This window comes from Methanoculleus horonobensis, from assembly GCF_001602375.1.
Taxonomy (GTDB): Archaea; Halobacteriota; Methanomicrobia; order Methanomicrobiales; family Methanoculleaceae; genus Methanoculleus; species Methanoculleus horonobensis.
Map to the genome: position 1 here is coordinate 57,364 of NZ_BCNY01000008.1, position 113,712 is coordinate 171,075.

112 protein-coding genes and 5 tRNA genes (2 of these 117 cut by a window edge) are annotated in these 113,712 nt (G+C 60.3%); 71 read left to right on the forward strand and 46 right to left on the reverse strand.

What is annotated here, in order from left to right; genetic code table 11:
• Positions 1-512 carry the 5' end (the start) of a methyl coenzyme M reductase-arginine methyltransferase Mmp10 gene (mmp10, locus tag MCUHO_RS01450; RefSeq protein ID WP_067072592.1) on the reverse strand. It extends 715 nt beyond the left edge of the window, so 512 of the gene's 1,227 nt are visible here — the first part of the coding sequence; its start codon is at positions 510-512; its stop codon lies off the left edge, out of view.
• A gap of 28 nt (positions 513-540) precedes the next feature.
• On the opposite strand from mmp10, the gene MCUHO_RS01455 reads away from it, so the two are divergent.
• From MCUHO_RS01455 to MCUHO_RS01470, 5 genes are all read left to right on the forward strand, one after another.
• Entirely contained in the window at positions 541-894 is a 354-nt protein-coding gene (locus MCUHO_RS01455; RefSeq protein ID WP_235808118.1) for a DUF504 domain-containing protein, read from the forward strand.
• A 51-nt stretch (positions 895-945) separates the two neighbouring features.
• A tRNA-Thr gene (locus MCUHO_RS01460) sits at positions 946-1,018 on the forward strand.
• Between the two features lie 339 nt (positions 1,019-1,357).
• Complete coding sequence (locus MCUHO_RS12190) at positions 1,358-1,912, forward strand: GNAT family N-acetyltransferase (protein WP_084385857.1); 555 nt, start codon at positions 1,358-1,360, stop codon at positions 1,910-1,912.
• Between the two features lie 165 nt (positions 1,913-2,077).
• Complete coding sequence (locus MCUHO_RS01465; RefSeq protein ID WP_067072596.1) at positions 2,078-5,020, forward strand: phosphoribosylformylglycinamidine synthase subunit PurL; 2,943 nt, start codon at positions 2,078-2,080, stop codon at positions 5,018-5,020.
• Positions 5,021-5,022: 2 nt separating this feature from the next.
• A complete protein-coding gene (locus MCUHO_RS01470) occupies positions 5,023-5,832 on the forward strand; it encodes a phosphoribosylformylglycinamidine synthase subunit PurQ (protein ID WP_067072598.1) in 810 nt (269 codons plus the stop codon).
• Positions 5,833-5,902: 70 nt separating this feature from the next.
• On the opposite strand, the gene MCUHO_RS12515 is transcribed toward MCUHO_RS01470, so the two are convergent.
• The gene (locus MCUHO_RS12515) at positions 5,903-6,391 is read right to left on the reverse strand and encodes a hypothetical protein (RefSeq protein WP_067072600.1); all 489 of its coding nucleotides are present in this window, start codon (positions 6,389-6,391) and stop codon (positions 5,903-5,905) included.
• Here MCUHO_RS12515 and MCUHO_RS01480 point away from each other — a divergent pair.
• The 6 genes from MCUHO_RS01480 (at position 6,362) to MCUHO_RS01505 (ending at position 13,916) form a co-directional block, all read left to right on the forward strand.
• Entirely contained in the window at positions 6,362-7,195 is an 834-nt protein-coding gene (locus MCUHO_RS01480) for a DNA-methyltransferase (protein WP_235808119.1), read from the forward strand. The two genes, MCUHO_RS12515 and MCUHO_RS01480, sit on opposite strands and share 30 nt — an antisense overlap.
• Before the next feature lie 36 nt (positions 7,196-7,231).
• Positions 7,232-8,464, forward strand: coding sequence for a GntP family permease (locus tag MCUHO_RS01485; RefSeq protein ID WP_067072604.1), 1,233 nt, complete (start codon positions 7,232-7,234; stop codon positions 8,462-8,464).
• 104 nt (positions 8,465-8,568) lie between these two features.
• Positions 8,569-10,632: a formate dehydrogenase subunit alpha gene (fdhF, locus tag MCUHO_RS01490; RefSeq protein WP_067072828.1), complete on the forward strand. Its 2,064-nt coding sequence runs from the start codon at positions 8,569-8,571 to the stop codon at positions 10,630-10,632.
• A 2-nt stretch (positions 10,633-10,634) separates the two neighbouring features.
• Positions 10,635-11,900 (forward strand): Coenzyme F420 hydrogenase/dehydrogenase, beta subunit C-terminal domain, encoded by a 1,266-nt coding sequence (locus MCUHO_RS01495; protein ID WP_067072605.1) that lies wholly within the window; start codon positions 10,635-10,637, stop codon positions 11,898-11,900.
• A gap of 627 nt (positions 11,901-12,527) precedes the next feature.
• Positions 12,528-13,400 carry a formate/nitrite transporter family protein gene (locus MCUHO_RS01500; protein WP_067072606.1) on the forward strand — a complete coding sequence of 291 codons (873 nt, stop codon included), beginning with the start codon at positions 12,528-12,530 and terminating at the stop codon, positions 13,398-13,400.
• Between the two features lie 12 nt (positions 13,401-13,412).
• Positions 13,413-13,916 carry an OB-fold nucleic acid binding domain-containing protein gene (locus MCUHO_RS01505; RefSeq protein ID WP_067072609.1) on the forward strand — a complete coding sequence of 168 codons (504 nt, stop codon included), beginning with the start codon at positions 13,413-13,415 and terminating at the stop codon, positions 13,914-13,916.
• A gap of 89 nt (positions 13,917-14,005) precedes the next feature.
• Here MCUHO_RS01505 and MCUHO_RS01510 read toward each other — a convergent pair whose 3' ends face one another.
• From MCUHO_RS01510 to MCUHO_RS01525, 4 genes are read right to left on the reverse strand one after another with little or no spacing between them, the layout of a single operon-like run.
• Positions 14,006-15,601 carry an ATP-binding protein gene (locus MCUHO_RS01510; protein WP_067072611.1) on the reverse strand — a complete coding sequence of 532 codons (1,596 nt, stop codon included), beginning with the start codon at positions 15,599-15,601 and terminating at the stop codon, positions 14,006-14,008.
• Positions 15,579-16,619: a DNA double-strand break repair nuclease NurA gene (locus MCUHO_RS01515; RefSeq protein ID WP_067072613.1), complete on the reverse strand. Its 1,041-nt coding sequence runs from the start codon at positions 16,617-16,619 to the stop codon at positions 15,579-15,581. The genes MCUHO_RS01510 and MCUHO_RS01515 overlap by 23 nt, the downstream gene beginning before the upstream one ends.
• Positions 16,616-19,789: an AAA family ATPase gene (locus MCUHO_RS01520; RefSeq protein ID WP_067072615.1), complete on the reverse strand. Its 3,174-nt coding sequence runs from the start codon at positions 19,787-19,789 to the stop codon at positions 16,616-16,618. Before MCUHO_RS01520 ends, MCUHO_RS01515 begins: the two co-directional genes overlap by 4 nt.
• Positions 19,776-20,936 (reverse strand): metallophosphoesterase family protein, encoded by a 1,161-nt coding sequence (locus MCUHO_RS01525; RefSeq protein ID WP_067072617.1) that lies wholly within the window; start codon positions 20,934-20,936, stop codon positions 19,776-19,778. The genes MCUHO_RS01520 and MCUHO_RS01525 overlap by 14 nt, the downstream gene beginning before the upstream one ends.
• 130 nt (positions 20,937-21,066) lie before the next feature.
• Between MCUHO_RS01525 and MCUHO_RS01530 the strand changes: the two genes are divergently transcribed.
• Together MCUHO_RS01530 and pscS are read left to right on the forward strand one after the other, a co-directional pair.
• Positions 21,067-21,249: a hypothetical protein gene (locus tag MCUHO_RS01530; protein WP_011844455.1), complete on the forward strand. Its 183-nt coding sequence runs from the start codon at positions 21,067-21,069 to the stop codon at positions 21,247-21,249.
• A complete protein-coding gene (gene pscS / locus MCUHO_RS01535; RefSeq protein WP_067072620.1) occupies positions 21,246-22,424 on the forward strand; it encodes an O-phospho-L-seryl-tRNA:Cys-tRNA synthase in 1,179 nt (392 codons plus the stop codon). The genes MCUHO_RS01530 and pscS overlap by 4 nt, the downstream gene beginning before the upstream one ends.
• 549 nt (positions 22,425-22,973) lie before the next feature.
• Here pscS and thiI read toward each other — a convergent pair.
• Positions 22,974-24,152, reverse strand: a complete 1,179-nt coding sequence (thiI, locus tag MCUHO_RS01545; RefSeq protein WP_067072624.1) for a tRNA uracil 4-sulfurtransferase ThiI — start codon at positions 24,150-24,152, stop codon at positions 22,974-22,976.
• Positions 24,140-24,913 carry an ATP-dependent sacrificial sulfur transferase LarE gene (larE, locus tag MCUHO_RS01550; protein WP_067072626.1) on the reverse strand — a complete coding sequence of 258 codons (774 nt, stop codon included), beginning with the start codon at positions 24,911-24,913 and terminating at the stop codon, positions 24,140-24,142. Before larE ends, thiI begins: the two co-directional genes overlap by 13 nt.
• A 114-nt stretch (positions 24,914-25,027) precedes the next feature.
• On the opposite strand from larE, the gene MCUHO_RS01555 reads away from it, so the two are divergent.
• The gene (locus tag MCUHO_RS01555; RefSeq protein ID WP_067072629.1) at positions 25,028-25,651 is read left to right on the forward strand and encodes a DUF2150 family protein; all 624 of its coding nucleotides are present in this window, start codon (positions 25,028-25,030) and stop codon (positions 25,649-25,651) included.
• The gene (locus MCUHO_RS01560; RefSeq protein ID WP_067072631.1) at positions 25,648-26,100 is read left to right on the forward strand and encodes a DUF5814 domain-containing protein; all 453 of its coding nucleotides are present in this window, start codon (positions 25,648-25,650) and stop codon (positions 26,098-26,100) included. Before MCUHO_RS01555 ends, MCUHO_RS01560 begins: the two co-directional genes overlap by 4 nt.
• Before the next feature lie 12 nt (positions 26,101-26,112).
• On the opposite strand, the gene MCUHO_RS01565 is transcribed toward MCUHO_RS01560, so the two are convergent.
• Positions 26,113-26,580, reverse strand: a complete 468-nt coding sequence (locus MCUHO_RS01565; RefSeq protein ID WP_235808120.1) for a GNAT family N-acetyltransferase — start codon at positions 26,578-26,580, stop codon at positions 26,113-26,115.
• A gap of 46 nt (positions 26,581-26,626) precedes the next feature.
• A complete protein-coding gene (locus tag MCUHO_RS01570; protein ID WP_235808121.1) occupies positions 26,627-28,072 on the reverse strand; it encodes a flippase in 1,446 nt (481 codons plus the stop codon).
• Between the two features lie 243 nt (positions 28,073-28,315).
• On the opposite strand from MCUHO_RS01570, the gene MCUHO_RS01575 reads away from it, so the two are divergent.
• The 4 genes from MCUHO_RS01575 (at position 28,316) to MCUHO_RS01590 (ending at position 33,475) form a co-directional block, all read left to right on the forward strand.
• Complete coding sequence (locus MCUHO_RS01575; protein WP_067072637.1) at positions 28,316-29,230, forward strand: Gfo/Idh/MocA family protein; 915 nt, start codon at positions 28,316-28,318, stop codon at positions 29,228-29,230.
• 15 nt (positions 29,231-29,245) lie between these two features.
• The gene (locus MCUHO_RS01580; protein ID WP_067072638.1) at positions 29,246-30,685 is read left to right on the forward strand and encodes a nucleotide sugar dehydrogenase; all 1,440 of its coding nucleotides are present in this window, start codon (positions 29,246-29,248) and stop codon (positions 30,683-30,685) included.
• Positions 30,682-31,773, forward strand: a complete 1,092-nt coding sequence (gene wecB / locus MCUHO_RS01585; RefSeq protein WP_067072639.1) for a non-hydrolyzing UDP-N-acetylglucosamine 2-epimerase — start codon at positions 30,682-30,684, stop codon at positions 31,771-31,773. Before MCUHO_RS01580 ends, wecB begins: the two co-directional genes overlap by 4 nt.
• A 610-nt stretch (positions 31,774-32,383) precedes the next feature.
• Positions 32,384-33,475, forward strand: coding sequence for an N-acetyl sugar amidotransferase (locus MCUHO_RS01590; protein ID WP_067072640.1), 1,092 nt, complete (start codon positions 32,384-32,386; stop codon positions 33,473-33,475).
• A gap of 461 nt (positions 33,476-33,936) precedes the next feature.
• Here MCUHO_RS01590 and MCUHO_RS13095 read toward each other — a convergent pair whose 3' ends face one another.
• The gene (locus MCUHO_RS13095; protein ID WP_084385860.1) at positions 33,937-34,356 is read right to left on the reverse strand and encodes a DapH/DapD/GlmU-related protein; all 420 of its coding nucleotides are present in this window, start codon (positions 34,354-34,356) and stop codon (positions 33,937-33,939) included.
• A gap of 435 nt (positions 34,357-34,791) precedes the next feature.
• On the opposite strand from MCUHO_RS13095, the gene MCUHO_RS01595 reads away from it, so the two are divergent.
• From MCUHO_RS01595 to pseI, 8 genes are all read left to right on the forward strand, one after another.
• Entirely contained in the window at positions 34,792-36,522 is a 1,731-nt protein-coding gene (locus tag MCUHO_RS01595; RefSeq protein WP_084385861.1) for a CDP-glycerol glycerophosphotransferase family protein, read from the forward strand.
• Between the two features lie 93 nt (positions 36,523-36,615).
• A complete protein-coding gene (pseB, locus tag MCUHO_RS01600) occupies positions 36,616-37,599 on the forward strand; it encodes a UDP-N-acetylglucosamine 4,6-dehydratase (inverting) (protein WP_067072647.1) in 984 nt (327 codons plus the stop codon).
• Positions 37,600-37,622: 23 nt separating this feature from the next.
• Positions 37,623-38,771 (forward strand): UDP-4-amino-4,6-dideoxy-N-acetyl-beta-L-altrosamine transaminase, encoded by a 1,149-nt coding sequence (gene pseC, locus MCUHO_RS01605; protein WP_067072649.1) that lies wholly within the window; start codon positions 37,623-37,625, stop codon positions 38,769-38,771.
• A 15-nt stretch (positions 38,772-38,786) separates the two neighbouring features.
• A complete protein-coding gene (locus MCUHO_RS01610) occupies positions 38,787-39,518 on the forward strand; it encodes a cytidylyltransferase domain-containing protein (protein ID WP_067072652.1) in 732 nt (243 codons plus the stop codon).
• Position 39,519: 1 nt separating this feature from the next.
• On the forward strand, positions 39,520-40,188 hold the full coding sequence (locus tag MCUHO_RS12205) for a pseudaminic acid biosynthesis-associated methylase (RefSeq protein WP_235808122.1): 669 nt from the start codon (positions 39,520-39,522) through the stop codon (positions 40,186-40,188).
• A gap of 4 nt (positions 40,189-40,192) precedes the next feature.
• Positions 40,193-41,341: an N-acetyl sugar amidotransferase gene (locus MCUHO_RS01620; protein ID WP_084385875.1), complete on the forward strand. Its 1,149-nt coding sequence runs from the start codon at positions 40,193-40,195 to the stop codon at positions 41,339-41,341.
• A 136-nt stretch (positions 41,342-41,477) separates the two neighbouring features.
• Positions 41,478-43,034: a UDP-2,4-diacetamido-2,4,6-trideoxy-beta-L-altropyranose hydrolase gene (gene pseG, locus MCUHO_RS01625; protein WP_067072658.1), complete on the forward strand. Its 1,557-nt coding sequence runs from the start codon at positions 41,478-41,480 to the stop codon at positions 43,032-43,034.
• A 48-nt stretch (positions 43,035-43,082) separates the two neighbouring features.
• A complete protein-coding gene (gene pseI, locus MCUHO_RS01630; RefSeq protein WP_067072660.1) occupies positions 43,083-44,135 on the forward strand; it encodes a pseudaminic acid synthase in 1,053 nt (350 codons plus the stop codon).
• Positions 44,136-44,330: 195 nt separating this feature from the next.
• Here pseI and MCUHO_RS01635 read toward each other — a convergent pair whose 3' ends face one another.
• Positions 44,331-45,749: a B12-binding domain-containing radical SAM protein gene (locus MCUHO_RS01635; protein WP_067072662.1), complete on the reverse strand. Its 1,419-nt coding sequence runs from the start codon at positions 45,747-45,749 to the stop codon at positions 44,331-44,333.
• 267 nt (positions 45,750-46,016) lie between these two features.
• Between MCUHO_RS01635 and MCUHO_RS13125 the strand changes: the two genes are divergently transcribed.
• The 8 genes from MCUHO_RS13125 to MCUHO_RS01665 all read left to right on the forward strand — a co-directional run bounded on the left by MCUHO_RS13125 (position 46,017) and on the right by MCUHO_RS01665 (position 50,004).
• Positions 46,017-46,178 (forward strand): hypothetical protein, encoded by a 162-nt coding sequence (locus MCUHO_RS13125; protein ID WP_394328819.1) that lies wholly within the window; start codon positions 46,017-46,019, stop codon positions 46,176-46,178.
• On the forward strand, positions 46,127-46,342 hold the full coding sequence (locus tag MCUHO_RS13130) for a DUF4277 domain-containing protein (protein WP_153019979.1): 216 nt from the start codon (positions 46,127-46,129) through the stop codon (positions 46,340-46,342). Before MCUHO_RS13125 ends, MCUHO_RS13130 begins: the two co-directional genes overlap by 52 nt.
• Positions 46,343-46,475: 133 nt before the next feature.
• Positions 46,476-47,600: a glycosyltransferase family 4 protein gene (locus MCUHO_RS01640; RefSeq protein ID WP_235808124.1), complete on the forward strand. Its 1,125-nt coding sequence runs from the start codon at positions 46,476-46,478 to the stop codon at positions 47,598-47,600.
• A gap of 62 nt (positions 47,601-47,662) precedes the next feature.
• A complete protein-coding gene (locus MCUHO_RS01645) occupies positions 47,663-48,340 on the forward strand; it encodes an HAD family hydrolase (RefSeq protein ID WP_067072667.1) in 678 nt (225 codons plus the stop codon).
• Entirely contained in the window at positions 48,313-48,981 is a 669-nt protein-coding gene (locus tag MCUHO_RS01650; protein ID WP_067072669.1) for a cyclase family protein, read from the forward strand. The genes MCUHO_RS01645 and MCUHO_RS01650 overlap by 28 nt, the downstream gene beginning before the upstream one ends.
• A complete protein-coding gene (locus tag MCUHO_RS01655) occupies positions 48,978-49,178 on the forward strand; it encodes a hypothetical protein (protein WP_067072671.1) in 201 nt (66 codons plus the stop codon). The genes MCUHO_RS01650 and MCUHO_RS01655 overlap by 4 nt, the downstream gene beginning before the upstream one ends.
• A gap of 195 nt (positions 49,179-49,373) precedes the next feature.
• Positions 49,374-49,667: a nucleotidyltransferase family protein gene (locus MCUHO_RS01660; RefSeq protein WP_067072674.1), complete on the forward strand. Its 294-nt coding sequence runs from the start codon at positions 49,374-49,376 to the stop codon at positions 49,665-49,667.
• Positions 49,660-50,004 (forward strand): HepT-like ribonuclease domain-containing protein, encoded by a 345-nt coding sequence (locus MCUHO_RS01665; RefSeq protein ID WP_067072676.1) that lies wholly within the window; start codon positions 49,660-49,662, stop codon positions 50,002-50,004. Before MCUHO_RS01660 ends, MCUHO_RS01665 begins: the two co-directional genes overlap by 8 nt.
• A gap of 195 nt (positions 50,005-50,199) precedes the next feature.
• Here MCUHO_RS01665 and hcp read toward each other — a convergent pair whose 3' ends face one another.
• Complete coding sequence (hcp, locus tag MCUHO_RS01670) at positions 50,200-51,816, reverse strand: hydroxylamine reductase (RefSeq protein WP_067072678.1); 1,617 nt, start codon at positions 51,814-51,816, stop codon at positions 50,200-50,202.
• Between the two features lie 86 nt (positions 51,817-51,902).
• Between hcp and MCUHO_RS01675 the strand changes: the two genes are divergently transcribed.
• The 6 genes from MCUHO_RS01675 to ruvB all read left to right on the forward strand — a co-directional run bounded on the left by MCUHO_RS01675 (position 51,903) and on the right by ruvB (position 56,401).
• Positions 51,903-52,262, forward strand: a complete 360-nt coding sequence (locus MCUHO_RS01675; protein WP_067072680.1) for a winged helix-turn-helix transcriptional regulator — start codon at positions 51,903-51,905, stop codon at positions 52,260-52,262.
• Positions 52,263-52,454: 192 nt separating this feature from the next.
• The gene (locus MCUHO_RS01680; RefSeq protein WP_067072682.1) at positions 52,455-53,744 is read left to right on the forward strand and encodes an ATP-binding protein; all 1,290 of its coding nucleotides are present in this window, start codon (positions 52,455-52,457) and stop codon (positions 53,742-53,744) included.
• Positions 53,745-53,863: 119 nt separating this feature from the next.
• Positions 53,864-54,199, forward strand: a complete 336-nt coding sequence (locus MCUHO_RS01685; RefSeq protein WP_067072684.1) for a DUF6398 domain-containing protein — start codon at positions 53,864-53,866, stop codon at positions 54,197-54,199.
• A 146-nt stretch (positions 54,200-54,345) separates the two neighbouring features.
• Positions 54,346-54,822: a crossover junction endodeoxyribonuclease RuvC gene (gene ruvC, locus MCUHO_RS01690; protein ID WP_067072686.1), complete on the forward strand. Its 477-nt coding sequence runs from the start codon at positions 54,346-54,348 to the stop codon at positions 54,820-54,822.
• Positions 54,819-55,412, forward strand: a complete 594-nt coding sequence (gene ruvA, locus MCUHO_RS01695) for a Holliday junction branch migration protein RuvA (RefSeq protein ID WP_067072688.1) — start codon at positions 54,819-54,821, stop codon at positions 55,410-55,412. The genes ruvC and ruvA overlap by 4 nt, the downstream gene beginning before the upstream one ends.
• On the forward strand, positions 55,409-56,401 hold the full coding sequence (ruvB, locus tag MCUHO_RS01700; protein WP_067072690.1) for a Holliday junction branch migration DNA helicase RuvB: 993 nt from the start codon (positions 55,409-55,411) through the stop codon (positions 56,399-56,401). Before ruvA ends, ruvB begins: the two co-directional genes overlap by 4 nt.
• Here ruvB and MCUHO_RS01705 read toward each other — a convergent pair.
• Genes MCUHO_RS01705 through MCUHO_RS01720 form a run of 4 tightly spaced genes read right to left on the reverse strand, consistent with a single transcriptional unit; the run spans position 56,394 to position 60,845 of the window.
• A complete protein-coding gene (locus MCUHO_RS01705; RefSeq protein ID WP_067072692.1) occupies positions 56,394-57,482 on the reverse strand; it encodes a DNA topoisomerase IV subunit A in 1,089 nt (362 codons plus the stop codon). The genes ruvB and MCUHO_RS01705 overlap by 8 nt on opposite strands.
• Positions 57,475-59,277 carry a DNA topoisomerase VI subunit B gene (locus tag MCUHO_RS01710; protein WP_067072694.1) on the reverse strand — a complete coding sequence of 601 codons (1,803 nt, stop codon included), beginning with the start codon at positions 59,275-59,277 and terminating at the stop codon, positions 57,475-57,477. Before MCUHO_RS01710 ends, MCUHO_RS01705 begins: the two co-directional genes overlap by 8 nt.
• The gene (gene hisS, locus MCUHO_RS01715; protein WP_067072696.1) at positions 59,264-60,496 is read right to left on the reverse strand and encodes a histidine--tRNA ligase; all 1,233 of its coding nucleotides are present in this window, start codon (positions 60,494-60,496) and stop codon (positions 59,264-59,266) included. Before hisS ends, MCUHO_RS01710 begins: the two co-directional genes overlap by 14 nt.
• A gap of 16 nt (positions 60,497-60,512) precedes the next feature.
• The gene (locus MCUHO_RS01720) at positions 60,513-60,845 is read right to left on the reverse strand and encodes an ABC transporter permease (protein ID WP_067072705.1); all 333 of its coding nucleotides are present in this window, start codon (positions 60,843-60,845) and stop codon (positions 60,513-60,515) included.
• A gap of 47 nt (positions 60,846-60,892) precedes the next feature.
• Between MCUHO_RS01720 and larB the strand changes: the two genes are divergently transcribed.
• The 5 genes from larB to MCUHO_RS01745 all read left to right on the forward strand — a co-directional run bounded on the left by larB (position 60,893) and on the right by MCUHO_RS01745 (position 65,742).
• Entirely contained in the window at positions 60,893-61,666 is a 774-nt protein-coding gene (gene larB / locus MCUHO_RS01725) for a nickel pincer cofactor biosynthesis protein LarB (protein WP_048063797.1), read from the forward strand.
• A complete protein-coding gene (locus MCUHO_RS01730) occupies positions 61,663-62,169 on the forward strand; it encodes a nicotinamide-nucleotide adenylyltransferase (protein ID WP_067072707.1) in 507 nt (168 codons plus the stop codon). Before larB ends, MCUHO_RS01730 begins: the two co-directional genes overlap by 4 nt.
• A 44-nt stretch (positions 62,170-62,213) precedes the next feature.
• Positions 62,214-63,497, forward strand: a complete 1,284-nt coding sequence (locus tag MCUHO_RS01735) for a coiled-coil domain-containing protein (RefSeq protein WP_067072709.1) — start codon at positions 62,214-62,216, stop codon at positions 63,495-63,497.
• Positions 63,498-63,571: 74 nt separating this feature from the next.
• Positions 63,572-64,408 carry a hypothetical protein gene (locus MCUHO_RS01740; protein ID WP_067072711.1) on the forward strand — a complete coding sequence of 279 codons (837 nt, stop codon included), beginning with the start codon at positions 63,572-63,574 and terminating at the stop codon, positions 64,406-64,408.
• The gene (locus MCUHO_RS01745; RefSeq protein WP_067072713.1) at positions 64,405-65,742 is read left to right on the forward strand and encodes an MATE family efflux transporter; all 1,338 of its coding nucleotides are present in this window, start codon (positions 64,405-64,407) and stop codon (positions 65,740-65,742) included. Before MCUHO_RS01740 ends, MCUHO_RS01745 begins: the two co-directional genes overlap by 4 nt.
• A 434-nt stretch (positions 65,743-66,176) precedes the next feature.
• Here the strand turns inward: MCUHO_RS01745 and MCUHO_RS01750 are convergent, their stop codons facing one another.
• Complete coding sequence (locus MCUHO_RS01750) at positions 66,177-66,497, reverse strand: hypothetical protein (protein ID WP_067072715.1); 321 nt, start codon at positions 66,495-66,497, stop codon at positions 66,177-66,179.
• Positions 66,498-66,617: 120 nt separating this feature from the next.
• Positions 66,618-67,787 carry a redox-regulated ATPase YchF gene (locus MCUHO_RS01755; protein WP_067072717.1) on the reverse strand — a complete coding sequence of 390 codons (1,170 nt, stop codon included), beginning with the start codon at positions 67,785-67,787 and terminating at the stop codon, positions 66,618-66,620.
• Positions 67,788-67,939: 152 nt separating this feature from the next.
• Between MCUHO_RS01755 and MCUHO_RS01760 the strand changes: the two genes are divergently transcribed.
• Together MCUHO_RS01760 and MCUHO_RS01765 are read left to right on the forward strand one after the other, a co-directional pair.
• Complete coding sequence (locus MCUHO_RS01760) at positions 67,940-68,530, forward strand: pyruvate kinase alpha/beta domain-containing protein (protein ID WP_067072719.1); 591 nt, start codon at positions 67,940-67,942, stop codon at positions 68,528-68,530.
• Between the two features lie 2 nt (positions 68,531-68,532).
• Positions 68,533-69,360, forward strand: coding sequence for a DUF7847 domain-containing protein (locus MCUHO_RS01765; protein ID WP_067072721.1), 828 nt, complete (start codon positions 68,533-68,535; stop codon positions 69,358-69,360).
• A 452-nt stretch (positions 69,361-69,812) separates the two neighbouring features.
• On the opposite strand, the gene MCUHO_RS01770 is transcribed toward MCUHO_RS01765, so the two are convergent.
• From MCUHO_RS01770 to MCUHO_RS01780, 3 genes are all read right to left on the reverse strand, one after another.
• Positions 69,813-70,154: a HepT-like ribonuclease domain-containing protein gene (locus MCUHO_RS01770; protein WP_067072723.1), complete on the reverse strand. Its 342-nt coding sequence runs from the start codon at positions 70,152-70,154 to the stop codon at positions 69,813-69,815.
• Entirely contained in the window at positions 70,151-70,453 is a 303-nt protein-coding gene (locus MCUHO_RS01775) for a nucleotidyltransferase family protein (RefSeq protein ID WP_067072725.1), read from the reverse strand. The genes MCUHO_RS01770 and MCUHO_RS01775 overlap by 4 nt, the downstream gene beginning before the upstream one ends.
• 100 nt (positions 70,454-70,553) lie before the next feature.
• Complete coding sequence (locus tag MCUHO_RS01780; protein WP_067072727.1) at positions 70,554-71,750, reverse strand: DUF92 domain-containing protein; 1,197 nt, start codon at positions 71,748-71,750, stop codon at positions 70,554-70,556.
• A 187-nt stretch (positions 71,751-71,937) separates the two neighbouring features.
• Between MCUHO_RS01780 and MCUHO_RS01785 the strand changes: the two genes are divergently transcribed.
• Positions 71,938-74,529: a valine--tRNA ligase gene (locus MCUHO_RS01785; RefSeq protein ID WP_067072729.1), complete on the forward strand. Its 2,592-nt coding sequence runs from the start codon at positions 71,938-71,940 to the stop codon at positions 74,527-74,529.
• Here the strand turns inward: MCUHO_RS01785 and tmk are convergent.
• Together tmk and MCUHO_RS01795 are read right to left on the reverse strand one after the other, a co-directional pair.
• Positions 74,486-75,103 (reverse strand): dTMP kinase, encoded by a 618-nt coding sequence (gene tmk / locus MCUHO_RS01790; RefSeq protein WP_067072829.1) that lies wholly within the window; start codon positions 75,101-75,103, stop codon positions 74,486-74,488. The two genes, MCUHO_RS01785 and tmk, sit on opposite strands and share 44 nt — an antisense overlap.
• Positions 75,097-75,777 carry a HisA/HisF-related TIM barrel protein gene (locus tag MCUHO_RS01795; RefSeq protein ID WP_067072732.1) on the reverse strand — a complete coding sequence of 227 codons (681 nt, stop codon included), beginning with the start codon at positions 75,775-75,777 and terminating at the stop codon, positions 75,097-75,099. The genes tmk and MCUHO_RS01795 overlap by 7 nt, the downstream gene beginning before the upstream one ends.
• Before the next feature lie 44 nt (positions 75,778-75,821).
• On the opposite strand from MCUHO_RS01795, the gene MCUHO_RS01800 reads away from it, so the two are divergent.
• The 4 genes from MCUHO_RS01800 to MCUHO_RS01815 are packed head-to-tail and all read left to right on the forward strand — an operon-like array spanning position 75,822 to position 79,051.
• Positions 75,822-76,511 (forward strand): (5-formylfuran-3-yl)methyl phosphate synthase, encoded by a 690-nt coding sequence (locus tag MCUHO_RS01800; protein WP_067072734.1) that lies wholly within the window; start codon positions 75,822-75,824, stop codon positions 76,509-76,511.
• 3 nt (positions 76,512-76,514) lie between these two features.
• Positions 76,515-77,981, forward strand: coding sequence for an IMP dehydrogenase (gene guaB, locus MCUHO_RS01805; protein ID WP_067072736.1), 1,467 nt, complete (start codon positions 76,515-76,517; stop codon positions 77,979-77,981).
• Positions 77,982-78,018: 37 nt separating this feature from the next.
• Entirely contained in the window at positions 78,019-78,642 is a 624-nt protein-coding gene (locus tag MCUHO_RS01810) for an ArsR/SmtB family transcription factor (protein WP_067072738.1), read from the forward strand.
• A complete protein-coding gene (locus MCUHO_RS01815) occupies positions 78,632-79,051 on the forward strand; it encodes a hypothetical protein (protein ID WP_235808126.1) in 420 nt (139 codons plus the stop codon). The genes MCUHO_RS01810 and MCUHO_RS01815 overlap by 11 nt, the downstream gene beginning before the upstream one ends.
• Positions 79,052-79,381: 330 nt before the next feature.
• On the opposite strand, the gene MCUHO_RS01820 is transcribed toward MCUHO_RS01815, so the two are convergent.
• The 3 genes from MCUHO_RS01820 to MCUHO_RS01830 all read right to left on the reverse strand — a co-directional run bounded on the left by MCUHO_RS01820 (position 79,382) and on the right by MCUHO_RS01830 (position 80,565).
• Complete coding sequence (locus tag MCUHO_RS01820) at positions 79,382-79,861, reverse strand: HEAT repeat domain-containing protein (RefSeq protein ID WP_235808127.1); 480 nt, start codon at positions 79,859-79,861, stop codon at positions 79,382-79,384.
• 506 nt (positions 79,862-80,367) lie between these two features.
• Positions 80,368-80,440: transfer RNA gene (locus MCUHO_RS01825), tRNA-Asp, on the reverse strand.
• A gap of 18 nt (positions 80,441-80,458) precedes the next feature.
• Positions 80,459-80,565 (reverse strand) — tRNA-Tyr (locus tag MCUHO_RS01830).
• Positions 80,566-80,709: 144 nt separating this feature from the next.
• On the opposite strand from MCUHO_RS01830, the gene MCUHO_RS01835 reads away from it, so the two are divergent.
• Positions 80,710-82,251: a 2-isopropylmalate synthase gene (locus MCUHO_RS01835; protein WP_067072742.1), complete on the forward strand. Its 1,542-nt coding sequence runs from the start codon at positions 80,710-80,712 to the stop codon at positions 82,249-82,251.
• 36 nt (positions 82,252-82,287) lie between these two features.
• Here MCUHO_RS01835 and MCUHO_RS01840 read toward each other — a convergent pair whose 3' ends face one another.
• The 12 genes from MCUHO_RS01840 to MCUHO_RS01890 all read right to left on the reverse strand — a co-directional run bounded on the left by MCUHO_RS01840 (position 82,288) and on the right by MCUHO_RS01890 (position 89,208).
• On the reverse strand, positions 82,288-82,653 hold the full coding sequence (locus MCUHO_RS01840) for a prefoldin subunit beta (protein WP_067072831.1): 366 nt from the start codon (positions 82,651-82,653) through the stop codon (positions 82,288-82,290).
• Between the two features lie 6 nt (positions 82,654-82,659).
• On the reverse strand, positions 82,660-83,064 hold the full coding sequence (locus tag MCUHO_RS12210) for a KEOPS complex subunit Pcc1 (protein WP_084385863.1): 405 nt from the start codon (positions 83,062-83,064) through the stop codon (positions 82,660-82,662).
• Positions 83,061-83,465 (reverse strand): Brix domain-containing protein, encoded by a 405-nt coding sequence (locus tag MCUHO_RS01850; RefSeq protein WP_067072744.1) that lies wholly within the window; start codon positions 83,463-83,465, stop codon positions 83,061-83,063. The genes MCUHO_RS12210 and MCUHO_RS01850 overlap by 4 nt, the downstream gene beginning before the upstream one ends.
• The gene (locus MCUHO_RS12215; RefSeq protein WP_011844513.1) at positions 83,462-83,593 is read right to left on the reverse strand and encodes a DNA-directed RNA polymerase subunit P; all 132 of its coding nucleotides are present in this window, start codon (positions 83,591-83,593) and stop codon (positions 83,462-83,464) included. The genes MCUHO_RS01850 and MCUHO_RS12215 overlap by 4 nt, the downstream gene beginning before the upstream one ends.
• A gap of 6 nt (positions 83,594-83,599) precedes the next feature.
• Positions 83,600-83,890, reverse strand: coding sequence for a 50S ribosomal protein L37ae (locus MCUHO_RS01855; RefSeq protein WP_067072746.1), 291 nt, complete (start codon positions 83,888-83,890; stop codon positions 83,600-83,602).
• Positions 83,891-83,945: 55 nt separating this feature from the next.
• Entirely contained in the window at positions 83,946-84,647 is a 702-nt protein-coding gene (locus tag MCUHO_RS01860) for a ribosome assembly factor SBDS (protein ID WP_067072832.1), read from the reverse strand.
• A gap of 11 nt (positions 84,648-84,658) precedes the next feature.
• The gene (gene psmA / locus MCUHO_RS01865) at positions 84,659-85,381 is read right to left on the reverse strand and encodes an archaeal proteasome endopeptidase complex subunit alpha (protein ID WP_011844516.1); all 723 of its coding nucleotides are present in this window, start codon (positions 85,379-85,381) and stop codon (positions 84,659-84,661) included.
• On the reverse strand, positions 85,381-85,863 hold the full coding sequence (locus MCUHO_RS01870) for an Rpp14/Pop5 family protein (protein ID WP_067072748.1): 483 nt from the start codon (positions 85,861-85,863) through the stop codon (positions 85,381-85,383). Before MCUHO_RS01870 ends, psmA begins: the two co-directional genes overlap by 1 nt.
• Positions 85,860-86,504: an RNase P subunit p30 family protein gene (locus MCUHO_RS01875; protein WP_067072750.1), complete on the reverse strand. Its 645-nt coding sequence runs from the start codon at positions 86,502-86,504 to the stop codon at positions 85,860-85,862. Before MCUHO_RS01875 ends, MCUHO_RS01870 begins: the two co-directional genes overlap by 4 nt.
• A gap of 30 nt (positions 86,505-86,534) precedes the next feature.
• Positions 86,535-87,125, reverse strand: a complete 591-nt coding sequence (locus MCUHO_RS01880; RefSeq protein ID WP_067072752.1) for a 50S ribosomal protein L15e — start codon at positions 87,123-87,125, stop codon at positions 86,535-86,537.
• Positions 87,126-87,251: 126 nt separating this feature from the next.
• Positions 87,252-87,746: a cyclic pyranopterin monophosphate synthase MoaC gene (gene moaC / locus MCUHO_RS01885; protein ID WP_067072755.1), complete on the reverse strand. Its 495-nt coding sequence runs from the start codon at positions 87,744-87,746 to the stop codon at positions 87,252-87,254.
• Between the two features lie 58 nt (positions 87,747-87,804).
• A complete protein-coding gene (locus MCUHO_RS01890) occupies positions 87,805-89,208 on the reverse strand; it encodes a bifunctional ADP-dependent NAD(P)H-hydrate dehydratase/NAD(P)H-hydrate epimerase (protein ID WP_067072834.1) in 1,404 nt (467 codons plus the stop codon).
• A gap of 694 nt (positions 89,209-89,902) precedes the next feature.
• Here MCUHO_RS01890 and MCUHO_RS01895 point away from each other — a divergent pair.
• Genes MCUHO_RS01895 through MCUHO_RS01910 form a run of 4 tightly spaced genes read left to right on the forward strand, consistent with a single transcriptional unit; the run spans position 89,903 to position 92,787 of the window.
• On the forward strand, positions 89,903-91,300 hold the full coding sequence (locus tag MCUHO_RS01895; RefSeq protein WP_067072836.1) for a DHHA1 domain-containing protein: 1,398 nt from the start codon (positions 89,903-89,905) through the stop codon (positions 91,298-91,300).
• Complete coding sequence (locus MCUHO_RS01900; RefSeq protein ID WP_067072757.1) at positions 91,242-91,742, forward strand: PUA domain-containing protein; 501 nt, start codon at positions 91,242-91,244, stop codon at positions 91,740-91,742. The genes MCUHO_RS01895 and MCUHO_RS01900 overlap by 59 nt, the downstream gene beginning before the upstream one ends.
• A complete protein-coding gene (locus tag MCUHO_RS01905; RefSeq protein WP_067072759.1) occupies positions 91,724-92,065 on the forward strand; it encodes a nascent polypeptide-associated complex protein in 342 nt (113 codons plus the stop codon). The genes MCUHO_RS01900 and MCUHO_RS01905 overlap by 19 nt, the downstream gene beginning before the upstream one ends.
• Positions 92,062-92,787 (forward strand): methyltransferase domain-containing protein, encoded by a 726-nt coding sequence (locus MCUHO_RS01910; RefSeq protein WP_067072761.1) that lies wholly within the window; start codon positions 92,062-92,064, stop codon positions 92,785-92,787. The genes MCUHO_RS01905 and MCUHO_RS01910 overlap by 4 nt, the downstream gene beginning before the upstream one ends.
• Positions 92,788-92,789: 2 nt before the next feature.
• Here MCUHO_RS01910 and MCUHO_RS12220 read toward each other — a convergent pair whose 3' ends face one another.
• A complete protein-coding gene (locus tag MCUHO_RS12220) occupies positions 92,790-92,978 on the reverse strand; it encodes a hypothetical protein (RefSeq protein WP_084385864.1) in 189 nt (62 codons plus the stop codon).
• A 185-nt stretch (positions 92,979-93,163) separates the two neighbouring features.
• On the opposite strand from MCUHO_RS12220, the gene pyrB reads away from it, so the two are divergent.
• Both pyrB and pyrI read left to right on the forward strand, forming a co-directional pair.
• Positions 93,164-94,060, forward strand: a complete 897-nt coding sequence (gene pyrB / locus MCUHO_RS01915; RefSeq protein WP_067072762.1) for an aspartate carbamoyltransferase — start codon at positions 93,164-93,166, stop codon at positions 94,058-94,060.
• Complete coding sequence (gene pyrI, locus MCUHO_RS01920; protein ID WP_067072764.1) at positions 94,057-94,524, forward strand: aspartate carbamoyltransferase regulatory subunit; 468 nt, start codon at positions 94,057-94,059, stop codon at positions 94,522-94,524. Before pyrB ends, pyrI begins: the two co-directional genes overlap by 4 nt.
• Here pyrI and MCUHO_RS01925 read toward each other — a convergent pair.
• Entirely contained in the window at positions 94,517-94,975 is a 459-nt protein-coding gene (locus MCUHO_RS01925) for a phosphopantetheine adenylyltransferase (protein WP_067072766.1), read from the reverse strand. The genes pyrI and MCUHO_RS01925 overlap by 8 nt on opposite strands.
• A 497-nt stretch (positions 94,976-95,472) precedes the next feature.
• Here MCUHO_RS01925 and MCUHO_RS01930 point away from each other — a divergent pair, with 497 nt between their 5' ends.
• From MCUHO_RS01930 to MCUHO_RS01945, 4 genes are read left to right on the forward strand one after another with little or no spacing between them, the layout of a single operon-like run.
• On the forward strand, positions 95,473-95,964 hold the full coding sequence (locus tag MCUHO_RS01930) for a gamma carbonic anhydrase family protein (RefSeq protein ID WP_067072769.1): 492 nt from the start codon (positions 95,473-95,475) through the stop codon (positions 95,962-95,964).
• Positions 95,957-97,231: a CoB--CoM heterodisulfide reductase iron-sulfur subunit A family protein gene (locus tag MCUHO_RS01935; protein ID WP_067072771.1), complete on the forward strand. Its 1,275-nt coding sequence runs from the start codon at positions 95,957-95,959 to the stop codon at positions 97,229-97,231. Before MCUHO_RS01930 ends, MCUHO_RS01935 begins: the two co-directional genes overlap by 8 nt.
• Before the next feature lie 2 nt (positions 97,232-97,233).
• Positions 97,234-98,295, forward strand: a complete 1,062-nt coding sequence (gene mtnA, locus MCUHO_RS01940) for an S-methyl-5-thioribose-1-phosphate isomerase (protein ID WP_067072773.1) — start codon at positions 97,234-97,236, stop codon at positions 98,293-98,295.
• Positions 98,292-98,996, forward strand: coding sequence for a DUF116 domain-containing protein (locus MCUHO_RS01945; protein WP_067072775.1), 705 nt, complete (start codon positions 98,292-98,294; stop codon positions 98,994-98,996). Before mtnA ends, MCUHO_RS01945 begins: the two co-directional genes overlap by 4 nt.
• On the opposite strand, the gene MCUHO_RS01950 is transcribed toward MCUHO_RS01945, so the two are convergent.
• The 3 genes from MCUHO_RS01950 to MCUHO_RS01960 form a co-directional block, all read right to left on the reverse strand.
• Positions 98,961-99,308, reverse strand: coding sequence for a polymer-forming cytoskeletal protein (locus MCUHO_RS01950; protein WP_235808128.1), 348 nt, complete (start codon positions 99,306-99,308; stop codon positions 98,961-98,963). The genes MCUHO_RS01945 and MCUHO_RS01950 overlap by 36 nt on opposite strands.
• Before the next feature lie 711 nt (positions 99,309-100,019).
• The gene (locus tag MCUHO_RS01955; RefSeq protein ID WP_067072777.1) at positions 100,020-100,859 is read right to left on the reverse strand and encodes a geranylgeranylglycerol-phosphate geranylgeranyltransferase; all 840 of its coding nucleotides are present in this window, start codon (positions 100,857-100,859) and stop codon (positions 100,020-100,022) included.
• Between the two features lie 74 nt (positions 100,860-100,933).
• Positions 100,934-101,008, reverse strand: a tRNA-Arg gene (locus tag MCUHO_RS01960).
• A gap of 69 nt (positions 101,009-101,077) precedes the next feature.
• Between MCUHO_RS01960 and MCUHO_RS01965 the strand changes: the two genes are divergently transcribed.
• Positions 101,078-102,193 (forward strand): tRNA (guanine(10)-N(2))-dimethyltransferase, encoded by a 1,116-nt coding sequence (locus MCUHO_RS01965; RefSeq protein ID WP_067072779.1) that lies wholly within the window; start codon positions 101,078-101,080, stop codon positions 102,191-102,193.
• Here MCUHO_RS01965 and MCUHO_RS01970 read toward each other — a convergent pair.
• On the reverse strand, positions 102,180-103,295 hold the full coding sequence (locus MCUHO_RS01970) for an OBG GTPase family GTP-binding protein (RefSeq protein ID WP_067072781.1): 1,116 nt from the start codon (positions 103,293-103,295) through the stop codon (positions 102,180-102,182). The two genes, MCUHO_RS01965 and MCUHO_RS01970, sit on opposite strands and share 14 nt — an antisense overlap.
• A gap of 188 nt (positions 103,296-103,483) precedes the next feature.
• Between MCUHO_RS01970 and MCUHO_RS01975 the strand changes: the two genes are divergently transcribed.
• The 5 genes from MCUHO_RS01975 (at position 103,484) to MCUHO_RS01995 (ending at position 111,205) form a co-directional block, all read left to right on the forward strand.
• A tRNA-Glu gene (locus MCUHO_RS01975) sits at positions 103,484-103,558 on the forward strand.
• Positions 103,559-103,616: 58 nt separating this feature from the next.
• Entirely contained in the window at positions 103,617-104,825 is a 1,209-nt protein-coding gene (locus tag MCUHO_RS01980; protein WP_067072783.1) for a Bcr/CflA family efflux MFS transporter, read from the forward strand.
• Positions 104,826-105,203: 378 nt separating this feature from the next.
• Entirely contained in the window at positions 105,204-107,456 is a 2,253-nt protein-coding gene (locus tag MCUHO_RS01985) for an AAA family ATPase (protein ID WP_161485863.1), read from the forward strand.
• Positions 107,449-108,819, forward strand: coding sequence for an McrC family protein (locus MCUHO_RS01990; RefSeq protein ID WP_067072787.1), 1,371 nt, complete (start codon positions 107,449-107,451; stop codon positions 108,817-108,819). Before MCUHO_RS01985 ends, MCUHO_RS01990 begins: the two co-directional genes overlap by 8 nt.
• 343 nt (positions 108,820-109,162) lie before the next feature.
• Complete coding sequence (locus tag MCUHO_RS01995; protein ID WP_067072789.1) at positions 109,163-111,205, forward strand: acetate--CoA ligase family protein; 2,043 nt, start codon at positions 109,163-109,165, stop codon at positions 111,203-111,205.
• Positions 111,206-111,211: 6 nt separating this feature from the next.
• Here the strand turns inward: MCUHO_RS01995 and MCUHO_RS02000 are convergent, their stop codons facing one another.
• Entirely contained in the window at positions 111,212-112,792 is a 1,581-nt protein-coding gene (locus tag MCUHO_RS02000; protein ID WP_067072791.1) for a glycosyltransferase family 2 protein, read from the reverse strand.
• 382 nt (positions 112,793-113,174) lie between these two features.
• Between MCUHO_RS02000 and MCUHO_RS02005 the strand changes: the two genes are divergently transcribed.
• A protein-coding gene (locus MCUHO_RS02005) for a superoxide dismutase (protein WP_235808129.1) crosses the window boundary here: on the forward strand, positions 113,175-113,712 show its 5' portion. The gene runs 104 nt beyond the window's last position; 538 of the gene's 642 nt are visible here — the first part of the coding sequence; the start codon lies at positions 113,175-113,177; its stop codon lies off the right edge, out of view.

Here is a 113,712-nt window from a genome sequence, read left to right on the forward strand (position 1 = left end):
CAGAGCCGGTCGAGGACCGCGAGCGAGGCTTCCGGCGTCGGGTCGTGCATCCACTGCCGCCGGAGTTCGGGGTCGGCGGCGAAGACCGTGTAGGAGACCTCGGCAAGGCCGTTCTCGATGAGGTGGTCGGCGATGGCCGGGTCGTCGAACCCCTTCCCACTGGTGTAGCCGATGTGGAGCGGCACCTCCATGCTGCCGAGCAGTTCGACGAGGTCGGCGAACTCCGGGTAGCAGCTCGGGTCGCCGCCGCCGCTGATGGTGATCCGGTCGACGTCGTCGCTCATCACCTGGAGGTTTGCGAGCGTCTCGTCGGCGACCGTCCGGAGGCTCTTGAACCCCTCGTAGCCTTCCCGCACCCCCCGTGTGCAGTAGTCGCAGCCCTTCTGGAAGGGGAGGCAGTATCTGCAGCCGAACGCCGTCGTTCCTTTGACGTGTTTGAAGTAGCAGTACGAACAGAATCCCCGGCAGTCGAGACCGGGCCGGCCTCCGAGATCGACGGTGAGATGCGACATTCTGATGGTACTTCTGTGCTCCTCTGTTATGAACGTTGCAGACCTCTCCCGGCGCGGGTTCGCGGGGAGAACGGGCGCTGCTCCGGGCGGGCGGCGGCACCTTTATGCCACGCCGGAGCGACGGAGTCGCGGTATGCGGACGAGCCACCGGCTGCTGCTCCGGTTCTATCACGACCCCGGCTACGACTTCTCCCGGATCGAGGTCGAGTATGCCGACCGGGGGGCGCCCGGCGATCGCTCGACGGTCCGGGGCGACCGGGTCGTCGCGCTCGATGCGCAGTACCTGGAGGTGGACGCCGGGACGCACGTGGCGTGTATCCCGTATCACCGGGTCAGGAGGATACTGTATGATGGTGATGTCATCTGGGCGAGGAAAGCATGAGGAGAACCGGCGCCACCTTTTTTACCGCAGACCGCCCACGATATAAGGTATGCCCCAGTGGCTTAGCTGGCAGAGCGGCTGACTTGTAATCAGCAGGTCCCGAGTTCAAATCTCGGCTGGGGCTTAAAATCGGATTTACCGCCCCATTTTCAAAATCGGAGGCATATTTTTTATAATTTTATGGGCCGATGGGGGATGAACACTGCAGAGACATAGTCCCGGTAAGAGTTACGGAAAGATATATATGCCCTTCAGATGCGTATATCTCATTGTATTGTACATGTAATACATACGCACGCCACATATGCGGGGTGGATGTAATGGCGAAGGCTATCGAGTTAGGATTGAAATTAAAGGGTGAGGATGCTCGTAGGTTCGAGAAATTCCTTGAACACAACGTTCTGAGCACACGCGGTCAGTTTTTAGTCAAGGAAGCCGCGGTGCGTTCTCAAAAGCGATCTTAATGGTAGAACCAATTCCTGATGAAGAGTTGGAGTACGTCACTCTCCATGAAGGAGTTGATGTTAATTCTTTTTCGTGTCGTAGTAAGCCCGAAGAGATTGATTTAGAGGAATTTCTAAAAGAAGATGCATTAAGGTGCCAGAACAGCTTCTTCTCCGTCACCCGGGTTGTTTTTTGGGGGGAAACCCTTGTGGGATATTTTACGCTTGTAACCGATTGCATCGAAAAAGAGGAAATGATACGAGGAGATCGAATAAAGGGTTATAAATATCGATTTTACCCGGCAATAAAAATTGCAAGGCTGGCTGTTCACGACAATTACCGACATCGCGGTATCGGTACCAATATGCTCATAGAAATCTTTTCTATAGTGGGCGACATCACTGAAAATGTCGGATGTAGAATTCTAACTGTTGACTCTAAGCCAACTTCTGTAGAATTTTATGAAAAATCAGATTTCCGAAGGGCTTTAGTCACTCCAGAAGATCCGCCAAAGGATACCATTCCATTTTATTTTGATATTTTACATATCATCAAAGCGAGAAAAAGTTTATAGATGCCCATTTATAGACTTAATTTTTGAAATACGGGCAAAAGGGGTTCGGATCGCCCAGATGAAACAGGTGTGCTGAAAAGAGAGGGTCTGGTTACGTCTTCTCAAACCCCACGCCACCCCCACCCCATCGTAGCTCTTTTCACCAGATCCAACCCATATTTATACATGGCCTCGTACGTCCACCGGATAGAGGTACAATATACCCGCGATCCACGGCTGCCGACGCGTACCGAGAGGTTCCGCTCGCTGGGTTTCCCCCTGCGCGAGCTGCATCTCGTCGACGTCTATACCATAGCGACCGCCCGGAGGGACTTCTCCCCCGATGAGCTCTCGCAGATCGGCGCGCAGCTCAGCAACCCCGTCGTCCAGCGGTACTCCGTAGACCGGCCGACCGAGGCCGGGTTCGACTACGCGATCGAGGTCGGGTTCCTGCCCGGGGTCACCGACAACGCCGGGACGACGGCAAAGCAGACCATCGAGGACTACTTCGGGTTCCGGTTCGGCGAAGGGGAGGCGGTCTTCTCGTCGCAGCTCTACCTCGTCTCCGGCGACCTCACGCCCGAATCCCTGGAGCGGCTCACCGTCGCCCTCGCAAACCCGCTCGTCAACCGGGTGCACGTCAGGAGCCGCGAGGAGTACGGAAGGAAGGGAATGGACGCAATCACCCCCTTCGTCCACCTCCACGACCTGCAGGCCGCCGGGACTGTCGACCTCGACCTCCCCGACGCGGAACTCGCACGTATCGGAAAAGAGGGTATCCTCGACCCCGCAACAGGGGAGCGGCGCGGGCCGCTCGCCCTCGACCTCGCCCAGCTCCACGCGATCCGCGACTACTTCCGGGGGCTCGGGCGGAAGCCGACGGACGTCGAGCTCGAGTCGCTCGCCCAGACCTGGAGCGAGCACTGCAAGCACACGATCTTTGCCTCGGCGATGGACGACGTCCCCCGGGGGCTTTATAAGACCTGCATCCAGGCGGCCACCAACACCGTCCGCGAGGCAAAGGGCGATGACGACATCTGCGTCTCGGTCTTCACCGACAACTCCGGCGCCATCATCTTCGACGACGAGCACCTGGTGACCTGCAAGGTCGAGACGCACAACTCCCCCTCGGCCCTCGACCCCTTCGGCGGCGCCCTCACCGGGATCGTCGGGGTGAACCGCGACACCATCGGGTTCGGCCTCGGCGCCAAGCCCTGCATCAACATCTACGGCTACTGCGTCGGCGACCCCGACACCGAACCGGCCCTCTTCCGCGGCAAGAACCGGACGAACCCCATCCTCCCTCCCCGGCGGATCTTCGAGGGCGTCGTCCGCGGCATCGACGTCGGCGGCAACTGCTCGGGCATCCCGACGCCGCAGGGGTGGTGCTACTTCCACGACCGCTACGTCGGTAAACCACTCGTCTTCGCCGGCACCGTCGGCGTGATGCCGCGCGCCAACAACGGAAGACTGCTCCACGAGAAGCAGGCCCTGCCCGGCGACCTCGTCGTCATGGTCGGCGGCAGGGTCGGCAAGGACGGGATCCACGGCGCCACCTTCTCCTCGGAGGCCCTCGACCCCGCAAGCCCCGTGACCGCGGTCCAGATCGGCGACCCGATCACCCAGAAGAAGTTCTCCGACGTCATCGTCAAGGAGGCCCGCGACCTCGACCTCTACCGGAGCATCACCGACAACGGGGCGGGAGGAATCTCCTGCTCCGTCGCGGAGATGGCACGGGAGTCGGGCGGGTGCCATGTCCTCCTCGACCGCGTCCCGCTGAAGTACCCCGGCATGGCGCCGTGGGAGATCTGGATCTCCGAGTCGCAGGAGCGGATGACCCTCGCCGTCCCGGAGGAGAAGATCGAGGCGTTCATGAACCTGATGAAGAGGAGGGAGGTCGAGGCCACCGTGATCGGGACGTTCACCGATACGGGGAGATGCGTCGTGGAGTACAACGGCGAAGCCGTCATGGACGTCGACCTCGACTTCCTCCACGATGGCCTCCCGAAGAAGCACCTCCGGACAGAGCCCGTGGAGACGGCCTATCCCGAGCCCGACGTCCCGTGCCCCGACCGGCTCGACGACCTCCTCCTCGCGATGCTCAAAAGAAAGAACATCTGCTCGAAAGAGTTCATCTCGACCCGCTACGACCACACCGTCCAGGGCGGCCACGTCCTCGGGCCGGTGCAGGGAGCCGGGCGGGTTCAGACCACGGCCACCCTGACGAAGGTCGTCCCCGGCTCGATGAAGGGCGTCGGGCTCTCGCAGGGCCTCTTCCCGTCCTACTCGGAGCTCGACCCCTACCGGATGGCGCTCGCCGCGATCGATGCGGCAGTCCGGGGTTTGATCGCGATCGGCGTTCCGATGGACACGATCGCGCTCCTCGACAACTTCTGCTGGTGCTCCTCCGACGAACCGGCGAGGCTCTGGCAGCTCAAACGCGCCGCGTTCGGGTGCTATGACGGCGCGGTCGAGTTCGCGACCCCGTATATCTCCGGAAAGGACAGCATGTATAACGACTTCTCCGGCTATGACGCCGACTCGAACCCCGTCAAGGTCTCCGTGCCGCCGACGCTCCTCATCACCTCGATCGGCGTCCACCCCGACGTCACGACCGCGGTATCGATGGACGCGAAGTTCGACGGCGACCTCGTCTACGTCGTGGGGGAGACCGGGGAAGAACTCGGCGGGTCGGAGTACCTCGCGCACCTCGGTATCGAAGGGGGCGCGGTTCCGTCCCTCGATATCGAGACCGCAAAGGTGCGCTACGGCCGGATGACCGGCGCGATCGAGAAAGGGCTCCTCGCCTCCGCCTTCCCCGTCACCCACGGGGGGCTGCTCGTCGCCCTCGCCAAAGTCGCAATCGCCGGAAGAATCGGCATGGACCTCGCCGTACCCGGCGGGATGCGCCCGGACACCTACCTCTTCTCGGAGTCGCTCGGGCGGCTCATTGTCACGGTCGCCCCCGGCGATCGCGAAGCCTTCGAGGAGATCTTCGGCGGCGACGCGCACCTCCTCGGCAGCGTCGGCGGCGAAACGTTCCGGGTATCGACAGGAGAAAAGACTCTCATCGAGCAGCCGGTGGCGGCAATGGAAACTGCGTACAAAGCGCCTTTCGGGGGGTACTGAGCATGGCTCGCACAAACAATCCAAGAGCCCTCATCATGAGCGGCTACGGGATCAACTCCGAGATGGAGACGGCGGAAGTCCTGATGCGGGCGGGCATGGCGTCCGATATCGTCCACATCAACGACCTCATCGCGGGGGAGAAGACCCTCTCCGACTACCGGCTGATGGTCTTCCCCGGCGGGTTCTCCTACGGCGACGACACGGGGGCCGGCAACGCCTACGCGAACCGCGTCCGAAACAACCTCTGGAGCGACGTAAAAGAGTTCCTCGCGGGCGACAACCTCGTCCTCGGGATCTGCAACGGGTTCCAGATCCTCGCGAACCTCGGCCTGGTTCCGGCCTTCGACCGGGACTACCCCCGCGAGATCGCCCTGATGCCGAACAGGAAGGGCGTGCTGGAGTGCCGGTTCGTCACCCTGAAGCCTGCCGCGGATAACCTCTGGACGAAGGGCATCTCGCACCTCTACTGTCCCGTCTCACACGGCGAAGGGAACTTCTATTGTTCGGAGGAGACCTTAAAGCGGATCGAGCGGGAAGGAATGGTCGCGTTCCGCTACTGCCGCGACGACCTCTCCCCCGCGGAAGGGGAGTACCCCTACAACCCGAACGGGGCGCTCGCGGACATCGCCGGCGTAACGTCGGCGGACGGCAAGGTTCTCGGGCTGATGCCGCACCCCGAGCGGGCGATGGAGTTCGTGAACCTCTACGACTGGCCGGTGAGAAAAGAGCGGCTGAAGCGCGAGAAAAAACCCCTGCCCACCGAATCGATGAACATGCGGTTCTTCCGCAACATCGTCGATTCCTTCAAATAAGCATCCCCGATGTTTAGGGGGAGGGCGGAACTCCACTCGCGACGGAGACCTCCCCTTCCCCGGCATAAAACTATATCATTCCCCTGGGAGAATATCGGCCCAAACCGGGGGAGGGGCAGCCACGAAGATCAGGGTCAGCCGCTGTTTTGGAGAGGAGAGTGCCGATACGGTTCTGGAGGTCGAGGTCGACCAGGCCGACGTTCCTGCCGCAGACGAGATCCTCTCGTTCGCCTCCGTCCACGGGAACTTCGTCTGCATCCCCGACCGCATCTTCCGCCGGTTCGAGATCGTCCTCCCTCCCGATAGCCGCCTCGAGATCCTCAAGGACGCGCTCCTCGAGGTCATACGCCTTGAGCCCGAAGGCTCGGAGGGGCTCAATCCCTACGAGATCGAGGACTTCATCGACGCGCTCGAGCGAACGCGTCAGAAGGTGCTCGCCGACGATGGGCCCTGACCACGTGTTTCGTTCACCTTTTTGCCCGGGACCGCGAACCGATACGTGATCGGATTGAGAGAGAAGGAGAGAGGGGTGTGCGGGCTCGCCGTCAACACCATCCATACCATGGACTGCATCGAGGGCATGCGGCGCCTGGCGGCGGACTCCGTCGACGTCATCGTCACGTCGCCGCCCTACAACATCGGGAAGGACTACAACTCCTACGACGACAGGAAACCCCGCGAGGATTACCTCGACTGGATCGGGGAGGTCGCCGCCGGAGCGGCGCGGGTTCTCGCCGACGATGGTTCGTTCTTCCTCAACATCGGCGGCAAACCCCGCGACCCCTGGATCCCCTTCGACGTCGTCCAGCGGTTTCGCCCCCACTTCGAACTGCAGAACGTCATCCACTGGGTCAAGTCGATCGCGATCGAGAAGGAAGACGTGGGCGACTACGAGAAGATCACCGGCGATATCGCCGTCGGCCACTACCAGCCGGTGAACAGCGCCCGCTACCTGAGCCAGTGCCACGAGCACATCTTCCACTTCACGAAAGGGGGCGACGTCGCGCTCGATAAACTGGCGGTCGGCGTGCCCTACCAGGACAAGAGCAACATCGGCCGGTGGAAGGCGGCGGAGCGCGACCTCCGCGACCGGGGGAACACCTGGTTCATCCCCTACCGGACGATCCGCTCCTCCCGGCCGCACCCGACCAGTTTCCCGGAGAAACTCCCCGAGATGTGCATCCGGCTCCACGGCTGCCGGTCCGGGATGCTCGTCATGGACCCGTTCATGGGCATCGGGAGCACGGCGCTTGCGGCACTTGCCCTCGGTGCGGACTACATCGGGTTCGAGATCGACCCCGATTACCGGGCGATCGCGGAGAACCGGATCGCCGATGCACGCCGCGAGAAAGAACAGAGCTGACGGATATTATATCCCCAAAACCCCAACGAGAGACTGATGGAGACCCTCATCGCTTTCGCCGTCACCCTCGCGGCAATCACCGTCGCGTCGCTCAGGTACCGCCTCCCGCCGTTCCTGACCCTCGTAGGGGCATCCGTCCTCTTCGGCCTCCTCTCCCGCATGCCGGCGGAGACGATCGTTATGGTCGCCACGGCCGGCGCCGGCCGGATCTTCACCCTCCTCGGGATCGTCATCTTCTGCGGGGTCGGCATCGCCCAGGTTCTCCGCGAGAGCGGCCGGATCGCGGATATCGTCGCCGATATCCGGGGGTTGGTACGCCGCCCCGTCGCCACGGCGGGAGCGGCCGGCTACCTCCTCTCCGTCCCGCTGATGTGCGGCATCACCTCGTTCGTCATCCTCGCCCCCATCCTCACCCACCTCTCCCCCGACGGCCGGGCAGCAAAGACCCTCCTCTACTGCGCCGGCGTCGCCGGGATGATCTCCTACGTGCTCCTCTACCCCGCTCCCGTCGTCTACTCGACTATAACGGCTCTCGGCCTCTCCGGCCGGCCCTGGGATATCGACCTCGTTGCCGTCCCCCTCTCCCTCCTTCTCCTCGCCGGACTCCTCCTCGCCATGCGAAGACGCATGCCCCCGGCCGAAGAGGCGGAGAAACCGGCGGCCGGGCGGAACCCCCGTGCCTGGCTGCCGTTCGTCGTCATCCTCGGGATGCTCGCGATCGGGTCGTTGGTTCCCCCGCTCCACGCCCTCGCGAACATCAACCTGGCGCTTCTTACCGGGCTCTTTGCCGCCCTTGCCACCGTTCCGGGCGACGTCCGGGAGAAGGCACTCCACAAAGGAACGAAGAACGCCGGGATCATCATCTTCGACCTCGCCGGTGCCGGGGCGCTCGGCGGCGTCATCGCCGCAAGCACCTTCCCCGCGGACGTGGCCGCGCTGGTCGCGGGCAATCTCCCGATAATCATCCTCCCGTTCGTCATCGCCGCCCTGGTGCAGGCGGCGCAGGGTTCGAGGGTCGTGACCGCGGCCGTCACCGGCGCCATCCTCGCCACGACCCCGGCCGTAACGGCGGTGAACCCGCTCGCCCTGGTGCTCATGATCTCCGCGGGGGCGTTCATGTTCTCCTACGTCAGCGACCCCTTCTTCTGGCTGCTCAAACGGACGACCGGCGACGACTTCTCCGCGGTCGTGCGGAACTACACCCTCCCACTCTCGGCGGCCGGGATCGTCACGCTCGCGGCGGCGCTGGTCGTCCAGGCCATTCTCTGACGGGATTCCCCGACCGATTTCCACCAATATTAATCAAAAATCGGGTCGCGACCATGCGTATTATATAATCCGGACGGTATGTAGTCCCTGCCAGAGGGAGAATGATGGAAATCAAGTACGTATCGACGACATGCCCGTACTGTGGCACCGGGTGCGGGTTCAACTTAGTCGTCCGGGACGGCAGGGTCTTTGACGTGGCGCACTGGCAACGCGCGCCCGTCAACGGTGGCAAACTCTGCCCCAAAGGACGCTATGCCCACGAATTTATCAACAGCCCCGACCGCCTCACGAAACCGCTGATCAAGAAGGACGGCGGGTTTGTCGAGGCGACCTGGGACGAAGCCTACGACCTGATCGCGGAGAAGTTCGGTTCCTACAAACCCGACGAGGTAGCCTGCCTCTCCTCCGCCCGGACATCGAACGAGGAGAACTACCTGATGCAGAAGTTCGCCCGGGTTGTTCTCAAGACCCCGCACGTCGACCACTGCGCCCGGCTCTGCCACTCATCCACCGTCGCGGGCCTCGCGGCGGTCTTCGGGTCAGGGGCAATGACCAACTCGATCAAGGACATCGCCGAGTCGAAGTGCATCTTCGTCCTCGGGTCCAACACATTCGAGCAGCACCCGCTGATTGCGCGGAGCATCATCCGTGCGAGAGAGGGCGGCGGGAAGGTGATCGTCGCCGACCCGCGCCTCACCCCCACCGCGAAGCAGGCCGACCTCTACATGCCGTTCATATCAGGCACCGACGTCGCTATCCTGAACGGCCTGATGCAGGAGATCATCAGAAACGGCCGGGAGAACAAGGAGTTCATCGAGAGGCGCACGAAAGACTTCGAGAAACTCAAGGAGGTCGTCATGAAGGATGACTACAGCCTTGAGAACGTCTCGAAGGTCTCCGGTATTCCCGTCGAGAGCCTCAAGACCGCGGCCGAGTGGATCGCGACCGCCGACGCCGCCGCGCTCATCTACTCGATGGGCATCACCCAGCACACCGTCGGCGTCGACAACGTCAAATCGACCGCCAACCTGATGATGCTCACCGGCAACCTGGGCAAACCGGGAGCCGGCGTCAACCCGCTCCGCGGCCAGAACAACGTCCAGGGCGCCTGCGACATGGGAGCCCTCCCGAACGTCTACTCGGGCTACCAGAAAGTCACCGACGAGCCGGCCCAGAAGAAGATGAAGGAGATGTGGGGTGTCGACGAGCTTGCCGAGGGCAGAGTCGGCTACACCGTCACCGAGATGGTGAACCTCCTCGCCGACAAACCCGGCGAGCTCAAAGCGATGTACATCATGGGCGAGAACCCGATGCTCTCCGACCCGGACCTCACCCACGTCGAGGAGGGGCTTCGGAACCTCGAGTTCCTGGTCGTCCAGGACATCTTCATGACCGAGACCGCCGAACTCGCCCATGTCGTTCTGCCTGCGGCATGTTACGCCGAGAAGGACGGCACCCAGACGAACACCGAGCGGCGCGTCCAGCGCTGGAAGAAGGCGCAGGATCCTCCGGGCGAGGCGAAAGAAGACTGGAAGATCATCAGCGAACTCGCTGCGAAGATGGGCTACGCCGCCCAGTTCCTCTACCAGAGCGCCGAGGAGATCTTCAACGAGGTCGCCACCGTCACGCCGTCCTACCATGGCATGTCCTACGCCCGCCTCGACCCCGACGGCCTGCACTGGCCCTGCCCGACCGAGGAGCACCCGGGAACAGCGATCCTCCATAAGGAGACGTTCGCCATGCCCGACGGGCTCGGGGTCTTCTCACCGATCGAGTGGAAACCGCCGGCGGAAGTTCCCGACGACGAGTACCCGTTCGTCCTCACGACCGGTCGCACGATCTGGCAGTGGCACACCGGCACCATGACCCGCCGGTCGTGGAGCCTCGAGAAAGAAGCGCCTATCGGCTGGATCGAGATCAACCCTGAGGACGCGAAAGAACTCGGGATCAATGACGACGAGGTCGTCCGTGCAAGCACCCGGCGGGGCTCGGTCGATATCCCCGCGAAGGTGACGCCCGAGATCATCAAGGGCGTCATGTTCATACCGTTCCACTACAAGGAGCATCCGGCAAACCGGCTGACGAACAACGCGCTCGACCCCGTAGCGAAGATCCCCGAGTACAAGGCCTGCGCCGTGAAGGTCGAGAAGATCACCGAGGAGGCCTGAAAATGGCAGGAAAAGGCGATTTACTCTATGCATGGACGACGGACGACAAACTCCGCGAGAAGGCCGAGACGGGCGGAGCGGTCACCGCGCTGCTCCGCCACGCCCTCGAGAGCGGCATGGTCGACGCGGTCTTTGCGGTCCGGAAGGGCGCGGACGTCTACGACGCGCTGCCGGCCATGATCACCGACCCCGCCGAGATCGGGGGGATTGCGGGATCGCTTCATTGCGGCACCCTCCTGCTCCCCAAGCAGATGCGGCGATGTCTTCTTTCCACCGACCCTGATATGAGGATCGCGACCGTACTTAAAGGCTGCGACGTCAAGGCGATCTACGAGATGGCGAAGCGCAACCAGGTCAACCTGGACAACATCATCATCATCGGCCTCAACTGCGGCGGCACCATACGGCCGGAGACGGCCCGGATCATCGTTCGGGAGAAACTCGGCCTTGACCCCGATTCGGTCGTCAAGGAAGAGATCGACAAAGGAAAGTTCATCGTCGTGACAAAGGACGGCGAGCACGCCTCCGTCTCGATCGACGAACTCGAAGAGGGAGCGGAGGATCTCCTCGGCGACCCGGGCCTCGGCCGCCGGTCGAACTGCCGCCGCTGCAAGATCAAGATCCCGCGCCAGGCGGATCTCGCCTGCGGCAACTGGGGCGTCATCGGGGAGAAAGCCGGGAACGCCACCTTCGTCGAGGTCTGCTCCGAGAAGGGTGCAAACCTCCTCGACGCCGCCGCAAAAGCCGGAGCGCTCGCCACCGAACCTGCGAACCCGAAGGGTATCGAGATCCGCGGCAAGGTCGAGAACGCGATGCTGAAACTCGGCGATAAGTGGCGGGCACGCTACTTCGGGGCGCTCGGCGAGGGAACGGAGCGGCTGAACAAGATCCGGGAGCAGACGAGCAGGTGCATCAAGTGTTACTCCTGCATCGAGAACTGCCCGATCTGCTACTGCGTCGACTGCAGCGCGAAGAAGGACTACCTTGTCGAGCCCGGCGTCATCCCACCGCCGTTCATGTTCCACCTGATCCGGTTCGCGCACATCTCCGACTCCTGCGTCAACTGCGGCCAGTGCGAGGAACTCTGCCCCGTGGAGATCTCGAACTCGGTCTTCCTCCATGCCATCCAGACCGATCTCGAGGAACTCTTCGGATTCCATCCGGGCGAAGATATGACCCCGCCGGTGCTCGCACTCGTCGAGGAACGGGCGGAGCGCGACCGGCTCACCGCCACCGGGAGCGACCAGATCTTCGATATCTTTCGGTAACCGGGTTCAACCCTCCACCATCGACCTTTTTTTCCCGAAACTGCAGCCGGCTACCGAGGCCCCTACAGCCCCACGACGTTCATGGCGACCCGGTTCTGCGAAGAGAGAGCACATCCCGGGCATGGGGTGGGCGCCACGGTGCCGGCCAGCCCGCTCGAACCAACGAGCCCGTCACGGGAATGGCAGACGAGCGATAATCGCTAGAAAAGTACCAATTCCTGAAAAAAGGCCATTTGCCAGACATAGGCATATCTCCAGGAAGCGGAACGCGACGCGCATAGGTCTACTGGAATTTTACCCGACGCCAGATAATCCGGCACAAATACGCGTGGAAAACAGAGAGCCTGTGCCCCCGCCCCCGTACGTCGGCCCACAAACTCGCTTCAATCCCCATATATTCTGTTTGGACGCGCAAGTAATAGCAAAAGCATTGTTTATCGATATCTGGTGTTTAACGACAGGAATTAACTTAAAGCAGAGATAAACGCATGAATTCAGGTTATCTTCGACGCGCACAGCGATCATTTCGAAACCTATTAATAGCACTCTTAAATTACTGATTAACTAGACCTATCCATCCAGATTACTTGATGGCATAGGTAGGACGTTTAGAGAGGTGTATGAAAAATGGTGTTCCATCCTCCAGTTGCTATCGTAGCAAAAGCGGGTGACGCAGGAAAGTACAAGGTCGGACTGCCGGCCTGGAACATGGTCCTGCGTGGTGTCCTGTCCGGAGCGTTCATCGCGATGGGTGCTGCCCTGGCAACGATCTGTTCGACCGGTATTCAGGCAACCGACGTTGCGATGCGGTTCGGCGCTGCAAGTCCCGGTGTCTCCCAGCTCATTCTGGGTGCTGTCTTCCCTGTCGGGCTTATCATCACGATCATGACCGGTGCCGAGCTCTTCACCGGCGACGCGATGCTCGCCCCCATGGCGGCGTTCATCCACAAGGTCAGCTGGGCAAGCGTGCTCAACCTCTGGGTCTGGGTATATATCGGCAACCTCATCGGGTCGCTTATCTTCGCGTATATCGTGGCATACGGCCCGTATGCCAGCTTCGACGCCACAGGAGCCGCGACGCTCACGGCGTTCGGCGCGAGAGCGGTTGCCATAGCGACCGCAAAGACGAGTTACGTCGGCGCTGCGGCGTTGTGGTCGGTCTTCCTCAAGGGGATCGCCTGTAACTGGCTCGTCAACCTTGCTGTCCTGCTCGGTATCTGCGCCGACGACGCGATCGGCAAGATCGTCGGCATCTGGTTCCCGATCTTCGCTTTCGTTGCCAGCGGGTTCGAGCACAGCGTTGCGAACATGTACTTCATCCCCGCAGGCATCTTCTGCACGGGCATCGACCCCACGAAGGCAGTCGATACGCTGAACTGGGTGACCATGTGGACCAACAACATCATCCCGGTCACACTCGGTAACATCGTCGGAGGTCTCTTCTTCGTCGGTGTTCTCTACTGGGTCGCGTTCAGAAAGGAAATTGCAGCCCTTAAGTAAACCTGATTGACGATGCAAATCGGAGATGTCAAAGTGAGGGTGACGGCCGTTGCACTGGCCGTCTTCCTCTTTTTTATCATCCTGATCGCCGCGTATGTCTTCACAACCGGGAATGTATACGCGCTGTATTGGGCGGTTCCCTCGGCGGTCATGCTGCTTCTCATACCCATGGCACTCAACTACATGAGTCAGAAGCAGTACGCGTCGCTGGTACCGATGTATGAAGCGGAATCAAAGAACGCCCGGATACGGGAGATTAACTTAAGCAAGCTCGGCGAACCGGTGCGCATAAAAGGCGTCGTCGAGCGGGTCTACTTCCAGTTCCTCAACCGGCCGCAGTACCTCGTTGCCGACCGGACAGGTGAGATATCGGTCAAGATGTTCACCTCGCCGGCAGAAGACGTGCAGAAAGGGGATGTGGTCGAGGTGCTCGGAACCGTCGTCAAACGCTACATCATGACCGGGGATGCGGTCATCAACTGCGTCTCCATACGAAAGATCAAAAACGATCAGTAATCCTGACGCCCCAAGGGCGCCAAGCAACTCAGTGAAGGGACGGCGGAAACAGTAAGGTTTCCTGCCAGAATCACCTTCTCGCGTTGGAACTAAAACGTCTTTTCAAGCCCGTCGTCTATCGGCTTTGCCGCCGGCCTTCTGTTGAGATCCAGGATATACTCCTCGAAGAGATGGATCCGGGTGCTCACCGGGAAGGGTATCCCGATGGTGCTGATGACTGCTTCTCCTCGTTCGAGCGTCTGAATCTCGGTGTCCAGGCACGAGAGATCCTGTTTTGCGCTGCTTGCGATGGTGTCGCGGTCGCCGCGATCGGAGAGCCCCATCACCACGAAGGTGTTCAGCTGCGCAAGAACCCGGGCGTCGATGTTCTTGGGCTGCTGGGTGACCACGCAGAGCCCCACGCCGAACTTCCGCCCCTCCATCGCCGCCTCGCGGAACGTCCGGGTATTTCCGAGCCCCGAACCCAGCACCCGTTGTGCCTCCTCGATGGTGATCAGCACCTGCCTGGGCTCCCCCTCGCCGGCCTCCTCGCCCTGGTGGCTGCGCATGATCTTGCGGGTGATGATCGAGAGGACGAAGAGTTCGCTCTGCTCGCTCATCCCCGGTATGTCGATCAGGACGACTTTGTTCTCGTGGAGCGCCTTCATGATGTCGGGGATCGAGGAGCCCTGTCTCCGGAAGAAGCGCCGGTTCCGGTTCATCATGCCCGCGATGCGCCGCTGCATCACCGAGAGGGTGCTCGGCGAGAAGTTCTTCAGGTCGCTTGCAATCCGGGGGTGCCGGCCGGTGTAGGTCTCGGCATCGAAGGTTGCAAAATCGGTGCTCTGGAAAAAGTCGATCACCTCGGAACCGGGCGTGCTCTCGAGCATCTCCACGACCTCGCGCTGGGGCGGCGAGTGCTCGTAGAGGAGGAGGAGGTCGGGCGCCCTGAAGTCGTCGTAGTCCAGGTAGAGCTGGCTTAAGTGGTACTTCCGCCTGTACTCCTCCGGCCGGGTGGAGAAGACCTCGAGCCCGTCACGGCCGGCCTGGTAGTGCAGGAGCCCCATGGTAGTCTCTCCGCTCGACGACCGCCCTCCCGCCACGTATTCGCCGTGCGGGTCGACGATAAGGAGCCCGAACTCCCGTGCCCGCATGCAGGAGGCGCAGAAGACCTTCATGAAGTTGCTCTTCCCCATCCCGGTCGTCGCAAAGACGCCCATGTGCTGCCGCATCACCTGCGCGTGGAGCGCCACCCTGACGTCTTTTAAGACGTCCAGGCCGGTCTTCATCACGCCGACCTCGATCTCGCCCATCACCTGCGCGAGGAACGCAAAGTCGCGCGAATCCGGACGCTCGACGCGGGAGAACTTCGCAGGGATCGTCCGGGGTTTGCGGAACGTGCCGTCACCTCCGACGTACCCGAGCGGCGTCGCCTCGACGAGGATGAAGACGTCCTCCCCGATCCCGTAGAAGTGCTCGGTATGGGGGCGGGTATCCCACTTCGGGTCGGAGAAGTTGCACTCATGGAGGAGGTCGCTCACCTTCGCAAAGAACGTCAGCCCTTTGACGTCGTCCGTGATCTTCAACACATCCCCGAGATAGAGTTCCGCGTCGTGGGGGACGGCAAACCGGTAACCGAGCACCCGGTCACCGATCAGGCGGTATTTTGAGGCGTCGTCGCCGTCAATATCGGTCAAACTCATCATGATAGTCACCAAAGAGGCCGGTGTAGTCGGCAAGGGTCATGCCGAGCCGGTCCATATCGCGGATGATGTCCTGGCGGACCTGCTCGACCGCATCCTTCCCTATCTTGGTGGTGAGGTGGGCGTCGAGAAGCGGGTACGGGTAGCCCGTGACCCTCCCGTCGTCGGCGTAGGCCGCGAGCGCCGAGAAGACCCGTTCGACCATCTCCGCGCTGTAGAACGCGGGGATCTCCACCTTGAACGCCCGCTCTGCCCGCGGGTGCAGCCGGGCGACATACTGCTCGCCCCGCTGCTTCCAGGAGTGTGTCTCCAGGCGGTCGATCAGGCCTTCGACGGCTGAGACGCAGAGGTACCAGGGTCCGGGGAGGCCGAGGTCGCGTGCAAGCCCCTCCGCCGCCGGGACGATCGGGTGTCCGCCGCCCCAGGTGAGCGACGTCCGTTTCGTCACCGCGGCGATCAGCACGCCGCGGAGGTTGCAGAGGTTCAGGAGGCTCTCGACGACCTCGTCGTGGCTCGCGTGGCGGACCTGGAGCGTGCCGTCGAGGACGATGAGGTCGCCGGCATCGAGCTCCGCGGCCATCTCCATCGCCGCCCAGAACTCAAGGGTATCCCGTATGACGGCGGTATTCCGGACCGGGTCATCGTGGTCGAGGTGCACCTTCGGGGTGCAGTGGAAACAGTCGTGATAGATCTCGTCGAAGTCCTCGTTCCCCTTCCCGGGGTTGACCGTGACGATCTGGAGAGGCGTCGTCCGGTGGTGGAGGCGCGAACCGTCCGCGTACGAACTGACCGATGCCCGGACGGCGGCAACGGCAAAACTGCCCGCATCGAGGATGACGGTGTTGCTCCCGTCCACCGCGCAGACCGCCCCGTCGAACCGGGACGGGCAGCGGCGGTACGACAAGGCATCGAACCCGCCGGCGGCCGCGAACCGTCCGGCGAGGTCGGATGGGGCGCACTCGCGGATTCGCCCTGCGATCCGCCGGATCGCGTCCCGGTAAACGGTATTCGGGTCGGTCATTCGAACTCCCTGACCTGGCTCGCCTGATCTCCGCCCATCTCGACCATCAGCGTCGTCGAGAACTCGTCCTGAACCTCGGTGATGTGGGATATCAGGAGGATCTGGGGGAAGTGGGCTTCCTGAGTCCGGAGCGCCCGGAGAAGGTTGTTCCGCCGCCCTTCATCCTGGCTCCCGAAGATCTCGTCGAAGATCAGGAACGTGGAGTCGTGCACCTCGTTCACCTCGGCGAGGAACCGGGAGAGCGCCACCCGGAGAGCGATGGCGATATCGTCCTGCTCGCCGCCGCTGAACCGGTCGGCCGGGTAGTCGTCGCCCATGTCGTGGACGAGGACGGTGAAGTCGTCGTCGAGCATCACCGTCCCGTAGCGCCCGTCGGTGATCTCCGCAAGCACCCTCCCCGCCTCCTCCTCGATCCGGTCCCTGACCACCTGGAGGAGGTAGTCGGTGTAATCCTTGATCAGCGACCGGGTCAGCTTCAGCCGCCCGATCTCCTCGGTGATTACCTCCTGCTGCCGGAGGAGATCGTCCGCGCGCGAGAGCCTCCCGGCCTCTTTCTCGATATCCAGTTTAAGGCTGTTTATCCGGAAAGCAGCCGCGGATCGTTGCTCCCGCACCGCGAGAAGAGCCCGCTCGCAGTCTGCCACACGCTCCTCCGCTGCCGCGACAGCCTCCTCGCTGAACCCGAGTTCTTCGACCGCCTCACCGACCCGGAGCCGTTCGGCCTCCCTGTTGGCGAGGAGGGCCTGCTTCGCCTCCAGCGCCTCGACCAGCCTCGGGACATCCTCGAGGCGAACGCGGAGTTCGAACGCTCTCCTGTGCGCCGTATCAGCTCGGCCGTACTCCTCGCTCTGGCGTGCGAACCGGTCGGGGTCGAACGCGAGGCGGTCGAGTTCAGCCCGGATAGCCTGCAGCCTCTCCGCGAGGCCGTTGACTCGTGCAGAGATGCCCTGCAACTCCTCTTCCAGCGCCGGCCGCCGCGCGAGCCGGGTCTGCGCTTCCGTATATGCCCGGTAGGACGGCTCGAGTGCCTGCGCCTCCGCCTCCAGCCGCTGCCGGATCACCGGGTCGAACCCGAGCCGGGAGATCTTCGCTTCAAGTTCCTCTTTGCGGCTGAGGTAGTTCTCGACGTCGGCGATGAGTTGCTGGCGCTCCTCCTGGAGGGCGGGGAGACGGCTGCACTCCCCCCGGAGGGTATCGGCCGCCGCCCGCTTCTCGGAGAGAGCGCGGATCTCTTCCTTGAGGGCGGCGTGCGCCGCCGGATCGTATCCCTCCACGCCGAGCGCCCGCATCGCCGCACGGTGACCCTCCGCCTCGGCCCGCCACCGCTCTCCGACACTCGCGCTCTGCTCGTACCGGGAAGAATACAGCGCGTGCTGCTCTTTCAAGCGCTGGGAGACGGTGCGCTGCCCGTAAAGATCCTTCAGCGCGGCGACGAGGCTCTCGCGGTCGGCCGTCGCCCTCGCATGCCCGCCCTCGAGATCGGCGAGCGTCTTCTGCATCGCCGTGGCGGCATCTGCAAGATCGCCGACCAGTTGCTCGTAGTGGGCGCCGAGGCCCTGGTGGCACGTCGGGCACGATCCCTCCGGGCCGGCGGCAAGGATCTCCGCCCGGTGTTCGGCAAGCCTCCGGATCTCCTCGCGGAGCGCCTCCTGCCGCTCCGCGCACGCGCTGATCCGCGAGGTCAGGTACTCTTTCCGGCTCTCCGCAGATTCAATCTCGTCTTCGATGGAGCCCATCCCGGCAAGCTGCCGGGCAAGCCCGGCAATCTCGCTCTCGAGGAGACTCATCTCTTCGGAGGCCGCGTCGACCTCGCGCAGGCACCGCTCCTCCTGCCGGGCGAGTTCCTGCGCCCGGAGAAAGACCTCTTCCCGGGCCAGGAGGGCGTCGTACTCCCCGATCTCCTCTTCGAGCGCGCGGAGATGCCCGACCTTCTCCTCGATCCCTTCTATCTCCGTCCGGTTCTCCCCGACTCGCCGCTCGATCTGGGCGAACCGCTCGTCCATGCGCGTGAGGTCTTCGCGGAGTGAGTCATACTCCGGCTGGAGTTCTTTCATCGCAACGATGCGGTTCCGGAGGCCCTGCCACTCCGCGACGTCGCGCTTGAGACCGATAACCGCCTTGTCGTCCCCTGCAAGCGCGGCGAGTTCTTCCTCGACCTTCCTGCGGCGCTCGCCGTACTCCCGAACCTGCTCCTCCGCGGCGTTCGCTTCGAGGGTCAGGCGGTCGGCGAGCGTCTTCTCCTCCGCCATCGCGGCCGTCTCGGCTTTCAGGGCATCATAGCGGTCGGCGAGGAGAGCGAGTCCTTCGAGTTCGGCCTGCACCTGCTGCCGTTCGGCGATCTCCCCTTCCGTCTCCCGGCACTCGTTCCGCAGCCGCTCGATCTCGGCCGCGAGCACTTCCTCTTCCCGTGCAAGGTGCAGGTAACGCTCGCGCACGGATAGCACCCGATCGCGCTGCGTGCGCGCACCATCTAGTTCCTCCGCGGCAGCCCTCTCTCTCCCCAGAGCCTTCTCCGCTTCCTCCTCCGCCCGGGCGAGCTCGGTGCCCAGCGCCGCAAGGCGGACGCGAATCCCCTCGGCATCCAGTTCCTGGAGCCGGCCGGAGAGCTCGCGGCAGCTTCCTTCCCGGACATCGACGATCGATTTGAGGCGCTCCATGCTGTCCTTCTTGAGATAGTCGACGCCCAGCACCTGCATGAACCAGTCCTTCCGGGACCCGGCCCTGCTCTCGAGCAGGGCAAGGAGTTCCTTCTGCCCGGCGTAGATGGTGTTGCGGAAGTCGCCCGGGCCCATGCCGACAACCCGCTGCACCTCCTCTCCCACCTTCTGGACGCTGCTTGCAAGGAGTTTCTGGTTCAGGTAGAGGTTTGCCTCGTGGAGCGTCGAAGAGGCACGGCGCTTGAATTTGCGGACGACGGCATACTCGTTGCCGCCGACCGAGAAGTCCAGGCGAACCTCGCAGACGTCCTGCGGCCCCGCAAAGGAACTGACGATATAGTTCCCGTCGAGACCGGTGCCCTGCAGGCCGTAGAGAGCGAAGAGGATGGCCGAGACGATGCTGCTCTTGCCAGTTCCGTTGTTCCCGACGATCCCCGTGATGCCGTCCTGGAAGACGATCTCCTGGTCGCGGAAGCGCTTGAAGTTCCGCATCCGGAGCTTATTCAGCAGCACGCTCTCCCTCTTTATGGCGTGCGATGACCGACCGGAGAACCTCCGTCCCGGTCTTCTTCACGAACTCTTCGTCGCCGGGAGCGAGGTGCTCCTTCTCCACGAACCGCTCGAACTCGGCGACGTAGTCGATCCCGACGAGCGAGTCTTCGTAAAAGATCCGGGACGGATCGTCGACGGCCAGCACCTGCAGTTTGAGGTCCAGCGCACGGTTCCGGATATCCTGGAACGCCTTCTGGTCGAGCGCGCGGAGCGTATCGCGGCGTATCCCGTCGAGCGTGACCTGGCAGATCGCGTGGTGGATTTTCTGCTCGTGGTTATCGGCAGCATCGAGGATGGCATCAACGACCTCCCCGGCCGAGAGCCCATCGCAGTTGATCCTGCCGAGGCTGAACATCGGCGTGTGCGGGAGGTCGATATGCTCGACCTCGCCCGACGCAAGGTTCACGGCGAGACCGCCCTTCTCCTCCGCGATCTCCCCGTAGTTGCAGTATTCGAGCGACCCGCTGTACCAGGCGTTGTCGGCGACCTGCACCTGGTTGTGGTAATGGCCGAGTGCGATATAGTCGAACCGGCCGGAGAGGATGGTCGCGTCCAGTTCGTGCTCGGCGACGGTGTGCAGCCGTTTGTCTTTCAGGATGCTCGCAAGACCGTGGGTGACGAGCACGTTCGTGCCGCCGGAAAACTCGACCTCCTCGAACGCCCTCCGGTAGCCTTCCGCCTCGAGCATATTCGGTATCAGGTGAAAGACCGTGTCCCCGAGTTCCACCCGGCGGTAGCGGTTGTGGTGGGCGACGTAGAGGTCGCCTGCAGCGTAGCCGCCCCGCTCCAGCACCTCGAACGGCGACGCCGTGTACCGGGTCTTGGCCATGCTGTGGTTGCCCGCGACCACGAGCATGGGGATTCCCGCGTCGTGCAGGCGAGAGAGGGCGTCGAGCGCCGTCGTGTAGGCGCGGGTCTTCGGCTTGACCTGGTGGAAGAGGTCGCCCGCGTGGACGAGCGCATCAGGCCGTAAGTCGATGACCCGGTCGACGGTAGCAAGAAAGTTGTCGTAGATGAACTGTTCGCGCAGATTCATCCCGGTCTCCGGATCAACCCGGTTAAAAGCCGATAATCCGAGATGCGTGTCTGCCAGATGAACGATCTTCATGCCCAATTAATCTCCGTGTTCCTTGAGTATAAATGCCTGATCTGCGCGGCGTGAATGTATCCGGCACCGAAGAGGTGTTCATGATACGCGTAATCTAATATATCCCCACTGATATTTGTATGGTGATCTCGTGTCAAAAAGAGCCGTTGATGCAGTTTTTCAGGCACTATTCCTCCTCTCCGACGTCCGGTTCCTCCTGCGGGAGACAGCTCCCGGGCATGACCTCGACGAAGGCCAGAAGGAGCGCGCCGCAACAACCCTCGAAAAGGTGAAACGGCAGATTGCAATCCTTGAAGAGGAGTTGGTACGGTGAAGTGCGCAGTCGATATCGAGTCCCGCGACGTCGAGGAGATGTACATCAACATCGATCCCATCCAGGCGGGCGGGCGGCTCACCGTCGACGCCATGAAGGCGGCGATATCCTTTGCGGACGGCTACTCGGTCTGCGACAACTGTCGAAGCCCCTTCAGGCTCGACTACATCCAGAAACCCCCTATCGCGCAGTTCCACGCCGACCTCGCCGCGTGGCTGAATATGGACACCGCGCGGGTGGTGCCGGGAGCGCGCCGGGGATTCCAGGCGGTCGCGAGCACATACGTGGAGAAAGGCGACCCGGTCATCGTGACGTCGCTCGCCCACTACACTGAGTTTGTGGCAGTCGAGGAAGCGGGTGGGATTCCGCTCGAGGTTCCGAAGGATGCAAAGAACCACATCACCCCCGACGCTGCGGCAGAGAAGATCGAGGCGGTGATCCGGGAGTTCTCGAAGACGCCGCCCCTGCTCTTCATCGACCATGTCGACTACCAGTTCGGGAACGTCCACGACGTCGCGGCCATCACAAAGGTCGCCCACCAATACGACATCCCCGTCCTCGTCAACGGGGCCTACACAGTCGGGATCATGCCGGTTGATGGGAAAGCGCTCGGTGCCGACTTCGTGGTCGGGTCGGGCCACAAGAGCATGGCGGCCCCGGCACCCTCGGGCGTCCTCGCGACGACGAACGAGCACGCGGAGCGGGTTTTCAGGACGACACAGGCGAAGGGCGACGTGACCGGCCGGACGTTCGGGATCAAGGAGGTCGAGATGATGGGCTGCACCCTGATGGGGGTCACCGTCGTCGGGATGATGGCCTCGTTCCCCCATGTCAAGGAGCGGGTGAAGCACTGGGATACCGAGGTGGCACACTCGCAGGCGGTCGTGGACGCCCTCCTCTCCATCGAGGGGACGAAGGTACTCTCCGACTACCCGCGGCAGCACACCCTGACCCGGATCGATACCCGCGAGTCGTTCGATAAGGTGGCAGAGCAGCACAAGAAACGCGGCTTCTTCCTCTCGAGCGACTTGAAGAAGCGGGGCATCACCGGCGTCATCCCGGGCTCCACGAAGGTCTGGAAGTTCAACACCTTCGGGCTGACGGAGAAGCAGATCCGGCACGTAGGGGAGTCGTTTGTCGAGATTGCACGGGAAAATGGGCTGAATATCGTCTGAGGGAGATCCTCGGAATTCTTTTTTTGAGCGGGTGCGTGCGGACCGGGCGTTATTTTCGTAAAGATCTTGAGCGAACCAGCGAGAACTCCGGTAATCGATCAAAAGCCCGATGCAGTGGACCGTGGGAGACTCCGCACCTGACGTGCTCGAGATCCTGCCCTTCGGCCAGTCGCTTATCGCCACGGGGGGAGGGGCTGACGGGGAGTGCGATGTTCCGCAGGAACGGAGCTCGAGCACCCGAAGGGTGCGGAGTGCGAGCGAAGCGAGCTCGAGCACCGGAGGTGCGAAGGGGGTCTCCCCCTCCCCTGTCTCTAACACGCAAAGGAGATACCTATAACCCCCACCCCACCCGGCCTTCGGCCTCCTCCCCCGCCCCTTGGGGCGGGGGCAGTGCGTGGCGATATTCCCTCAAAATCCGTGCAATGGACTTAGATCTGCGAAGGATGCATGAGAGTTCCCCCGAAAATAGTGACCGGTGAGGAATAGGGATTTAACTGCCGGTGCAGGTTTCTAAGGCTCAGGTAGCCACACGTGTCGCAACAGGTCCCATCACCCGATCTCCTCAATCTCTCCATTCTTCGCGCGATACCGCCGCACCGTCGCCGCCGCCTGCTCCGCGAGACCCTCCGCACCGATCTCCTCTTCGAGTTTCAGGATCGTCTCCGCGGGCGCCGCCGTCGAGGGGTAGCGGGGAGCGACCGTGCACCCGACGTCTCCCGGCCGCGCCTGAAACGTCCCGATAGCGCGTGCGCGGTCGACGACCTCCGTCTTGTCAAACCCGATCAGCGGCCGGAGCATCGGAACGGTCGCCGCAGGAGCAATCACCGCCATGTTCGCGAGCGTCTGGGACGCCACCTGCCCCAGGTTGTCGCCGCTGACCAGGGCGGCAGCTCCACGCTCCTTTGCAAGGAGACTCGCCACCCTGAGCATGAACCGCTTGCAGAGGACGCACCGGTAGCGCGGCTCCTTCAGCGCCGTGATCGCCGCAAAGAACGGCTCCATCTCCACGACCAGGAGATCAAGGGCGTGGCCCGGAACCCAGAGAGAGAGCCGGGCATGATTTGCAAGGACGTTCTTCTCCGCGTCCGCACCCCCGAACCGACCGCCGTGCATGTTGACGTGCACCATCAGGCATCCCCGGCGCATCATCAGCCACGACGCGACCGGCGAGTCGATTCCTTCCGAGAGCAGGGCCATCACCTCGCCCTGCGTCCCGTAGGGGAGCCCGCCCGGCCCCGGGATCTTCTCGTCGTAGACGAGGCCGCCATACTCCCGGGCTTCCACGAAGATCTCGTAGTCGGGCGACGTCAGATCGACCTTCGCCTCCGGTATCCGGTCGAGGACGGCCGAACCGACCGCCGCAGCGAGCTCCTGGCTATTAAGCCCCTCGACAACCGATCGCCGCGCCCTGACCCCAAACGACATCCCGGGTCGGAGATTCCTCTCTGCGTGCTCGACCGCCGTGGCCGCGAGCCCCTCGATATCCGCCGAGGTCACCGTGCAGACACTGGTGCCCACCACCCCAAAGGTCTTTGCGGCCACTACGGCGATCCGCCGGGGTTCGTCGCCGTAGATCATGATCCGGCCCCGGTGAGTCTCGATACGGTGAGTAAGTCCCTCAGTCTCCAGCGCAAGACCGATATTCCCCGTCATTATCGATATGTACCGCCGCTTCACCGTCTCGCTCTTGAGGAAGATCTCGCCGTACCTGACCATCACCGCTTCCATGAATCCGCACCTCCTTCCCGGTAGCCACCGGAGGCAATCGTTACATCCGTAAACCCGAGTTCCTTCACCGCACCGAGCAGTTCCTCAAGCCTCCGGCGGTACGCCGGGTCGGCCTCGATCGAGGCCCGGCAACCACCGGTGCACCGGACACGTATCGTCCCCGGGATCTCCCGCGCGAGGAGGGCTTCCGCCGCCGCGACGAGCGCGAGGCACTCCCGGGTGACCGCCTCACCGGTGGGGATGCGGGTTGCGAGGCATGCCGACGGCGGGCGGATGGGCACCCCGAGTTCCCTCGCAAGTGCCTCGACATCCGCCTTCCCCATACCGCACCCGGCGAACGGGCTTTTGATCCCGAGTTCGGAGAGCACCCGCATCCCGGGCCTCGCCGCGGGCCGATCGTCGGCGTGGGTCCCATCGACCACCGTCCGGCACCCCTGCCGGCGTGCCTCCGCCACGACCGCCTCCATCATCGCCCGCTTGCAGACGTAGCACCGGTCCGGCCGGTTCTCCCGGACAGCGGGGATATCGAGCATATCGAGCGGTATCACGACATGCGGGAGACCCAGGCGCTCCGAGAGTTTGCGCGCCGCCGCGAGCTCCCCCGGCGGTGTAAGGCCGGTATCGACGCTGATCGCGATCGCCTGAATCCCATGATGCCGGGCGAACGCCAGCAGAACCGAACTGTCCGTTCCACCGGAGAGCGCGACCGCGACGGGTTCGTAGGATTTCAGGAGAGCATCAAGTCCGCGAACTCTCGTCATCTGCTCTTCATATGCTCGCTTGTCCTAGATGAATGTTCGCGAATCGCGCCAATTCCCGATTTCTGCACGAAGAGCAAATGATTTTTAACAGAGGCACTCAGAATGTGTACTGATATGGCGAAGAAAGCGAGTGCCAAACAGGCAGAACCCATGAAACTCTTCTATATTTTTTACAATCAGGAGCGCTGGGACAACTGGATCAAGACGCTGGAGGAAGCAAATTTCGAGCCCCCCGAAGGTGAAGAGGTCTCGGAGGGCGAGCAGATGCTCTTCAGTTTCACCGAAGATATCACCCTCTCGGTCTTGAAGATCATCCGTCTCCACCAGAACGGCCGGTTCACGAAGGAGGAGGCCACGGAGAAACTCGACGACGTGGAGCTTATCGTCATGACCGGACTTCCCGAGGGAGAACTCGAAGATATCATCGGGTCGCTCCAGCTCTCGCTGCTGGTGCTCTTCACCGCCTGCCGGAAGTACCTCGAAGGCGAATTCGACAAGGACATCAAGACCCTCGTGAAGAAGGGCAAGGGCATCGACGAGGAGAACCTCGAGGAAGCGCTCGAGGTTGCGGCGAATATCGGGGCCGCCGTAGTCGACGGCGCCACCTGCTGCGCGAAGTACATCAAGGACAACGTGGAGAACCCCGGCCTCTTCGACGAGTGGCTCATCGAGATCGAGACCATGAGCAACGCCATGAAGTCGCTCGCGAAGTTCGACGAGGAGCCCGGCGAGTCGTGATAGCGGATAAAGCCCGGTTTCGGGCGGCACGGAAACTTGAGCGGGCAGCAGGGTTCCGGCTCCCGGATCACGTCTTTTCAGGCGCGTTTCTGGAGTCGCTCGGGAAGGCAATCGACTTCGAGAACCTCGATCGCCGGACGCACGAGCAGCTCCGGGCCTTTTTCCGCGACTTCATGGATTGCAAATGCAAGAACGCACCCTTCTGCGGGTGCCCGGAGAGGAAGTTCACCCTCACCATCATCGAGTTTCGGGAGTTGGGGCTCGATCACCGCCAGATCAGCGCCCACCTCCTCGAAGAATACGGGCTCGATCTCTACCCCGCCGATATCCTGAGTTTTCTCGAGGACTCCGTCCACATGCTCGAAGCGATACGGGACGTCGCCGAACTGCAGGGGCGGGAGAGACTGGCGGAGAACGCCATCGAGCACATCAAGAAGATCGAGCACTAAATCTCTCTTTTCTTACTGTGCCCGGTTCCCGGGGTTCCGCATCATGGGAGCGACGTTGCACCCCGCCATCTCCCCGAAGCAGAAGAGGAAACGCTCCCGGATACTCTCCGGCAGTCTCGCCTCCGGGATGGGTTCGAACCCGAGTCTCCCGTAGAACCCGATCAGGGGGAGCGTCGAGTGGATGTAGATCGTCTCGGAGCCGCATTCGTCGAGGAGGATCTGCACGGCCTCCTTTGCATAGCCGTGTCCGCGGTGCTCGTCCAGCGTGAAGACGCAGTCCATCTCGAGGCCGCCCGAGTGAAGGGTGCAGCGGGCCGTTGCCGCAAGGGCTCCGTCGACAAAGACACCGAATATCCTCTCCCGCGCCGGGTCGGCCTTCTGGCCGCGGTAGTGCGTCCAGACTCTCTCTGCAAGCGGAAACTCTCCCGGCTGCAGTTCACGAACCTCTTTCTCCATCGTCTTCTCCAGGTATGGCCACACATTGCCGCACCAGGTATTTTAACCGGACGGGTAGCCCCGCCCGGTCTCAGAGCAGATCCGGCCAGGGGATGCCGAGACCCCGGGTCAGTTCCTTCAGTTCGTCGTGGATTCCCCGGTCGATCTTGAGAAGAGCCAGGATATAGACCAGACCGCCGAGCGCAACCGCTCCGAGGACGACGAAGACGTTCGTGAGCGGGATGACGAACGAGTAGACCGCGACGACGGCCCCCATCACGAGCGCGGCGAGGACGATGTGTCCTACGGCTCTGCGCTCTATCCGCACGCGGATGCTCCGGGAGAGGGCGCGGTTGGCGAGTGCCGCGTTCAGCACCATGGTGACGAGCGTGGCCACAGACGCCCCGACGATACCATATGCCGGGATGAGGAGGAGGTTCAAGCCGATGTTCGCTGTAACCGCGATCACCGTCACCCGGAACGAGTCACGCGGTCGGTCGAGAGCGTTCAGGCACATTGTCTGGAGGAACATGAAAACGTGAGCGACCTGAACGAGCAGGAGTATCGCGAGAGCCGGTGCCCCTGCGGTGGCTGACGCCGTGTAGAAGAAGTAGAGGAGCCGTTCGCCGAGAAGCCAGCCCCCGGCAACGACGGGGACAGCGAGCAGGAGCGAGTAGGTGAAGGCACGGGCGAGCGCACGCTCCACCAGAGGGAGTTCGTCCTGCTTCCCCCAGTAACTGACCTTCGGGTAGAGGGTGGTACGGAGCGCTATGGTGATGAACGTTGCAATAGAGGTGAGCTGGAGTGCCACGCGGTAGATGCCGACGTCGGCATCGGTCAGGAAGTAACCGATCATGATGGTATCGGCGTACGAGAAGACGAGGTAGCCGCTCGCGCTGAGGAACGTCCAGAACGAGAAGGCAAAGAGGCTCTGGATGTGTGACCGGCGAAACCGTGCCGGCGAGAGATCCAGAAAGCGGTAATTGACGAGCCCTGCCGCAAGGAGACCGGCGACGAAACCGCCGGCAAGCCCGGCAACGCCGTAGCCGAGGACGACCGCAACGACCTGAACGAAGACCCGAATCACGTTGTCGATCAGGCTGCCGATCTGGTTGATGCCGACCTTCCCTCTACCGTAGACGCTGTTCGAGGCGATACTCGTGAAGGCACCGGCGATCAGCGCGACGATCAGCCAGAGGAAGACTTCCGGCGAGGCAAGGTCGGGGATATACGGCCGTATGATGAGGAGGAACCCGACCGAGATGGCCACCAGCACGACCCTGAGGACGAAAAACGCCGTGAAATATGCGTTCTGGTCTTCCCCCTCGCTTATCCGTTTTACAACAGCCCCCCCGAACCCGCCGTCCCCGAGCAGGTTGAAAACGCTGTAGTAGGCGACGAAGATGAAGTATGCGCCCAGTATCGATAGGCCGACAGTATGAGTGAAGAACATCGTGGAGAGGAACCCGATCGCAGTGAGGGCCAGCGTCGAGGCGAGGCTGATGACACTCTGGCGCTGGACGGGGTCGATGCGCATGACACGGGCAAGATACCGGGAGGGGCGGGACACAAGCAGTGGTTTCGCCGTGAGAAGCCTTATTGCTTTTGAACCGGGGAGCGGGGAAGGCGGCCGTGATCCGGGAGGGGGAGGTGCTGGTCCCGGAGCGGGGGTCGCGATAACGTCATGGCGGAGCGGTGCTAATGTAATAGAGTAGCGCTGATGTGTAGTAGCACAATTGAGTGTTCCAAAAGAGGGTCACAATAACCGGTGGTGAAAAACTTGGACGTAGGGGTTATCGGTGTTGGAATGATGGGCAGGAATCACGCCCGTGTATACTCGGAAATGAAAGCGGTGGACTCGCTTCACCTGTTCGATCTCAACGGGAAGGCGGCCCGCGACCTTGCCGGCGCCTTTGAGGCAACGGCCTCCCCGACGCTTGAGAACCTGCTCGAAAACGTCGATGCGGTGAGCGTCTGCGTACCGACGCCCTATCACTTCTCCGTTGCAGAGCAGATCCTCGAGGCCGGGGTGCCGCTGCTCATCGAGAAGCCGGTCTGCGCGACAGCGGAGGAGGCGAAACGGCTCATCGCGAAGATCCCCGAGGGCCTCGTCGCCGGTGTCGGGCACATCGAGCGGTTCAACCCGATCGTCCCCGAGATCAAGAAGATCGTCCAGAATCCCCTCTACATCGAGATGAAGCGGCATAACCCCGCTTCGTCCCGGGTGAGCGGTTCCTCGGTCGTCGAGGATCTGATGATCCACGATGTGGACATCATGCGTAACGTCCTCCTCCCGGAGGGCACCTACCACCTCGCCGGAAGCGGGAACGAGGATGTCTGCAGCGCACTCTTCTCTTTCGGAGGCACCCCGGTCTACCTCTCGGCAAGCAGGAAATCCTCGAAGAAGATCCGTATGATCTACATCGAGGAGGAAGAGTTCACCGTCGAGGGAGACTTCATGGCCCAGGAGATCTACATCCACAGAAAGCCCGGGCAGTATGCGGTCGAGGACGAACGCTATGTCCAGGAGAACATCATCGAGAAGGTGCTCGTCAACAAGCAGGAGCCGCTCAAGCTCGAACTCTCGACGTTCCTCGACTGTGTTGTCCGAAAAAGGCAGTTCCCCGTCAGTCCCGCACAGGCGTTGCTGAATATGGAGATCTGCGAGGATGTCGCGCGGTGTTTTGCGGCCTGAAGGTTGGTATTTATAATGAAGAGCAAATTACAGTCGATCATCGATAGAATTGGGTCGATCAGGAATATCGGTGTCGTCGGCATGGGCTACGTCGGCATCCCCGCTGCGGCGCTCTTTGCGGACGCACCCGAATTCGAGTTCGTCCGGGGGTTCCAGCGGGATTCACCGTCCTCAGGCTACAAGGTAGCCATGCTGAACCGGGGAGAGTCGCCGCTCAAGGGCGAAGAGCCGGGGCTGGAAGAACTGCTCGGAAAGGTCGTCGGCGCGGGGAAGTTCCGGTGTACCTCGGACTTCTCCGAGATCGCGGCGTGCGACGCGGTGACACTCGCCATCCAGACCCCGTTTAAGGATCAAAAAGACCTGATTCCCGACTTCTCGGCCCTGATCGAGGGGCTCCGGCAGGTGGGAAAGCACCTCGCGGAAGGCACGCTCGTGGTTCTCGAGTCGACAGTCACCCCCGGCACGACCGAGCGCATGGCCCGCGAAATCCTCGAAGAGGAGTCGGGGCTCGTCGCCGGGGAAGAGTTCTGCCTCGCGCACGCTCCCGAACGGGTGATGGTCGGACGATTGCTTCGCAATATCCGGGAGCACGACCGGATCGTCGGCGGGATCGATGAGGTCTCGACGGCGCGGGCGATCGAACTCTACCGTCCGGTCCTGACGACCGGGAAGATCATCCCGATGACCGCGACCGCTGCCGAGGTGACGAAGACCGCCGAGAACGCCTTCCGCGACCTCCAGATCGCCGCCGCAAACCAGCTGGCGCTGCACTGCGAGGCGATGGGCGTCAACGTCTACGACGTCCGGGCCGGGATTGACTCCTTGAAGGGAGAGGGGATCACCCGGGCAGTTCTCTGGCCGGGTGCCGGGGTAGGCGGCCACTGTCTCACGAAGGACTCCTGGCACCTCGAACGGGGCGCACAGGTTCTCGGCGGCGACCTCTGGTACCCGCACGGGGCCGAGTCGATCTTCGGCGTCGCACGGATGATCAACGAGTTCATGCCCCGGCACATGGTTCACCTGACCCTCGAGGGGCTCGAGCGGGCGGGGAAATCCCCGGATGGTGCAACGGTCGCGCTCCTCGGGTGGGCGTTCATCCAGAACTCGGACGATACCCGGAACACCCCCGCGGAGCCTTACCTCGCGGAGATGAAGGAGGCGGGAGCGGAAGTCCGGGTTCACGACCCGTTCGTGGAGAGGTATCCGGGGATAGAGGTTTCGCACGACCTGGACGCGGCTCTTGAAGGCGCGGACGTCGTCACCATCTTCACCGGCCACCACCACTATGCCTCTCTCGAACCGGTGCGGGTGAAGGAGTTGTCGGGGAAAGAGCATCCGGTCATCGTCGACGGCAGGAACATCGTCGACCCGGACGCCTTCATCCGGGCAGGCTTCGTCTACAAGGGCATCGGCCGCGGCGACAAAAACAACCATCCGATTCGGCAGTTACCATGAAGATCGTATCGATCGTCGGCGCCCGGCCGCAGTTCATCAAGTGCGCTCCCGTCTCCCGGGAACTCAGGAAGGAGCACGAGGAGATCCTCGTCCACACCGGACAGCACTATGACCACGGCATGTCAGAGATCTTCTTCGAGGAACTCCGCATCCCGAAGCCCGACTACAACCTCGGCATCGGCTCCGGGACCCACGGCCGCCAGACCGGGGCGATGCTCGGGGCGATCGAGGACGTTCTTGAGACGGAGAAGCCCGACATCGTTATGGTCTACGGCGACACGAACTCGACCCTCGCGGGCGCGCTTGCGGCGGCAAAACTCCACATTTCGGTGGCGCACGTCGAGGCAGGGCTCCGGAGCTTCGACCGCCGGATGCCCGAGGAGGTGAACCGGGTGCTCACCGACCACGCATCCGACCTCCTCTTCTGCCCGACGGAGACCGCCGTTGCAAACCTCGCGGCCGAGGGAGTCACGGAGGGCGTTCACCTCGTCGGGGATGTGATGTGTGACGCGATAAACTACAACCGCGCGGTCGCGGAAGAGCGCTCCCGGATCCTCGAGGACGTCGGGGTCGAACCCGGGGGCTACCTCGTCGTCACCGTCCACCGGCCGTCGAACACCGATAGCAGGGAGAATATGGCTGCCATCCTCAGCGCGCTTGGGGAGGCTGAAAGACCGGTCGTCTTCCCGGTCCACCCCCGGACACGGCGCTACCTCGGCGAACACGGCCTTCTTACGAAGATGCCGGAGAACGTCCGGGTCATCGAACCGCTCGGCTACCTCGACATGCTTCACCTGATGGCGCACGCGGAAAAAATCCTCACCGACTCCGGCGGAGTCCAGAAGGAGGCCTACATGCTTGGCGTCCCCTGCATCACCCTCCGGGAGAATACCGAGTGGGTTGAGACGGTCGAGGCCGAGTGGAACATGCTTGTGGGGGCGGAGAGGGAGAGCATCATCGATGCTATTCGGCATTTTTCGCCCGAATCACAGCAGACAGAGGTATTCGGGAACGGAAACGCCAGTGCTTTGATCGGGGAGATCCTCATCCGGCACCAGAATGCCGGGGAGACACCGAATATCCCCTGAAACCCCCGTTCCGGGAGATGGCCAATTAACTGTGAGAAATGACCGTGGGTGATGCCGGCCGCCCAAACTCAAGGTCTCATCTGCTGCGAGAGGAGGGAATTTAGCGGCATTTATCCACAACAAGGCAGCAATGCTGTTTTTGAGATACTACATCTAATTCTAGAATTACACGAATATGTTCTGAATATCGCTTACCATCGGGGTATCTCATCCCAGCGTAATATTGAGGTTGATCTTTATCGGAACTGGATGCGGACCGACGACATATCCACCATTATTCTAGGTTATTCTAGGTTATTCTAGGTTATTCTAGGTTATTCTAGGTTATTCTAGGTTATTCTAGGTTATTCTAGGTTATTCTAGGTTATTCTAGGTTATTCTAGGTTATTCTAGGTTATTCTAGGTTATTCTAGGTTATTCTAGGTTATTCTAGGTTATTCTAGGTTATTCTAGGTTATTCTAGGTTATTCTAGGTTATTCTAGGTTATTCTAGGTTATTCTAGGTGTGTAGATTTGCCTGCTCTTCATCCTCATTGCATAGTATATGAATCATCTGCACTTGAAAGCATCTTTCAGAGTTATTTTATCATATTACAACAGAATTTGTCATATGGAAAAGACGTGCTCTCGCTGTATCCTAGATAATACATTTCCAAATATTTACTTTGATGAAGATGGTGTGTGCAACCAGTGCCACCAGTACGACAGAAGATGCAGTAAATACGCCACCAATACACAAAATCAGAAGAAACTGCGCTCTCTGGTCGAAAAGGTGAAGTCGAGAGGGAAGAATCAGGAGTACGACTGCATCCAGGGTGTAAGCGGAGGCCGGGACAGCACATATACCCTATATCTTCTCAAACAGTGGGGCCTTAATCCGCTTGCCGTTCATGTCGATAACAGGATGGACACTTCGATCGCGGTGAAAAACATAAACAATGCCTGCCGGAAACTTGATGTCGACCTGCACAACCACACCGTCGAATGGGAGGAGTTTAAGGATCTTCAGAGAGCCTTCCTTTTTGCATCGGTGCCCTCTGTTGACATCCCGTCCGACCATGCGTTTGTCACGATATTATACAACATCGCAGAGGAGAACGATATAAAATATGTCTTTAGTGGTTCATCGTTCCGAACAGAGGGGCAGGGATCAATAGAATGGTCACTCCACGATGACGAGCGCTTCATCCGTGACATACATAGGCAATATGGAACAATGAACCTGAACCACTACCCTCTGCGAACTATCAGTGACGTTTTCAGGTGGTACCGAAAAGGTATCCGGGAGATCCGTCCGCTTTACTGGATGGATTACCACCATAGTGATGTGGATCCGCTTCTGGAGAGGGAACTCGGTTGGGAGTACTACGGTGGACATCATTTCGAGTCGATATTCACTCGCTGGGCCTTTGCCTTTCTGCTACCCAGAAAGTTCAACATCGACAAGAGACTTACCGACTATGCAACGCTTGTTCTGTCCGGCCAGATGACAAGAGGAGAAGCGTTCAACAAAATGACGAAATCAATATATCCGGCTGAGCTGGAAGCGAAAGATCGGGCATTTATTCTTGATACACTCGGGTTGACCGAGGAGGAGATGGACTCAATCATCAATGCGGTTCCAAAGCGGAACTTCGATTACGACCATCACTCACGTTTCCATCGTATACTCACGTACCTGATATCCCCGTGGAGGTATTAGGTGGAGTGTCGATATTTATGTTCAGTCGATTTTTCCGATCCTGAGATCTACATGAGTTAGAAAAAATTTTCTTTCCTCTCCATATTCACATCCCTCACTGCAAGAGGAAATAATGATAATTTATAATCCTAATATTATCTGTGCGGAAGATCGGGCTCGTATGTGGCTGCTCGACGGTGCTGAAAAGCGAGGCACGCCAGAAACTCAAGGAGATCCGCGGGGGACCCTACATCTACCGTCGACAAGCGTTTGCGATAAGCGAATCTCTTCGCTGATGAAAATGAGCACGTATTTTGGTCGGCTCACGTGGGATGCGGGCTCATCCTCAAAGGGGCGCGGGATGCACATCTCTTGCTTCCTCTCGGACGATCCTAGAATCGGCTTACTTCGGATTCTTCGAAGAGTACCTGTACTGTCACTCGTTGCAGAGCGTATACACTGTATTGCTGCGTGTGAAGATGTCAGTGAAAATCTGCATGGGGGGTTGCCTCGATTATGTGTTTAGAAATGTATGTTGTATTGGGTGGAATATCAGTGAGAACCACAGAACCAGCGGCAATGATAGCGTTATCACCGATGTGAACTGGTCCAAGGATGATCGCACCGGCGCCAATCTGAACATTGTTGCCGATGATAGCACGTTCTTCTTCAGTTGATTTCTGTCCGATGGTGATATTCGACCGGACGGTACAATTCTTCCCAAATCTGGTGCCGTCTCGGATGGTAATCCCATATGGATGACCGAACCAGGTGGATTCCGGGATCTCCCGGCAATTCACATCACACAGGAGAAGACGAAGCGAAAAACGCTTTTTAACGCACCAGTATGTATTTATCGCGGAATTGATAATATGATATCGCATGAAATCCAGAATGGTCATTAGATGTCGACCCCACTTATTGTAATACTTTGAAGTGCACAGTATTAAAATCCCCGATTAGTTCTCATACTCTCTTAGTGCACGAGTTCCAAGTGCAGTCCTCTTCAGTTCACTACATTCACCACTATTGTGGAGGATCATCCGGAAATCTTCTTTCAGGAAGCTTTCTTGTCTCTACAGGATGTCTCCTAAAACCCATTGCATGGTTTTGGCTGTTTCAGCTGTTCACAAGACTGCACCAGAAGTATAGCAACCTCTTGAGTCCTACTTCCCGAGCAATCATGATTCACACTTTCAGCACTTGTATCTCTGGTTATCCGCCAGTTGCATCTTTACGAAACCCTAATTTAGTTTCATTACTAGAAGATAAGACCTGGATAATGGACCCCAAGTAAACAAAATGGTGGACATGAAATACTTGTACCACGAGGAATTATGCAACCAGAAACAGTTATGGCTTATGTCAACCGACTAAAAAATACTAAACTTACCTGTGGAAAGACCCTGTTAGAGCTTACCACATATGATGACGTTGCACTCTGGTGGTTTGCTGATATGGCGTTCCATTTCTATTTACTCCATCGGGAGTACGAACGTTCTGACGAAGAAGCGGGATTCTACCATACGATTAAGTCAAATAGACATTTCAAGGCACTTGTCCGCCAGATCTACTATCTCAGCGATTATCTTCTTGCGCTCTTCGCATACCTGACGCTCCTTTGGTTTAACAGAACAAGGCAAGTTAAATTGTTGGGGCAGGAGGGAAAGACAGTTCTCATCACAGGGGCGGATATCGAGTGGAGAACATTTTATGCAGGTGACCTGGTCAAACCAATCCTTTCGGATCAGTTTTTTCATGCGATCGTTCAAAAACTCAATGAAAAAGGAAATTACAGGGTCGTCTCGACATACCCCTTGAAGTGCCCATATATCCCGTCGATCCGGGTCGTCATCAGCAAGTGCAAACATCGGGACGTGCTCCACATCCCGTTTAACCTCTTCTTCCGGTTCCGGATAGGGAGGGTGAGATACAAGGCGAAGCATCATTTCAGAAGGGTGTGGGATGTCCTGAAGGACGATAGGAAACTTGCTGAACTCTTAGAGATTCCAGGGGATCCGGACAGGAACATCCGGGAAAAAATCAAGAACTACTTTGCGTATGACAGGCCGGAATATGTCTTCGCTGAGTTTGCCAAATTTATAGCCATGGCCGAAGTTATGCTTGAGAGGGTCAGACCGGTGGCCGTCGTCATTGAGGACGAATACAGTGTATTTGAGCGGGCCCTCGTCGTAGCAGCGAAAAGAAAGGGTATTCCCTGTGTCGCAATCCAGCACGGCGCTATCTACGAATTGCATAAAGGATACATATATCAGGCTGGCGAGGTTTCACCTGATCTCTCTGTGAAAACGCCTTTCGTGCCCACTGCCGACGTTACTGCAGTATATGGTCAGTACCACAAAGATTTGCTGACTCAGGTAGGAGGATATCCGGAGAGTGCTGTCGTTGTCACCGGCCAGCCGCGGTATGATCGGATGATTAATCTGATTTCACAGTCGGCTTGCTCAGAGTTGATTGAAAGATGGCATCTGGATCCTTCAAAAAAGATTGTGTTATGGACGACGCAGTGCCACGGCATCTCTGATTCTGAGAACGAACTGAATTTTCAGGCGGTCTTTGAGAGTATGTCATTAATTGAGGATGTACAACTCATCATTAAACAGCATCCGGGAGAGCCGAAACGGTATAATACAATGATCCAGGAGCATCTGAGGAAGTATTCAATTGATGCCCATATTGTTGGCAAAGATGCAGATACGTTAGGGTTGCTCGCCGCAAGCGATCTTGTCCTGTTACTTAACTCAACAATAGGGCTTGAAGCCGTTGCGCTTCAAAAGCCGCTGATCGTGATGAATCTTGGTGGACAACCAGATATTGTAAATTATGTTCAGGAGGGTGTTGCATACGGCGTCTATAAGCCTGAAGATCTTAAACCGACTATAGAGCAACTCCTATGTGACGATTCCTGTCTGGCACGGAACAGAGAAGAGTTTATCCGGAAGCACCTCTACAAAGTTGATGGAAAGGCAGCAGAGCGCGTTGTTGATCTTATTGAAGAATGTGTAGATACAAGAGAGACAAAGACAGCCTACCGGCAGAGTTCATGATGTGCTGAAGATTCTTAATTCTGCATTTTCCTTGTTTTTTAATCTCTTTCAAATGAATAACATCCGTTAAACTAATTACCCAAAACGTGGACTATGATGATGATGTCCTGCTTCGATGGTAAAACCATCCTCGTGACGGGTGGCACAGGCTCGTTTGGAAAAATGTTTACATCGCTCCTGCTTAAGGAGTGGAACCCCGACAGCGTCCGCATCTACTCGCGGGGAGAACTGCTCCAGTGGGAAATGCAACAGAATGTTCAGGATGAGCGCCTCCGTTTCTTTATCGGTGATGTCAGGGATAAAGATCGCCTTTATCGCGCGATGAACGATGTCGATATCGTCGTCCATGCCGCCGCGCTCAAGCAGGTGCCTGCGGCAGAATACAACCCTATGGAGGCTGTAAAGACGAACATCGACGGGGCATCCAATATCATTAACGCATCCATCGACAACGGCGTCGAAAAAGTCATGGCGTTGAGCACCGACAAGGCAGTACACCCAGTCAACCTCTACGGTGCAACCAAAATGGTTGCAGAGAAACTCTTTGTACAAGGTAATGCCTATGTCGGTGAAAGAAACACGAGATTTGCCTGCACCCGCTACGGGAATGTAGTCGGGAGCAGGGGAAGCATCATACCACTCTTCCTGGAACAGAGAAAACAGGGGCGGGTGACGATAACCGACGAACGTATGACTCGGTTCTGGCTGACGCTCGAACAGGGCGCTCGATTCGTTGCCCAGTGTATAGAGACGATGAGAGGTGGAGAGATCTTTGTCCCTAAGATTCCCAGTATGAGAATTACTGATCTGGCGAAAATTGTTGCACCAGACTGCGAAGTCGAGATCATCGGTATCCGTCCCGGCGAGAAACTCCATGAGGTTCTCCTCACTGAAGATGAAGCCCGGCACTCGAAGGATATGAGGGACTACTTCGTTATAGAGCCCGAGCTGAAGATCTGGAGCCGGAACAACGGCCGTGAGGGGAAGTCACTGCCCGAAGGATTCCGGTACTCGAGCGAGAGCAATCCGATCTGGCTCGACGCTGATAAACTGATGTCAATGGTGGATATTTCGTAGATTGCGCGGCGGTGACGAGACCAATGCGGTTCATCCCATATGGGCATCAGTTGATCGACGACGACGACATTCTGTCCGTCGTAGAGGTGTTGAAGAGCGACTGGCTCACGACGGGACCGGCTGTCGATCTCTTTGAAAAGGAACTTGCCAGTTACGTTGGCGCCCGGCATACTGTCGCGGTGAACAGCGGCACGAGTGCCCTGGATATCGCAGTCCAGGCTCTCGATCTCCCGAGAGGCAGCGAGATTATCACAACCCCGTTCACGTTTGCCGCCACGAGTAATGCTATCCTCTATAATGGTCATATCCCGATCTTTGCGGATATCGATCCCATAACGAGGAATATTCATCCGGATGAGATAAGGAAACGGATCAGTTCAAAAACCCGAGCAATAATCTACGTTGACTATGCCGGGCACCCGTGCGCGATCGACGAGATCGAGAAGATTGCCCGGGAACATGGCCTTCTGCTCATTGAAGATGCATGCCATGCACTCGGGACTTCGTACAAAGGCCGTAAGATCGGTACGTTCGCCGATATGACAGTTTTCAGTTTCCACCCAGTAAAGCCCATAACCACCGGGGAGGGAGGGGCCGTGGTCACCGAGAATTCGGAGCTTTATGCCAAACTCAGGCTGCTCCGGAGCCACGGTATTACCCGCGACGTAGGGGATATGTTCGGTGAAGGGGCGTCATGGGGATACGACATGCAACTCCTCGGTCGTAACTACCGGATGACCGACATTCAGGCAGCGCTGGGCGTATCTCAGTTGAGGAAGATTGACTCCTTTATCGAGAGGAGAAACGAACTTGCAGCATTGTACACAAGGGCTCTATCCGACCTGGAATGGCTTGACCTTCCCCGGACCCAGGAACACGTGACTCATGGGTGGCACCTCTATACGATTCTGCTCAAAGGGCTTGAACGGAGCACTCTATTCCCCTACCTGAAAGAACGGGGGATCGGTGTCAACGTTCATTATATCCCCACCTATAAATTCAGTTACTACCAGAGGCACTATCCCCAGAACGCCAATACTTTCCCGAGCACTGAGGATATATTCAGCAGAATAATAACTTTACCTCTCTATCCGGGTATGAGCGATGAGGATGTGGAGTATGTCTCTGTTCGGTTGCACGAAGCAGAATCAGACCTGAAAATTTCGATATAAGAGGGTGCTCTACATATGCATGTGGTGGCTATCGTTCAGGCGAGGATGGGGAGCACACGTCTCCCGGGCAAGGTGATGAAAGATCTTCTCGGGAAGCCGGTGCTGACCAGAGCCATCAACCGAATCCGGCGTGCAAAGTGTATCGACGAGGTTGTGATTGCGACCACCATCAAACCCGAGGATGACGCGATTGCCGCGCTCTGCGAGGGGGAAGGGTGGCAGTGTTTCCGGGGAAGTGAGAACGATCTTCTCGACCGGTATTACCGGGCTGCACAGGCGTTTAATGCCGATGTTGTTGTTCGTATCACCTCTGACTGTCCGATGATCGATCCAGAGGTCATCGACAAAGTGATAGGAGAGTTTCTGAGCCTTAGAGAGACGATCGACTATGCCTCAAACACTCTCTCGCCGCGCACCTTCCCGCGTGGCCTTGATGTTGAGGTGATGACCTTTGAAGCCCTCGAGCATGCATGGAGGGAGGATAACGATCCTGCGTTGCGAGAGCACGTAACTCCGTACATCTACCAGAACCCTGAAATATTCCGGCTTCATCAGGCTGCCAATGAAGTAGATCTCTCGCATCATCGATGGACACTGGACACACCTGAGGATCTCGCGCTCATCCGTGCCGTATACAGTCACTTTGGGAACGATCGGTTCACTTGGATGGATGCTATCGAGTATCTGGATCAGCATCCAGAGATCATGGAGATTAATAGTGATATCAAGCAAAAGACGATAGAATGAGATGATAGATAGTATTTCAACAAAATGGAGATGTAAATACATGGTTAATCAATTTAAGACAGAACAGGAGTCTTTCTGGGCCGGTGAGTTCGGAACAGAGTATATAAGACGTAACCAGGGTGCGGAACTTTTAGCTTCAAACCTTGTCTTTTTTAGCCAAGCCTTGCGTTCCGCTCATAAGCCCAGGGATTGTATAGAGTTTGGAGCAAATATCGGTATGAACCTTAAGGCATTAAGGCTTCTCTATCCACAGCAGGAACAGTTTGCTATTGAAATTAACGAGACTGCCGTGGCTGAATTACGTACGCTACTTCCGCCAGAAAACGTATTCCATGCATCAGTTCTCGATTATTCTGCTGTACAACAGTATGACTTAGTCTTGGTAAAGGGAGTCCTGATCCATATTAATCCAGACTATTTGCCACAGGTATATGATGCGCTGTACCGTGCAACTGGTCGATATTTGCTCATCTGCGAGTACTATAATCCAAGTCCAGTTCAAGTTCCTTATCGAGGCCACAGTGGTCGCCTGTTCAAACGTGATTTTTGCGGGGAGATCCTGGAGCGTTACCCCGATCTCAAACTCACTGACTACGGTTTTGTCTACCATCGTGATCCCAACTACCCGCAAGATGACATTACATGGTTTTTGTTAGAGAAGAGAGGATAAAATGATGAAATACTGCACACGATGCGTGATGCCGGACACAAAGCCCGATTTACAACTCGATACGGAGGGCGTTTGTAATGCCTGCCGCAGTTATGAGCGAAGGAATGAGATTAATTGGGACGAAAGAAAACGAGAATTATTACAGATTCTCGAAAAATACCGTCAACCCGATGGCAGTAATTGGGACTGTATAGTCCCTGTGAGTGGTGGAAAAGATAGCACCTACCAAGTCATTCGTATGCTCCAGTTAGGCATGAATCCACTCTGTGTCACCTCGACAACCTGTGATCTATCCGATATAGGTCGAAAAAATATAGAGAATTTGAAACATCTGGGAGTCGACTATGTGGAGTTTTCTCCGAACCCATTAATTCGAGCTAAACTCAACAGAATTGGACTTGAGCAGGTAGGGGACATATCATGGCCAGAACATATCGGCATTTTTACCATCCCGGTGCGGGCAGCAGTGCAATTCAATGTGCCCCTGATTATTTGGGGGGAGAATCCACAGAATGAATATGGTGGTCCTGCTGCAACAGCCGAAAGTAATATCCTTAATCGTAGATGGCTTGAGAGGTTTGGGGGGTTACTTGGGTTACGGATTTCTGATGTAGTTGGCATCGATGGTATTGACCATCGGCACCTTCTTGCATATACATACCCCTCAGACGAAGACCTTGCGCATGTCGGAGTGACAGGCCTCTTTTTAGGCTATTATCTGCCATGGGATGGTTTATCAAATGCACTGATCGCACAGGCTCATGGTCTCACCACATACCATAAAACTGTGGAGGGCTCCATGGTAAACTATGAAAATCTAGACAACTATCAAACAGGTATTCACGATTATTTCAAGTTCTTGAAATTTGGCTTTGGGCACGCAACAGATTTAGCGTGTATGCAAGTAAGGCGCGGGCGTCTAACCCGTCAAGATGCGCTGGAAATAGTAAAAAAACACGATGGAAAGTTTCCTTGGAACTATCTTGGTAAACCCTTAGAGAACATTCTGAAACCCCTGGAACTAACAGTTGACGAATTTATTCAGATCTGTGATAAATTTACCAACAAAAAACTTTTCCGTCAAGACAGTACGGGTAATCTGATTAAAGACAAAGATGGGAATCTGATAAAAATCAATTACGATAATCTATAGGATGGGATATATGTATGATTTCATCTGCCACAGGTGTAAGTATGGTTCATTTTACTCAGCAAATACTTGCCGAGGCAGGAAAGCGCTTCGTTTGTGTGGGAATGCTTACATGCATAAATTTTGCAACTCCTAGGAGGTGAAGTGCATACCCCCAAGCTTCGTCTTTCGCACAGATGCTTCGCACACCATCGGTACCGGTCACGTCATACGTTGTCTCACACTGGCCAACGCCCTAGCCAAGAAAGGCGCTGAAGTCTCATTTATCTTCCGCGAGCACGATGGCCACTTCTGTGACCTGATCGAAGAACAAGGGTTTATCATCCACCGCCTTCCAGCGGCAGACAGAAAATTTGAAGCCCCCGCAACCCCGGCCCACGCCGCCTGGCTCGGAGCGACATGGCAGGAAGACGCCGACCAGACCGGTTCTATTATCAAGACTCTGGGCGTCAAACCCGATTGGCTGGTGGTGGATCATTACGCTCTTGATTCTCGCTGGGAGCGTGCTCTCCGCCCATTAGTAGGACGGATCTTTGTCATCGACGACCTCGCCGACCGGGCTCACGACTGCGATCTGCTGCTGGACCAGAACCTTTTTGCAGATATGCAGACTCGCTATGCCACCAAGGTGCCGGAGGATTGTCACCTGTTGCTGGGGCCGGAATACGCCCTCCTGCAGCCAATCTATGCCGAACTGCACGGCCGCATCCCGCCGCGGGAGGGGCCGGTCAAGCGTATCCTCCTCTCATTTGGCGGGGCAGACCGCGACAACCTGGCCGGTCGCGCGTTAGTGGCGTTCCTGAGCCTGAATCGCCCTGATATCGATGTTGATGTCGTGATCTCTGATAGTAGTCCTTATGCTCCGGGGATCCGGGCTCAAGCAGCGGGGCATGCCAATGTTCATCTGCACAGCAACCTCCCGACCCTAGCACCGCTTATGGCGAGAGCCGACCTTGCCATCGGCGCGGCCGGGACGACCAGTTGGGAACGACTGTGCCTCGGGCTTCCTGCACTCGTTGTGACACTTGCGGAGAACCAGCGACCGATTGCTGATGAGCTTCAACGGTTGGGCTTGGTGCGCTGGCTGGGGCATAAAGATGAAGTGTCTGAACAGAGTATCAGACTGGCTCTGGCTGAACTGTTTGAAGGGAGCATTGATGAAGAATGGTCCCTGTGCTGTCGAGCCACTGTAGACGGTACAGGTACGAAGCGCGTTAGTGCCGCTTTGACCATAACTGCGGAAACACCACTTTTAGTGCGTCATGCCCGCCTGTCCGATGAAGGGTTGCTCCTCGCCTGGGCAAACGACCCGGAAACACGACAGAACTCCTTTTCATCTGACCCCATCCCTGTGGAGGAACACCGCCGGTGGTACCGTAGCCGGCTTCGGGATCTGGACGGCTGCCATCTCTATATTGTGGAGACCAAGGAGGGAATCCCCATGGGGCAGGCACGGTTTGAGAGAGAAGAGCAGGCCTGGGTAATCAGCTATTCACTTGCACCCCAGTTCCGCAATAGAGGCTTCGGTCGGCCACTGCTCGAAGCAGCTCTGTTAAAAATGCGATCTGAACATCCGGGTGCACTCGTTCTTGGCAGAGTGAAGTCAGACAACCTGCCTTCGCGCAGAATTTTTGAAACGCTTGGCTTTGATACCCTGTCAGATGGGGAGGGGATTGCGTATCAACGTCTGCTCTGATGAGGATAACTGGAACTATGCGTACATCGCAGGAGAATAAAGGATACCATGAAGGTCGCACATCAAAGAATCGGCCCAGACGCTCCTCCCTTCATCATCGCGGAGATGTCTGGAAACCATAACGAGTCCCTAGATCGAGCGCTGGAGATCGTTGATGCGGCAGCAAAAGCAGGTGCCCATGCCCTCAAACTCCAGACATACACCGCCGACACCATCACGCTCGACATTGACGAGGGGGAGTTCTTCATCGATGACGAGCAGAGTCTCTGGAAGGGGTGCAGCCTGCACGATCTCTATGAACGTGCCTCCACGCCGTGGGAGTGGCATGTACCGATCATGGAGAGGGCGCGGGAACTCGGCATGATCTGCTTCTCCACGCCGTTCGACGAGACGGCGGTCGACTTTCTTGAGGAACTGGATGTACCGGCCTACAAGATTGCTTCCTTCGAGAATGTGCACCTCCCGCTGATCCGGAAAGTGGCAGCCACCGGCAAGCCGATGATCATCTCCACCGGGATGGCCACGCTCGCCGAGATTGATGAGGCGGTGCGCACCGCCCGGGAGGCCGGGTGCCGTGATCTGGTGCTGCTCAAGTGCACCAGCACCTACCCGGCCACGCCGGAGAACAGCAACGTGGTCACCATTCCCCACATGCGGGAGTTATTCGGCTGTGAGGTGGGCCTCTCCGATCATACCATGGGCATCGGTGCGGCGGTCGCGGCGGTAGCCCACGGCGCAACGGTGATCGAGAAGCATTTCACGACCCGCCGCGCTGACGGTGGGGTGGACAGCACGTTCTCGCTGGAACCGGAGGAGTTGCATGCCTTGGTGGTGGAGACGGAGCGCGCCTGGCAGTCGCTGGGGAACGTTGCCTACGGGCCGAGCGATGCGGAAAAGAAGTCCCTGATCTTCCGCCGCTCTCTTTATATCGCCCAGGACCTCAAGGCTGGTGACGTGCTCACCCGTGAGAACCTGCGCTGCGTGCGTCCCGGCCTGGGTCTGGCGCCGAAGTACTATGAGGTGCTTCTAGGCAAGAGAGTTATCCGGGATGTAGTAAGGGGGACACCGATGAGTTGGGATTTTGTGGTGGGCAAAAGGTAAAATTTGGGCAGTGCTCCTGAATATGACTGAAAACTGATCTTAGAAGATTTGATCGATCTTCACTGAACACGAATGCGGTTCCACTGAAAAAAGGGAAGGATGCGGATTGTAAAGTGCATGATAAAATCCGCACAATGATAGTTGTACTTCCTATTATTGGTTGCTTCTTAGTGCGCTATTGAATTTCTCGGATTATCAGATCTTTTTAACCGGTCCCCTCTCCTTTGGGGATCGATAATACTGTGTTTTAGTCAACTGCTGGTCTAGCAACCCTATTTTCAGTTCCTTGTTGCACCGCTGCAACTCGTCATTCAGCACTTTTTGAAAGAGCGTATCCGACATCGTGGTAAGGTTAACCCTGAGATCTTGGCGGTCTCCGAGTTTGAGCAAATACTCTTCTTCGTCGTCTTTATCGATAATTCCCCTATCTATTGCGTGTTGGTACATCTCTGAACCAGGAAATGGCAACAGGTATCCTGCAGAGGGGTAAATCCCATTCTGGATACAGCAATCTATCGTGCTTTTTATTGTTTCCGGGGTTTCCTGGGGGAAACCAAATACAAGGCTTGTCCAGGCAGGAATTCCCGCTTTGATGAAGAGACTCGTCTGGAAAGTGAACTGCTCTGGGGTCATATTTTTGTTCATAGCGGCCAGTATTTCTGGACAGGAAGATTCCAGTGAATATCCCATGCCCACGCAGCCGATCTCCTTCAATGTCTGTAACAACTCGAGGTCCTCTTCAAGAGTAAAAAGATTCCCGCGGCAGTCTGCGGTCCAGAAGAAATGCAATCCAGACCCCTTCACCGCCTCGATAAACTCCCTGACCGAATGTTTTGATGAGAACGTCAACTCATCGTGGAATCCAATATAGTTTATTCGGTAATTTTCAATTAAATGGCGTACTTCTTCAATGACGTGTTTCCAAGGGCGGTGGCGGTATGGAACGTTCCGGAAGACATGGTAACAAAAGGTACACCGGTTCACGCATCCCCGCGCAGTATTCACCGCGATGCCCCGGATCTCGCTACGAGGGAGGGGAGTTGGTTCATTGAGGGAGTTGCGATACCCCTCGATGTATGCCTCCATATCCCACATTGAATAATCTATGATTGGAATTTCTGAAAGGTTCTTTATTGGGGGGCGGTCTGGTGTTCTGTATATTTTTGAATCGCGGGTCTTAAAAACGATTCCCTGTACCGTGGCAAGGGCCTTGCCGTTTTCCAAGGCATCCAGCAATTCGACAATTGTGATGTCACCTTCTCCGATGACCGCAATGTTCGTTTCTGTTTTGCTAAGCAATATATCCGGTATTGAATCGGCAACGGAATTACCCGCGATAATTATGGAATCAGGGTAAAATTCACGTATCATTCTTGCATATTCCTTGATCGTTTTGTACCCAGTTATGATACACCCCATCAGAATGACATCATAATGGTTCTTTGCAAGAAAGGCACGAATTTCATCGTCACTGTATCTATACGCATCAACATCAAGAAGATCAAAAGTGAACCCGGCATTTTTCAATGCAGTGCCGATATATGCAAGGCCGAGCGGGAGGAATTTTACAGGCGATTTAGGCCTGAGCGCGACATTAATCAACAATATTTTCATTCAAATCACCCGTCAGATATATCCTGTAATCTTTTACTCTCTGCTGGTTTAACCATTGTGTATTCGCTGATATTTAGTGCTCTACCTTTCATATGTTCTTACCTCTCTTAGAGTTACTCCAAACCATAGTACCTTTGAACCTTCTAAAAAATCTTTGATATTATCCCTCCTGCAGAACATCTCGGAGGAATGATCCTCAAGTGATCCAACACCCCACTCTAGCATAATGGGATCATTGACGGAGTTTTCGACACCCTGGACATTGCCGTGGTCATCGACGCGATCCACACGATGTGGCATAACTACCTCACCCATGGCAAACCCGTCAAGGACATGGTACTCAACGCCCTTAGGTTCGTGGAGCACCGACCCCATCTATCCCTTCTCCATCTCGATTTCTCGAGGATATCACTATCAACAGACTCCTAGGAGCAGGGACCACTCCCGACCATCTTAACGATAGTGTCCTAGGTAGAACGCTCGTGCGATCACCGCTCATGATCTGGTCGAACTCTTCAACAAGATCGTCATGTGCTGGAGCACCTGGGGGTGTGCATAGAGATGGCCCGAGTGATATACGAGATATGCGGTGATTATACCCGGACGAAGAGGGCAAACAGAATATATCATGCCGCCAGATTGTTAAGTAGGACGACTGATTCTTCTCTGTTTGCATGAGTCAGTACACTAAACCAACCCACACCTGATACATCTATGAAAATCTGCATGCTCACATCAACCCACGGACCAAATGACGGTCGAATATTCCAGAAAGAAGCGAAGAGCCTTGCGAAGGAGCATGAGGTCACGATCGTTGCTCCTGCAAGCGAGAGCGGCAGCACCACCGTCGACGGCATCAATATCGTCACCGTGAAGCGACCAGACTCCATCGTCCTCCACCCCCTCACGCTTCTCCGGCTCCTCCGGGCATGCTTTGCGCAGGATGCCGACGTCTACCACTGCCATGAACCGGACGGCCTCCTCATCGGGGTCCTTGCAAAGTATCTCAAAGGGAAGCAGGTCGTCTACGACATCCACGAGCACTGGCCGAGCGAGATCCCGTATGATATCGGAATCCGGTGCGGTACGCTGGTGCAGAGAACGCTGTCTGCAGTCATTTCAATCGTGGAGATCGCGCTGGTGCGCCGGGCAGATGCTACATTTGCCGTAAGCAAGAGCGTTGCCGCCCGGTTCAAGGCGAAGGGGCTTGAGCCGACCATTCTCTCGAACTACTCCATCGCCGACCTCGATATCCCTTATGACCCCAACCGGAGCGGCCGGAAACTCATGTTCATGGCAGGAAACCTGCAGTCGTTCCACGGGGTCGGCGAATGCATCCAAGCGGTGTCCCGGATCAGGGAACGTTATCCCGATGTATCCCTCACGCTCGTCGGAAACGTTCGGGAGAATCTTTACGAATGTATTCACGAGTCCGACCATAACAAGTTCATCACCACAACTGGATTCCTCCCCTACAGGGCGATGTACGAGAGACTGAACGAAGGCACCGCGGGCCTCCTGGTCTTCCAGCCGACGTACTACAATATCTCCATCGGTCTGCCGAACAAGCTCTTCGACTACATGCTCCTCGGGCTCCCGGTCATCGCTAGCGACCTGCCGGAGATCCGAAACGTCGTCGGCAAAGCGGACTGCGGCATTCTCGTCGATCCGGTGAGCGTGGACGATATCGCCGACGCAATCTCCTATCTCTTCGAGCACCCGGAAGAGGCGCGGAGAATGGGGGCGAACGGGAGGAAAGCGGTTCTTGAGAGGTATAACTGGTCCGCGATGGAGGCAGAACTCCTGCAGACATACCGGAATCTTGACAGCGTACGCTCCAAATCAGCATGACCGGCAGAGCAAGGGGGTCTGCCGTTAGGTACTAGTAGCCGGCAATCGATGAGATAACTACCATGCTCACCACCCTCATCCTCGACTTCGACGGCGTCATCGTCGAATCCCTCCCCTTAAAGACCGCAGCGTTCAGAAAGATCTTCTCCTTCGCGCCCCCCGGGCACCTCGATGAAATCATCGCCTTCCACCTCGAGAACGGCGGGATGTCCCGGTACGACAAGTTCCGCCACATCTACGCAAACATCCTCCACGAAGAACTCACCCCCGAGCAGGAGGAGCGGCTCGCGGGCGAGTACGTTGAACAGATCTTCGAGGCCATGCTCACCGTCCAGTACGTCCGGGGGGCGGAAGATCTCCTCCATGACTGCTCCCGGCGGCTCCCGCTCTACGTCGTCTCCGCGACTCCGGAGGGCGAGATGCAGGAGATCGCCCGCCGCCGGGATCTCACGAAATACTTCGTCTGGATCTACGGCTCGCCGAAGACGAAGGCCGAATGCATCAGGGAGATCCTCGCCGAGACCGGCGCCGCGCCGGAAGAGGCCCTCTTCGTCGGCGATGCCCCGAACGACTGGGACGCAGCCCGCGCGACCTCTGTTCGGTTCGTCGCGAGGATCCCGCCCGGCGACCCGAACCGGTTTGTCGGCCGGCCGGGGGTGGAGGGGATCGTGGAGAACCTTCATGAACTCCGGGAGTATCTACGGGGGAACATATGCTCATCCCGATCTCGTACCCCCTGAACCGGGCGGCGCCCCTCTACCCCGGAACGGAACCGCTCGCGATCACCCGCACGAAATCCTTCGAGAAGGGCGATAGCGAGGAGAAGAGCCGGATCGAGTTCTCCAGCCACGCCGGGACGCACATCGACCTCCCCCGGCACTTCTGCCCGGGCGGGGGCTCGGTCAGGTCCCTCCTTGCCCCGGAGGCGGTCTTTGAGCCCGCGCGGTGCATCGCGATCCCGAAGACCGGGGCGGAACCGATCCGGATCTACGACCTCCTCGAACATATCGACGCGATCCGGACCTCGCGCGCGCTCTTCATCAGGACCGGGAGCGGCCGGGTCCGGGAGAGCGACCCGGACGCCTACGCAAGGGAGCACCCCTGGGTGCACCACGAGGTCCCGGGCTTTCTCCGCACGGAGAACCCGGCACTCCGGCTGTTTGGGATCGACACCATCTCCATCGCCGTCCCGGCAGAACCGGAGGAGGGTGCGGAGGCCCACCGCGGGTTCCTCTGCGGATCGCCGCATATCTTCCTGCTCGAAGACGTGGACCTCTCCTACGGCCGGTTGCTCGAAGAGCCCTGGACCCTGCGGCTCTACCCGACGGTCTTCGACGATATCGAGGGGGTGCCGGTGGTGGCGCTCGCGGAGTTTGAGTGACGATTGCTGCCAGGGCTCTAAAGAAGATCCATCGAGTGCAGATTGTCCTTTTCCTTTGGGTGAAAGGCATGAGGGAGCGCCTGAAAACGACGGTCCCTGCCCCGGTGTTTGAGCCTGCGAGCCCGGTCTCATCTACCCGGCAGATCATTGGGTCGATAACGGGTGCGTTTGTTGCCGTGACCCGGCTGAGGATCTGAACCCAGAATACCCGCAATCGTGCTCGTGCAGAATGTTGCCTGAAACCGCTCTTCCTGCTCACCCGGATTACGTGAAAAGGGCCGCATCATGGCATTCCACCCTCAATCTGGCCGGATGATGATCAGGACGACCGGTTTCTCGCAACCCTCGGGCCGAAGCAACTATTAACGTTCCCTGACAAAACACCAGTATCTATGCAGTCACGGGAAGAAATATTTGCAACCCTGCAGCGCCTCAAAGGAGAGATCGCCGCACGTTTCTCGGTCAGCCGGATCGGCATCTTCGGCTCGGTCGCCCGTGGCGAGCAGACCGAGGCGAGCGATATCGACATCCTCGTCGAGTTCTCCCGGCCGATCGGGTTCTTCACCTTCCTCGAACTTGAAGAGTTTCTTTCACTAAATCTCGGCGCCCCCGTCGATCTGGTGACATCCGATGCCCTGAAACCCATCATACGGGAGCGGGTGACTGCCGAGGTCGCTTATGCCTGAACGGTCGGAGATCCGCCTTCTCTGCAGTGATATTGATGAGGCTGTCGAGCGCATCCTGCAGTACACTTCAAAGACGACATACAGGGAGTTCATCGATGACATCAGGACGCAGGATGCAGTTATAAGGAATCTGGAGATCCTCGGGGAAGCAGTCAAAAATCTCCCACCCCGATTTACGGAGCGGTATCCCGAGATCCCATGGCGGTTCATCGCGGGTATGCGGGACAAACTCATCCACCACTATTTTGGCGTCAGTATCGAGATCGTCTGGGAGACAGTGCAGTCCGATATACCTGTGCTCCAGGAGTGGCTGAAGAGACTGGATGAAGAGCAATAAGACACTGGTACCACCACAGAATATATTGTGTGGGAACTGAGCGCCACGTAACTATCTGGACGTCAAAGTCCAGAGGCACGGCTATCGTTGCCCAGGGGTGTCGGGATCAAATTTGGAATACAGGCAGTGTATCCCAGACCAGGGCTTTATGCGCCGGGAAAATCTGTAAAACAGCCCGCTCCGAAAAAAAGGTATTCAGTTCCCCGGCACCATCCGCTCGAGGTCCTCCTCGACCGTCGTTATCCCGTTGATCCCGAAGTTCTCGACGAGTACGTTCAGGACACCGGGCGAGACGAAGCCCGGGAGGCGGGGGCCGAGGGTGATATCCTTGACGCCGAGCGAGAGGAGGCTGAGGAGAACCAGCACCGCCTTCTGCTCGTACCAGGCGATGTTGTAGGAGATCGGGAGTTCGTTGATCCCGACGCCGAACGCTTCCGCGAGGGCCTGGGCGATGACCACGAGCGAGTAGCAGTCGTTGCACTGGCCGGCGTCGAGGACGCGGGGGATGCCGCCGATATCGCCGAGGCCGAGGCTGTTGTAGCGGTACTTCGCGCACCCTGCGGTGAGGATGATCGTATCCGCCGGGAGAGCCTTCGCGAACCGGGTGTAGTAGTCCCGTCCGCTGTACCGGCCGTCGCAGCCCGCCATCACGAGGAACCGCTTGACGGCGCCGGACTTCACCGCATCGATGACGGTCTCGGCTATCGCGAGGACCGGGGCGTGGGCGCACCCGGTGATCAGGTCGCCTCGGGAGAGGTCCGCCGGGGGTTCGCAGCGCTTCGCGTGCTCGATCAGGGTCGAGAAGTCCTTCTTTCCGTCAGGAGACGCACCGATGTGCTTTAACCCCGCAAATCCAACGAGCCCGGTGGTGTAGACCCGGTCGCGGTAGGAGTCCTTCGGGGGAACGAGGCAGTTCGTCGTGACCAGGACCGGGCCGTTGAACCGCTCGAACTCCTCCCGCTGGAACGGCCAGGAGCCGCCGTAGTTCCCGACGAGGTGGTCGTACTTCGCAAGGCCCGGGTAGGCGTGCGCGGGGAGCATCTCGCCGTGGGTGTAGACGTCCACGCCCGCTCCGCGTGTCTGTTCGAGGAGGTCGGCGAGGTCCTTGAGGTCGTGGCCGGTGACCAGGATGCCGGGGCGGGTGCCTGCGGCGGTGCCGACCGTCGTGATCGCCGGCGTCCCGTAGACCGTGGTGTTCGCCGTGTCGAGGAGGGCGAGGACCTTCACGCCGACTTCGCCGCACTTCAAGACGTAGCCGACCATCTCTTCGACGGAGAGGTCCTCGAGCGTGGCGGCGAGACCCTCCTGCATGAAAGCCGTGATCTCCGCATCCTCGTAGCCGAGGACGGCGGCGTGATGGTAGTAGGCGCCGACCCCTTTGAGCCCGTAGACCAGGAGATCGCGGAGCGACAGGAGGTCGGTGTCCACGGTCTCGCGGGCGGCGACGATCTCCTCTGCCTTTGCCGCGATAGCCGCCGGGCTTGCCGGCGCCCAGGTGCAGGCCGCAGGCTCGGTGCTCCCGGCGGGGGGGAGGGCGTCGCGGATACGGGCCGCCTCCTGGATCGCGCTCTCGAACCGCGTGGGGTCGAAGTTCACGTTGGTCAGGGTCGCAAAGAGGCTCTCCGCGACGAACCTCCCTGCCTCCGGGTTCCCACCGCCCTTCTTCATCGCCGCGAGGTTCCGTACCGAGAGCCCCTTGAGGGTGTAGATCAGGACGTCCTGGAGTCCCGCGGTCTCTCCCTCTTTGCCGCAGACACCGCGCACGGTGCAGCCATGGCCCTTTGCCGTCTCTTCACACTGATTGCAGAACATACGTACTCACTCCATGATATCTTTTTGATACAAGGTATCTGTTAGATACTAAAGTATAAGGAGGAGAAGGTTTCTCTAATTATACCATGCAGAGCGTCTGCACGGTCAATCAGACCGTCAAGTACCTCGGGAAGAAGTGGATGCTCCTGATCATCCTCGAACTCTACAAGGGGGAGGATTACACCCTCCGGTTCACGGAGGTGAAGGAGCGGCTCCCGGGGATCACGGCGAAGGTCCTCTCGGCCCGACTGAAGGAACTCGAGGAGGAGGGTCTCGTCGAGAAGCACGTGGATGCCGGGACCGTCCCCGTCAGGAGCGAGTACACCCTCACGGCAAGCGGGCTTGGACTCGTCGAGGTGATCAAGGACATCAAGCGGTGGGCGCTCCGGTGGAAGATCGAGAACCGGGCATGCGGGGCGCAGGACTGTCACGACTGCGTGCTTTAACTTGTGGGGTTGAAGGGGCGGGGCGGGAGGTCCGGTACGACTCTGGCGAGGCGGCCACGGTCTGCATGAGATCAAGAAGTCGGGATCGGCTGACCTACGCGGAAGAGTCCGCCTGACGCGTTTTCCGGAACTGGGGGATATCGTAGATCATAATCGACACTTTTATAGATTATCATCGAGTATGATCGATAGATGGACGAGAGGCTGCAGATCGCACTCGAGAGCCAGAACCCCTGGTGGTTTGGAAAAGAGTTTGAAACTGGCGTTGAACGACTTTCATTCTTTCCTCTCCTGAAACAGTATCTTGATGCACCTGAGGTGCTCCTCCTTGTCGGTGCACGCAGGACCGGGAAGTCGACGCTGGTGTACCAGATCATCAGTTCCCTTCTCAGAAGGGGTGTGCCCGGCAGGGCCATCCTCTTCATCACCATGGACGAACCCCTCCTCCTCTCGATGGCAGACGATCCCTGGCTGATCCGTCGCATCGTCGAGGACCATCTCGCCCGCCACCCCGAACTTGAACGGCTCTATCTCTGCATCGACGAGGTTCAGCACTATCCCGCCTGGGTGCCCACCATCAAGACTCTCTATGACACAACGAGCAGGGTCAAATGTATCCTGACCGGCTCCACATCCTCGCTGCTCAGGCAGGAGAGTAGCCGCCTCCTATCGGGCAGGTGTTTTTCCTGCTATGTGTACCCACTCTCTTTCCCTGAGTTTCTTCGTTTTCAGGGTATTCTGAACCCGACAATCATCGAGAAGAGGCATCATTTTGAGACCTACCTGAAATACGGTGGTTTCCCCCGTGTGGTCCTCGAAAAGGACAGTGACCTGAAGATACAGATACTCAAAAACTACTATGAAACGATCTATCTCAAGGATATCATCTATCCGAACAGTTTGAGGAAGAACAGCGAGATTGTAGACCTGCTCTATTATCTTATATCAAATGCCGGGAACGCCACCTCGTACAACCAGATTGCCAGGACCCTCAACATCGCACCGGATACCGTGAGAGAGTACATCGAGTACGCCGAGAATGCGTTCCTCCTGTATCCCCTGATGAAATTTGATTATTCTGCAAAAAAACAGGTTGCAAACCCTAAAAAGATTTATTTCGTGGATCCCGGCCTGATAAATGCCGTTGCATTTGCATTCTCCGAAAATCGTGGGAGACTCCTGGAAAACATTGTCTTTATTGCCCTGATGAAGAAGTATGGCGATATCTTCTACCACCGGGACCGCTACGAGTGCGACTTCCTGGTAAGGTCTGGCCGGACGATCGTCCTGGCCATCCAGGTGACGCAGTCCCTGCAGGATGACGTTACGAGGCACCGGGAGATACGGGGGCTTGTCGAGGCGATGGATGCACATGGCCTTGATGAGGGGACGGTCGTCACTGCGTCGGAGTCAGCGGAGACAACCGTCGACGGTCGGACAGTTCACATCGTCTCGATCGCTGAATGGCTGGATGAGTTGTGACCGCTCTCTGGAACCTATGTGTACGCCTCTGGTAGTATGAACTGCGGAGGATTGTCGGCCGCTCGGAGCGCCACTCCTCCATTGACATAGATGATCTCGATGCATTCCTCAACTTCGCGATGAGAGAGATCACAAGGCTGACCGGAATAGACCCGGATAATGAAGAGACCTGGAAAGAGATCTCCAACCAGATCAGGAATGAACCGCTGGTGTTAGATGTCAACGAGCTGCGCACTACCACGATCTTCACCCTGTGTGAAGTATTCTGCGATAGGTTCGAGAATGGCGCCATCCTTGATCATTGCCGGGAGACCATCGAGAAACTCCACGACCACCCGGCAACACCGCTCGTACGGGGAGATGCACCCCTCTGGGGGGCGGCGATCGTATACGCGGCCTGCCAGAATGCAGATCTGATCCGGCCGGGAAAGGGCGGTTCTCCCATTGCAAGGTAAATCAGCTTTTTCTTTGGCATTGAACGATCGTCGATCCGGAACAAGGTGACGGCACTGAAAAAATACCTCTCCGATCGATAACTCTGCCGACAAAAGGTATCAACCAGGAGAACCGATACCTTAGTGGACAGAAACCGTATTTACCCATGATCGTCATTGGTATCGACCCAGGGCTCGCAAGGACCGGCTACGGTGTCCTCAGCACCGGCGGCAGGTCTCCGGTGCCGCTGACCTACGGCTGCATAGAGACCGGCCCCGACCGCATCCACGAGGAGCGGTTGCTTGAGATCCACACGAGGATCTCCGATCTCTTCGACGAGTACGATCCCGGGTGGGTCGCCGTGGAGCGGCTCTTCTTCTCCAGGAACACCACCTCGGCGATGCAGGTCAGCGAGGCACGCGGCGTCCTCCTCCTCGCCGCGGCACAGCACGGGGTCCCGATTGCCGAGTATACCCCCAACCAGGTCAAACAGGCGGTCACCGGGTCGGGGCGTGCCGATAAACATCAGATGCAGGAGATGATGCGCCGGCTCCTCAGGCTGGAGGAGGTGCCCCGGCCCGACGATGCCGCCGACGGCCTCGCCATCGCCCTCTGCCACATCAATATGGTGCAACTACGATGATAGCCCAACTCTCGGGAGACGTGATATCCACCGGCGACCGGTGGGTGGTGATCGATATCGGCGGCGTCGGCTACCGGGTGCAGGTGACCGGGCCGGCGCTGGAGACCCTCAGGGAGGCGCAGGGCCGCGTCACGGTCCACACCCATATGGCGGTCCGCGACGACGACATCCGACTCTTCGGCTTTCTCCACCAGCGCGAACGGGAACTCTTCACGATCCTGATCGGGGTCTCCGGCATCGGTCCCCAGACCGCCATGAACATCCTCTCCGGGATAGCGTTCGAGGACTTTGCCGTTGCAATCCTCGACGGCGACGAGAAGACGCTCACCCGGATCCCCGGGATCGGGAAGAAAGGTGCAGGGCGCCTGATCCTTGAGTTGAAGGAGAAGATGAAGAAGCATGCGGATATCCTCGCCGCCGGCAGGCGGCCGACCGGGGCCAACGACGCCGCGAGCGCCCTCATATCGCTCGGGTTCTCACCCCAGGAAGCAGGGGAGGCGGTCGATGCCGTCCTCCCGGGTCTCCCTGATGCGAACGTGCAGAGCCTGATCCGCGCTGCTCTTGCATACCTCCGGGAGCGCCGATCATGAACGAACGCATCCCCTCGCCCTCGCCTCTCTGTGGCGAACCCGATGACGCGGCGATCAGGCCGGCGCGCCTCGACGAGTTCGTGGGCCAGCCGCAGATCAAGGAGGCTCTTGCCATCGCCATCGCCGCCGCAAAACAACGCGGCGAGTCCCTCGACCACGTCCTCTTCTCCGGCCCACCGGGCCTCGGGAAGACGACGCTCGCCCAGATCATCGCGCGCGAGATGGGGGCCGGGATCAGGAGCACCACCGGGCCGGTGCTGGAGCGGCCCGGCGACCTCGCCGCCCAGCTGACCGCCCTCGCTCACGGCGACGTCCTCTTCATCGACGAGATCCATCGCCTCAACCCGGTGGTCGAGGAGATCCTCTACCCGGCGATGGAGGACTCCTGTATCGACGTCATGATCGGCGAAGGGCCGGGTGCACGGTCGGTCCAGCTCCCGCTGGAGGAGTTCACCCTCATCGGCGCCACGACGAAGGTCGGGCTGCTCGGTTCCCCTCTCCGCGACCGGTTCGGGTTCATCTTCCGCCTCAACCTCTACGAAGTTCCCGATCTCGCGAAGATCGTGGAGCGGAGCGCCGGGATCATGCAGATCCCGATCACCCCGGAAGGTGCGGATGAGATAGCAAAACGGAGCCGCGGGACACCCAGGATCGCAAACCGGCTCCTCCGCCGGGTGCGGGACTTCGCCACGGTCAAGGGGGACGGGCGTATCGATGGCGAGACGGCCGACCGCGCCCTGACGATGCTCGGCATCGACCACCTGGGCCTCGACGACCTCGACCGGCGGATCCTCTCGGTCATCGCGGACGATTTCGGCGGCGGGCCGGTGGGCGTCAGGACGATCGCCATATCGGTCGGCGAGGAGGTGCGGACCATCGAAGAGGTCTACGAGCCCTACCTGATCCAGATCGGGTTCATAAAGCGCACGCCCCAGGGGCGGGAGACGACCGGGGCGGCCCTGCGCCACCTCGGAGGCGGTCTCAGATAATCCCCATCTCCGAGAGCCTTTTCGGGAGATACTCCTTCGTCACGAAGTCGAGCCCCCGGCTCGCGAACGCCTGCTGTTCCGACTTCACCTTCATATCGAGCTGCAGGTTGATCTGGGTGCGCCAGTAGTCGGTTGCAAACCTGGGGTCTGTCAACTCTGCTTTCAGTGCGTTGATGTCCTGCTCCGTGAGGTGGTCGGCGGGGAGGTTGTAGTCGGAGATGTCGGAGGGCTGCACCCCGATGAACTGCGCCTGGGGAGTCGCCAGGATATCCGACATGTGGGCGCTCTTGATCGAGCCGTAGGCGACGCTCGCGTAGATCCGGTATGACCAGGGGTCGCCGTCGGTGAAGACGACTACGGGGAGGTTGAGCGAGTCGTTGAGACGCCGTAAGACCCGGCGCGTGGAGCGTGCCGGCTGCCCCTTGAGGTGGACCAGGATCGCCCCGTACTCCTCGTCGAACCCGTTCTCCATCAGACGGGCGTACATACCGCCGGTCTCGATGGCGATGACGAACTTCGCGTCGTGGTCGATGAACTCGAGGTTATCGACGTTGTTCGGGATGGGGTAGCCCGCCTCCCCGACGTCATCCTGGCAGTGCATCTCTTTTGCGCCGCGGCGGGTGTTCTCCCGTATCCGGAGCGGCCCGAAGAGCGAGGCGCCGTCCTCTTCCGGCCGGAGGTGAAACGCCTCCCGCTGGACGTCGGTGATGATCTCGAGGTCCTCGATGAGGAGGTTGCTCTCGTCCTGGGCGGTGAACTTCGCCTTCTTCCACCCTTCGGAGATATAGTAGAGTTCTCTCAAGGTCGACGACCGGTTCTCCACGAGCTGCTGTTTCAAGAACCCGATGAGATAGGCCATCTTCAGGAGATGGACCGCCCCTTTCTCCGTCGACGCCGCCCGGGTGCTCTCCCGCTCGCCGTACTTCCAGACCTCGGTCGCATCGTCGTACGCGATATTCCGCTTCGTCCGCGTCGGCAGCCGGATGAACGGCACGATGCCGTCCCGCATCTGGTCGTACCAGGTGCGGGCGATACCGACGAGCCGCTCCTTTGCCAGTGCATCCATCTCTTCCCTAGACATCGAGATCCACCACCACTTTCACGCCGTCCTCCACGCCGCGCAGATCGACCGAACCGTCGCCAGAACCCGTGTAGGCGATATGCCAGGCCTCACCGGCGTCGAGCGTGCGCCGCCAGACTTTGTTGTACTCCCCGTCCATACTGTCCACGAAGTCCGGCCGGGGCACCGCATCTTCCGCCGCATCGCGGGAGAGGTTGTAGAGGACGAGGGTGACCTCCTTCGCGGTGTAGTTGTTCACGTCGATGCAGACCTTTCCGTCGACCGTCCGCTTCTTCGCGACGACTTTCCTCATGATCTTCCCCTCGATCGGGGAGGTGTCGACGAGGGGGCGTTCCACGATCTCGCTCACCTTTATGGCGATCTCGGGGATGATCGAGCATATCGCCCGGGCACGGTCGTCCTGCTGCTTCTTCTTGTCCCGCCGGTAGAGGTAGGTCTTGAGCTCCCGGCCGAGTTCCTGGAGAACGAGGACGACCTCCCGCTCGATCTCCGGGATGGACGCGACCGCGTCCTTGCTCTCGCTCGTGAAGGGAACGTTCGTGGACGCCACGTGGACCATGACGAGCACCGGCCCCATGGGAAGGCCCTGCTGCGAGAGGCCGTAACTCTTCCAGTTCACCTGCGAGGCACAGCTCGTGATCGCGCAGGCGCCCTGCTGGTAGAGGAGCGGGACGCGGTTTGCGAACCGGAAGAGCTGGGCGGTGCCCTCGGGGGGAACCTTGCCGCCGTAGCCGATCGCCGCCTCGATGATGAACGAGTGCCCGCCGTAGACCGCGCTCGGGCGGGTGCGGGCCTTGATGAAGTCGAGCTGGATCTCCTTCTCGAGCCCTTTGCAGATCAGGTCTTCCCCGATGGGGGAGAGGCACTGCTGCGCCGGCGGGGCCGGGACCTTCACGGCCTGCATGGCGTCGAGGAGACGTTTGAGTTCGTCCGACTCGAGTTTGTTCACCTTCCGGGTGGGCTTGAGGTTGGCAAGCGCAATCATCTCGTCCGCGGTCTTCTTCCCGACCTTGGAGAAACTGCCGATGAGAAACTCCTCGACCGTCCCGGTGCTCGCGGCGGCGATCCGCTTCAACGCCCCGAACTCGATCCCGTGCGGGTGGGGGAGGATGGGTTTCGGGCACGGCGGGACCTCGCCCGATACCCGCTCGAACACCGTCATCTCGCCGTCGATATCGGCCGTTATACGGGCGTGCGGGTTGACGATCGCCGTGAGGCGGAGGTAGTCCACCAGCCGCTTCTTCGCGGCAAGGGTGCTCTTGAACTGGATCTCGATCCGTGTCCCGTGCGTCCGGTCCCAGTCGATCTCCTCGTGGCTGATGATCTCCGGCTCGTTCGTCTCGGTCTTGATCATCAGTTCGAACCGGTGGGCTCTCGCCTTCGCCCCCGTCCGGGAGACGACCTGTGTCGGGATGCCGGTGGTGAGCTGCGCATACAGCACCGCCGCTGAGATCCCGATACCCTGCTGCCCCCGGCTCTGCCGGATCTGGTGGAACCGGGAGCCGTAGAGGAGTTTCCCGAAGACCAGGGGGACGTTCTCCGGCACGATGCCGGGGCCGTTGTCCTCGACGGTTATCCGGTAGACCTCGGCGTCGACTTTTTTGATGCCGACAAAGATATCGGGGAGCACCTCCGCTTCCTCGCAGGCATCGAGGGCGTTGTCCACCGCTTCCTTGATGGTGGTGATGATGCCCCGCGTCGGGGAGTCGAAACCGAGCAGGTGCTTGTTCTTCTCGAAGAACTCCGCGACGCTGATGCTCCGCTGCTGCTTCGCCAGGTCTTCAGCAAGCACCATGCCGCGCCACCTCGGCAATGGCCTCCTCAAGGCTCCTCTCCTGCTGCTCGCCGGAGTGGAGGTTCTTGAGGGTCACCGTGCCTGCCTCGACCTCGCGTTTCCCGAGAACCGCGGCGAAGTCAGCGGTCTTTGCGGCGTGGGAGAGCTGGGCGCCCATCCCCCGCTGCATCAGGTCGGCCTCGGCCCGGATCCCCGCCGCCCGGAACGCCCGGGCGACATCGAGCGCCCGCGCCCGCGCGTCCGGCGTGCTGACGACGCCGACGACGGGTTCGTGCGCGAGTTCAAACTCTCCGATCGAGACCATGACCCGGTCGAACCCTATTGCAAACCCGCAGGATGCGACGTCGTCGCCGCCGAAGAGGTGGGCGAGCCGGTAGGTGCCGCCGCCGAGGATCTGGTTCTCCGCGCCGAGGTTCTTCGCGAACCCCTCAAAGACCATCCCGGTGTAGTAGTCGAGCCCCCGGGCGATTCCGAAGTCGGGCCGGTAGTCGATCTCCTGGGAGTCGAGGAGCGCGAACGTCTCCTCGATCCGGGCGCGCTCCGGGACGTCACCCGCGACCTCGAAGACCTCGGCGACGTCGCGGCACTCCCCGAGCGCCGCAAGGGGTTCGGCAAGATGGGTGAGGTTCTTCTCGACCAGCACCGCCTCGAGCCCATTCTGGTCGTGTTTGTCGAGGTACGCCATGATCGCCCGCTGGTCGGCGGGATCGAGGTCGGAGAGGAGATGCTTCATCGGCGCGAGGTGGCCGACGTGGAGGTCGAAGGTGACGCCGGTCGACCGGAGGGTATCGTCGGCGAGCATGATCACCTCGGCGTCGGCGCTCGCCGTGTCCGCCCCGATCAGCTCGACGCCGAACTGCCAGAACTGCCGGTAACGGCCTTTCTGCGGCCGCTCGTAGCGGAAACAGTCGGCGAAGTAGCACCAGCGGAGGGGTTTCGGGAGCACCTTGCCCTCGTTGACGTACATCCGGAGGACTGCTGCGGTCACCTCCGGCCGGAGCGTCATCTTTCTCCCGCCCTTGTCCTCGAAGACGTACATCTCCTGGATGATCCCCTCGCCGGACTTCATCGTGAAGAGTTCGAGGTGCTCGAAGTCGGGCGTGCAGACCTCCCGGTATCCCCACCTGCGCGCCGCGTCCCGCATCCGCCGCTCGATCAGCCGCCGCCGTTCCATCTCGTCGGGTAAAAAGTCCCGTGTTCCCCGTGGTTTTTGAAGCATTCGGTAATCTCCTGAATTAAAGTCTCTTGCGCGAACCCTTATCTTTTGTGCGCTCCGCACTCCCGAAGAACCGCTCGCGGGCGCCCTCGCCGTGCCAGACGTTCTCTCTCTCGACCCGCCCCTGGAGGTAGAGGGCCAGGAGAACCAGCCCGAGGCCGAGGTACTCCCACGCTTCGGCGTATGCGGTCACGAAAAATCCCAGCAGGGCGAGCGCCGTGAAGGGAACCCCGAGGTACGCCGACTTCCGGTATCCGGATAGGCCAGTGCGGTAGAATATCCGCAGGTCCCGGAGCCACAGGAAAGCGGTGACGGCAACGCCGAAGCCTGCGACGTAGGCAAGATAGGACATGAGATGAAGTAATATTATACTTCCACCCCTATTTTTGTTATCGAACTATGCTGCCGAATGCCACCATCAGGGACATCCTCCGGATGTATCGTAACGGCGAGGTATCTGAGGACGAGGCGGCGGGCGCGCTCGAAGGGCTCCGCATCGAGGTTCTCGACGGCATGGCCCGGATCGATGCCGGACGGAGCGTTCGCTGCGGGATGCCCGAGGTGGTGCTCGCCGAGGGTAAGGAGCCGGAGGCGTTTGCCGGGATCATGCTCGCGCAGGTGAAGGCTGCCGGAAGATGCATCGCGACGAGGGTCTCGCCGGAGCATCTCGACGCCCTGCGCGCCCGGCTGCCGCCGGACGTCCGGATGGAGCACCGGGAGGCGGCACGGGGGGTCATCCTCTCGACGGGTGACGAGCCCGCGCCCCGGCGGGGAACCGTCGCCATCCTCACGGCAGGGACGTCTGATGTCCCCGTCGCCGAAGAGGCAAGACTGATCGCCGAGGAGATGGGATGCGAGGTCAGGACGGCCTACGACGTCGGGGTGGCGGGGATCCACCGCCTCTTCTCGGCGCTCAAAGACCTGATCCCGGCCGACGTCTTCGTGGTGATCGCCGGGCGGGAGGGGACGCTCCCCGCGATCGTCGCAGGCCTCGTCGACCGCCCGGTGATCGGCGTTCCCGTCAGCACCGGCTACGGCTATATGGGCGGCGGCGAGGCGGCGCTTGCGAGCATGCTCCAGGCGTGCTCGGTGCTTGCGGTGGTGAACATCGACGCCGGGTTCACGGCAGGCGCGTTTGCCGCGCAGGTCGCGCACGGGGGTAGCCGGAAATGAGCCGCGGGTTCTATATCGGACGGTTCCAGCCCTACCACAACGGGCACCAGTCGGTGCTGGAGCGGATAGCCCGCACGGCCGACGAGATCGTCATCGGGGTGGGGAGCGCCCAGGTCTCCCATACCGTGGCGAACCCCTTCACGGCAGGCGAACGGGTGCTGATGCTGACCCGGTCGCTCGAAGATCTCGACTGCCCGTTCTACGTCATCCCCATCGAGGACGTCCAGCGCAACGCCCTCTGGGTCGCCCACGTCCGCTCGATGACCCCGCCGTTCGATATGGTCTACTCAAGCAACCCTCTCGTCATGCAGCTCTTCGCCGAGGCCGGGGTCGACGTCCAGTCGCCCGATATGTACGAGCGGCTGACGCACTCCGGGACCGTCATCCGGCAGCGGATGCTCGACGGCGAGCCCTGGGAGCACCTGGTTCCTCCCGCCGTGGTGGACGTCATCCGCGAGATCCACGGTGTGGAGCGGCTGCAGCGGATCGCGGGGAGCGACTGACGGGCGGAACCCTGATGGGTATGCCCGTCCTAATCGGATGAATCATGTTCAAGCAACTGCGAGACCTCTTCCGGCGAACCGAACCGGAGGAAGAGAGCCTGAAACTCTCGTTCGACAGCCTTCCCACGTGGCTCGAGAGCCGCGAGGAGGAGATCGGGCGCGAACTCTCCGGTGCGACGGCCTCGTCGCGCGAGGCGATCCGTAGCATCCTCGATAACATCAGGGAAGCGGTCGCCGGTATGGAGACGGCCGAAGGTGACGGGGAGGTTCACCCCCGGCTCCGCGACATCTCCAGAAAGGCGCTGCCGGGGTTCACGAAGTCTATGGCCCAGATCCTCTCCCGCGAGCCAACTGGTGACGCCGAGGCGTTTTACGCGACCGCCGCCGAGATCCTGAAGGGCTCGCTCAAGGCGCTGAAAGGGCAGGGGAAGTATCTCTCCTCCGTCTACCCGGACGAGATGAAGGAGGTGCGCGCAGCCGTCAAAGACCTGGGGCGAGCGGTCAACGCGATGAACGAGCCTCTCGCCCGGGCGCGTGAAGGCCGCCGGCAGGTGGAGGAGGTGCGGGAGTCGCATGCCTCCCTCGTCCGGATCCGCGAAGAGTATGCCGACGCCGACGGTCAGGTGCGGGAATACGGAGCAGCGCTCGCGGAGACGCAGAGTGAGATCCAGAAGGCGGAAGAGGAACTTGCCGTCCTCAACCAGCGCCCGGACTATGCTCGCAAGCAGGAGATCGAGGAGAGGATCCGGGCACTCGACGCCGCGGGCCGGGAGGCCGGACGGGAGATGGCGACACTCCAGACCACCACCGCCCATCTCTTGCGGAAGGCCGGGAAGGTGGCCGAAAAAGCAGGGGACAGCGCGGCTGCCGCATCGATCGACCGCGCGCTCGACGCGTATGTTGATGACGAACAAGACCCGGTCGGCCCGACAGAAGCGGCGATGCCGGCCGTTCTCGCCATGATCCGACAGGAGGAACTCCCTCTCAAGAACCAGGACGAACTTCGCCTCTTCTCCGACGCCGAAACCCTGCCTGCCGCGATGAAGCAGGCGCTGGAGAAGCAGCGCGACGTCCGGATGATGCGGGCGGCGGAGCAGGAGAGCCTGGCCGCGCTCCCGGTGGTGGTCGAGGAGCAGCGTCTTGCGACCGCGCTCCCGGGACTGCGCCGGGAGGCCGAGGTAAAGGCGGCCGCGAAGGCCCGGGCGGAGAGCCAGCGAGAGACGCTGCAGACCTCGTATGCCGTCGAAACCGAGAAACTCCGGTCACGCACGGCTGCTCTCGCCGACCGGGATGTTGAGGTCGAGATACCCGATCTTCCGTCCCCCTGATTGGCGAGGCGCCCTTGCCACGGGAGGGGAAACCCTGTTTACCCCCTGCGCGTAATTATGTACAAGGACGGTCGATGACGAATAACACCACAATACCCGGAACAGAGTCACGCCTCTGGATAGCGGTTCCTGCAATCTCGTTTCTGGGAATCGGGATCGAACTGCTGCTCGCATCCGTCGCCTTTCCCTACGCCGTCTGGGCAGGTGTCGCAGGATGCGTGATCGCCTCGTGCATCCTCTGTTACCAGGCCTACCAAAAACCCCGGCGGGATCTCGTCTCGCTTTTCACGCCGCTCTTCGCTGTTCTCATCCTGGTCATACCCAATGAGATCAGTTCGGGCGGCGTAATCGTGCAGACGGTCTTCGCGGCAACGATCACCTTCCTTGCAGTTCGGGTAGAAAAAGTGTTTAACGCGCCGAAACTACAGGAGAAGACAATGAAGCAGATGTTAAACGAATATATCGACAGGATAGAACCGCTCCTCGCCGTTGTCGACGAGGAGACCGGCCATCTGGTCGCACAGTCTCTGCTGACGTATAAGTTCGGGCTTTATCCTAACGCGATGGAGAAGAGCACGGAGGCGCTTGCCCGGCTCGACGCGATCACCCCGCGCCCCGGGGCGCTGGAGCGCGCGCTCCTGATCCTCCGCGAGCGTGCCGGCGGCTTCGCCGAGTCCCGGGTGACGACGAACCCGGAGCATCTCTTCACGGCGGAGGACTACGACAATCTTGCAATCCAGCTCCGCCCGGATCAGGTCGACGACCCGACCGTGCTCGACCTCGACAACGCGCTGATCCTGCTCTACGCCGTCGGTATCGAGACCTCTCCCGAAGACGAGCAGGCGCTGGAGGAGCACCAGCGGTTCGTCATCCAGATCCTGGAAGCGTATAAAGAAAAACTGACTGCATGAGCGAACTGACCGAGGGCGACCTCTTCCGGGGTCTCATAACGATAGCGGCGCCGATCGTGGCCGGGAACGTGCTGCAGAGCGGCCTTGAACTGGTCGACCTCTTCTTCGTCGGCCGGCTGGGAGCGGAGGCCATCGCGGGTGTCGCCATGAGCACCTCCATCGTCATGGTGCTCATGACGATCATCATCGGGATCGTCACCGCGAACACCGCCTTTGTCTCGCGCTACTATGGGGCGAAGGACTACGATATGGTGGCGAAAGGCGTCTCGCACACCCTCATCCTCGGGCTCGTGTTCTCGATCCTCCTCAGCGTCGTGGGCATCCTCTACGCCGAGGATATGCTCCTCCTTCTCGGCGCCGAACCGAGCGTTGCACTGCTTGGCGCATCCTACCTGGCGGTGCTCTTCACCGGCAGCGTGACGCTGGTCGAACTCTGGGTGATCAACTCGACGTTTCAGAGCTGCGGCGACGCCACGACGCCGATGCTCCTCGTGGTCCTCGCGAACATCATGAACATCGCCCTCGACCCGCTCCTGATATTCGGCTACGGGGCAGTCCCCGCCTGCGGTGTCGCCGGGGCGGCATACGCCACCATCATATCCCGGAGCGTGGCGTTCGCCATAGCGTTCGGCCTGCTCCTCTCGCGACGGTCGCCGGTTCCCTTCTCGCTCCGGACGAAGTTCGAGTTTCCGATCGCGTGGAGGCTGATCCGGGTCGCCGTCCCGAACTCTGTTCAGTCCGGGCTCCGGAGCGTGACGTTCCTTGCGATGATGGCGATCGTGGCGGTCTTCGGGACGGCCGCCCTCTCCGCCTACGGCATCGTGGGGAGGCTTGAACTCGTCGCGCTCATGCCGGGGTTCGGGATCGCGACCGCAACCGCCGTGATCGTCGGCCAGAACCTCGGCGCGAAGAAACCCGAACGGGCGGAGGCGGGGGTAAGGATCTCCACCCTCATGAACGGCGGGTTCATGGCGGTCATGGGAGCGATCTTCTACCTCGCCGCACCTGCGATCGTCGAGGTCTTCGACCCGAGCGGCGCGAGCACGGAGATCGGCGTCTCCTACCTGCAGACGGTCGCGCCGTTCTACGTCTTCATTGCCGTCGCGATCATCCTCGGGTTCGCGCTCAACGGAGCGGGGGACACGAAGAAGCCCATGTACGCCACGCTCTTCTCCATGGTTCTCTTCCAGGTTCCGCTCGCCTGCATCCTCCCGGGTCTCCTCGGGATCGGGATCGCCGGGGTCTGGCTCGCGGTGATCTGCGGGATGATCTTGCAGACGGGCATGCTCTTTGCGATGTACCGGCACGGGGGCTGGAAATCGACGGCGATATGAGGGGGGCGCGGGCGTTCCCGGGAGTTTTGCAGGGCCGAGGAGTTTTACGTCTACGTAGCTCGCACCTAGGGATGCTCAAACTCCGGACGTCCTGTCAGTCGTACCTTCGGTGCTTGACTTCAGCTGCCGTAGAGCGTCACCCCTCTAAACATCACGTATCCCGATGCACGAATTTCGAGGGGACTACGCACCTAACGGTGCTCATGCTCCTGCCCTTCGGCCAGTCGCACTCCCCCAGTGGCGATAAACGATGCGTGCCCGAAGGGCAGGCGGAGTTCGAGCACCGCAGGTGCGAGTCCCCCACAGTCCACTGTACAGAATCTTGCCACCTTCATAGCCGTTCCGGCAATCGCCCAAAACGCAACGCACCGGAGGCCAACGAAAGAGAGTCACAACTCCTTGGAAAAACCGTGCCTCATTCAGGGCAAAAAAAATCAGAGTGAGTCGAGGCTGATCCCGCTGAACTCGTCGGAGACCGCGTTGATGTCTTTCACGCCGAACGCGGTCTGGACGGTGACGAGTTCGAGATCGCGCGCCACGTCGCACATATAATCGATGATATCGACCGAGAGTTCCCGCTTCTGCCTGGATTTGCGGAGCTGGTCCACGAGGAACGTCATCCTCTCGGGGGACTCCATGCGGAGCTTGGCGAGGCTCATCACGCACATGTAGATCCGGGTCAGGTTCCTGTCCGTTCCGGTGATGGTATCGAAGAAGTTCCGGAGGACCTGCGCCTGGTAGACCTCGCCACTCATGGTGATCGAATATTTCTCAAATCGATATAAAAGTCTTCCGGTTTATACCAGCCCTCCGGAGGTGCCGGTTCGCCCGCCGGGGCATGGAGAAGTTGGGTTAGCCTTCTCCGTACCCGCAGATCACTTCCGAACGCTGACGATCTTGATGATGTCGCCGTTCTTCAGTTCCTGGGTATCCTTAATCCGCATCCCGGTCTTTGCGTCGATGGCATACAGGAATCCTTCGCCGATATCGGTGTGAACCTGGTAGGCGAGGTCGCGAGGGGTCGAGCCGCGCTTCATGAGGAACGCGTCGGGGAGAACCCTGCCCTTGCCGTCGGTGAGTTTGTGCTCGTCCTCGACCGGGAAGACGACGATCCGGTCGAGGAGGTTGAAGACCGCGGCGTCCAGCGCCTTCTGAACACCGGTGCCGTCGAACTTCTGCATGAACTCCGCGACCTTCGCGAGCCCGGCACGCTGCGGGGCGCTGAGGTTCGCCCCGGGATTCTCGGTGAAACTCCCATCACCGGGGAGGTAGCTGACGAACTTCCCCTCTGCGGCCATCCGGATCGCAAGTTCGCCTGCCGCGCTCGCAAAGATGACGTCGTGCATCCGGAGCCGCGCAAGGCACTCCTCCGGCGCCTGATCGGCCTTGTTCCCGACGATCAGCATCGGTTTGCTGAGCGTCATCAACTCGCGGCAGAACCGTATCAGGTCCTCCTCCCCCGCCGTCCGGAGTTCGATCCCGACCGCCCCGGTGGCGTCGCGGACGTGCTCGTAGGTGATCCCGAGGCCGGCAAAGACCTCGGCGATTGCCGCCGCGAGAGAGAAGTCCTTCACCTGGGCCTGCCGCACGAGTTTCGCCCAGTTCCGCGAGAGGATGCCGTACATCCACATCGACATCTCGTACTGGAGGAACTCGATATCCTTTATGGGGTCGCGCGAACCGAGATCGATCGGGTTCCCTTCGGCGTCCGTCGCCCCGCTGGCATCGACGATCTGGAGGATGGCGTCCGCCTGCCGGAGGTTGTCGAGGAACTGGTTGCCGAGCCCCCGCCCGAGGTGCGCCTCGGGGACGAGGCCCGCCACGTCGATCAGCCCGACCGGGATGAACCTGACCCCGTCCCGGCAGTTCTCGCACGGGACATGCGTCTCCTGGCACGGGCAGGCTGTCCGGACATATGCGACGCCGTGGTTTGCGTCGATGGTCGTGAACGGGTAATTGGCAATCTCTGCCTGGGCAAGGGTCGCCGCCCTGAAAAACGTCGATTTCCCACAGTTTGGTTTTCCTGCAATGGCCAGTGTGATCATGAGAACTCCTACCGCTCCGTTAGGTTGAGAGTAGTGTTGGGTCATCCACCATTTATCACCTTCTTTCCCCGCCGTAACGACCCTGGCCGTTCCGTTGCAGCCCCAATCATCGGTACGGGAGATTCAATTAGGAGCAACGACAACATGACTGCATGGGCTTCGTAACCCGGAATACCTACTACTTCGATGCGCCGGGCAGAGAGAATACCCGCGACGCCGCCCGGTTCGCCGTCGAGCGGGCGCGGGAACTCGGCGTCAAAAAGGTCGTTGTCGCAAGCAGCAGCGGCCGGACGGCGCTTGCCTTCCGGGACGCAATGGCGGGAACCGACCTCGAACTGATCGTCGTCACCCACGCGGTCGGGTTCTCAAAGCCCGGCGAGTGGGAGTTCTCGCCGGAGGCGGCCGAGACCCTCCGGGCGGAAGGGGCGAAGATCGTCACCGGCACGCATGCGCTCTCCGGGCTCGAGCGCGCGATATCCCGCTCGCCGAAACTCGGCGGGAGTTCCCGCACGGAAGCAATCGCCGAGGCTCTCCGGCGGACGGTCGCGGTCGGCCTGAAGGTCGCGGTGGAGTGCGTCCTGATCGCGGCCGACCAGGGTGCGGTCGGCGTCGATGATGAGGTGATCGCGGTCGGGGGCACTGCGACCGGGGCCGATACTGTCTGCGTCATCCGTCCGGCGCATACCGCGTCGTTCTTCGATCTGCAGGTGCGCGAGATCGTCGCCATGCCGAGGAACCGGTGAGCATGACGCTCGAATCGGTCACCGGTGCCGCCGGGCTCCTCCGGCAGCACCCCATCCTCTGGTCGATCGGCCTCGTCATGGGCGCTCTCGCGGTTCTCGACCTCGTCATCCCCGTCTACGGCGGGGCGTTCTACACGCAGCCTCTGGCACTCCTGCAGGTTCTCCTGACGCCGTTTTTAGCCGGCGGCGTCTACGGCACGATCCGTGCGGAGAACTTCTCCTTCAGTGAGTTCGTGCAATGGGGCAAGACCTACTACTTCCGGATACTCCTGCCGGCCCTGGTCATCTTCTTCGCGGTCATCCTGACCCTCGTTCTGCTCATGATACCGCTCGCGCTCCTCGGCGCAGGAGCCGCCGCAAACATGGCGTCGCTCCTCTTCGGGGTCATCCTCTCGATCGCCTTCTTCACGTTCTTCTACGATACCGTGGCGGTCTTTGAAGAGACGGGGGTCTTCGAGTCGATCCGACGGAGCATCGAGTTCGTCATGAACAACCTCGGCAGGGTTCTCGTCTTCTACCTGGTAAACATCGTCGTCCTCGCGGTGCTCGGCTTTTTGGCCCTCTTTGCCTGGACGGCTCTCCTCCTGGAAAAACTCGAACCACTCACCACGATGAGCCCCGACGAACTCCAGGCGGTGATGCCGGAGGATCTCCTCGCGCTGATCGGGACGGAGGGAATATGGATCACCGCAATCGTCTATGCAGTCGTGATCGTGCTCTTCTCGGTCTTCCTCTACGCCTACAAGGCGAGTTTCTTCAAAAACCACGCAGGTGCCGTGCAGGCAGAGCAGGGGGAGTATGACGAGAAGGGGCGGTGGTATAAGTATTGATGAGGGCCTCCGAGGGCATTCACGTTTTTTTTAAAGAGGCCGGGATCGGGATTTCGGCCTCTCTTGTTTGCAGGCAGATAATCGGCTGCAGGAGAGCCCGGAATTCCCCGGGCGTGATTGCCCGGGTGAGAATGGTTGTGTTACAGGAAACAACAGATAGCAGAAACACTCTTGCTGTGTGCGCCTTTTATGAAGTCGCCCCGCAGATACCCGGGATTGAGGAACCACCTCGTTCAGAACGCTCTTCCGCGCGCCCTGGAAGGGTCAGGCAACATCCGGTGCCAGATCCCGGATCGGGCTATCCGCCGGGTATCGCACTTTCGGTGCTTCTATTCCAGATGTTTCGTCGATTGCAACTCACGAATCTTCAGTCTTCTTGAACAACCGGCGTACCACCTGTCATTTATCGCCACATAAAGGAGAGACCGGGATCGATGAACGCCTATGATCGCTCAACCATCTCGCTTCTCCTCCAGCATTCGGGTGACGGCTTCCAAAAGAAGAGGTAGGTGTTGTTCAATGACATTCCAGATACGCAGGGGATTGACGCTGAGGTATTGGTGTGCAAGAATATTTCTAAACCCGGAGATCCCGTGCCAGTCGATCTCCGGATGGCTTGCCTTCAAGTCTTCATCGAGACGTTGCGTGGACTCGGCAAGGATTTGGAGGTTCCGGAGAACGGCATCCTGTATCATCTCATCAGCAAGAAACGCCATCTTCCCATCATGGGTATACCTCATGATCCGGTCGGTACACTCCCTGATGTGGAGCAGGTAGAGCGTGGCATCCTTCAAAGCGGCACCGCCTCTGCCATCACCCGATCCCTGATATACCAATGCAGGGATACGGGCTCAGCAACATCAACAGGGATCCCTAACAGTGCCTCCAGTTCCGATTTCAAGGCGACGAGGTCGAGGAGACTCCGGTCCGGCTCGAGGTCAAGCAGGAGGTCGAGGTCACTCTCCGCTTCCGCCTCCCCACGCACAACGGATCCGAAGATACGGACGTTTCGTGCGCCATGGCGTGCGGCGATCTCGCAGATCCGGTTTCGCTCGGCCATGACCCGCTCTAAGATCCCTACCCCGGCCTTCATACCATCACATCTGGAATATGGAGTACAAACCCCTTGAAACTTCTCATGCAACCGCATGTAGCACAACCAGGAGATTGCCGGGAGCGCGCCTCCCGGTTGCTTACACGAGCATATAGATCAGCATCCCCGATACCCCGCCCGAGAACGTGGCGACCAGGTTCGTGCCCGAGTTCCCGATCCTGCCGCTGTTCTCGAGCGTCGCGCCCACCAGGCTGTCGACATTGGTGCCGATGAACCCGGCGGCGATCGTGACGACGACCATCCAGGGGTCGGCAACGCCCATCGCCCATGCGACGGCGGCGACGAGGGCGGCGGCGATGACGGCCGCGACCTCGCCCCGCAGGGTCACCCCGCCGTTCGTCCCCCGCGGCACCGGCTTGAGCGTCGTGATCAGGTACGGCACCTTCCCCGTGACCCCGATCTCGCTTGCGGCGGTATCGGCGGCCGCGGAGGCGACGCTGCCCATGAAGAGCGCCGCAAAAACCGGCTGGCCGGTCAGGCCGTAGAGGATGGCGGCGGCGGTCGCCACCAGGCCGTTCGCGAAGACGTTGAAGTAGCCGCGCACGCCCCCGTGCTCCTGGGCGACGCCGAGCTGCTCCTTGTCGCCGTAGCGATACCGGGTAGCCCCGGCACCGATGATGAAGAAGGTGAGCATGATCAGGAACCACCGGACGTCCGCGAAGACGATCAGGATGATCCCGATCATGGCGCCCGAGAAGAGGCCGCTGACATCGGCCACCCGGACGCGGTAGGAGGTGTAGCCGAACCCGAACGCTATCACGGCCGCGGCGACGAGAAGGGTCAGGTCGACCTCGAAGTTGAGCTCCTCGAAGAGGAACATCGTCATCGCGACGCCGAGCGCCTCGATCATCAATGCATCGTCCCGGCCCCGGAGGGCCGCCCGGAGGAGCACCGCGACGACCACGCCCATCACGGCGACGAGCGGCGCTGCGTACTGCAGATAGAGCATCACCGCGATCGATACGATGATTGCCGCAACCAGGTGGTGGAGATATGCCGCATGCCGATCACCGGTAAGCCGGAACGCCACCTCTCCGATCACGACGATCCCGAGCGTGCAGGTGAAGACGAACGTCGAGAGCCAGCCGAACCCGTAGAGCACGGCAAGCACGACGATCGAGAGCGAGATATACCGGGTATCCTTGATGAGGGAGAGGACGAGCGAGAACGGAACGAGGAAGAGCGTGAGCAGCCACGCCGGCTGGAGCAGGGGGGCAAGGCCTATGAAGACGAGGGTGAGTATCGATGCCAGAACCAACCCCTGCAACTTTGTCATTCATATAGGATATGAAGTGCAGGAACAAAGCCTTTAGGGTCGACACCTGCCGTCTCCGCGGTTTTCGGCGACGAACGTTCCGGGACGCCCCGGCCGGGGACGGCGAACCCGCGCGCTGCGCAGGATACCTGCCCGGGGAAAGCCCAACAATATATTTCATTGGGAAGAGAGAGATTATACGCTGAAAATGTCGCCGTCACATCAACTACCCAAAAACTACGATATCGAAGAAGTGGAGACGCGCTGGCAGGATACCTGGCGGGATGAGGATAACTATTTCGATCCCGCTTCGTCTAAACCGCAGTTCATCATCGACACGCCGCCTCCCTACCCCACCGGCAACTTCCATATCGGGAATGCTTTAAACTGGTGTTATATCGACTTCATCGCGCGGTACAAGCGCATGTGCGGTTACAACGTCATGTTCCCGCAGGGGTGGGACTGCCACGGCCTCCCCACCGAGGTGAAGGTCGAGGAGACCTACGGGATCACCAAGAACGATGTACCCCGGGAGAAGTTCCGGGAGATGTGCCGCGACCTCACGCTCTCAAACATCGAGAAGATGCGGGCGACCATGCGGCGGCTCGGGTTCTCGACCGACTGGAGCCACGAGTACATCACCATGCTCCCGGAGTACTACAGGAAGACCCAGGCGTCGTTCCTGCAGATGCTCAAAGCCGGCGACATCTACCAGAGCGAGCATCCGGTGAACTTCTGCACCCGGTGCGAGACGGCCATCGCGTTCGCCGAGGTCAACTACGCCCCACGCACCACCAAACTCAACTACTTCGACTTCGACGGCGTCGAGATCGCCACCACCCGGCCGGAGCTGCTCGCGGCCTGCGTTGCCGTGGCCGTCCATCCCGAAGACGAGCGCTACCGCGGGATGAAGGGGAAGCGGCTCACTGTCCCGATCTTCGGCCACGATGTTCCGATCATCGAGGACGCCGCGGTCGACCCGGTGTTCGGCAGCGGCGCGGTGATGATCTGTACGTTCGGCGACAAGACGGACGTCTACTGGTGGAAACAGCACGGCCTGGATCTTCGGAAGGCTATCGACCGGCAGGGCATCATGACCGCAACCGCGGCCCCGTATGAAGGGATGTCGTCCGAAGATTGCAGGAAAGCGATCCTCGCCGACATGGAGAAGGCCGGGATCCTGAAGCGGCAGGAGGAACTCGAGCAGCGGGTGGGGACCTGCTGGCGGTGCAAGACCCCGATCGAGATCCTCTCGGAACGGCAGTGGTTCGTCCGGGTTCACCAGGACGAGATCCTGGATGCGGCGCGGAGGGTCTCCTGGACGCCGGATCACATGTTCGCCCGGATGGAGAACTGGGCGAACTCCATGGAGTGGGACTGGTGCATCTCCCGGCAGCGGATCTTTGCAACCCCGATCCCGGTCTGGTTCTGCACTGCCTGCGGTGAGATGGTTCTTCCGGCCGAGGAAGACCTTCCGATCGACCCGACGGCCGATAAGCCGAAGACCCCCTGCCCGAAGTGCGGAGGGTCGGACTTCACCGGCGAGACGGACGTGCTCGACACCTGGATGGACTCCTCGATCTCGGTGCTCCACGTCACCGGGTGGGACGGGACCGGCAAACCGCCGCTCTTCCCGGCACAGATCCGCCCCCAGGGCCACGACATCATACGGACGTGGGCGTTCTACACGATCCTCCGGGCGAAAGCGCTGGTCGGCGGCCACCCCTGGGACGAGATCCTGGTGAACGGCATGGTGCTCGGAGAAGACGGGTTCAAGATGAGCAAGAGCCGGAACAACATCATCTCCCCCGAGGCGATCGTCGGGCAGTACGGCGCGGACGCGCTCCGGCAGTGGGGTGCCGGGGGTGCCGCGATCGGTTCGGACATCATGTTCAACTGGAACGACGTCGTCGCGGCGTCCCGGTTCCAGACCAAACTCTGGAACATCTTCCGGTTCGTCATGGGGCACCTGGAGAAGGGAGCCGATCCCGCTGCGCCGGTGACGGAACTCACCGACCGGTGGCTGCTCGTCCGGCTCTCCGAGACCGTCGCCGAGGTCACCGCCGCGATGGAGAGTTACCAGTTCGACCGGGCGCTCAGGGCGATCCGGGAGTTCGCCTGGAACACGCTCGCCGACGACTACATCGAGATCGCGAAAGGGCGCCTCTATACGGACGACAGCAGCAGGGCCAGCGCCTGCAGCGCGCTCCGGACGACGATGGACGTCCTCTGCCGCCTGCTTGCCCCGATCATCCCGCATTTCGCGGAGGAGTGCTACCACAACCTGGCCGCAAGAAGCGTGCACAAAGAGGCCTGGCCGGACTTTTCATACGCCGACGACGAAGCGCGGCGCCACGGCGATCTCCTGGTGAAGACGGTCGCCGAACTCCGGCGCTACAAGCACGATAAGAGCATGGCGCTGAACGCCCCGCTCGGCCACGTGATGATCTACGCTGCAGAGCCGGTCGACGACGCCGGCGACGCCGGGCGCGCCCTCAATGCCGATGCCTCCTGGAGCACCGGCACGCCCCGGCTCGAGGAGGTCGTGAGCGGCGTGGACTTCAACATGGCGGTGATCGGGCCGACGCTCCGAAAGCAGGCCCGGGGGTTCATGCAGGCCGTGGAAGCGCTCCCGCCGGAACTGCTCAAGAACCCGCCTGCGACCGTCACGGCCGACGGCGAGGAGATCCCGGTGCCGGCCGGTTCCTTCACGCCGAAGGTCGCCTACAGGGTGGCGGGAGAAGAGGTGGACGTCCTCACGCTCGGGGACGTCGTCGTGACGATCGGGCACCAGCCCTGATCTCGTCGGCGATGAACCGGGCAACTTCTTCTTTTTCGAGCAGCGCATCGACGGCGACGAACCGCGCCGGGTCGGCTGCTGCAAGGTTCAGGTAGTTCTCCTGCACCCGTGTAAGGATAGCGGCGTTCTCGAAATACTCTCTCTTTTTCTCAGGGCAAAGCCTCGATACAGCGTCTTCTATCGGCAGAACCAGGAGGAACGTCCGGTCGGGCCGGATCGACCACCCCTCATGGATCCCGCGAAGCCAGGAGAGCGGGTCGGGGAGGACGCCGTCGAGGACGACCGGCTGGTAGGCGAACCGCGAGTCGGCGTAGCGGTCGGAGATGACGAGCTTTCCCTCGTCGAGGGCGGGCCGGATCACCGTATCGATATGCGCGGCGTGGTCGGCGCAGAAGAGGAGCGCCTCGGTGATCGGATCCATCCGCTCGGCGATCGCACGCCGCACCGACTCGCCGACCCAGGTGGCGCCGGGTTCGCGGGTGAAGAGGGGGTCGAGGTCGGCGAGCAGTTCATGGAGACGGGCAAGAAGCGTGCTCTTGCCGCTCCCGTCGATCCCTTCGATGGTGATCAGCACGGGCGTCCCCTCCGGAGCCATTCGAGCGGCACCGTGCCGTGATGAACGGCGGTCGCTATGATCGCGCCGTCGAACCCGGCGTCGGCGAGGAGATGGATGTCGTCGACCCCGGCGACCCCGCCCCCGTAGAGGAGACGGCCGGGGTAGCACGCCCGCATCTCGTCGAGTTCCTCTCTGACGAGGCCCCGTTCCGTCCCCACGGCACCGATATTGAGGAGGATGCACCCCTCAAACGAGAGTGCCGCCGCACGGCGGAGCATCTCCGAAGACCGGATGCCCCAGGGGAGCACCCGACCGTCTTTGACGTCGATGCTGAGATATCCGGTCTGGTAGGCTGCAAGGTCCTCGATCGCTTTCGCGGCCGTCTCCGTGCCGACGACCGGCGTCACGCCCGCGACCGCGGCGCATTCGGCGGGCGACCGGCAGCCCCTATCGAGGTAGCATCGCTCGACCATGGCGGCGCAGCGCCGGACGAGGTCGTCCTGCGGCGTCCTGCCCTGGAGGCTCTCGAGGTCGGCGATGTAGAGGTACCGGGGCGCGAGAGCGGATAGGTAGGCTTCCGGTTCGGCCGAGGGGGCAAGTCCCCAGGTCAGCGGCCGGTAATCGGCACGGTCTCCGGACTTCCCGTGCACAACGAGACCGCCTGCCAGATCGACTGCAAGAATCAGTTCCATGTCCTCAACGTAATCACTATTAGGGTGAAGGATCATTAATTTCTATGCAATTACTCGTCAGTCCAAGCAGCATTGAGGAGGCAAGAAGCTCGCTTTCCGCTGACATCATTGACGTGAAGAAACCCTCGGAGGGGTCGCTGGGCGCAAATTTTCCCTGGATTATCCGGGGAATCAAGGAGATCGCCGGTAAGAAGCCTGTCAGCGCTGCAATCGGGGACAATGAGTATAAACCGGGAACCGCAGCTCTTTCTGCATACGGCGCCGCGCACGCCGGTGCCGATTATATCAAGGTCGGCCTGATGTTCGACGGGGACGACCGTGCCCGCGAGGTCATCGAAGCGGTGACCACAGCGGTGAAGCGTGAATTCCCCGAGAAATACGTCGTCATCGCGGGCTATGCTGATTTTGCGAGGATGGGCACGATCTCCCCGCTCGCGATCAGTTCTCTGGTCGCGGACGCCGGGGCCGACGTCGCCATGATCGACACCGGTATTAAAGATGGGAAGAGTCTCTTTGAGTTCATGGATGAAGAGACACTGACCAGGTTCACCGAGCGGAATCGGGAACTCGGGTTGCAGACGGCTCTTGCCGGTTCGCTGAAGTTCGAGGATCTCGATGCCTTAAAGCGGATCGACCCCGAGATCATTGGTGTCCGGGGGATGGTCTGCGGAGGCGACCGAACGACGGTGGTCAGGGCGGAACTGGTGGAAAAAGCAATGATGATGCTCAGGTGATGTATGTACATCGAGAAGATGCAACTGGAGACAACGTTTACGTTCGACGACGTGCTTCTTGAGCCCGCCGAATCATGGGTCGAGCCCGACGAGGCCGATGTCAGGTCGCGGTTCTCGCGCAACATCCCCCTGACCATCCCCCTCGTGAGCGCCGCGATGGATACGGTGACCGAATCGGTGATGGCGATAACCATGGCCCGTGAAGGCGGCATCGGTGTCATCCACCGGAATATGACCTCTGAACGCGAGGTCGCCGAGGTCAGGGTCGTCAAGCAGGCCGAGGATCTGATCGAGCGCGAGGTCGTGGCGGTCGGTCCCGAGGCCACGGTCACCGACGTGGAACGGGTCATGCGGCAGTACGGTATCGGCGGCGTGCCCGTCATCGAGAACGATAAGGTGATCGGCATCGTCAGCCGCAGGGACATCAGGGCGATCCTCCCGAAACGCGGCGAGGCGAAGATCACTGCCTACATGACGAAGAAGCTGATCACGGCCTCCGAGGATATCACGGCGGAGAACGCGCTCGAGACGATGTATGCGAACAAGGTCGAGCGTCTCCCGGTCGTGGACGCCGAGGGGCGTCTGGTCGGCATCATCACGATGCGGGATATCCTCGAGAAGCGGCAGTATCCCCGCGCGAACCGCGATATCAACGGGAAACTCCGGGTCGCCGCCGCGGTGGGCCCCTTCGACTTCAAGCGGGCGATGATGCTCGTCGAGGCAGGGGTCGACGCCCTGGTGGTGGACTGCGCTCACGGCCACAACATGAACGTCGTCAAAGCGGTCGGGGAGATCAAGGCGAGCGTCGCCGTCGACGTGGTGGCCGGGAACATCGCGACGAAGCATGCGGCCTCGACCCTTGCCGGAACCGTCGACGGGCTGAAGGTGGGCATCGGGCCGGGCTCCATCTGCACGACGAGGATCGTCGCGGGCGTGGGCGTGCCGCAGGTCTCCGCGATCGCGAACGTCGCCGAGGTGGCGCACGACGCCGACGTGCCGGTGGTCGCCGACGGCGGCATCAGGTACTCGGGGGATATCGCGAAGGCGATCGCCGCCGGCGCGGACTGTATCATGGCGGGCAGCCTCTTTGCCGGCACCGACGAGGCGCCGGGGAGGGTCACGACGATCAAGGGCCGGCGCTACAAGCAGTACCGCGGGATGGGATCGCTCGGCGTCATGAGCAGCGGCGAATCGAGCGACCGCTACTTCCAGAAGAAGGAGTTCGGGAGAACCAAGTTTGTCCCCGAAGGCGTCGAGGGAGTCACGCCCTACGTCGGCCATGTATCGGATGTCATCTACCAGCTTGTCGGCGGCCTGAAGTCCGCCATGGGCTATACGGGTTCAAAGACAGTGGCGGATCTGAAGAGGAACGGCAGGTTCCTCAGGATCACGCCCGCGGGGTATGGCGAGAGCCACCCGCACAACATCATGATCACCGACGAGGCGCCGAACTACCGCCTCTTCGAGTGATACTTTTTTATGGCAAAGTCACTAACATTTAGTTAGCATGCTCGATGGCAGTGACGTTTCCCGTCTCCTCGATATCCTGGGAAACCGGAACAGACGGCGAATAATTGAACTGCTGAGGCAGAAACCGTGTTTTGTGACCGAGATCTCCGAGCGCCTGGTGCTCAGTCCGAAAGCGGTGATAGAACACCTGCAGATGATGGAGCGCGAGCAACTCCTCGTATCCTATCAGGATGAACGCAGGCGAAAGTATTACTACCTCTCGCATGACATCAATGTCATCGTAAACCTGCAAAAGCAGGACGGGGTTACGCTTCCCTCCGTTGAAGAGAACCAGAGAACACGATTTGCAAGAAACCTCGGGGCGTTCAAGAGGATGGTTCGGGCTCGCGACGAACTGCTGGATAACCTCGAACAACTGGAGCGGGAGATCGAATCGAGGTTCGCCGAGGTCATGCGCATGCGGGGGAACTTCGTCGCCGACGACGGGGATCTGGAGATCATCCTCGCCCTCTCACATGCCGATCTGCGCCTCGCTGAACTCGAGGAAGTGAGCAGCCTGTCCACGGATGAGCTGAAACAGAGACTGGGCAACCTCACACACACGGGGGTTGTCGAGCGAATCAACGACCGATACCGGATACGTGGTACACATGGCGAATAACCCATACGACGAAATGTTTCGAGACATCGCGCGGCTGATGGAGAAGATCTTAAGCGAGATGCCCCAGAGCGACCCGAAGATCATCGGGTTCACCATCATCGGCGGACTGCCCGAGGGGACTTCCTACCCCGAGTTCGCCGAAGACGAGGATGGGGAGTCCGATGTCGAGGTGGTCGAAGGGGACGACTGCATCTACATCACCGCAATGGCGGATGCCCGGGCGGACGGTGCCCCATACGTCACGTTCCAGGAAGACTCCGTGACCCTCTGCACCGGGGGTGACGAGGAGACGGTCATCGATCTCGACTGCGAGATCGATATACTGCACAGTTTCTACAACGTGCAGCACGGCGTGATCGATGCCGTCTGCCCAAAGAAGAGCGCACCGGGCGAAGTCGCCCGGTCTTGAACCATCTTACTCTTTTGCAGCGGACACCCGCCGTGACCCGGTGCTTTGCCAACCCTGAACCAGGTAGGGAACGGGACGTCCAGAACTTGTCTTGACTTCGCGCTCTTCGCGGCTTCGCGTGAGGCATAGCGCAGGAGCGACATTATCTCACGCGCAGTGCGAGCGCAAGCGATCTTGAGCACCGCCAGGTGCGAGCCGCGACTGTCCGCAGGACGGGAGCGTGAGAAGCCGTAGGCTTCGAGCTGCGAAGGACGCAAAAAGCGGCAACAGCCACCAGATCCGTTTTACGTCGTCGCATGAGGCTGCATTGCTCGATGCCGGATGTCAAAATCAGTGAAGTGCTGTATCCACACCGGCATCGCGGAGGGCTTCGAGGATCGTCGCCCGGACGCCGTCCGTCGTCTCGCCTTCGAGAGCCTCACGGAGCGCTACAACCGCCTCTTCACCGCCGATCGTGCCGAGCGACCGGGCTGCGCTCCGTCGAACGAACTCGTTCTCGTCATCTCGCATCCGTCCGAGCCGCTCGACCGCATGGGGGTCGCCGAGCAGCCCGAGCCCCTTCGCCGCCATGTAGCGGACGTGGTCTTTCTCATCGTCGAGAGCGGCGACGAGGGGCGCATACGCCCCACCGTCGCCGAGCAGCCCGAGAGCCTCAGCCGCACGATAGCGCACCTTCCAGTCGCCGTCCGAGAGCAGGGCAATGCAGACGGGCGCGGCGGGTTTTCCCATCGCCACGAGCCCGTGCATCGCTTCCGCCCGCACCGCCTTGTCCCGGTCGGAGAGCCGAGAGATCAGGGTCTGTATGGTCAAACGATCGGCTTCAGGTTCAGGGGATATCCTATCAGTCATGGTTCCGTCACTTCCGCGGTGTAAACCGGGGCGCACATCAGACGTTGAGGCGGATTCGTAATAAGTGCTTAGGGCCGCCGGGTCCGTTGCAGGCACCGTATCCCCGCGGCCCACATCGGACGTCAGGATAGAAATCCAGAGGCATACATGGCAAGACTTGCCAGAACAACGAGACCTGTCCCAAGGATGAGCGGGCCCATAGCGTCGAATAAGGGATCGCTCGCGATCCATTTTCCTAGAGCGTGCATGACACCGGATACCTCATCAAGGTATATATATTTTACCAGGGAGATAAAAATAAACCCCGATATATAAGCGTTTTCAATAACGATAATCGCCAGATTACAGGTTCCGGGATTATCGAGAGATTCAGGGAGGTTTCTCGGTGCATTCCGTGGGCATGCTGCGCGCCTTCAAAGAGCGAAAGGCCGCTCCGCTGAAACGTTGGAAAAAATGAAAGAAAGTGACGCCCAGGACGGAATTCGAATCCGTGTCGACGGCGTGACAGGCCGTCATGATAGGCCACTACACTACCTGGGCACTCAATGTTCGAGGGGATCCCGCCTCCCGGATTCGAACCGGGGACATCGCGGTAGCCGCGCAGTTCGCCCGAGAGCGAAGACCATACTACAGCCGCGCACTCTACCAGTCTGAGTTAAGGCGGGTCTCTGCTCTAATAATGTTAGATAGAGTTGTTATTAAATATTTCGCAAAATCTGCGGAGATCGGTAGAAGACGGACGTTATTCTTTATATACAACCTCAGATAACGAGTAAGTATGAACCCTACAAACGCTGAAGCACGCAGGAATGCTGAAGCGTACTGTCTTCTTCACCGATAGCCGTGCGAACAAGAACGTCACTGTTTTCGACACCACACTGCGCGACGGTGAACAAACACCGGGCATCTCGTTCACGCTCGAAGAGAAACTCGGTATTGCTGAACAGCTCTCCGGAATAGGAGTCCATGCCATCGAAGCGGGCTTTCCCGCATCCTCGGATGCCGAACGCGAGATAGTCCGGGCCATCACGAATCTCGGGCTCTCCGCACAGGTCTGCGGCCTTGCGCGGTCGCTCCGGGCCGACGTTGATGCGTGCATCGACTGCGGCGTCGACATGGTCCACGTCTTCATCCCGACCTCCGACGTCCAGCGCGAGTACACCATCAAAAAGACCCGCGAGCAGGTACTCGAGGCCACCGGCGATATCATCGCGTATGCGCGCGACCACGTCGACCGGTGCATGTTCTCCGCGATGGACGCCACGAGGACCGACTGGGATTACCTGATAGAGGTATACCGTGTTGCGGTGGACGCCGGAGCGACGATCATCAACGTGCCCGACACGGTCGGGGTGATCACCCCGACGGCCATGAAACGCCTCATCGAGCGGATCGACCGCGAGGTGAACTGCCTGATCGATGTCCACTGCCACAACGACTTCGGGCTTGCGACGGCGAACACCATCGCGGCGGTCGAGGCCGGCGCCTCCCAGGTGCAGGTGACGGTGAACGGCATCGGCGAGCGGGCGGGCAACGCCGACCTCGCGCAGACGGTGATGGCGCTCTCGTCCATTTACGGCATCGATACCGGCATCAGGACGACTGGCCTCGTCGAGACCTCGAGGCTCGTCGCCCGCTACGCGGGGATGAGCATCCCGGCAACGCACCCGATCGTCGGCGAGAACGCCTTTGCTCACGAGAGCGGGATCCACTCCCACGGCGTCATCACCCGGTCGGACACGTTCGAGCCGGGGATCATGACGCCAGAGATGGTCGGGCACCGGCGCAGGCTGAAACTCGGCAAACACGCCGGGAGGCATGCGGTCAAGCAGATGCTCGGCGAGGTGCACATGGAGCCCGCCGATGAACAGATCGACGAGATCGTCATCAGGGTGAAGGCGATTGCCGGCAAGGGCAAGCGGGTTACGGACGCGGACCTCTACGAGATCGCGGAGAGCGTCATGCAACTCGCACCCGACGAGAAGACCCTGGAGCTCCAGGACGTCGCCATCATGACCGGCAACCACGTCATCCCGACGGCAAGCGTCAGGGCGACCGTCGACGGCGTCGAGCACACCTTCTCGAGCATCGGCAACGGTCCGGTGGACGCGGCCGTGCGGGCGATCCTCGGGATCATCCCCGCCCCGGTTATCTTGAAGGAGTTCAACATCGAGGCGATCTCCGGAGGCACCGACGCTCTCGGGCACGTCACCATCGCCGTCGAGGATGAGCGGGGCCGGGTCTTCGATGCCAGCGCCTCGAGCGACGACATCATCCTCGCGTCGGTCGAGGCGGTGATCAACGCGATCAACCTCGTCTGCCGGACGCACAAACACGACCGCAAGGAGTGAGCGACTCACTCCGTTTTTACAAAAAAAGTTGACGGATCAGGCGGAGCCGGGGGGCTGCTGTTTGCCTTCCAGCGCTCCCCTGACCTGCGCGGATAACTGCTCGAACCTGCCCTGCAGCGCCTTCTCCTGTTTCTCGAGCGACTTGACGCGGAGATCGAGCGTCTCGATGCGTTCGTTTAAGGACGCGAGCACCTGCTCCTTGCTCTTCTGCATCATGACGCTGCCGACATTCATGAAGACCGCCGCATCCTCGGGGACGTCGGCCAGGTCCTCGACCGCGCGCCTGGCTTCGCGGATCGTCATCTCGTACTGTGCCTTCTGCGATACTACGGTCTGGAGCTGCTGCTGCATCTGCTGAAGCATCGCCAGCTGGTTCTGCACTTTTGGCGGGATGTTTTCCATATTCATCTACTCCTCGAATGGGATGAAGATCAGTAACAATATTTTGGGTGGCGGACAGCGGCCTTCCCGGCTCTCTGCCCTATCTCTACATGATAGGGGCGTGAAGCCCTTAAAATGTGAGGGTTCAGAAAGGGATCTCCGTCCCGCGCCGCCCCCCCACGGGGACTCACCGGACGGGACGGCAAGTTCCCGCATCTCGACCGCAATCGTGATCAGCCGAAGCCAGGTGTTCAGGGCCGCCCGGAGCGCGGGTATATCGGTGGCGCTCACCTCGAGGACGAGCGTATCGTCGTCCGCGAGCCCGACCCGGACGGACGACCGTTCGCCCACGTCGCCAATCTCCTGGCAGACGGAGAGGTAGAGGGCACGGGCATCGGGGGTCGCGAACCGGAAGATTGCCGTATGCGTCATGGCGCCACCTTCAGGGTGTAGCGTTTCCGTTGCGTTCCGTCAAAGACGATCCGGTGTCCCGTGAGGGACTCCCCGGCAAACACGACGTCGGCGTGATCCTTGAGCGCCTCGTATACGAAGCGATCCGAGACGAAGAGGCCGCGGGCGATCGCACCGACCCGCTCTTCGACGGCGAACGACCCGACACGGATCTCTGCCGCCGGCTCTCCGCCGTCATATACCAGAATCAGAAAAAAAGGGCCGGATTTCGATACGATCAGAACCGACTCGTCGAGGGCGAAAAGGTCACCCATGCCCGCTTTGCCGCGGGTGACGTATCCGGCGCCGATCGAGAACGCCAGATCCCGCGCAAGGGTGCGCACCTCGGGAGCCGGTTTGCGTGACGTCGTGACGACCGTCATCGAGCCTTCAGATCTTTTATTCCAGCTCCGCGTTCCTTGAAGAGGATGCGGTGCCCACAGTAGGGGCAGCGAATATTGACGTCAATCTCCACTTTTTGTTTACAGCGAGCGCACTTATAGGCAGCCACGACCGATTAACCCTCCTTCTGCAGCGACCGCTCGATGCTCCGCGCGGCGACGCGCATCACCGGCGTCTCCGGGACATAGCTGCCGCCTGCAAACTTGAATCCGCACTTGCGGCACGCCCAGATACCTGTTCCCACACGCTTGACCGCTTTCTGGTCGCAGCGGGGGCACGCATGGCTCGCGCGGGAGACCGTCTCGATCTGGTTGACCCTCTTCCGGATAAACCGGCCATACCTCGGACCGAAACGCCCGGAACTTCCGACTACCCTGCCCTTTGCACTCTGTTTGCGACTTGCCATTTCGCGTACCTCTTGTATGTCCTCTAATTTTTGTGCTGTCGATTAATATAGTTAATCACGACACCCGTTCGACGATCCGGGTCTCCGCATTCCCCTTGGAAACCTTGTTCACCAGGTCGTAGAACTCTTCCTGGATGCCCGCCGGAATTTTGACGACGGCGATCCAGGATCCGTCCTTCTGCCACTCTTCCCGCTCGAGCGATCCCGCGGTCGTGATCTCGTATGCTCTCGCGGCATAATCCGCCGGGACCTTCACGGCGATCCGGATCTCCTCGAACCGGATGGGGAGGAGCGGGCGGAGCGCCTTGACCACCTCTTTGACCTGCTCCTCGACGGACTTGAAGGGGTCGATGCTCACCCGCGCCTCTTCCATCGCAAGCTCGATACGCTGCGGGGGGTGAGGGAACCCGGACTGCGGGTTGACGGCGTTCCTCGCGATGAACGTGATGACCCGGTTCCGCTTCTCCGCGATGAGGTGACGGCGCTGCTCCGCCGTGAGGTGGATCTCGCCCTTCTGGATGATCCGGAGCGCCGCCTGCTCGAACTCGGTCGTCTTGAAGACCTTCAGGAGAGCCTCTTCGGAGGCCCGCTCGGCATGGGCGGCGTTCGAGAAGATGGAGTCGGCGGCGACGACATCCTCCAGATCAATCTTTTCGCCCTGCCGGATGCGCATGGCCTGGTTGGGGTCGACGAGGACCTCGAACCGCTCTCCGTAGCTCTCAAGCCGCGCCACTACTGCCTGGTCGAGAGGGATCATACAGATGACGCTCACTCTTCGAACTGGTCGACGTATGCCTTTACCTCATCCTTCTCCATCTTCCGGAACTCCCCGGTCTCGATGGAGACGACGCCGATCTCGATGGCGCTCACGTCGAGCTTGCCCTCCGTCGCGGCATGCAGGGCCTTGATTCCGAGCCTGATGGCGCCGGAGAAGTCCGCATCCTCCTGGTACTCGTCCTCGAAGGTCTTTATGACGGCAGGACGTCCGGTTCCGATCCCGGTCGCCTTGTACTCGAGCAGCGTGCCGCTCGGATCGGTCTCGAAGAGACGGGCCTCACCGTCGCTGACTCCTGCGATCAGGAGAGCGGTTCCGTAGGGGCGTGCACCGCCGAACTGGGTGTAGGTCTGCATATGGTCGCAGAGCTTTTTCGCGAGGATCTCGACGTTTATCGGCTCGTTGTAGGAGACACGATTGATCTGGGACTCGACCCGCGCCCGGTCCACGAGAGACCGCGCATCGCCGACGAGGCCGGAGGACGCAACGCCGATATGCGCGTCGATCTTGAAGATCTTCTCGATAGAAACCGGTTCGAGGAGCCGGGACGTCACCCTTTTATCGACGATCAGCACGACGCCTTCGCTGCACTTGATTCCAACGGCCGTCGTGCCTCGTTTCACCGCTTCTCTGGCGTACTCGACCTGGTAAAGCCTTCCGTCCGGGCTGAACACCGTGATTGCCCGGTCATATCCCATCTGATATTGTGGTTGCATTATCGTTCCTCCAAATCGGCTTCGGTGAAAAACAATGACTTCTGATGCTTAATACCTTTTTCAACCAAATCAACCTTTTGACGCGGATAGCGATAGACCGCAAAATAAGTTTCCCCGATCTTCACTTCCTCGTCTCCGGGGAGCTGGCGGATCGATCTCATCCGGCGCCGCAGTGCGTGGATTGTCCCCGAGGTGGCGACCGTCCGGAGGGCGATCCGCTCATCGGCGACTGCGGTGACCGTCGAAAGCGCGACGGCGACATCCTTCTCGGTTCCCCGCCGGCACCGGACGACGACGTATCCCCCTTCACAGAAGACCACTGCGGGCTGCGCAAGACCGGCAGCCGCATCGCCGAGGAGCGAGGTCGCGGCCTCGATAACCGAGAAATACATCTGCTTCTGGTCTATCCACGCCCTGTAGGGAAGGATCCGCGCCAGGATGTAGCGCCGCTTCGTCCGCATCGCCGGCGGTCTCGGTCTCATTCGACCACCCTCACGGGCCGGTGCGGCTCGATGAGCCGGCCGATGGACGAGAGCGCTTCGGTCACTTCCGCCCCGGTCATCTCGAAGAGTGCGCAGAGACCGTGGATCTCGCGAATAGATCGCTGCCCGAGTATCGAGCGGGCATCGGACGAAATCGTCAGCGGGAAGCCGTATCGCCGCTGCAGAGAGAGGACGTCCGCATACCGCTGCAGCGCCCTCTGACGCCTCGTCCCGCGAAGGTAGATGATGGGAGCCATCGAGATGTCCACCGCGACGCCCTGCTCGGCCGCCGTCCTTGCGGCGACGTGATCGAAGGCGTTTCTCCGGGTGGCATGGATGCTCCTGACGACGTTCACCTCTTTGACGGAGACGACCGCACGGTTGAAGGAGATATCCCCGGCGTCGACGTAGACGATGTCGGCCCGCCGGACGGCGGGATCACGCACCCTCTTCAAGACCTCTTTTACGGACGCGGCACCGATCACGGTTCCCCGGAGAACCTCGATACCGGGAGACCGATGCACGGCATCTCCGATAACAACGGTGCTATCGAACCCGAGTCCTGCTGCTTCGAGCGCCATTCGCGCAACCGTCGAGTCACCGGCAGGATAGGGATGTATACCGGCATCTGTGATCTTCATCGTGAGTAGGCCGTATAAAAAAAAGAGTATTTATTTGCCGCGGTTCGCGTGAGAACGGATGCTCGGGCGGGTCTTCTCGGTCCCATGCCCGCGCGTCCGCATCCCGCGCCCCTTCATGCCGGCGGAGGTCTTGCCGCGCTCCGCCCGGCCCCGGTGAACCGGGTTCGCCAGCCACGCGAGGTTGCGGTCGCTCTTGATCGAGGGGTGGTGCCCGTCGACCAGGATGACCTCGAACCACTTGGAGCGGCCGTCTTCACCGACCCAGTAGGAGTTCAGGGCCTCCATGTTCGGGAACTTGCGGGATGCGCGCTCCTCGGCCATGCGCTGCAGGCTCTTTGCCGGGGTCATCCGGCGCATGCCCATGCGTGCGGATCTGCGCCCGCGGATGTACCGGGGCTTTCTTCGGCCGCCGCGGCGGATCTTGACCCGCACGACGACGATTCCCTGCTTGGCCTTGTAGCCGAGCGACCGGGCCCGGTCGATCCGGGTCGGGTGCTCCACGCGCACGATACTCCCTTCGCGCCGCCAGACCTGGAGGCGCTCCCAGAGGAGACCTTTCACTTCCGACCGGTCGGGCCGCTTCCATGCCTCGCGTACGTAGGCATACATCGATTTTGCCATGTCTAGAATCACCTCAGGTTCAGCGTTTCCGCCACATTCCTTTTCGGGACGTATCCCGTGGTTCCTAACAGGTTGACGGGAGCACAAATAAAGGATTGCTTTCGTCGCCCCGGCCTGCAGGACGCCCTACACTCCCTTGCGTTTCTCCACGACGCGGATGGCGTCCATCCGGGTGACGGGATACTGCCCGTTCTCGTCTTTCTCCGCCGACTTGACCATGTCCCAGACGGTGAGAAGCGCAACGGAGACGCCGGTGAGCGCCTCCATCTCGACGCCCGTCCGCCCGTAGGACTTCACGCGGGCGGTCGCCTCGATGTAGCCGTCGCCCTCTTCGAAGTCGATGGTGATGCCTGCAAGCGGTATGGGGTGGCACATGGGGATGAGGCGCGGGGTATCCTTCACCGCGAGGGTTGCCGCCACCCGTGCGGTCGCCAAAACGTTGCCTTTGACCGTGGTTCCTTCCCGGATGGCGCGGAGCGTCTCGCTCCGGAGGTAGATCCTGCCGCTCGCAACCGCTTCACGGACGACCTCGGTCTTTCCCGAGATGTCCACCATCTGTGCGCGGTCGTTCTCGATGTGGGTGAAGACCGGGGTCTTGCCGTATTCGCCGGACTCGCTCATGTGTATCGCAGGAGATCTTCTCTTTTTCAGGGGATAAAAGAAGGCGGCTACCGGCAGGTCAGTCCGGCGCGGGGGGCCGGAAGAGAATCTCCGGAATATAGCCGGGCATATCGGTCGCGAGCATGCCGTTCCCCCGCTCCTCTGCGGCGAGCATGCCGGCCCTGCCGTTCACGTACGCGGCGATGCAGGCGGCCTCGAACGCGGGGAGATGGCAGAAGAGCGCGCCCGCAACACCGGCGAGCAGGTCGCCCGTCCCGCCGGCGGTCATGGCGGGGGTGCCGGTTCGGTTGAACCGGACCCTTGATCCGTCCGAGATGACGTCGACCGGGCCCTTGAGCAGGATGGTTCCCGCCGTTGCGGCGGCCTTAACGCACCGGCCGCGCGCAGCAAGCTCCGCCGGGGGCTCCGCCCCGGTCATCCGGGCGAACTCGCCCGCGTGCGGGGTGTAGATCGTCTCCTTCGCCGCCGGGAGGGGGAGGGCGAGCGCGTCGGCATCGAATACCGCCTTCTTCGCCGCCTCCGCGACGGCGAGCACGACGTCGTGACTCTCCTTCCCGAGGCCCATCCCGCAGACGACGACGTCCGCCCGGTCGACGAGGGAGAGGATAGTCTCCAGGTGGTCGATGGTGATCGCCTTCCCCTCAAGGCGCTCGTAGATCAGGTCGGGCATGGGGACGTATGCGGGGGAGGCGACCCGCACGATGTCGGCCCCGGCGCGGAGCGCCCCCATCGCCGCGATGTAGGGCGCTCCCTGGTAGGGCCCGCCCCCGACGACGAGCACCTCGCCGCCGGCGCCCTTATGCGCCTCCGATCTCCTCGACGGGACGAGCGTGAGGTCTCCCGGGCCGGTGAATATCTCCGCCTCGAGCGGGATGCCGATCTCCGCGACGTCCGCGCCCTCCACCTTCGGGCGGTGGAACGAGAGAATCCGGCTCGCACGGATGCCGGGGGTGGGGGTGTCGACGGCGACGATCGGGGCGCCGCTCACGTTCGCACGGGCGACGAGGGACGTGAGCGGTTCCCGCACCGCGCCCGATGCCCCGGTGCCGAGCATGGCATCGACGATGACGTCGGCACCGTCAAAGAAAACGGAGAGCGCCTCGACGTCTGAAGCGCACCGGACGGGGTGGAGGGCTACGGAGCAGTGCCGGAGGAGAGATGCCTGGGCTGCGGTCGAGGGGGTCATCGAGCCGCAGTCGGGGTAGACGACGTCGATTGCGTCGAGGTGCTGGAGGTAGCGGGCCGCCACCATCCCGTCACCGCCGTTGTTCCCCCTCCCGCAGAGGATGAGAACGCGGGAGGGACCGCAGGCGAGGACGGCGTCCGCGACCGCCCGCCCGGCGCTCTCCATCATCAACAGCGACGGCTGGCCGAGCGCAACGGCGTTCCCTTCGACTGCCCGCATCCGGCCGGCGTCGATAACGCCGGTCTCCAGAAATTCCCGCATACCGTTTGTCGTCATGCCCCGTCCCTCCAGGAGCGTTTCCTGATCGGTGCTTGGCGTTTCTTTCATAGATAGTTTTAGTTTCTGACCGGGGGAGGCTGTTGGTTTAGGGGGGGGGTGATAGATGAGCAACCAGGGTGCAACCGGTGCACCCACGGGTGCCGGGATTGTTCTCGACCGCACGTGCTCTTGCACGGATTTCCACTGGAAGTCGCACCTTTGATACTCGAGTTCCTTCCCCAGACCTTCGGCCTTCTCCAGCTCCAATTCTTCGCACCTCACGGTGCTCACGCTCCCGGCCTCTTGCCAGTCGCGTAACGAACCATCGCCTATCGCCACGCACTGCCCGCCCCCAGGGGGGCGGAACGACGTTCCATCAGGAGCGGAGTTTGAGCACCGTCAGGTGCGAATGAGGAGCGCGAAGCGCGGGCGGTGGGGGGTTACAGGTAAAGCCTTATTGGGTAGAGACAGGGGAGGGGGGATGCCCCCTCCCCGTCAGCCCCACCCCAAAGGCGATACTCCCACGGTCCAGCGTACGAGGTTCTTTATCGTTACGGTTGCTCCGGCGCCTCAACCCATACTTGCAAGCAACCGTTTTTCCAAGACTCAAGTCACCTGAATCCAAACCCTCCATTTCGCCGACCTTCCCAAACTCCCCGTTCCTCCCACACCCCCATGCATTATTGACCCTTCACCACCCACTACTATGGAGATGAGCCTCGAGAACGATCTGCGGAGAGCTGCGGATATCATCTGTGAAGCGGAGTCGGTGACGGTCATCTCCCACATCGACGCCGACGGCATCAGCACGGAGGCGATCCTCGCGCAGGCGCTCGCCCGCGAGCAGAAGCCGGTCGAATCCGTCTTCGTCCGCCAGCTCGAACCGATGGCGATGCGCCACGTCCCAAAGGACGGCTCCCTGAAACTCTTCGCCGACCTCGGGGCCGGGCAGCAGAACCTTCTCGAGGAGCACGGCCTTTCCGCGGACGAAGTCCTTATCCTCGACCACCATGTCGGCCAGCCCTGCGGCACGGCCTATCCTCAGGTGAACTGCCTTGACTACGGCATCACCCGGATGAGCGCCGCCGGGATCGCATATCTGGTCGCGAAGGCGATCGATTCCACAAACATCGACCTCGCGAAACTCGCCGTCGTCGGGAACGCCGGAGACATGATGGCCCGCGAGAACTGCGGGCTGGTCGGCCCGGCACGCGAGATCGTCCAGGACGGGGTTGAGTACGGCAACATCCTCGTGCGGGACCACGACCTGAACTGCTACGGGACGTCCACCCGCCCGATCCACGTCTGCCTCGGCTACTGCGACGACCCCTACATCGACGGGATCTCGAACAACACGAACGCCGCACTCCGGTTCCTCGAGCGGCTCGGCGTCGAACTGAAGAACCCCCGGGGCGGGTGGCTCGTCTGGGAAGAACTCCCGTTCGATGACCGGCGCACGATCATCAGCGCCCTTGCCCAGCAGCTCATCGCCCACGGGAGGGAGACCGAACGCCTGCTCGCCGAGACCTACATCTTTCCCGACGAGCCGGAGCGCACACCGCTCCGGAACGCCTCCGAGTACGCCACCCTCTTAAACGCCTGCGGCCGGTGGGCAAAACCCCGGATAGGGAGCAGCATCTGCCACGGGGAGCGCGGGGAGGCCTACCGCGACGCGGAGCAGATGCTCGCCCATCACCGGACGGTCATCCGCGACCTGCTCCAGTACATTCTTGAAGCCGGCGTCATCGAACTCTCGCACCTCCAGTACATCCACACCGGCGACCGGTTCCCCGACACCATCGTCGGGATCGGGGCGGGGATGGCGCTCTCCAAGTTGAACTGGAAGAAACCCATGATGGTGCTCGCCGCGATGGTGGACGAACCGGAGGTGACGAAAGTCTCGATGCGGACGAACGAGTGGGCGCTCGGCCATGGGGTCGATCTCTGCGAGGCGCTCATCGAGGCGGCGGGAGAGGTCGGCGGCGCGGGCGGCGGGCACCGGATCGCCGCCGGGGCATTCATCCCCCACGATACAGAAGAGGAGTTTGTTGATGGTGTCAACCGAATACTCAAACGACAGTTCGCTCAAGCGGATCCGGACGATAGCTGACTTCCAGTTCGGTGCCGGGGCCGGAACCGCGGTCTTCCCCGACGAGTGCGCCTTCCAGTTCTCGACGACCGGGCGCATCCGCCAGGTGCGCCTCGGGAAGGAGAGACTTGCAACCGTTCGCGCGCAGGACGGCCGCCTGACCCTCGGGATAGCCGCAGCGGAGCGGCTCGCCGCCCATATCGCCCCCCCGGCCTACCGGGTCGTGGTGCAGGAGGACGTGGCGCCGTTCGTCGCGGACGGGAAGAACGCGATGGCGAAACACGTCGTCGCTGCCGACGAAGGTATCCGCGCAGGGGACGAGGTGCTGGTGGTGACCGGCGACGACGTCCTCCTCGCCACCGGGGCGGCTTTGCTCTCCGGGCGGGAGATACTGGCATTTAATTACGGTGTAGCGGTAAAAGTACGGCAGGGGAGAGGATCCGAATGTTTCCAGGAAAAGTAAACCCGAAAAAGATGAAGCAGATGATGAAGCAGATGGGCATGGAGATGGAGGAGATCGAGGGCGTGGAGAAGATCGTCATCCATACACCGGCGGGAAACTACGTCTTTGATGATGCCCAGGTCGTCGCGACCACCATGCAGGGGGTCACCACCTACCAGATCACGGGCGAGGCCCGGTTCGAGGAGGCCGTCCCGGAGATCCCCGACGACGACGTCGCCCTCGTCGCATCACAGGCCGGGGCAACCGAAGAGGCCGCACGGGCGGCGCTCGTCGAGACCCGCGGCGACATCGCCGAAGCGATCCTGAAACTTGCGCAGCAATGATCGAGATTGGCGAACGTCTTCTCCTCGTCGGTGAGGACCGCGAGTACTTCGTGACGGCGGGGGAGGGTCGGTTCTCCACCGACCGGGGGATGATCGATCTTGCAGCCCTCGCGGGCATGAATCCGGGAGGGGAGATCCGGACTCACCTCGAGATCCCGTTCACCGTGCTCCGCCCCCGGCCGACCGACTTCTTCGTCCATGCAAAACGGAGCGGAGCACCCATGCTCCCGAAGGACATCGGGATGGTGATCGCCTACACGGGGATGAACCGCAACGACCGTGTCCTCGATGCCGGAACCGGGAGCGGCGTCGCCGCAATCTACTTCGGGAGCATCGCCCGCAGCGTGAAGACCTACGAAGTGCGCCCGGAGTTTGCGAGACTCGCCGAGAAGAACATACAAAACGCCCGCCTCGAGAACGTCGAGGTGGTCGCTGCAGACATGCTCGAAGCGACCGGCGAGTTCGACGTCGTCCACCTCGACCTCACGATAACGCCAGCGCACGTGGAGCACGCCTTCTCGCTCCTTACCCCCGGCGGATACCTCTCCTGCTACACGCCGTTCCTTGAATACACGTTCATCGCGCTCGATGCCGCGACGCCGCTCTTCCGTGACGTTCACTGCTACGAGTGCATGGAGCGGGAACTGACGCGCTCCGCCCGGGGAACCCGGCCCTCGACCAGGGTCGGCCACAGCGGCTACATCACGATAGCGCGAAAATAGAGTTAATATTCCTTCAGCGGTCGTTCCCACCCGGTGTAGCCGCAGTAGATGCAGCAGTCCCCGTCACAGTGCCTGCATTTTTGCGGGGGCTGCGGCACCATCACGGTGCCTTTTTTGTTGCAGTACATGCATCCGAGCCCTTCGCAGTGGCAGCAGGTTTCGGGTGCGTACTCTACATTCTCATCAGACATGCACTTTCTCTCCTGAAGTTACTATGAGGCGGGCGAAGGTGACAAAGGTTGTCATGGAGGTCGGGCACGCACCCAAAAAAAAGGTATTTAGTGGGTGCGCGGCGAACCACTATTCAGGAGAGAAGAGGGGCGGAACAATCCGGGCTCCCGCGCCTGATTGATCTGCTCCGGAAGGTAGCCGCACGATGTACCACATTATCTCGATCCGCGATTTTGAAAGGAGCGATCTCGATTGCCTGCTCGACCGGGCGCAGGAGTTCGATACCGGCAAGTACCAGCCAGGAATGCTTGACGACAAACTCGTGGCGCTTCTCTTCTTCGAGCCCAGCACCAGGACAAGAATGTCGTTCGCGACGGCCATGGCCCGGCTCGGCGGGAGGACGATCAGCGTCGACTCCGTGGAAGCGAGTTCCATCGTCAAGGGAGAGACGCTCGCAGACACCATCCGGGTGATAAGCAGTTACGTGGACGCCATCGTGCTCAGGCACCCGAAGGAGGGGGCGGCCCGGCTCGCAAGCGAGTTCGCCACGGTGCCGGTCATCAACGCCGGCGACGGCGCGGGGCAGCACCCGAGCCAGACGCTGCTCGACCTCTACACCATCAGGCAATCGATGCCGGTCGACGGGATCGACGTCGGGCTTTTAGGGGATCTCCGCTACGGCAGGACTGCACACTCGCTGGCGCTCGCCCTCTCCCTCTACGGCGTCACGCTGCACACGATTGCACCGGGAGGGCTCGAGATGCCGGCAAACATAGCCCTCGAACTCAGGGAGCGCGGCATGGAGGTCGTCGAGCACGAGAACGTCGAGGAGGCGATCCGGGAACTCGACGTCCTCTACGTGACGAGAATCCAGCGCGAACGGTTCCCGGACTCGGCATCCTACTACAACGTCGCGTCCAGTTACCGGATCACGACCGACCTTCTCGACGGTGTGAAAGAGCGGCTGATGATCCTCCACCCGCTCCCGCGCGCGGGTGAGATCGACCCGGCGGTGGACCGCACGCCGTATGCGCGCTACTTCGAGCAGGCGAGGAACGGCGTGCCCATCAGGATGGCGCTCCTCCACGAGGTGATGAAGTGACCAGAAAAGACCCGTCGGGCGGGCTGCTCGTCAGCCCCATCAAGAACGGCACCGTCATCGACCATATCACGGCCGGCGAGGCGCTGAACGTCCTGCGGATCCTCGGCATCACCGGGTCGACTCCGGAATGCCTGAGCATCGCGACGAACGTCGGGAGCAAACGGATGGGGAAGAAGGATATCGTCAAGATCGAGAACCGCGAGCTCCGCACGGAGGAGGTCGACCGGATCGCCCTGCTTGCGCCGCAGGCGAAGATCAACATCATCCGCGACTACAAGGTCGTGGAGAAGAAGGGCGTGGAGATCCCGGAGGTCATCAGGGGCGTGGTCAGGTGCCCGAACCCCGGCTGCATCACGAACACGAACGAGCCTGTCGCGAGCACGTTCGAGGTGCTCGACAAGGGGCTGCACTGCCTCTACTGCGACTGGCTGATCAAGGACGATATCGCAAACCACATCATCTGATCAGGCGTCCGTGCCGGTCGATCTCCCCCCGGCAGATCCGGGTGCTCGAGATCCGCCGACCGTCCTCGGCGAGGACGCATGAGATCTCGTGAAGGTCCACCTTTCTCTTTCCGCGCTCGCGCCGGAGTTCGTTGATCACCACGGCGACCGGGAAGGTCTCTTCGGAGACGACGAGGATATCGAAGTCGGCGTCGAGGGCGCTGCCGTAGCGGTCAACGAGCGGTTCGACCTTCCACGTTGCGGTGTAGCCGTGTTCGCGAATGAACAACGTGATGTTCTCGAGCCGTTTTTCGTAGGTGTGGACGGGATGCACCTTTGCACCGGCAAACTCGTCGGTCGTCAACCCGATGGTCACCTCACCATCAGGCCCGGCGAGCTCGAAGGAACGGGCGAGGAGTTTCCGGTGCCCGGCATGCAGGGGATCGAACGTCCCCCCGACCATCACTTTCATTCAGAGGCGTTTGCCGCGAGGGGTTTTATGGGTAGTGATCGGTGGGGTGGGCGGGTGAGGGATGTTAGAGAAGGCCCTTTAGTGATCATACTCCCGCGTTGATCATCCAACCCGCACACAGGTTTCCATTGGATATCGCCATGACTGCCCCCGCCCCGTGGGGCGGGGAACGATGCTCCGCTAGGAGCGGAGTTGAAGCACCGAAGGTGCGAATGAGGAGGCCGAAGGCCGGGTGGGGTGGGGTCATAGGCTAATACCTAGGTAGAGACAGGGGAGGGAGGCGAGCCCCCCTCCCCGTCAGCCCCTCCCCAATGGCGATATCCCCACGGTCCACTGTACGTGACTTCTCGACGCTTGAAGTCTCAATAGCCGCATCAGCGCCAACCTGCTGCCTGAACCCCGGACTCCGCCACAGGTCGCATACGGCGCCCACCCGCCCCTCCCCTTACCCCCGATGGAGAACATTTTGTATCGCCGCAACCAATAGTAGACTCACTATGGAGAGCGGAACGGTTGTGGGGAACCGCGTCTTTATCGCAGAGAACGCAACAGTCATCGGAGACGTGAGCCTCGGCGACGACGTGGGCGTCTGGTTCGGCGCCGTTGTCCGGGGGGATCGGGATACGATCACGGTCGGAACAGGCTCGAACATCCAGGACAACGCCGTCGTCCACACCACGCCCGGGTTTCCGGTCACCATCGGTGCGGAGGTCTCGGTCGGCCACGGCGCCATCCTGCACGGCTGCACCATTCGCGACCGGGTGCTCGTCGGGATGGGCGCCGTCGTCCTGAACGGCGCGGTGATAGGGGAGGGCTCCATCATCGGCGCCGGCGCGGTGGTGACGGAGGGAAAGGAGATCCCGTCAAACTCGCTCGTCCTCGGCGTGCCCGGCAAAGTGATCAGGGAGACGACGGCCGAGCAGCAGGAGAGCATCCTCCACAACGCGCGCGAATACGTCAAACTCTCCGGGAGATACCGCCATGACTGAGGTCGTCGTCATCGGCGCCGGGGTCGCGGGCATCCAGGCGGCGCTCGACCTTGCCGACCACAACATCCACGTCCACCTCATCGAGCGCGAACCGACCATCGGCGGACACATGGCCCAGCTCGACAAGACGTTCCCCACGAACGACTGCTCGATGTGCATCCTCTCTCCGAAGATGGTCGAGGTGGCCCGGCACCCAAACGTCACCATCCACACCTGCTCCGAGGTCGAGGGGATCGAGGGCGAGGTGGGGAACTTCCTCGTCCGGGTCAAAAAGCACCCCCGCTACGTCCTCGAGGACGAGTGCAACGGCTGCGGGGACTGCGTCGCGATCTGCCCGGTGGAGGTCTACAACCGGTTCGACGCCGGTATCGGCGTCCGTAAGGCGATCTACAAGCCCCACGCCCAGGCGGTTCCCGACATCGTCGTCAAGGATAAGGAGCACTGCATCGAGTGCGGGCTCTGCTACGACGTCTGCGGGAAAGAGGCAATCCTTCGCGAGGACGAAGAGCGCCTGATCGAGATCAAGGCTGCAAGCATCGTCGTCGCGACCGGGTATGCGACATTCGATGCCAAAAACAAGGCGCAGCTCCGCTACCTCATCATCCCCGACGTCATCACGAGCCTCGAGTTCGAGCGAATGATCAACGCAAGCGGCCCGACAGGCGGCAAACTGAAGAGGCTCTCGAACGGCAAGCCCCCCCGGAGCGTGGCGTTCGTCCAGTGTGTCGGCTCCCGCGACCTCTCTGTCGGCCGCCCCTACTGCTCCGGCGTCTGCTGCATGTACGCGATGAAGAACGCCACGCTCATCCGCGAGAAGAACCCCGATATCGAGGTCACCGTCTTCTACAACGACATCCGCGCATACGGCAAGGGCTACGAGGAGTACTACGAGCGGGCGAGGAGTCTCGGGGTCAGGTTCGTCCGCGGGTTCCCCGGCGAAGTGCTCGAGGAGAACGATCACCTGACGATGGTCGCGGAGAACACCGAGACCGGCGAGGTGGAGACGTTCCACCCGGACCTGGTCGTGCTCTCCGTCGGGCTCGAACCGGCTGCGGGAGCGGACGAGGTTGCCCGGATGCTCGGCATCCCACGGGACGAGTCCGGGTTCTTCGGGGTCGCCGACCAGAAACTCGGCCCCGTGCTCACGGTGAAGCCCGGGATCTACGTGGCAGGAACGGCCACCGCGCCGAAGGACATCCCCGACTCCGTCACGATGGGTGAGGCGGCGGCCATGCGGGCGTTCCTCGACACGATCAGGGTGGGATGAGCATGCCGGAAGGGGGAGATCCCTACACCATCGCGTGGGATGCAGAGAACGAGTGCATCCTCTACATCGACCAGACCCTGCTCCCCGGCCGATACGAGCAGATGCGGTGCGCGACCGTCGACGACCTCGCCCGGGCGATCCGGAGACTCGAGATCCGGGGAGCGCCGGCGCTCGGGATTGCCGGCGCGATGGGCGTGGCGCTCGCCGCCGTCCGGAGCAGAGAGACAGACCTTAAACGGTTCTCGGGCGAGGTCGGCCGGGCGGGAGACCTTCTCGCGGGCACCCGGCCGACCGCGGTGAACCTCGCGTGGGGGATCGACCGCGTGCTACGGAAGATAGCGCTGGCCGCATCGGTCGCGGAGGCGAAGAGCATGGCGGTCGCCGAGGCGAACGCCGTCGCCGAGGAGGACGAACTGACCTGCCGGAGGCTCGGCGGGTTCGGCGAAGAACTCTTCCCGGAGAGGTGCACGGTGCTCACCCACTGCAACGCGGGAGCGCTCGCCTGCCGCTGCTGGGGGACGGCGCTCGGGACGATCCGGTCGGCGATTGCCGCCGGAAAAGACGTGCGGGTGATCGCCTGCGAGACCCGGCCGCTCAACCAGGGCTCAAGGCTCACCTGCTGGGAACTTGCCCGGGACGGGGTCGACGTGACCCTCATCCCCGACTCGTCGGCGGCATACCTGATGCGGAAGGGGATGATCGACCTCGTCGTCGTCGGTGCGGACCGGATCACGGGTGACGCGGTCTTCAACAAGATCGGAACCTACATGCATGCCGTCGCCGCTCATCACCACCGGATCCCGTTCTATGTCGCGGCGCCCGTCTCGACGTTCGACCTCTCCCGGAGGGAGACGGATATCACCGTCGAAGAGCGGGATCGCTCCGAACTCACCTACTGCGGCGATAAAAGGCTCGCGCCCGAGAGTGTGAACGTGCTCAACTACGCCTTCGACGCCACCCCGCTCGATCTCGTCGATGCGATCGTCACCGAGATCGGGGTGCTCCGGCCGCCGTATACGGAGTCGTTCCGGCTGGTCGGGATTGATGGGGAGACCAGACCATGAGTCTCTTCGATTCCGAGATCTGGATTCAGCTGATGACCATCATCGGGGAGGTCACGTTCTTCCTCATCCTCGGGATGCTGCTTGCCGCAGTGGCCCTCGCGATCATCGCCGCCGCCTCGATAACCAGGGGAAAGTTCTACTTACCACGGATCCTGATACCCGGCATGGTCCTTTTAGAGGGGCTCGTGAAGGCGTTCTGCAAACTCCTCGGGCTGGACGACAAGGATCTCATCACGTTCTTCATAACGCTTCGAAACACCATGAACACGAAGGCCTTCTCCGAGACGCCCGTCGAGCAGCGGGCGGTCTTCCTGCCCCAATGCCTGCGGTCGGCGCAGTGTCCGGCACACCTGACGCCGGAAGGCCTCAAGTGCCGCAACTGCGGCCGTTGTTCGGTCGGGGAGAACACGGTGTGGCTTGAAAAAATCGGGTACCGGGTCTTCATCGTCCCGGGCTCGACGTTCATCAAACGGATGGTCAAGAAGTATCATCCGCGGGCGATCATCGGCGTCGGCTGCCTCATGGAGGTAAAGGACGGGATCGATATGTCCGACCGGACAGGGGTCGTCGCTATCGGTGTCGTGAACGTAAAAGACGGGTGCGTGGAGACGATAGCGGACTGGGCCGCGGTGAGAGATGCCGCCCTGCTCGGCATCAAACACACATCAGGTTCCGTAGACTTTCACGGCCCTGCCGAATAGACGCTCGCTGGTGACCTTGCCGTAGACGAAGATCGTCTCGTCGCTGTTCACGGCACCGACACTGACCCCCGGCCGGAGGGTGACGTTGCCCCCTGCCTTGATCGAATGGAGGCACGCGTTGTCGCAGATGGTGGCGGCCTCCAGAACCCTGACCGGCCCTTTTATCCTGGCGTCATGGCCGATGACGATGCTCTCGGCCTCGACGAACCCGCCGACCGTCGAGCCGGGCCCGAGTTCGAGGCGGCCGGCAACGACCATATTGCCCCAGACGTGCGTCTCGGCAGGGGTGATGAAATTCCCATCTATCTTCACGTTTCCGTCAAAAAAGGAACCTTTCGGTGCTATATACGTGTCCCCGTGCCGGTAAACTTTCATGAAGATCTCCTGGATAACAGCTCGGCCCATAACCTGATAAAATTATCAGTACGTTTGTCCGGAGATTGCAGGGCTGCATCTGTTTTTGCCGGATATTTACATCGTCGGCTGAGGCAGGAGAGATACCTGTGCTGGCCACAGCCCGGCAACCCGGGAACGCGGCGGAACCTATCGCCCCCATCCCGCCCGGCCTTCGGCCTCCTCATTCGCACCTTCGGTGCTCAAACTCCTGCTGTTCCAGCAGTCGTTCCCCGCCCCGAGGGGCGGGGGCAGTGAGTGGCGATAGGCGATGGTTCGGAGAACCGGAGCTAGAGCACCGAAGGTGCGAAGCCGATGGGAGGCCGTGTACGTTTCTTCCTCAGGTTCTCCCCGTGCAGTGGACTATGAGGATATCGCCATTGGGGGAACGACGTCCTGAAAGGACAGAGTTCGAGCACCAAAGGTGCAAAGAGGGGCTGACGGGGAGTGCGACGGTTCGTAGAACCGGAGCTCGACCACCGTCAGGTGCGAGGTGCGAACGGAGTGAGCATGAGAAACTCGAAGAGTTTCGAGGGGGGAGCATCCCCCTCCCCTGTCTCCGCCCAGCCCGGTCATCTGTAGCCCGCAGTCCAACAGGGTAAAAACATCGGACCGCCGGGGTCCTCACGTTCATATCACCGCGGCAATCGCAAAGACCGCAAGCGCGGCAAACATGCCAGCCCGCAGGATCGATGTCGCATTGGACTCCCGGACGCAGCCCGGCATCGTGCATGAAAGACCCCGGAAAGCCCCGAAGAGGATGACGAGATCCACGACCCCGATGCCGGCGAGATAAAAGAGGCTCCACCAGTCGCCGAAGGGGAGGAGGCTCACCATCACGGCGCCGCAGGCGCAGGCGAACGCGACGATTCCCGTCCGCCGGACGCCGACGATCATGGGGAGAGTGCGTGCGCCTCCCGCCGCATCCCCGTCGACGTCTTCTGCATCTTTCAAGAGTTCCCTTGCGATGGTCGCCAGGAACGTGATCGCCGCGAGCGAGAGGTTCCGGACGAGCCCCTCGATGCCCGCAAACGCTCCGCCGAAGAGGAAGACGCTCCCCGTCAGGTAGGCGACGGCCGCGTTGCCGAGGACGGGGATGCGCTTCAGCCGGACGGCGTAGGCAATCAGAATGCTTGAGTTTATGACGGTGATCGCAAGGCAGAGCGGCGGCGTCAGGGTAGCAATCGCGATGCCCCCGATAAAGAGCGCCGCTGCATACGCCCTTGCGCCGGCAAGGCTGATCTCGCCTGCCGGTATGGGGCGGTCGGGACGGTTGATCCGGTCGATCTCAACGTCGCAGACGTCGTTGATGACGTTCCCGCCGGCGGTGATGAGCGCGGCGATCGCGGCGAGCATGAGCGACGGCAGCGTGAGCGTCCCGGTGGCGATGAGATAGCCGATGAGCGCGGTAAGGCCGGCAACGACGGCGTTGTGCGGACGGGTAATCCGGATGAATGCGGAGACGCTCATTCTCGAAGAGTTAGGTTCTCGGGGGGAGGATAAATAACCAGAGGATTCGTCCGGAGCAGAATTGAGAGAAACAGCGGGCTTGGGGGGATTTGAACCCCCGGCATTCAGCTTAGGAGGCTGACGCCATGTCCGGGCTAGGCCACAAGCCCATACTTCGGAGTAAAAGTATTGCTCATGAGAAGGTATAAGGGTATCGAGCATCCACCTTTCCGGGAAGCATGGACGTTGTCGAGGTTACCGAAGGGAGAACCAGGTTTTTCGTATCCAGACAGGATCCTCATCTCCAGTTCCCGCCGGGAAGCGGCCAGGTCTTTTATAACACGCGCATGGAGATGAACCGGGATGCCACCGTCCTCCTGCTCGCCGTGCTGAAGCCACAAAGTTACCTCGACGCGATGGGTGCGTCCGGTGCCCGGGGCCTCCGAGTAGCGCACGAGGTCGGGATACCGGTGACGATCAACGACTGGAACGCGAAAGCGGTCGATCTTGCCCGGCAGAACGTGGAGGCGCTGGGTCTCGCCGCCGAGGTGACCCACGGGGATGCGAACGTGCTGATGAGCGGGAGAACGTTCGATGCCGTCGACCTCGATCCATTCGGGACGCCGGCGCCGTTCGTCGACTCCGCGGCACGGTGCGCCGGGAACTACCTCTTTGTCACCGCCACCGACACCGCGCCGCTCTGCGGGGCGCACCTGAAGGCAGGCATGCGCCGTTACTTCTCCCGGCCCCGGAACACCGAGTACCACCCCGAGGTCGGCCTCCGGACGCTCCTCGGGTTCGTGGTGCGCGAGGTGATCAAGTACGACCGCGGGGTGGAACCTGTCTTCTGCTACGCGCACGAGCACTTCCACCGCCTGCACCTCCGGCTCCGCTACGGGGCGGCGGCGGCCGACCGGGCGCTTGCGCGGATCGGTTACGTGATGCAGTGTCCAAACTGCCACTACCGCTCCGAACAAACCGGAATGCTCCCCGAACCGGAAGAGTGCCCGCTCTGCGGCGCGAATCTCGTGCCGGTCGGCCCTCTCTGGACGGGGAGGATCAACGACGACGCGACGCTTGCCGCGATGCAGGAGGCCCTGCCGTCGGTAACGGCCGGAACCGGAGCGCGGATCGGCCGGCTGCTCGCGACCTGCCGGCAGGAGCTCGATACGTCGAGCCACTACGACTACCACGTCATTGCAAAACACCTGCGGGTCTCCCCCGGCAGGATCGAGACGGTCATCGAGCGGCTTGTAGCCCTCGGCTACCGGGCAAGCCGCGCACATTACTCCGGCACCGCCCTCAAGACCGATGCACCGCTCCCGGTTCTCGAAAAAGTGGTCAGCGGCGGGTGACGACGGTGAGGACGTCCCCGTCCGCGAGTTTGTGGGTGAGTCCGACACGCTGCGCGTCGTGTTTGGCCGAGTTGCCCCAGACCTTCGCGTAGCGGAATTTGTCCGCGAAGTCCCGGTGGAGGCGGTTGCAGACGTCTTCGACCGTTGCCGGGCTCCGGATGATCAGCGGTTCGTCCATATCCGCGGGACCGCCGACCGGCTTTAAGTAGACCCGCATGAACTCCAGATTTTCGAAGATGGCGTCTTTTAAGTCTTCGATGCGGTAGCCGCTGTGCGCCGAGACCATGATGGGGGGCTCCCCGAACCGTTCGGTCAGTTCTTCCTCGATACCCGCCCGGGTCTTTTCGTCCACGAGGTCGACCTTGTTGACCGCGATGAAGGCCGGAACGTAGACCCGGTTCCCGATCATCGCGTCGATGAAGTCATCCTGGCTGACTTCGTTCCGTATCAGGACGTCCGCGTTGACGATCTTGTTCTCCGCGAGGATCGAGCGGACCTCCTCGACATCGAGGTCGACGGCGCCGACGGTGTTCAGCCGGATACCGCCGTTCCCGGCTTTCTTGATGGTGATGTCGGGTTTAGGGCGGTTGATCCGGATACCGGCGTCGTGGAGCTCGCGGAGAAGAACGTTTGTGTGCTTCTCGTTGAAGACGTCGACTAAAACCAGGATCAGGTCGGCGCTCCGGACGACGGCGATGACCTCTTTCCCGCGGCCCTTGCCCATGGCGGCGCCGGCGATCAGGCCGGGGATATCCAGGATCTGGATCTTCGCACCCCGGTGCTCCATCGAGCCAGGGATGACGGAGACGGTCGTGAAGGCATAGGCCGCCGTCTCGCTGATATCATTGCCGGTAAGCCTGTTGAGCAGCGTACTCTTTCCGACGGACGGGAAGCCGACCAGGACGACGGTGGCGTCCCCCGACTTCTTCACGGAGTAACCCTCGCCCCCTCCGGCGGAGGCCATCGCCCGGGCTACTGCTTCATCACGGATCTTCGCGAGTTTTGCCTTGAGGCGACCGATGTGTTTGGAGGTCGCCTTGTTGTACGGGGTATTCTTGAGTTCGTCCTCTATTTCCCGTATCTGCTCTTCGACACTGCTCATTGCTGCCGATACACGTATGTTGGGAAGCTACTTATGGGTGTCTGTGATGAAAATCACGAAGCGAAGGGAAAATTCCGGCCCGTATCGGGCTTAGATTGCCCGGCCGCCGGCATGAACGGAGAAGGCGGAGCGCGAGACAGGTTTAAATAGGATAACGGCCAATAATTTAGAGCACGTTGGTGCAATGCGCTGCTATAGTGTAGACCGGCCAATCATGCAGGACTCTCACTCCTGCGACTGGGGTTCGAATCCCCATAGCAGCATACTGTTCTAGGGGCAAACGCCCGCTTTTGCACCGCTACCCGAGATAGAGACGATTCCATGCACCACCCTCCCGACAGCGACCGGCCGACCCAGAAATATCTCGGGAACCGCGGCCTTATCGTCCTGATTGCTCTCCTCTCCGCCTTCGTCCCGCTCTCGACCGACCTCTACCTCCCCGCCCTTCCCGGCATGGGCGAATACTTCGGCGTCTCCGCCGGCCTCACCAACCTGACGCTGATCCTCTTCTTCCTCTTCTTCAGCCTCGGGCTGCTCTTCTGGGGGCCGCTCTCTGATCGGTACGGCCGACGGCCCGTCCTCCTGGTCGGACTTGCCCTCTACATCGCCGCAAGCGCCGGGTGCGTGACATCGTGGGATGTCTGGCATCTCATCGCCTTCCGCATCCTCCAGGCCGTCGGCGGCAGCGCCGCCTCCGCGGTCGCTATGGCGATGGTCAAGGACGTCTACGACGGGAGAACGAGGGAGTCGGTGCTCGCGATAGTCCAGTCCATGGTCGTCATCTCGCCCGCCGCCGCCCCGGTTCTCGGGGCGTTCATGCTCCCCTACACCTCGTGGCGGGGCCTCTTCGCGGCGCTCGCCCTCATCGGCGTCGTCTCGATGGCCGGCGCCCTCCTCCTCCAGGAGACCATCCCCTCGCGGTATAACGGCACTATGGCACAGTCCGTCCGCCGGCTCGGCGTCGTGCTCAAAAACCCCGGCTTCGCCTCGCTCCTCGTCGTATTCTCTCTCGTGAGCACCGCATCGCTCGCGTTCGTCTCCGCATCGTCGTATATCTACCAGGATGGGTTCGGGCTCTCGGAGCAGTGGTACAGTTTCTACTTCGCCCTCAACGCCGTCGGCCTGATAGCGGGCCCGTTCCTCTACCTCTGGCTCTCCCGGCACGCGAGCCGCCGCTCGATCGTCGGAGCCGGGTTTGCCGTCATGGTCGGCAGCGGGGTGCTCGTCTGCCTCTTCGGGAGCATGGGGCCGCTACTTCTCGCCCTTGCCCTCTTCCCGGCCTCGCTGATGGGGAGCTCCGTCCGGCCGGCGGGTGCGTTCCTGATGCTCGACCAGCAGAAGGAGGATACCGGCTCTGCATCCGCCCTGATCAACTGCGCAGGCCTCGTCTTCGGCAGCGGCGGGATGGTTCTCGTCTTCCTTGCCGGGGAGAGCCTCGTTCTCGGCCTCGGGGCGATCAACGTGGCGGTCGGGGCGGTCTGCCTCGCAGGGTGGGCGGCGATCGGGAGACAGGGGCTGGTGAAGTTCTGAAATGATCCTGAAGTACACCCCACCAAAGAAGAAACTCTCGGATATCATCAAAGAATTCGGGCCGAACCCCGCGCTGGCCGCATCGGTCGCGGAAGCCTCGCATGAGATGAGACGATCTTACGAAAGGTCGACTTCGATTCCGACGCTTGACACCCCCCCTGCTCGTCGACCTGATCCGGCACGACCCGGAGGCGATGAGAACGCTCGCGGGCGGCTCTATCCTCACACGATTTTACACCGCCGGCACCAGCAGTCCGGTGTCGCGGAACTTTCACATATCCGGCCTATCGGTTCTGCAAGGCTCCTCGACCCCGTAACCTTCGAGCGAGAGAACCTTTGCAGGGCGAGCGGCTCCGGAGAAGATTGCTAAAAAGGCAATTGACAAAATTAATCCCGCGTGACTCCGATCTTCTGAAAAGGGGTTTTGTCATGGGTCGGGATCTTGATACGCGGTTCTCGCAGTTGCTTGAGGCGATAGCAGAGCATGAAAATACAACCGTTGAGATGCTGGGGAAAACATTCGCATCTAAAGAGATCGAGAATCGAAGAACGTTTTATCCTCAATTGAAGCAGGTTCTCTTGGAACAGGAACTGGATATTGCTGAGTTCAAAAAGATCATAACAAACTGCTGGGCATCCGGAAGCAGATTTGACATCATCCAATTCGGAAGGTTCACCAAAGAAAAGGATGCCAATGTTCTGATTCAAACACTTATCAAGAATTTCCCACAAGACGATGCCGAAGCGGCCGCCCGAATTGATGCGTTTACCACCGAAGCAGTACGCCTTGGATATCAGGACAAAAAAGGTTCACCGAACGGATCTGCAGCAGCAGCATTGTGCAGCGTTCTACTGACTGCTCTCTTCCCAGAAAGGTTCGTTGACTACAGGCAGTCGCGGTGGAGAGATTTTGCACAGAAGGTAGGCTACGACATTTCTTTTCCAGCCACTGGGAGTTATGGTCAGGGCATAGTATGGGCCGGACAATTTGCGGCAGACCTTGCTGAAACCAGAACATTCCGGCGGACATGGAATGTCGAAAACCCCTTATGGGCGGTCGCGGGCATTGCCTGGGTATTGCCCGGATTAAAATTAGGTGAGAGCAATCCTATGCCAGACATAAACGAAGATGACGAAATAACAACCCTGCTGAGGCACAAAAAACAGGTCATCCTGTACGGCCCTCCGGGCACGGGAAAGACATTTCGTGCAAATAACTACATCAAATGTCTCAATACCCATGACTATGAGGTTCATGAGGACTCGCTTCTTGATCAACAGAGCTTCTCTTTGACTATTTATGAGCCAAGAGACGGCCAGATCCCGAACTTGACTCCAGGAACACGTTTCGTGTACGACTGGAAAGGAAGGCGAAACTGGCAGACGTACTTTGATGAACTCCAGGAAGGCGACGTGGCGCTGGCATATAACGCCGTTAAGTTGCGTCGCTTCACGACTGTGGTTAGGTGTACCCGGAAAGAAGCGGATTCCATAGAGTTTGAAGTCATTCAGCAGTTTAACGGCCCGTCCTTTGAGGACATGAAGAATGACTCCGGATTGAAAGAGTCCGATATTGTGCGAACGAAAATGGCATTCGGCCTAAAACGGCTGAGTCAGCTCGAACTGCAACGAATTATCGCTCTTTCGGAAGGCCTGACATACGAATCGCTCGGTATCGAACTGAAGAAAATCAGGGAGACCATTCCAAACAAAGAGTTCGTCACTTTTCACCCTTCCTTCGGCTACGAGGATTTCATCGAAGGTCTTCGTCCGCTCACCACCGACGACGGCACCCTCACCTACCGCGTGGAGGACGGCATCTTCAAGACGCTGTCCCGCCGTGCATTCAACGTTCTCGCGGAAATGGCGGGGATTGAAGGGCGATGGAACGAATCCAGGAGCATCCCGCACCTTGACGATACGGAGAAGAAAGAACTACTGAAAACTGCACCGGAGGTTCCCTTCTACCTCATCATCGACGAGATCAACCGCGGAGACATCTCCAGAATCTTCGGAGAACTGATCACGCTCCTTGAGGCCGACAAACGTTACTGCGGAGAGAATGAGATCACGACAACCCTCCCCTACTCCAAAGAGAAGTTCGCAATCCCGCCGAACCTCTACATCATCGGCACGATGAACACCGCCGACAAATCGATATCGCTCGTCGACGCCGCGCTCCGGCGCAGGTTCGGTTTCATCGAGATGATGCCCAACTACAGTGTTCTCAGAAGCCTCCCAGATGATAAAGACGATGAGATCGGGGAAATCGTCGATACCGCTACGGATGCCCTGGAAGCGATCAACAGGAGAATTGCAGGAAATTATGACCGGGATCACCAGATGGGTCACAGTTACCTGATGAAAGTGAAGAATGCCGGATCGCGCGACGATGCGCTTGAGATGCTACGCTTCGCGTGGTACCACGAGATCGTGCCCCTCCTTCAGGAATACTACTACGACGCGCCCGCCCGATTCAACGAGGTTATCGGGAGCAAATTCATCAAACTCTCCCCGGACGAGTGCAGTTTTGAAATCCGGGAGAGGCTATACGGCGACGAGTTCCTCATGGCAGTCGAAGCGCTTGCGAACGGGAACCGTGAACAGGGACAGGCCGAACCAGATGAGTGAGAATCAATCGACAGCAACCCTCTTTGAGTATCAGAAGTACCCGTACGAATCCTCAAAGACGGATTCGTTCAAAGAGGGAACCCTTCACCTGACAGACAAGACCATCGAGCTGCTGGACTCCCTGAACAGCAAAAGGCCCATCCTTGAGATCGGTAGAAACACGATAAAACCGTTGAATTATGTCGGAGTAGTAAGAGTTAACGGCTTCACCGTTCAGATCCTCCCCAAACTCTTTGCACAGGAGAGTTGCCCGGAGCAGAAGACACTGGCAGCTGCGAATCTCCTCAAGATGCTTTTTCATACGGAAAACGTTCCCATCACCGAAGTGGACCCGGCAGGTCTCGATCTCAGGAAGATGGATCTCTTTGAAGTATTCATTCACCTCTTTGCAAAGAACCTGCTGAATACGATAAAGATCTCACTGAAGAGAGAATATATCACCAACTCGGATGAACTCCGCGTAGTTCGGGGACGGATAGACTTTCAGCACCACATAAACCCCGCTCGGATGCATATCATCCCCTGTCGATACCACGAACTCTCGGTCGACAACCTCCTGAACCGAACCCTCAGGTATACCTGTTACCTGATGTCCAGGACGGTCTCGGACTTTACGACGATTCGGCTGCTCCGTTCGATCGTCAACCTCCTCGATCCAGTAACGCTGACGCCGGTCTCTGTAGCAGAGATCGACCGTATCACATTCTCCCGGCTCAACCGCATCTTCGAACCCTATATCCGGATGTGCAGGATATTCCTCTCGAGATCTTCCCTCACCTTGCAGGCTTCAAAGGTCGAATTTTTCTCCCTGCTGATCCCGATGGAGAGGCTGTTTGAAGAGTTTGTTAGCACAGTCCTTGCAGAAGATCCGACCTACTTCTTCGGGAGGTATGTACCGGTCAGATCGCAGGCAATCGTGGGCAGGCTTGTTAAAGATGCGAACGGGACAGAGTTATTCAACATGAAACCGGATATCGTCATCGGATACCCGCAGATTGAGGCAGTCATCGATACCAAGTATAAGCAGCTGGATTCGGGCGACCGGAAGTTGGGCGTCTCACAGGCGGATCTCTACCAGATGTATGCATATGCAGCGAAGACAAACGCCAGGAGGTGTATGCTCCTTTATCCGGAAGTGCTTTTTGAGCAGAAACAGGACTTCGCCCTCACAGTGCGTTCCGTGGAGGGGACGGACATGGATATTTTGCTCATGATCCGGGCTGTCCGGCTCTCCCACGACCTCAACCACCAGGACGGGTGGGAAGCGTTCCGTAGCGAACTCCGGGAGATTGTCAGACCGCTTATCGCGGAGCGGGAACCCCTGACAACGACAGAGTCCGGCAGGGCTGCCGCAGAAGGATGAATCTCGGGGTGTCCCGGCCCATCCCGGCCACTCACACTCTGCGTTAGGCGTTGCCCGGACAGGTACACCCCGGCCGGAGCCATCGGGGAACCGGAGAGAATCTCCCTTCAATCCGGGCATTCCGGAGCGGAACCGCGCCATCCTGAAGGCAGACAAGAACTCCCATCGGATTTGTCATGTAGAATCATTACAAAACCTATAAAGCAGATATGATCCCACGCTGTAAGGTTCATACCGACCTATCTGGTCAGTTTTCCGGGAGACGGTTCATCTGTCAGGGAACACGAACTACAGGATCATAGTGATGTTCGAGTAGAGATACTCAAAACGTGAGGAGAGAACCATGGCAAAAAGAATGCTGAGCGAGTTCGAATCGTACGATCTCCTGAAACAGTACGGCGTACCGGTACCCGAACATGCGATCGTCAAGACCCCCGCCGAAGCAGGCAAGGCAGCAGAGAAGATCGGTTTTCCGGTCGTCATGAAGATCCACTCGCCCCAGATCGTCCACAAAAGCGATGCCGGCGGTGTTATCGTCAGTATATCCTCCAAGCAGGTTGCGGAAGAGGCATTCAACAAGATCGTCGCAAACGCCAAGGCGTACAATCCCGAAGCAGAGATCAAGGGTGTCATCGTCGAGCAGCAGGCGGCGCCGGGGCTTGAACTGATCATCGGCGGAAAGACCGATCCGGCGTTCGGGAAGGTGCTCACCTTCGGTATGGGAGGCACCCTCGTCGAGTTGATGAAGGACGTTACCCTGCGGATCCTGCCGATCACCGAGGAGACCATTCGGCAGATGGTCAGGGAGATCCACGGCTACCCGATGATCCAGGGCTACCGGGGGTCAAGGCCGAGAGACGAAGAGGCGCTCATCAAGGTCATATGGGCGATCAACTGTTTCTTCGCCGAGAACGTGCACGTCGTGGAGTTCGACATCAACCCGGTCCGGCTGTACGAGTCGGGAGCCTGCATCGTCGACGCCCGTATCTTCGTCGACGATGAGGCGGTCGAGAAGGTGGCGAAAGAGCGGCCCTTCGTGCCGATCGAGTATTACACCCCCCGGTCGATCGCGGTCATCGGGGCCTCGTCCGAACCCAAGAAGATGGGTTACGCCGTGATGCACAACCTCCTCCACTTCCCCGGACAGCTCTACCCGGTGAACAACAAACGCCCGGAGGTTCAGGGACTCAAAGCGTATCCATCCATCCTCGATATCCCGAACCCCGTCGATATGGCGGTCATCACCGTCCCGGCCAAGCACGTCCCGAGCGTCATCGAGGAGTGCGGGCAGAAAGGCGTCTCCATGGTGGTCATCATCACCGCCGGGTTCAAGGAGATGGGCGAGGGAGGAAAAGCACTCGAGGATCGGGTCATGGAGATCGCAAAGCGTTACGGCACGCGGGTCATCGGCCCGAACTGCCTCGGCCTGATCATCCCCCCCAAGGGCATCGACACCACCTACGTCCACGAGTCCCCGAAACCCGGCAACATCGCCTTCATCTCCCAGAGCGGGGCCATCGTCAACACGGTGGTCGATTGGAGCATCAAGCAGGACATCGGGTTCTCCGTCGTCGTCTCGGTGGGCAACCAGGCAGACCTCAACTTCATCGACTACCTCAGGTTCGTGGAGCGTGACCCGAAGACCAAAGGCATCATCCTCTACATCGAGGAGATCCAGGACGGCAAGACCTTCATGAAGGTGGTGAGCGAAGTCTCGAAGACCAAACCCGTCGTGGCGATCAAGTCCGGTTCCTCCGTGAAAGGCCAGGCAGCAGCCTCTTCTCACACGGGTTCGCTCTCGGGGTCGTACGACGTCTACATGGAAGCCTTCCGCGAGTCCGGCGTGATCCCCGTCCACACCCTCTCCGGCACCTTCCAGGTCGCGGAGATGCTGTCGAGCCCGAAGGGCTACCCCCGCGGCAAGCGGGCGGTCGTGATCACGAACGCCGGTGGATTCGCCGTACTCTCCTCCGACTACGCCGAGCGCTACGGCATCGACCTGATCACCCTCCCGCCGAAGGTCTTGAAGGAACTCAACGACTCCCTGCCCGATTTCTGGAACAAGAACAATCCGATCGACCTCCTCGGGGACGCCAACGAGAAGAGGTTCGAGCAGACGTTCAACACGCTTGTCAAGCACCAGGACTGCTGGGACATCGCCTTCGTGGTCGGGTTCCCGAACCTCGTCATCGGCTCAGAGCAGCTCGCAAACCAGATCATCCGGTTCTCCGAGAAGACCGAGAACATGATCGTCGGGACGCTGCTCGGCGGCGAGTCCATGGACCGGGGCCGCAAGGTCCTCAGGGAGAATGGGATCCCGCTCTTCGATGAACTCGACTTCACCTTCCGGGTGATGGGAAGAATCCTCTGGCAGAGATTCCGGTAACACCATCTATTCTTTTTCGTCCGTTCCGGAATACAGGAACGCCCGGTCGATACCGCCGCCCGCCACCCGCTTCCCGTCCCTTCGCCAGACCACCAGAAACGATGAGAGAACGGCAAGCGTGTAGCAGGCCCAGAAGAGCGGGATCGCCATGCCCGAGTCCGGGCCCAGAGAGACCGCCCGCACGATGCCCACGGCCATCGATACCAGGACGGCCGCGATCACGAGGAGAACCGGCCCTATCCTGACACGGGAACGGGAGGCGGGCTCCGGCACCACTTTCGGCGTCACGACGAACGGGAGCTGCTTTCCCGAGACGGCATACCAGATCGCCCGGGCATAGACGAAGGCGAGGGTGTTGAAGATCGCCTGCGAGAACGCGAGGTCGTGAAGGGAGTACTGCCGCTCGCGGATGCTGACGATGACCTGGATCGCGATCACCACGACGAGCACCACGGCAAACGTCGGGGGAACCCAGACGGGGAGGATGGGAATACCGAAGATCAGCGTGGCGACCGGGAGGAGGAAGAGCACCACGTTCACCGCACCAAGCAGGTAGATCGAGACCGTAACGAGGAATTCAACCCAGTGCACCGCGGTCATGCTCCGGGGCTGTGCCACGAGCTGCCGGAGAATCGTCCCGAGAAGCTGGGTGTTCCCGTAGGCCCAGCGGAGCTGTTGCGTGAAGTATGCGGCGAGGTTCGGTGGTGCAACGCCCTCCGCGTACACGGTATCGAGAAAGACTCCCCGGCAGCCCCGGAGGTGGAAGGTAAACGAAGTCGCGATGTCTTCGGCGATGCAGGCCTCGTCCATTCCGCCGACGGCGGCGAGATGGGTCACCCGGAAGACGCAGTTCGAGCCCGTCAGCATGGCGGTATCGTTGACCGAGAGCCCCCTGCAGACGTGCTTGTTGTAGATGTGCTGCTGATAGGAGAACGTGACGCTTATCGGGTCGTGGGGTTCCGTTCGGAAGAACTGCGGGGTCTGGATGAAGGATATAGCCGGGTCGGCCTCGAAGATAGGGATGAGGTCGGCAAGGATCTCCGGCTTCACCCTCTGGTCGGCGTCGATGACCAGGAGGTACGGTGTATCGGCGTCGAGATGCAAGAGGGCGTGATTTATCGCTCCCGCCTTGAACCCGCGCCTGTGCTCGCGGTGGATATATCGGAGACCGTACCGACGGCACATATCCTGTATCGACGCGCGTTTCCGCGCATCTGTGGAGTCGTCGAGGAGGAAGATACGGTAGTCCGGGTAGGCGATCGCCGTGCATGCCCGGACACACGACTCGACCACGTCCGGCTCCTCGTTATAGACCGGGATGAAGACCGCGACGGGAGGGGTCGGTGCACCCGGCTCCCGGAGTGCCGTGGGACGATAGGCATAGATCGACCGGAGGAGGTGATCGGCGTAGCTCACGAACTGGATCACCCCGAATGCCGTGACGGCGACGAGAAAGAGCGAGAGAACCCTCGCAAACAGGCTCCACCCGGCTCCGGTCAGTATGAGGTGCAGGTCACGGAGGAAGACGGCCGCGAGCAGCACCATCAGCGTGGCGGTAAAGAGCGAGATACGTGCTGCCGTCTTCATGAAAGATCCACCGCAATCTGGCTGGTATCGTGCAGAGACGCCCCGGTGTCGTACGGGCACCCGAAGATCGGCAACCTGGAGAACCGGATCCGGCCCGGGTGCAACGGAGAGCGCGAGGCGGTCAGGATACCATCCATCATACCGGAGTAATTAAAGGTTTCGGGCATGGCTGAACGCAGCCGCCGGACACCGGAACGGCCTTCTCCGATCTTCTCTGTTACGGCAGACTGCAGGTATCAACCCTCCCGATGACCGTTGCAGGTATGACGGGGGCGGTACCGGGTTATCGGCCGCACACGGTTTCGGAAGGCGCAGGCGAGCAGCATCTCCGGCAGACAGACAAACACCGACACTATGAAATAGATCCCTCTCCTTCTGACAGATGATTGCTATGGCTGTACAGAAGATGGCAACTGCATCGTTGAAGAAGTACGAGCTGCCGCCGCTGCCGTATGCGCCCGACGCGCTCGAGCCCCACATCTCGAAGGAGCAGCTCTCCCTGCACCACGATAAGCACCACCAGGCATACGTGACCGGAGCGAACGCCGACCTCGAGAAACTGGAGAAGGCGCGGCAGGAAGGCACTGAACTCGATATGAAGGCGCTCTTAAAGGAACTCTCGTTCAACATCGGCGGCCATGTCCTGCATGACCTCTTCTGGCCGACGATGGCCCCGGCCGGTAAGGGCGGCGGCGGAACCCCGGGCGGGGCGCTTGCAGACCGGATTGACCAGGAGTGGGGTTCCTTCGACCGGTTCAAGGCCGAGTTCACGAAGACGGCCGCGAGCGTCGAGGGCTCCGGGTGGGCGGCACTGGCGTACTGCACCATGACGGACCGTCTCATGATCATGCAGATTGAGAAGCACAACAACCATGTCTACCCGACGTTCCGCATCCTGATGGTGCTCGACGTCTGGGAGC

Coding starts and splice junctions, on each gene's coding strand:
- larB (WP_048063797.1), top strand. CDS start 60,893: ATGCTGCCGAATGCCACCATCAGGGACATCCTCCGGATGTATCGTAAC.
- ruvA (WP_067072688.1), top strand. CDS start 54,819: ATGATAGCCCAACTCTCGGGAGACGTGATATCCACCGGCGACCGGTGG.
- MCUHO_RS01510 (WP_067072611.1), bottom strand. CDS start 15,601: ATGATGAGTTTGACCGATATTGACGGCGACGACGCCTCAAAATACCGC.
- MCUHO_RS01910 (WP_067072761.1), top strand. CDS start 92,062: ATGATCGAGATTGGCGAACGTCTTCTCCTCGTCGGTGAGGACCGCGAG.
- MCUHO_RS12515 (WP_067072600.1), bottom strand. CDS start 6,391: ATGGATGGTGTTGACGGCGAGCCCGCACACCCCTCTCTCCTTCTCTCT.
- MCUHO_RS01760 (WP_067072719.1), top strand. CDS start 67,940: ATGGGCTTCGTAACCCGGAATACCTACTACTTCGATGCGCCGGGCAGA.
- MCUHO_RS01955 (WP_067072777.1), bottom strand. CDS start 100,859: ATGAGCGTCTCCGCATTCATCCGGATTACCCGTCCGCACAACGCCGTC.
- MCUHO_RS01735 (WP_067072709.1), top strand. CDS start 62,214: ATGTTCAAGCAACTGCGAGACCTCTTCCGGCGAACCGAACCGGAGGAA.
- MCUHO_RS01640 (WP_235808124.1), top strand. CDS start 46,476: ATGCTCACATCAACCCACGGACCAAATGACGGTCGAATATTCCAGAAA.
- MCUHO_RS01465 (WP_067072596.1), top strand. CDS start 2,078: ATGGCCTCGTACGTCCACCGGATAGAGGTACAATATACCCGCGATCCA.
- MCUHO_RS12220 (WP_084385864.1), bottom strand. CDS start 92,978: ATGTCTGATGAGAATGTAGAGTACGCACCCGAAACCTGCTGCCACTGC.
- MCUHO_RS01925 (WP_067072766.1), bottom strand. CDS start 94,975: ATGAAAGTGATGGTCGGGGGGACGTTCGATCCCCTGCATGCCGGGCAC.
- MCUHO_RS01720 (WP_067072705.1), bottom strand. CDS start 60,845: ATGTCCTATCTTGCCTACGTCGCAGGCTTCGGCGTTGCCGTCACCGCT.
- MCUHO_RS01780 (WP_067072727.1), bottom strand. CDS start 71,750: ATGACAAAGTTGCAGGGGTTGGTTCTGGCATCGATACTCACCCTCGTC.
- MCUHO_RS01595 (WP_084385861.1), top strand. CDS start 34,792: ATGCAACCAGAAACAGTTATGGCTTATGTCAACCGACTAAAAAATACT.
- MCUHO_RS01505 (WP_067072609.1), top strand. CDS start 13,413: ATGCAAATCGGAGATGTCAAAGTGAGGGTGACGGCCGTTGCACTGGCC.
- thiI (WP_067072624.1), bottom strand. CDS start 24,152: ATGGAAGCGGTGATGGTCAGGTACGGCGAGATCTTCCTCAAGAGCGAG.
- MCUHO_RS01795 (WP_067072732.1), bottom strand. CDS start 75,777: ATGGAACTGATTCTTGCAGTCGATCTGGCAGGCGGTCTCGTTGTGCAC.
- MCUHO_RS01840 (WP_067072831.1), bottom strand. CDS start 82,653: ATGGAAAACATCCCGCCAAAAGTGCAGAACCAGCTGGCGATGCTTCAG.
- MCUHO_RS01620 (WP_084385875.1), top strand. CDS start 40,193: ATGAAATACTGCACACGATGCGTGATGCCGGACACAAAGCCCGATTTA.
- MCUHO_RS01455 (WP_235808118.1), top strand. CDS start 541: ATGAACGTTGCAGACCTCTCCCGGCGCGGGTTCGCGGGGAGAACGGGC.
- mtnA (WP_067072773.1), top strand. CDS start 97,234: ATGCCGGAAGGGGGAGATCCCTACACCATCGCGTGGGATGCAGAGAAC.
- MCUHO_RS01775 (WP_067072725.1), bottom strand. CDS start 70,453: ATGAAGGCCGGGGTAGGGATCTTAGAGCGGGTCATGGCCGAGCGAAAC.
- MCUHO_RS01485 (WP_067072604.1), top strand. CDS start 7,232: ATGGAGACCCTCATCGCTTTCGCCGTCACCCTCGCGGCAATCACCGTC.
- MCUHO_RS12210 (WP_084385863.1), bottom strand. CDS start 83,064: ATGACGCATACGGCAATCTTCCGGTTCGCGACCCCCGATGCCCGTGCC.
- MCUHO_RS01835 (WP_067072742.1), top strand. CDS start 80,710: ATGCTGAAGCGTACTGTCTTCTTCACCGATAGCCGTGCGAACAAGAAC.
- MCUHO_RS01635 (WP_067072662.1), bottom strand. CDS start 45,749: ATGAAAATATTGTTGATTAATGTCGCGCTCAGGCCTAAATCGCCTGTA.
- MCUHO_RS01870 (WP_067072748.1), bottom strand. CDS start 85,863: ATGAGACCGAGACCGCCGGCGATGCGGACGAAGCGGCGCTACATCCTG.
- MCUHO_RS01610 (WP_067072652.1), top strand. CDS start 38,787: ATGCATGTGGTGGCTATCGTTCAGGCGAGGATGGGGAGCACACGTCTC.
- MCUHO_RS01580 (WP_067072638.1), top strand. CDS start 29,246: ATGAAGAGCAAATTACAGTCGATCATCGATAGAATTGGGTCGATCAGG.
- MCUHO_RS01980 (WP_067072783.1), top strand. CDS start 103,617: ATGCACCACCCTCCCGACAGCGACCGGCCGACCCAGAAATATCTCGGG.
- pseI (WP_067072660.1), top strand. CDS start 43,083: ATGAAGGTCGCACATCAAAGAATCGGCCCAGACGCTCCTCCCTTCATC.
- MCUHO_RS01850 (WP_067072744.1), bottom strand. CDS start 83,465: ATGACGGTCGTCACGACGTCACGCAAACCGGCTCCCGAGGTGCGCACC.
- psmA (WP_011844516.1), bottom strand. CDS start 85,381: ATGCAACCACAATATCAGATGGGATATGACCGGGCAATCACGGTGTTC.
- MCUHO_RS01880 (WP_067072752.1), bottom strand. CDS start 87,125: ATGGCAAAATCGATGTATGCCTACGTACGCGAGGCATGGAAGCGGCCC.
- MCUHO_RS01990 (WP_067072787.1), top strand. CDS start 107,449: ATGAGTGAGAATCAATCGACAGCAACCCTCTTTGAGTATCAGAAGTAC.
- MCUHO_RS01750 (WP_067072715.1), bottom strand. CDS start 66,497: ATGAGTGGCGAGGTCTACCAGGCGCAGGTCCTCCGGAACTTCTTCGAT.
- MCUHO_RS01745 (WP_067072713.1), top strand. CDS start 64,405: ATGAGCGAACTGACCGAGGGCGACCTCTTCCGGGGTCTCATAACGATA.
- MCUHO_RS01800 (WP_067072734.1), top strand. CDS start 75,822: ATGCAATTACTCGTCAGTCCAAGCAGCATTGAGGAGGCAAGAAGCTCG.
- wecB (WP_067072639.1), top strand. CDS start 30,682: ATGAAGATCGTATCGATCGTCGGCGCCCGGCCGCAGTTCATCAAGTGC.
- MCUHO_RS12205 (WP_235808122.1), top strand. CDS start 39,520: ATGATAGATAGTATTTCAACAAAATGGAGATGTAAATACATGGTTAAT.
- MCUHO_RS01765 (WP_067072721.1), top strand. CDS start 68,533: ATGACGCTCGAATCGGTCACCGGTGCCGCCGGGCTCCTCCGGCAGCAC.
- MCUHO_RS01755 (WP_067072717.1), bottom strand. CDS start 67,787: ATGATCACACTGGCCATTGCAGGAAAACCAAACTGTGGGAAATCGACG.
- MCUHO_RS01785 (WP_067072729.1), top strand. CDS start 71,938: ATGTCGCCGTCACATCAACTACCCAAAAACTACGATATCGAAGAAGTG.
- MCUHO_RS12190 (WP_084385857.1), top strand. CDS start 1,358: ATGGTAGAACCAATTCCTGATGAAGAGTTGGAGTACGTCACTCTCCAT.
- MCUHO_RS01965 (WP_067072779.1), top strand. CDS start 101,078: ATGGACGTTGTCGAGGTTACCGAAGGGAGAACCAGGTTTTTCGTATCC.
- MCUHO_RS01995 (WP_067072789.1), top strand. CDS start 109,163: ATGGCAAAAAGAATGCTGAGCGAGTTCGAATCGTACGATCTCCTGAAA.
- MCUHO_RS01810 (WP_067072738.1), top strand. CDS start 78,019: ATGCTCGATGGCAGTGACGTTTCCCGTCTCCTCGATATCCTGGGAAAC.
- MCUHO_RS01855 (WP_067072746.1), bottom strand. CDS start 83,890: ATGGCAAGTCGCAAACAGAGTGCAAAGGGCAGGGTAGTCGGAAGTTCC.
- MCUHO_RS01515 (WP_067072613.1), bottom strand. CDS start 16,619: ATGACCGACCCGAATACCGTTTACCGGGACGCGATCCGGCGGATCGCA.
- MCUHO_RS01555 (WP_067072629.1), top strand. CDS start 25,028: ATGGCGAAGAAAGCGAGTGCCAAACAGGCAGAACCCATGAAACTCTTC.
- MCUHO_RS01740 (WP_067072711.1), top strand. CDS start 63,572: ATGACGAATAACACCACAATACCCGGAACAGAGTCACGCCTCTGGATA.
- MCUHO_RS01945 (WP_067072775.1), top strand. CDS start 98,292: ATGAGTCTCTTCGATTCCGAGATCTGGATTCAGCTGATGACCATCATC.
- MCUHO_RS01525 (WP_067072617.1), bottom strand. CDS start 20,936: ATGAAGATCGTTCATCTGGCAGACACGCATCTCGGATTATCGGCTTTT.
- MCUHO_RS01710 (WP_067072694.1), bottom strand. CDS start 59,277: ATGGTGCTTGCTGAAGACCTGGCGAAGCAGCAGCGGAGCATCAGCGTC.
- MCUHO_RS01660 (WP_067072674.1), top strand. CDS start 49,374: ATGCAGTCACGGGAAGAAATATTTGCAACCCTGCAGCGCCTCAAAGGA.
- hcp (WP_067072678.1), bottom strand. CDS start 51,816: ATGTTCTGCAATCAGTGTGAAGAGACGGCAAAGGGCCATGGCTGCACC.
- MCUHO_RS01495 (WP_067072605.1), top strand. CDS start 10,635: ATGGCAGGAAAAGGCGATTTACTCTATGCATGGACGACGGACGACAAA.
- MCUHO_RS01730 (WP_067072707.1), top strand. CDS start 61,663: ATGAGCCGCGGGTTCTATATCGGACGGTTCCAGCCCTACCACAACGGG.
- MCUHO_RS01890 (WP_067072834.1), bottom strand. CDS start 89,208: ATGACGACAAACGGTATGCGGGAATTTCTGGAGACCGGCGTTATCGAC.
- ruvB (WP_067072690.1), top strand. CDS start 55,409: ATGAACGAACGCATCCCCTCGCCCTCGCCTCTCTGTGGCGAACCCGAT.
- MCUHO_RS01650 (WP_067072669.1), top strand. CDS start 48,313: ATGCTCATCCCGATCTCGTACCCCCTGAACCGGGCGGCGCCCCTCTAC.
- MCUHO_RS01895 (WP_067072836.1), top strand. CDS start 89,903: ATGAGCCTCGAGAACGATCTGCGGAGAGCTGCGGATATCATCTGTGAA.
- hisS (WP_067072696.1), bottom strand. CDS start 60,496: ATGCTTCAAAAACCACGGGGAACACGGGACTTTTTACCCGACGAGATG.
- pseB (WP_067072647.1), top strand. CDS start 36,616: ATGATGATGATGTCCTGCTTCGATGGTAAAACCATCCTCGTGACGGGT.
- MCUHO_RS01860 (WP_067072832.1), bottom strand. CDS start 84,647: ATGATCCCTCTCGACCAGGCAGTAGTGGCGCGGCTTGAGAGCTACGGA.
- MCUHO_RS01930 (WP_067072769.1), top strand. CDS start 95,473: ATGGAGAGCGGAACGGTTGTGGGGAACCGCGTCTTTATCGCAGAGAAC.
- MCUHO_RS01665 (WP_067072676.1), top strand. CDS start 49,660: ATGCCTGAACGGTCGGAGATCCGCCTTCTCTGCAGTGATATTGATGAG.
- MCUHO_RS01570 (WP_235808121.1), bottom strand. CDS start 28,072: ATGCGCATCGACCCCGTCCAGCGCCAGAGTGTCATCAGCCTCGCCTCG.
- MCUHO_RS01500 (WP_067072606.1), top strand. CDS start 12,528: ATGGTGTTCCATCCTCCAGTTGCTATCGTAGCAAAAGCGGGTGACGCA.
- MCUHO_RS01875 (WP_067072750.1), bottom strand. CDS start 86,504: ATGAAGATCACAGATGCCGGTATACATCCCTATCCTGCCGGTGACTCG.
- MCUHO_RS01685 (WP_067072684.1), top strand. CDS start 53,864: ATGAGAGAGATCACAAGGCTGACCGGAATAGACCCGGATAATGAAGAG.
- MCUHO_RS01900 (WP_067072757.1), top strand. CDS start 91,242: ATGGTGTCAACCGAATACTCAAACGACAGTTCGCTCAAGCGGATCCGG.
- fdhF (WP_067072828.1), top strand. CDS start 8,569: ATGGAAATCAAGTACGTATCGACGACATGCCCGTACTGTGGCACCGGG.
- MCUHO_RS01905 (WP_067072759.1), top strand. CDS start 91,724: ATGTTTCCAGGAAAAGTAAACCCGAAAAAGATGAAGCAGATGATGAAG.
- MCUHO_RS01470 (WP_067072598.1), top strand. CDS start 5,023: ATGGCTCGCACAAACAATCCAAGAGCCCTCATCATGAGCGGCTACGGG.
- MCUHO_RS01815 (WP_235808126.1), top strand. CDS start 78,632: ATGGCGAATAACCCATACGACGAAATGTTTCGAGACATCGCGCGGCTG.
- MCUHO_RS01680 (WP_067072682.1), top strand. CDS start 52,455: ATGGACGAGAGGCTGCAGATCGCACTCGAGAGCCAGAACCCCTGGTGG.
- guaB (WP_067072736.1), top strand. CDS start 76,515: ATGTACATCGAGAAGATGCAACTGGAGACAACGTTTACGTTCGACGAC.
- pseC (WP_067072649.1), top strand. CDS start 37,623: ATGCGGTTCATCCCATATGGGCATCAGTTGATCGACGACGACGACATT.
- pyrB (WP_067072762.1), top strand. CDS start 93,164: ATGTACCACATTATCTCGATCCGCGATTTTGAAAGGAGCGATCTCGAT.
- MCUHO_RS01645 (WP_067072667.1), top strand. CDS start 47,663: ATGCTCACCACCCTCATCCTCGACTTCGACGGCGTCATCGTCGAATCC.
- MCUHO_RS13095 (WP_084385860.1), bottom strand. CDS start 34,356: ATGACCATTCTGGATTTCATGCGATATCATATTATCAATTCCGCGATA.
- ruvC (WP_067072686.1), top strand. CDS start 54,346: ATGATCGTCATTGGTATCGACCCAGGGCTCGCAAGGACCGGCTACGGT.
- MCUHO_RS02000 (WP_067072791.1), bottom strand. CDS start 112,792: ATGAAGACGGCAGCACGTATCTCGCTCTTTACCGCCACGCTGATGGTG.
- MCUHO_RS01970 (WP_067072781.1), bottom strand. CDS start 103,295: ATGAGCAGTGTCGAAGAGCAGATACGGGAAATAGAGGACGAACTCAAG.
- MCUHO_RS01705 (WP_067072692.1), bottom strand. CDS start 57,482: ATGTCTAGGGAAGAGATGGATGCACTGGCAAAGGAGCGGCTCGTCGGT.
- MCUHO_RS01935 (WP_067072771.1), top strand. CDS start 95,957: ATGACTGAGGTCGTCGTCATCGGCGCCGGGGTCGCGGGCATCCAGGCG.
- moaC (WP_067072755.1), bottom strand. CDS start 87,746: ATGAGCGAGTCCGGCGAATACGGCAAGACCCCGGTCTTCACCCACATC.
- larE (WP_067072626.1), bottom strand. CDS start 24,913: ATGACGAGAGTTCGCGGACTTGATGCTCTCCTGAAATCCTACGAACCC.
- MCUHO_RS01675 (WP_067072680.1), top strand. CDS start 51,903: ATGCAGAGCGTCTGCACGGTCAATCAGACCGTCAAGTACCTCGGGAAG.
- MCUHO_RS01590 (WP_067072640.1), top strand. CDS start 32,384: ATGGAAAAGACGTGCTCTCGCTGTATCCTAGATAATACATTTCCAAAT.